This is a genomic window from Allobosea sp. P5_A5, from assembly GCF_056400625.1.
Map to the genome: position 1 here is coordinate 1 of NZ_JBFUKY010000010.1, position 113886 is coordinate 113886.

101 protein-coding genes, 1 tRNA gene, 1 pseudogene and 1 other annotated feature (1 of these 104 only partly in view) are annotated in these 113886 nt (G+C 64.4%); of the genes and pseudogenes, 53 read left to right on the plus strand and 50 right to left on the minus strand.

What is annotated here, in order from left to right; genetic code table 11:
• Positions 1 to 987: 987 nt before the first annotated feature.
• Positions 988 to 1878 (minus strand): LysR family transcriptional regulator, encoded by an 891-nt coding sequence (locus tag AC1DR6_RS18035; protein WP_476830642.1) that lies wholly within the window; start codon positions 1876 to 1878, stop codon positions 988 to 990.
• Positions 1879 to 2065: 187 nt separating this feature from the next.
• Here AC1DR6_RS18035 and AC1DR6_RS18040 point away from each other — a divergent pair, with 187 nt between their 5' ends.
• Genes AC1DR6_RS18040 through AC1DR6_RS18055 form a run of 4 tightly spaced genes read left to right on the plus strand, consistent with a single transcriptional unit; the run spans position 2066 to position 5112 of the window.
• Positions 2066 to 2785, plus strand: a complete 720-nt coding sequence (locus AC1DR6_RS18040; protein ID WP_476830643.1) for an EthD family reductase — start codon at positions 2066 to 2068, stop codon at positions 2783 to 2785.
• Entirely contained in the window at positions 2785 to 3837 is a 1053-nt protein-coding gene (locus tag AC1DR6_RS18045) for an SDR family oxidoreductase (RefSeq protein WP_476830644.1), read from the plus strand. The genes AC1DR6_RS18040 and AC1DR6_RS18045 overlap by 1 nt, the downstream gene beginning before the upstream one ends.
• A 43-nt stretch (positions 3838 to 3880) precedes the next feature.
• Positions 3881 to 4312 carry a cupin domain-containing protein gene (locus tag AC1DR6_RS18050; RefSeq protein ID WP_476830645.1) on the plus strand — a complete coding sequence of 144 codons (432 nt, stop codon included), beginning with the start codon at positions 3881 to 3883 and terminating at the stop codon, positions 4310 to 4312.
• Positions 4309 to 5112, plus strand: a complete 804-nt coding sequence (locus AC1DR6_RS18055) for an SDR family NAD(P)-dependent oxidoreductase (protein WP_476830646.1) — start codon at positions 4309 to 4311, stop codon at positions 5110 to 5112. The genes AC1DR6_RS18050 and AC1DR6_RS18055 overlap by 4 nt, the downstream gene beginning before the upstream one ends.
• Here the strand turns inward: AC1DR6_RS18055 and AC1DR6_RS18060 are convergent.
• Positions 5061 to 5321 carry a hypothetical protein gene (locus tag AC1DR6_RS18060; RefSeq protein ID WP_476830647.1) on the minus strand — a complete coding sequence of 87 codons (261 nt, stop codon included), beginning with the start codon at positions 5319 to 5321 and terminating at the stop codon, positions 5061 to 5063. The genes AC1DR6_RS18055 and AC1DR6_RS18060 overlap by 52 nt on opposite strands.
• Here AC1DR6_RS18060 and AC1DR6_RS18065 point away from each other — a divergent pair.
• Together AC1DR6_RS18065 and AC1DR6_RS18070 are read left to right on the plus strand one after the other, a co-directional pair.
• Positions 5224 to 6165, plus strand: a complete 942-nt coding sequence (locus AC1DR6_RS18065) for a TRAP transporter substrate-binding protein (RefSeq protein ID WP_476830801.1) — start codon at positions 5224 to 5226, stop codon at positions 6163 to 6165. The genes AC1DR6_RS18060 and AC1DR6_RS18065 overlap by 98 nt on opposite strands.
• A 4-nt stretch (positions 6166 to 6169) precedes the next feature.
• The gene (locus AC1DR6_RS18070) at positions 6170 to 8050 is read left to right on the plus strand and encodes a TRAP transporter large permease (RefSeq protein WP_476830648.1); all 1881 of its coding nucleotides are present in this window, start codon (positions 6170 to 6172) and stop codon (positions 8048 to 8050) included.
• A gap of 404 nt (positions 8051 to 8454) precedes the next feature.
• Here AC1DR6_RS18070 and AC1DR6_RS18075 read toward each other — a convergent pair whose 3' ends face one another.
• The 6 genes from AC1DR6_RS18075 to AC1DR6_RS18100 are packed head-to-tail and all read right to left on the minus strand — an operon-like array spanning position 8455 to position 15009.
• The gene (locus tag AC1DR6_RS18075; protein WP_476830649.1) at positions 8455 to 9384 is read right to left on the minus strand and encodes an SMP-30/gluconolactonase/LRE family protein; all 930 of its coding nucleotides are present in this window, start codon (positions 9382 to 9384) and stop codon (positions 8455 to 8457) included.
• A 34-nt stretch (positions 9385 to 9418) separates the two neighbouring features.
• Positions 9419 to 10675 carry an MFS transporter gene (locus tag AC1DR6_RS18080; RefSeq protein ID WP_476830650.1) on the minus strand — a complete coding sequence of 419 codons (1257 nt, stop codon included), beginning with the start codon at positions 10673 to 10675 and terminating at the stop codon, positions 9419 to 9421.
• A 39-nt stretch (positions 10676 to 10714) separates the two neighbouring features.
• The gene (gene ugpE / locus AC1DR6_RS18085) at positions 10715 to 11557 is read right to left on the minus strand and encodes a sn-glycerol-3-phosphate ABC transporter permease UgpE (protein WP_476830651.1); all 843 of its coding nucleotides are present in this window, start codon (positions 11555 to 11557) and stop codon (positions 10715 to 10717) included.
• Between the two features lie 10 nt (positions 11558 to 11567).
• The gene (ugpA, locus tag AC1DR6_RS18090; RefSeq protein WP_476830652.1) at positions 11568 to 12452 is read right to left on the minus strand and encodes a sn-glycerol-3-phosphate ABC transporter permease UgpA; all 885 of its coding nucleotides are present in this window, start codon (positions 12450 to 12452) and stop codon (positions 11568 to 11570) included.
• Between the two features lie 56 nt (positions 12453 to 12508).
• Positions 12509 to 13819, minus strand: a complete 1311-nt coding sequence (ugpB, locus tag AC1DR6_RS18095; RefSeq protein WP_476830653.1) for a sn-glycerol-3-phosphate ABC transporter substrate-binding protein UgpB — start codon at positions 13817 to 13819, stop codon at positions 12509 to 12511.
• Between the two features lie 35 nt (positions 13820 to 13854).
• Positions 13855 to 15009 (minus strand): mandelate racemase/muconate lactonizing enzyme family protein, encoded by a 1155-nt coding sequence (locus tag AC1DR6_RS18100; RefSeq protein WP_476830654.1) that lies wholly within the window; start codon positions 15007 to 15009, stop codon positions 13855 to 13857.
• Positions 15010 to 15113: 104 nt separating this feature from the next.
• On the opposite strand from AC1DR6_RS18100, the gene AC1DR6_RS18105 reads away from it, so the two are divergent.
• Positions 15114 to 16022, plus strand: a complete 909-nt coding sequence (locus AC1DR6_RS18105; RefSeq protein WP_476830655.1) for a LysR family transcriptional regulator — start codon at positions 15114 to 15116, stop codon at positions 16020 to 16022.
• A gap of 14 nt (positions 16023 to 16036) precedes the next feature.
• On the opposite strand, the gene AC1DR6_RS18110 is transcribed toward AC1DR6_RS18105, so the two are convergent.
• Complete coding sequence (locus AC1DR6_RS18110; protein ID WP_476830656.1) at positions 16037 to 16939, minus strand: LysR family transcriptional regulator; 903 nt, start codon at positions 16937 to 16939, stop codon at positions 16037 to 16039.
• A gap of 137 nt (positions 16940 to 17076) precedes the next feature.
• On the opposite strand from AC1DR6_RS18110, the gene AC1DR6_RS18115 reads away from it, so the two are divergent.
• Together AC1DR6_RS18115 and AC1DR6_RS18120 are read left to right on the plus strand one after the other, a co-directional pair.
• Positions 17077 to 18357, plus strand: coding sequence for an MFS transporter (locus tag AC1DR6_RS18115; RefSeq protein WP_476830657.1), 1281 nt, complete (start codon positions 17077 to 17079; stop codon positions 18355 to 18357).
• 31 nt (positions 18358 to 18388) lie between these two features.
• A complete protein-coding gene (locus AC1DR6_RS18120; RefSeq protein ID WP_476830658.1) occupies positions 18389 to 19060 on the plus strand; it encodes an HD domain-containing protein in 672 nt (223 codons plus the stop codon).
• A gap of 358 nt (positions 19061 to 19418) precedes the next feature.
• Here the strand turns inward: AC1DR6_RS18120 and AC1DR6_RS18125 are convergent, their stop codons facing one another.
• The 6 genes from AC1DR6_RS18125 to AC1DR6_RS18150 all read right to left on the minus strand — a co-directional run bounded on the left by AC1DR6_RS18125 (position 19419) and on the right by AC1DR6_RS18150 (position 24397).
• Positions 19419 to 20147 (minus strand): amino acid ABC transporter ATP-binding protein, encoded by a 729-nt coding sequence (locus AC1DR6_RS18125; protein ID WP_476830659.1) that lies wholly within the window; start codon positions 20145 to 20147, stop codon positions 19419 to 19421.
• Positions 20144 to 20800: an amino acid ABC transporter permease gene (locus tag AC1DR6_RS18130; RefSeq protein ID WP_476830660.1), complete on the minus strand. Its 657-nt coding sequence runs from the start codon at positions 20798 to 20800 to the stop codon at positions 20144 to 20146. The genes AC1DR6_RS18125 and AC1DR6_RS18130 overlap by 4 nt, the downstream gene beginning before the upstream one ends.
• Position 20801: 1 nt before the next feature.
• Positions 20802 to 21524, minus strand: a complete 723-nt coding sequence (locus AC1DR6_RS18135; protein ID WP_476830661.1) for an amino acid ABC transporter permease — start codon at positions 21522 to 21524, stop codon at positions 20802 to 20804.
• An 85-nt stretch (positions 21525 to 21609) separates the two neighbouring features.
• On the minus strand, positions 21610 to 22485 hold the full coding sequence (locus tag AC1DR6_RS18140; protein WP_476830662.1) for an amino acid ABC transporter substrate-binding protein: 876 nt from the start codon (positions 22483 to 22485) through the stop codon (positions 21610 to 21612).
• A 21-nt stretch (positions 22486 to 22506) separates the two neighbouring features.
• Positions 22507 to 23712, minus strand: coding sequence for an aminotransferase class V-fold PLP-dependent enzyme (locus AC1DR6_RS18145; protein WP_476830663.1), 1206 nt, complete (start codon positions 23710 to 23712; stop codon positions 22507 to 22509).
• The gene (locus AC1DR6_RS18150) at positions 23696 to 24397 is read right to left on the minus strand and encodes an aspartate/glutamate racemase family protein (protein WP_476830664.1); all 702 of its coding nucleotides are present in this window, start codon (positions 24395 to 24397) and stop codon (positions 23696 to 23698) included. Before AC1DR6_RS18150 ends, AC1DR6_RS18145 begins: the two co-directional genes overlap by 17 nt.
• Before the next feature lie 86 nt (positions 24398 to 24483).
• Between AC1DR6_RS18150 and AC1DR6_RS18155 the strand changes: the two genes are divergently transcribed.
• The gene (locus AC1DR6_RS18155; protein ID WP_476830665.1) at positions 24484 to 25836 is read left to right on the plus strand and encodes an aminotransferase-like domain-containing protein; all 1353 of its coding nucleotides are present in this window, start codon (positions 24484 to 24486) and stop codon (positions 25834 to 25836) included.
• A 187-nt stretch (positions 25837 to 26023) separates the two neighbouring features.
• Here the strand turns inward: AC1DR6_RS18155 and AC1DR6_RS18160 are convergent, their stop codons facing one another.
• The 6 genes from AC1DR6_RS18160 to AC1DR6_RS18185 form a co-directional block, all read right to left on the minus strand.
• Entirely contained in the window at positions 26024 to 27655 is a 1632-nt protein-coding gene (locus AC1DR6_RS18160; protein WP_476830666.1) for a hypothetical protein, read from the minus strand.
• A gap of 38 nt (positions 27656 to 27693) precedes the next feature.
• Positions 27694 to 28554 carry a class I SAM-dependent DNA methyltransferase gene (locus tag AC1DR6_RS18165; protein WP_476830667.1) on the minus strand — a complete coding sequence of 287 codons (861 nt, stop codon included), beginning with the start codon at positions 28552 to 28554 and terminating at the stop codon, positions 27694 to 27696.
• Positions 28541 to 31231, minus strand: a complete 2691-nt coding sequence (locus AC1DR6_RS18170; RefSeq protein WP_476830668.1) for a GGDEF domain-containing protein — start codon at positions 31229 to 31231, stop codon at positions 28541 to 28543. The genes AC1DR6_RS18165 and AC1DR6_RS18170 overlap by 14 nt, the downstream gene beginning before the upstream one ends.
• An 11-nt stretch (positions 31232 to 31242) precedes the next feature.
• A complete protein-coding gene (locus AC1DR6_RS18175; protein WP_476830669.1) occupies positions 31243 to 32157 on the minus strand; it encodes an HAD hydrolase family protein in 915 nt (304 codons plus the stop codon).
• A 10-nt stretch (positions 32158 to 32167) separates the two neighbouring features.
• Entirely contained in the window at positions 32168 to 33208 is a 1041-nt protein-coding gene (locus tag AC1DR6_RS18180) for a DNA adenine methylase (RefSeq protein WP_476830670.1), read from the minus strand.
• 458 nt (positions 33209 to 33666) lie between these two features.
• On the minus strand, positions 33667 to 34296 hold the full coding sequence (locus tag AC1DR6_RS18185; protein ID WP_476830671.1) for a GntR family transcriptional regulator: 630 nt from the start codon (positions 34294 to 34296) through the stop codon (positions 33667 to 33669).
• Positions 34297 to 34468: 172 nt separating this feature from the next.
• On the opposite strand from AC1DR6_RS18185, the gene AC1DR6_RS18190 reads away from it, so the two are divergent.
• Genes AC1DR6_RS18190 through AC1DR6_RS18215 form a run of 6 tightly spaced genes read left to right on the plus strand, consistent with a single transcriptional unit; the run spans position 34469 to position 41073 of the window.
• On the plus strand, positions 34469 to 36022 hold the full coding sequence (locus AC1DR6_RS18190; RefSeq protein ID WP_476830672.1) for an ABC transporter substrate-binding protein: 1554 nt from the start codon (positions 34469 to 34471) through the stop codon (positions 36020 to 36022).
• Positions 36023 to 36036: 14 nt separating this feature from the next.
• Positions 36037 to 37209 carry a mandelate racemase/muconate lactonizing enzyme family protein gene (locus tag AC1DR6_RS18195; protein WP_476830673.1) on the plus strand — a complete coding sequence of 391 codons (1173 nt, stop codon included), beginning with the start codon at positions 36037 to 36039 and terminating at the stop codon, positions 37207 to 37209.
• A gap of 7 nt (positions 37210 to 37216) precedes the next feature.
• Positions 37217 to 38212, plus strand: coding sequence for an ABC transporter ATP-binding protein (locus tag AC1DR6_RS18200; protein WP_476830674.1), 996 nt, complete (start codon positions 37217 to 37219; stop codon positions 38210 to 38212).
• On the plus strand, positions 38209 to 39240 hold the full coding sequence (locus AC1DR6_RS18205) for an ABC transporter ATP-binding protein (RefSeq protein WP_476830675.1): 1032 nt from the start codon (positions 38209 to 38211) through the stop codon (positions 39238 to 39240). Before AC1DR6_RS18200 ends, AC1DR6_RS18205 begins: the two co-directional genes overlap by 4 nt.
• Positions 39241 to 39242: 2 nt before the next feature.
• A complete protein-coding gene (locus AC1DR6_RS18210; RefSeq protein ID WP_476830676.1) occupies positions 39243 to 40193 on the plus strand; it encodes an ABC transporter permease in 951 nt (316 codons plus the stop codon).
• Positions 40194 to 40200: 7 nt separating this feature from the next.
• On the plus strand, positions 40201 to 41073 hold the full coding sequence (locus AC1DR6_RS18215) for an ABC transporter permease (protein WP_476830677.1): 873 nt from the start codon (positions 40201 to 40203) through the stop codon (positions 41071 to 41073).
• Between the two features lie 494 nt (positions 41074 to 41567).
• Here AC1DR6_RS18215 and AC1DR6_RS18220 read toward each other — a convergent pair whose 3' ends face one another.
• Positions 41568 to 42239, minus strand: a complete 672-nt coding sequence (locus AC1DR6_RS18220) for a DUF2161 domain-containing phosphodiesterase (protein ID WP_476830678.1) — start codon at positions 42237 to 42239, stop codon at positions 41568 to 41570.
• 110 nt (positions 42240 to 42349) lie between these two features.
• Positions 42350 to 43402 (minus strand): YihY/virulence factor BrkB family protein, encoded by a 1053-nt coding sequence (locus AC1DR6_RS18225; RefSeq protein ID WP_476830679.1) that lies wholly within the window; start codon positions 43400 to 43402, stop codon positions 42350 to 42352.
• 186 nt (positions 43403 to 43588) lie between these two features.
• Between AC1DR6_RS18225 and ligD the strand changes: the two genes are divergently transcribed.
• Complete coding sequence (gene ligD / locus AC1DR6_RS18230) at positions 43589 to 46213, plus strand: DNA ligase D (protein WP_476830680.1); 2625 nt, start codon at positions 43589 to 43591, stop codon at positions 46211 to 46213.
• Positions 46214 to 46289: 76 nt separating this feature from the next.
• Positions 46290 to 47078: a non-homologous end joining protein Ku gene (gene ku, locus AC1DR6_RS18235; RefSeq protein WP_476830681.1), complete on the plus strand. Its 789-nt coding sequence runs from the start codon at positions 46290 to 46292 to the stop codon at positions 47076 to 47078.
• Here ku (AC1DR6_RS18235) and ku (AC1DR6_RS18240) read toward each other — a convergent pair whose 3' ends face one another.
• Entirely contained in the window at positions 47079 to 47924 is an 846-nt protein-coding gene (gene ku, locus AC1DR6_RS18240) for a non-homologous end joining protein Ku (protein WP_476830682.1), read from the minus strand.
• Positions 47925 to 48335: 411 nt separating this feature from the next.
• On the opposite strand from ku (AC1DR6_RS18240), the gene AC1DR6_RS18245 reads away from it, so the two are divergent.
• From AC1DR6_RS18245 to AC1DR6_RS18275, 7 genes are all read left to right on the plus strand, one after another.
• On the plus strand, positions 48336 to 49160 hold the full coding sequence (locus AC1DR6_RS18245; protein ID WP_476830683.1) for a transporter substrate-binding domain-containing protein: 825 nt from the start codon (positions 48336 to 48338) through the stop codon (positions 49158 to 49160).
• Between the two features lie 100 nt (positions 49161 to 49260).
• Positions 49261 to 49935, plus strand: coding sequence for an amino acid ABC transporter permease (locus AC1DR6_RS18250; protein WP_476830684.1), 675 nt, complete (start codon positions 49261 to 49263; stop codon positions 49933 to 49935).
• Positions 49932 to 50609, plus strand: a complete 678-nt coding sequence (locus tag AC1DR6_RS18255; RefSeq protein WP_476830685.1) for an amino acid ABC transporter permease — start codon at positions 49932 to 49934, stop codon at positions 50607 to 50609. The genes AC1DR6_RS18250 and AC1DR6_RS18255 overlap by 4 nt, the downstream gene beginning before the upstream one ends.
• Positions 50606 to 51352 carry an amino acid ABC transporter ATP-binding protein gene (locus tag AC1DR6_RS18260; RefSeq protein ID WP_476830686.1) on the plus strand — a complete coding sequence of 249 codons (747 nt, stop codon included), beginning with the start codon at positions 50606 to 50608 and terminating at the stop codon, positions 51350 to 51352. The genes AC1DR6_RS18255 and AC1DR6_RS18260 overlap by 4 nt, the downstream gene beginning before the upstream one ends.
• A 13-nt stretch (positions 51353 to 51365) precedes the next feature.
• A complete protein-coding gene (locus tag AC1DR6_RS18265) occupies positions 51366 to 52085 on the plus strand; it encodes a GntR family transcriptional regulator (protein ID WP_476830687.1) in 720 nt (239 codons plus the stop codon).
• Between the two features lie 36 nt (positions 52086 to 52121).
• Entirely contained in the window at positions 52122 to 53318 is a 1197-nt protein-coding gene (gene uxuA, locus AC1DR6_RS18270; RefSeq protein ID WP_476830688.1) for a mannonate dehydratase, read from the plus strand.
• Positions 53315 to 54052, plus strand: coding sequence for an SDR family oxidoreductase (locus tag AC1DR6_RS18275; protein ID WP_476830689.1), 738 nt, complete (start codon positions 53315 to 53317; stop codon positions 54050 to 54052). The genes uxuA and AC1DR6_RS18275 overlap by 4 nt, the downstream gene beginning before the upstream one ends.
• A gap of 46 nt (positions 54053 to 54098) precedes the next feature.
• Here AC1DR6_RS18275 and AC1DR6_RS18280 read toward each other — a convergent pair whose 3' ends face one another.
• On the minus strand, positions 54099 to 54557 hold the full coding sequence (locus AC1DR6_RS18280; RefSeq protein WP_476830690.1) for a MarR family winged helix-turn-helix transcriptional regulator: 459 nt from the start codon (positions 54555 to 54557) through the stop codon (positions 54099 to 54101).
• Between the two features lie 111 nt (positions 54558 to 54668).
• Between AC1DR6_RS18280 and AC1DR6_RS18285 the strand changes: the two genes are divergently transcribed.
• Complete coding sequence (locus AC1DR6_RS18285; protein ID WP_476830691.1) at positions 54669 to 55100, plus strand: organic hydroperoxide resistance protein; 432 nt, start codon at positions 54669 to 54671, stop codon at positions 55098 to 55100.
• Between the two features lie 41 nt (positions 55101 to 55141).
• Here the strand turns inward: AC1DR6_RS18285 and yjfF are convergent, their stop codons facing one another.
• The 4 genes from yjfF to ytfQ all read right to left on the minus strand — a co-directional run bounded on the left by yjfF (position 55142) and on the right by ytfQ (position 59692).
• Complete coding sequence (yjfF, locus tag AC1DR6_RS18290) at positions 55142 to 56146, minus strand: galactofuranose ABC transporter, permease protein YjfF (protein ID WP_476830692.1); 1005 nt, start codon at positions 56144 to 56146, stop codon at positions 55142 to 55144.
• On the minus strand, positions 56143 to 57141 hold the full coding sequence (locus AC1DR6_RS18295; protein ID WP_476830693.1) for an ABC transporter permease: 999 nt from the start codon (positions 57139 to 57141) through the stop codon (positions 56143 to 56145). Before AC1DR6_RS18295 ends, yjfF begins: the two co-directional genes overlap by 4 nt.
• Positions 57138 to 58661: a sugar ABC transporter ATP-binding protein gene (locus AC1DR6_RS18300; protein WP_476830694.1), complete on the minus strand. Its 1524-nt coding sequence runs from the start codon at positions 58659 to 58661 to the stop codon at positions 57138 to 57140. The genes AC1DR6_RS18295 and AC1DR6_RS18300 overlap by 4 nt, the downstream gene beginning before the upstream one ends.
• A 65-nt stretch (positions 58662 to 58726) precedes the next feature.
• On the minus strand, positions 58727 to 59692 hold the full coding sequence (gene ytfQ / locus AC1DR6_RS18305; protein WP_476830695.1) for a galactofuranose ABC transporter, galactofuranose-binding protein YtfQ: 966 nt from the start codon (positions 59690 to 59692) through the stop codon (positions 58727 to 58729).
• Positions 59693 to 59965: 273 nt separating this feature from the next.
• Between ytfQ and AC1DR6_RS18310 the strand changes: the two genes are divergently transcribed.
• Complete coding sequence (locus tag AC1DR6_RS18310; protein ID WP_476830696.1) at positions 59966 to 60799, plus strand: 3-oxoadipate:acetyl-CoA acetyltransferase; 834 nt, start codon at positions 59966 to 59968, stop codon at positions 60797 to 60799.
• Positions 60800 to 60872: 73 nt separating this feature from the next.
• On the opposite strand, the gene AC1DR6_RS18315 is transcribed toward AC1DR6_RS18310, so the two are convergent.
• From AC1DR6_RS18315 to AC1DR6_RS18325, 3 genes and pseudogenes are all read right to left on the minus strand, one after another.
• A complete protein-coding gene (locus AC1DR6_RS18315) occupies positions 60873 to 61514 on the minus strand; it encodes an NrsF family protein (RefSeq protein WP_476830697.1) in 642 nt (213 codons plus the stop codon).
• Between the two features lie 74 nt (positions 61515 to 61588).
• Complete coding sequence (locus AC1DR6_RS18320; RefSeq protein ID WP_476830802.1) at positions 61589 to 62140, minus strand: sigma-70 family RNA polymerase sigma factor; 552 nt, start codon at positions 62138 to 62140, stop codon at positions 61589 to 61591.
• Positions 62070 to 62225, minus strand: a pseudogene (locus AC1DR6_RS18325) (hypothetical protein); the annotation flags it as partial. The gene AC1DR6_RS18320 and the pseudogene AC1DR6_RS18325, both read right to left, overlap by 71 nt.
• Positions 62226 to 62320: 95 nt before the next feature.
• Here AC1DR6_RS18325 and AC1DR6_RS18330 point away from each other — a divergent pair.
• The 4 genes from AC1DR6_RS18330 (at position 62321) to AC1DR6_RS18345 (ending at position 67601) form a co-directional block, all read left to right on the plus strand.
• Complete coding sequence (locus tag AC1DR6_RS18330) at positions 62321 to 63211, plus strand: CE1 family esterase (RefSeq protein WP_476830698.1); 891 nt, start codon at positions 62321 to 62323, stop codon at positions 63209 to 63211.
• Positions 63212 to 63274: 63 nt separating this feature from the next.
• The gene (locus tag AC1DR6_RS18335; protein WP_476830699.1) at positions 63275 to 64939 is read left to right on the plus strand and encodes a thiamine pyrophosphate-binding protein; all 1665 of its coding nucleotides are present in this window, start codon (positions 63275 to 63277) and stop codon (positions 64937 to 64939) included.
• Positions 64939 to 66141 carry an OpgC family protein gene (locus tag AC1DR6_RS18340; protein WP_476830700.1) on the plus strand — a complete coding sequence of 401 codons (1203 nt, stop codon included), beginning with the start codon at positions 64939 to 64941 and terminating at the stop codon, positions 66139 to 66141. Before AC1DR6_RS18335 ends, AC1DR6_RS18340 begins: the two co-directional genes overlap by 1 nt.
• A 59-nt stretch (positions 66142 to 66200) precedes the next feature.
• Positions 66201 to 67601, plus strand: a complete 1401-nt coding sequence (locus tag AC1DR6_RS18345) for a tetratricopeptide repeat protein (protein WP_476830701.1) — start codon at positions 66201 to 66203, stop codon at positions 67599 to 67601.
• Between the two features lie 59 nt (positions 67602 to 67660).
• Here the strand turns inward: AC1DR6_RS18345 and AC1DR6_RS18350 are convergent, their stop codons facing one another.
• Positions 67661 to 68287 carry a hypothetical protein gene (locus AC1DR6_RS18350; protein WP_476830702.1) on the minus strand — a complete coding sequence of 209 codons (627 nt, stop codon included), beginning with the start codon at positions 68285 to 68287 and terminating at the stop codon, positions 67661 to 67663.
• A gap of 566 nt (positions 68288 to 68853) precedes the next feature.
• Here AC1DR6_RS18350 and AC1DR6_RS18355 point away from each other — a divergent pair.
• Positions 68854 to 70407, plus strand: a complete 1554-nt coding sequence (locus tag AC1DR6_RS18355) for an ABC transporter substrate-binding protein (RefSeq protein ID WP_476830703.1) — start codon at positions 68854 to 68856, stop codon at positions 70405 to 70407.
• 57 nt (positions 70408 to 70464) lie between these two features.
• On the opposite strand, the gene AC1DR6_RS18360 is transcribed toward AC1DR6_RS18355, so the two are convergent.
• Positions 70465 to 71379, minus strand: a complete 915-nt coding sequence (locus AC1DR6_RS18360; RefSeq protein WP_476830704.1) for a LysR substrate-binding domain-containing protein — start codon at positions 71377 to 71379, stop codon at positions 70465 to 70467.
• Between the two features lie 91 nt (positions 71380 to 71470).
• Here AC1DR6_RS18360 and AC1DR6_RS18365 point away from each other — a divergent pair, with 91 nt between their 5' ends.
• Genes AC1DR6_RS18365 through AC1DR6_RS18390 form a run of 6 tightly spaced genes read left to right on the plus strand, consistent with a single transcriptional unit; the run spans position 71471 to position 77217 of the window.
• Entirely contained in the window at positions 71471 to 72589 is a 1119-nt protein-coding gene (locus AC1DR6_RS18365; RefSeq protein ID WP_476830705.1) for an NAD(P)/FAD-dependent oxidoreductase, read from the plus strand.
• On the plus strand, positions 72570 to 72887 hold the full coding sequence (locus AC1DR6_RS18370) for a (2Fe-2S)-binding protein (protein ID WP_476830706.1): 318 nt from the start codon (positions 72570 to 72572) through the stop codon (positions 72885 to 72887). The genes AC1DR6_RS18365 and AC1DR6_RS18370 overlap by 20 nt, the downstream gene beginning before the upstream one ends.
• Positions 72880 to 74283 (plus strand): FAD/NAD(P)-dependent oxidoreductase, encoded by a 1404-nt coding sequence (locus tag AC1DR6_RS18375; RefSeq protein WP_476830707.1) that lies wholly within the window; start codon positions 72880 to 72882, stop codon positions 74281 to 74283. Before AC1DR6_RS18370 ends, AC1DR6_RS18375 begins: the two co-directional genes overlap by 8 nt.
• Entirely contained in the window at positions 74280 to 75410 is a 1131-nt protein-coding gene (locus tag AC1DR6_RS18380) for an NAD(P)/FAD-dependent oxidoreductase (RefSeq protein WP_476830708.1), read from the plus strand. Before AC1DR6_RS18375 ends, AC1DR6_RS18380 begins: the two co-directional genes overlap by 4 nt.
• A complete protein-coding gene (locus tag AC1DR6_RS18385) occupies positions 75407 to 76351 on the plus strand; it encodes an ABC transporter permease (protein ID WP_476830709.1) in 945 nt (314 codons plus the stop codon). The genes AC1DR6_RS18380 and AC1DR6_RS18385 overlap by 4 nt, the downstream gene beginning before the upstream one ends.
• Positions 76348 to 77217, plus strand: a complete 870-nt coding sequence (locus AC1DR6_RS18390; protein WP_476830710.1) for an ABC transporter permease — start codon at positions 76348 to 76350, stop codon at positions 77215 to 77217. Before AC1DR6_RS18385 ends, AC1DR6_RS18390 begins: the two co-directional genes overlap by 4 nt.
• Positions 77218 to 77452: 235 nt before the next feature.
• Here the strand turns inward: AC1DR6_RS18390 and AC1DR6_RS18395 are convergent, their stop codons facing one another.
• Positions 77453 to 77860: a DUF2000 family protein gene (locus tag AC1DR6_RS18395; protein ID WP_476830711.1), complete on the minus strand. Its 408-nt coding sequence runs from the start codon at positions 77858 to 77860 to the stop codon at positions 77453 to 77455.
• A gap of 30 nt (positions 77861 to 77890) precedes the next feature.
• Positions 77891 to 78730, minus strand: a complete 840-nt coding sequence (locus AC1DR6_RS18400) for an AraC family ligand binding domain-containing protein (protein WP_476830712.1) — start codon at positions 78728 to 78730, stop codon at positions 77891 to 77893.
• A 350-nt stretch (positions 78731 to 79080) separates the two neighbouring features.
• Positions 79081 to 79136: a sequence feature (sul1 is cis-regulatory element that is thought to sense ions involved in sulfur or methionine metabolism; They are found in Alphaproteobacteria), on the plus strand.
• A gap of 72 nt (positions 79137 to 79208) precedes the next feature.
• Here AC1DR6_RS18400 and AC1DR6_RS18405 point away from each other — a divergent pair.
• Positions 79209 to 80687 carry a SulP family inorganic anion transporter gene (locus tag AC1DR6_RS18405; RefSeq protein ID WP_476830713.1) on the plus strand — a complete coding sequence of 493 codons (1479 nt, stop codon included), beginning with the start codon at positions 79209 to 79211 and terminating at the stop codon, positions 80685 to 80687.
• Positions 80688 to 80936: 249 nt separating this feature from the next.
• Here AC1DR6_RS18405 and AC1DR6_RS18410 read toward each other — a convergent pair whose 3' ends face one another.
• On the minus strand, positions 80937 to 82967 hold the full coding sequence (locus AC1DR6_RS18410) for a hybrid sensor histidine kinase/response regulator (protein ID WP_476830714.1): 2031 nt from the start codon (positions 82965 to 82967) through the stop codon (positions 80937 to 80939).
• A 440-nt stretch (positions 82968 to 83407) separates the two neighbouring features.
• Between AC1DR6_RS18410 and AC1DR6_RS18415 the strand changes: the two genes are divergently transcribed.
• Positions 83408 to 84988 carry an ABC transporter substrate-binding protein gene (locus AC1DR6_RS18415; protein ID WP_476830715.1) on the plus strand — a complete coding sequence of 527 codons (1581 nt, stop codon included), beginning with the start codon at positions 83408 to 83410 and terminating at the stop codon, positions 84986 to 84988.
• A 47-nt stretch (positions 84989 to 85035) separates the two neighbouring features.
• Positions 85036 to 86133: a M81 family metallopeptidase gene (locus tag AC1DR6_RS18420; RefSeq protein ID WP_476830803.1), complete on the plus strand. Its 1098-nt coding sequence runs from the start codon at positions 85036 to 85038 to the stop codon at positions 86131 to 86133.
• Here the strand turns inward: AC1DR6_RS18420 and AC1DR6_RS18425 are convergent.
• A tRNA-Glu gene (locus AC1DR6_RS18425) sits at positions 86093 to 86168 on the minus strand. The two genes, AC1DR6_RS18420 and AC1DR6_RS18425, sit on opposite strands and share 41 nt — an antisense overlap.
• A gap of 579 nt (positions 86169 to 86747) precedes the next feature.
• Here AC1DR6_RS18425 and AC1DR6_RS18430 point away from each other — a divergent pair.
• The 5 genes from AC1DR6_RS18430 (at position 86748) to AC1DR6_RS18450 (ending at position 91705) form a co-directional block, all read left to right on the plus strand.
• Complete coding sequence (locus AC1DR6_RS18430) at positions 86748 to 87455, plus strand: ComF family protein (protein WP_476830804.1); 708 nt, start codon at positions 86748 to 86750, stop codon at positions 87453 to 87455.
• A 47-nt stretch (positions 87456 to 87502) separates the two neighbouring features.
• On the plus strand, positions 87503 to 87760 hold the full coding sequence (gene grxC, locus AC1DR6_RS18435; protein WP_476830805.1) for a glutaredoxin 3: 258 nt from the start codon (positions 87503 to 87505) through the stop codon (positions 87758 to 87760).
• Between the two features lie 91 nt (positions 87761 to 87851).
• Entirely contained in the window at positions 87852 to 88334 is a 483-nt protein-coding gene (locus AC1DR6_RS18440) for a DUF1178 family protein (RefSeq protein ID WP_476830716.1), read from the plus strand.
• Positions 88335 to 88649: 315 nt separating this feature from the next.
• The gene (locus tag AC1DR6_RS18445; RefSeq protein ID WP_476830717.1) at positions 88650 to 89564 is read left to right on the plus strand and encodes a cell wall hydrolase; all 915 of its coding nucleotides are present in this window, start codon (positions 88650 to 88652) and stop codon (positions 89562 to 89564) included.
• A gap of 155 nt (positions 89565 to 89719) precedes the next feature.
• The gene (locus tag AC1DR6_RS18450; RefSeq protein WP_476830718.1) at positions 89720 to 91705 is read left to right on the plus strand and encodes a methylmalonyl-CoA mutase family protein; all 1986 of its coding nucleotides are present in this window, start codon (positions 89720 to 89722) and stop codon (positions 91703 to 91705) included.
• A 215-nt stretch (positions 91706 to 91920) separates the two neighbouring features.
• Here the strand turns inward: AC1DR6_RS18450 and AC1DR6_RS18455 are convergent, their stop codons facing one another.
• On the minus strand, positions 91921 to 92778 hold the full coding sequence (locus tag AC1DR6_RS18455) for an urea carboxylase-associated family protein (protein WP_476830719.1): 858 nt from the start codon (positions 92776 to 92778) through the stop codon (positions 91921 to 91923).
• 45 nt (positions 92779 to 92823) lie between these two features.
• On the minus strand, positions 92824 to 93438 hold the full coding sequence (locus AC1DR6_RS18460) for a J domain-containing protein (protein ID WP_476830720.1): 615 nt from the start codon (positions 93436 to 93438) through the stop codon (positions 92824 to 92826).
• A 98-nt stretch (positions 93439 to 93536) separates the two neighbouring features.
• On the opposite strand from AC1DR6_RS18460, the gene AC1DR6_RS18465 reads away from it, so the two are divergent.
• Positions 93537 to 93809, plus strand: coding sequence for a BolA family protein (locus AC1DR6_RS18465; RefSeq protein WP_476830721.1), 273 nt, complete (start codon positions 93537 to 93539; stop codon positions 93807 to 93809).
• A gap of 6 nt (positions 93810 to 93815) precedes the next feature.
• Here AC1DR6_RS18465 and AC1DR6_RS18470 read toward each other — a convergent pair whose 3' ends face one another.
• The 3 genes from AC1DR6_RS18470 to AC1DR6_RS18480 form a co-directional block, all read right to left on the minus strand.
• Positions 93816 to 95024 carry an MFS transporter gene (locus AC1DR6_RS18470; protein WP_476830722.1) on the minus strand — a complete coding sequence of 403 codons (1209 nt, stop codon included), beginning with the start codon at positions 95022 to 95024 and terminating at the stop codon, positions 93816 to 93818.
• A 91-nt stretch (positions 95025 to 95115) separates the two neighbouring features.
• Positions 95116 to 96285: an acetyl-CoA acetyltransferase gene (locus AC1DR6_RS18475; protein WP_476830723.1), complete on the minus strand. Its 1170-nt coding sequence runs from the start codon at positions 96283 to 96285 to the stop codon at positions 95116 to 95118.
• Positions 96286 to 96397: 112 nt separating this feature from the next.
• The gene (locus tag AC1DR6_RS18480; RefSeq protein ID WP_476830724.1) at positions 96398 to 97312 is read right to left on the minus strand and encodes a DMT family transporter; all 915 of its coding nucleotides are present in this window, start codon (positions 97310 to 97312) and stop codon (positions 96398 to 96400) included.
• Positions 97313 to 97500: 188 nt separating this feature from the next.
• Between AC1DR6_RS18480 and AC1DR6_RS18485 the strand changes: the two genes are divergently transcribed.
• From AC1DR6_RS18485 to AC1DR6_RS18500, 4 genes are all read left to right on the plus strand, one after another.
• Complete coding sequence (locus tag AC1DR6_RS18485) at positions 97501 to 99021, plus strand: D-alanyl-D-alanine carboxypeptidase family protein (protein WP_476830725.1); 1521 nt, start codon at positions 97501 to 97503, stop codon at positions 99019 to 99021.
• 22 nt (positions 99022 to 99043) lie between these two features.
• Positions 99044 to 99940, plus strand: coding sequence for a DMT family transporter (locus AC1DR6_RS18490; protein ID WP_476830726.1), 897 nt, complete (start codon positions 99044 to 99046; stop codon positions 99938 to 99940).
• A 36-nt stretch (positions 99941 to 99976) separates the two neighbouring features.
• A complete protein-coding gene (locus tag AC1DR6_RS18495; protein WP_476830727.1) occupies positions 99977 to 101119 on the plus strand; it encodes a CobW family GTP-binding protein in 1143 nt (380 codons plus the stop codon).
• 253 nt (positions 101120 to 101372) lie between these two features.
• Positions 101373 to 102365 (plus strand): GNAT family N-acetyltransferase, encoded by a 993-nt coding sequence (locus AC1DR6_RS18500; RefSeq protein ID WP_476830728.1) that lies wholly within the window; start codon positions 101373 to 101375, stop codon positions 102363 to 102365.
• Here AC1DR6_RS18500 and AC1DR6_RS18505 read toward each other — a convergent pair.
• The 3 genes from AC1DR6_RS18505 to AC1DR6_RS18515 form a co-directional block, all read right to left on the minus strand.
• Complete coding sequence (locus AC1DR6_RS18505; protein WP_476830806.1) at positions 102334 to 103947, minus strand: AMP-binding protein; 1614 nt, start codon at positions 103945 to 103947, stop codon at positions 102334 to 102336. The genes AC1DR6_RS18500 and AC1DR6_RS18505 overlap by 32 nt on opposite strands.
• Before the next feature lie 92 nt (positions 103948 to 104039).
• On the minus strand, positions 104040 to 105095 hold the full coding sequence (locus AC1DR6_RS18510) for an ABC transporter substrate-binding protein (RefSeq protein ID WP_476830729.1): 1056 nt from the start codon (positions 105093 to 105095) through the stop codon (positions 104040 to 104042).
• 123 nt (positions 105096 to 105218) lie between these two features.
• Positions 105219 to 105677 (minus strand): Lrp/AsnC ligand binding domain-containing protein, encoded by a 459-nt coding sequence (locus AC1DR6_RS18515; protein ID WP_476830807.1) that lies wholly within the window; start codon positions 105675 to 105677, stop codon positions 105219 to 105221.
• A 125-nt stretch (positions 105678 to 105802) separates the two neighbouring features.
• Between AC1DR6_RS18515 and putA the strand changes: the two genes are divergently transcribed.
• Both putA and AC1DR6_RS18525 read left to right on the plus strand, forming a co-directional pair.
• Positions 105803 to 108940 carry a bifunctional proline dehydrogenase/L-glutamate gamma-semialdehyde dehydrogenase PutA gene (gene putA, locus AC1DR6_RS18520; protein WP_476830730.1) on the plus strand — a complete coding sequence of 1046 codons (3138 nt, stop codon included), beginning with the start codon at positions 105803 to 105805 and terminating at the stop codon, positions 108938 to 108940.
• A gap of 2 nt (positions 108941 to 108942) precedes the next feature.
• Positions 108943 to 109323: a VOC family protein gene (locus AC1DR6_RS18525; protein ID WP_476830731.1), complete on the plus strand. Its 381-nt coding sequence runs from the start codon at positions 108943 to 108945 to the stop codon at positions 109321 to 109323.
• 51 nt (positions 109324 to 109374) lie between these two features.
• Here the strand turns inward: AC1DR6_RS18525 and AC1DR6_RS18530 are convergent, their stop codons facing one another.
• The 4 genes from AC1DR6_RS18530 to atpA all read right to left on the minus strand — a co-directional run.
• On the minus strand, positions 109375 to 109788 hold the full coding sequence (locus AC1DR6_RS18530) for a F0F1 ATP synthase subunit epsilon (protein WP_476830732.1): 414 nt from the start codon (positions 109786 to 109788) through the stop codon (positions 109375 to 109377).
• Positions 109789 to 109928: 140 nt separating this feature from the next.
• Positions 109929 to 111416 carry a F0F1 ATP synthase subunit beta gene (gene atpD, locus AC1DR6_RS18535; RefSeq protein ID WP_476830733.1) on the minus strand — a complete coding sequence of 496 codons (1488 nt, stop codon included), beginning with the start codon at positions 111414 to 111416 and terminating at the stop codon, positions 109929 to 109931.
• 76 nt (positions 111417 to 111492) lie between these two features.
• Positions 111493 to 112362 (minus strand): F0F1 ATP synthase subunit gamma, encoded by an 870-nt coding sequence (locus tag AC1DR6_RS18540; RefSeq protein ID WP_476830734.1) that lies wholly within the window; start codon positions 112360 to 112362, stop codon positions 111493 to 111495.
• A 106-nt stretch (positions 112363 to 112468) separates the two neighbouring features.
• On the minus strand, positions 112469 to 113886 hold the 3' portion of the coding sequence (atpA, locus tag AC1DR6_RS18545; RefSeq protein ID WP_476830735.1) for a F0F1 ATP synthase subunit alpha. 112 nt of this gene lie beyond the right edge of the window; the window shows 1418 of its 1530 coding nt (coding positions 113-1530); its start codon lies off the right edge, out of view; the stop codon is at positions 112469 to 112471.

A 113886-nucleotide genomic window follows, 5' to 3' on the forward strand; every position in this document is an offset into this window, starting at 1 on the left:
GATCAGGCAGAGGTCGATTGCTGATCGCGGGACCAGCTGAGGCCACACATTAGGAAGCTGACTTTGGATCTGTTCGGCGAAGCCACAGCTGCCTCGCCGGAAGCGCCGAGACTCGCGGACGCTTTCAGCCTCTCGTCTTACGCCACGAAAAAACCCGCTGGCCGAAGACAGCGGGTAAACACGAAAGTGACCGGCCAGCTCGAGCCGGCGTGATCCTAAAAAATATCTCGCGGCGCATCAGCGCTACCGCGAGGTGGCGATACTCACGATTGTTTTGTTTTCTTTCCGCCTAGCGAAAAAGCGAGGGCCAAGAAAAAAAACTCCGTATGAGAATGGACCCGGTGCAGGGGTGCGGAAGCCCCATCACTTTTGACCGCCCCCCCCTCGATACATCTTGGCTCGGGCGACCCGCAAGATGCCGATAACCTCTGATATCCTCGTGGTTTCGATACAATTGCGACAGGCGACAACGGCGCACTGCTTAGATATCAAAGCGCGATTCCCGCCGATGACTGGATGGCGCCAAACTCCAGGCATAGCTTCGCACAAGGCCGCTGTTTCAGCGACACGGGCTTGCGAGATTCAATTCCGCTACCGCGGCGATCACACTGACCAAGCTCATCCGTGAAAATAACATTTCGCGTTGCAATGCTGCCGTCAACTATTTTCGCTGAGGAACACGGGCTTTCTGCCGAAAAGAAATGAGTCGCTGGAAAGCGAGCATAGCTTCGCACAGGGCCGCTGTTCCAGCGACACGGGCTTGCGAGATTCAAGCCGCCGAGGCGACGATCACACTGACCAAGCTAATCCGTGTTTCCACAATCCACTGTTTGGATCATTGGTCCACTGCCATTTCCGGATTGTATCCCTCGCCCGCCAGTTGCTAACAAGTATTTAGCTTCTGCGACGCGCCAAGTGCGGACGCTACGCCCGTAGCGATTAGCTGACATTCCCATTTCGGCTCAAAGCCAATCCTATCCTCGGTGGCTACCCACGCACGCGCCGTTTCAGAAAATCGAGGAAAATTCGCACCTTGGGTGGAACTAGGGCCCCGGTTCGATAGGCCGCAAAGATCGGCATCGCATCCTCCGGCTCATAGGCTTCCAGTAGGGGACGCAAGCGTCCGGCGCGGATATCATCGGCGACGCGCAGATCAGTAACTCGGCCAATGCCCAGCCCGGAGATCACCGCCTCGTAATTGCCGTGACCGCCATTGACCACGTAGTTGCCTTGGACCTTCAGCTTGAGCGGGCGACCATCGACGACGAAGGTCCACTCGTTGCTCGACAGCCCGAGGCGGCTCATCAGCAAGCAGTTGTGACGCAGAAGATCTTGCGGCGTCTCCGGCGTGCCATGCCGCTCGAGATAGATCGGCGCCGCACAGACGATCTGCCGGCTTGCCGCCACCTTCGTGATGATCGCGGCGGAATCCTTTGGAGCGCCCCAGCGCAGACCGACATCATGGTCCGCCAGGGCAGGATCGACGACATCGTCTGACAGGTCGAGATGGACCTTGATATTGGGGTGAAGCCCAAGGAACTCGGGCAGGATCGGGATCAGCCGATGCAGCCCAATCATGATCGGGCTTGTGATCCGCAAGGTGCCGCGCGGCTCGCCGCCGTACTCACCGACGACAAGCTCGGCTTCGGCGATCTGGGCAAGGATGGTCTGCGCGCGGTGATACAAAGTCTCACCGGCTTCGGTGAGCGAAAGGCGACGAGTCGTCCTGTCCAGAAGCCGGACACCGAGCCTCCTTTCCAAACCGTCGACCCGACGGCAAACCGCCGATCGGGTCACGTTCAGCATTTTTGCTGCGCCTGCGAAGCTGCCGCTATCGATGACATGGACGAAGACCTGGAGCTCGCTGCCGCTATTCATATGGCGCTCATTGTTGCGTTTCACTCAACAGTATGTGTCCACCAACGGTGGTTCCAGGCCAACCCCCTCTGCGCATAGCCTGACCGGACTCGACAAGCCCGCGACTTTTATCAAGACGGCCGTTATCGGAGGGACCAGGGATGACGCAGCACTGCGCGAGACATGTCGCGGACTCCGCGCGCCGCCAATGATCAAGCTTGTGACTTTCCAGAAGCGCGTCGCGCAATTGACGCGGCCGGGCTTCGAGCACCGCTGGGAAACGATCCATGGGCCGATCGCGGCAGCCTTCCCCGGCTTGCGCGGCTACATGCTCGGGTTTTCGCTAGAGGAGGGCGAGCCACCGGCCGATGGCGTCGCGCAGCTCTGGTTTGAGACGCGCGAGGCTTGTCAGGCGTCCTATGCCTCCCAGGTGGGTCGCAATGGCTCGAAGGATGCTTCCGCTTGGCTGGCGCGCCGCGAGCACCTGCTCGCCAGCGAACGCTGGTTGAAGCGTAGCGGCGCTCTGTCGTTGACCCCGTTCAAGCTTTTGCTGTGCCTGAAGCGGCAGGCCGACCAATCCCGAGCAGCCTTCCTCGACAGGCTCGGCAAACTAGCCACGCCCGCCATCTGCTCCGTCACGGGTGCAACCCAGGCGCGGCTGAGCCTGGACGAAGCCGGGCAGCTATTGAATTCCAAAGTTGCGGGCGACCTCACGCTGGTGACAGGCGAAGCGCCCTATGACGCGCTCGTGGAGCTCTGGTTCACTGAACAGGGTGTGGCCAACCGCGGTCGCGAGCGGCTTCGCAATTGGAAAGACCAGGTTTTTAGACCTGACGAAATCGCCCGGTGGGAGGACGCGCTGCTGCGCGAACATGTGGTGGTGATGCCGCCTCCGCCCGCCTTCGGAGTTGAAGAAGGACAGATTTGATGCAGAAGAAGACCGCCCTTGTGATCGGCGCGACCGGCGTTTCCGGGCGCGCGCTGATCGAGCATCTCGACCAGCAGCCGGACTGGGACGTGATCGGCGTCTCGCGCAAGCCGCCCTATTTCCAGTCGAAGGCGCGCTTCGTCCATGCCGACCTGATGGACCCGCAGAGCTGCAGGGACAATCTCGGTGGCCTAAGCGAAGTCACGCATGTCTTCTACTGCGCCTATCTCGACAACCGAGTCATAGCAGAGACACGCGCGCCGAATGCGAAGATGTTCGCCAATGTCCTGCCGGTGATCGAGGCGGCCGCGCCAAACCTGCAGCATGTCTGCCTGCTCCAAGGCACCAAATACTACGGACAGTATCTCGGCCCCTTTAAGACCCCGGCGAAGGAAACCGATCCGCGCATCGACGTTCCGCATTTTTACTATGACCAGCAAGATCTGGCCGAGACCGCCAGCGCCGGCAAGGGCTGGTCCTGGTCGGCGGCGCGGCCGCATGTGATCTGCGGTTTTGCGCTTGGCAATCCGCTCAACATCATCACGACGATTGCGACCTATGCGACGCTGCTGAAGGAGATGGGCCAGCCCTTCACCTTCCCGGGCAAGCCGGGCGCCTTCACCTCCATCTACCAGGCGACCGATGCGGGGCTGTTGGCACGGGCCATGGTCTGGATGTCGACCAATCCAGCATGCGCCGATCAGGCCTTCAACGTCACTAACGGCGACTTCTTCCGCTACCAAAACCTGTGGCCCGTCTTCGCGGGCTTCTTCGGCCTGGAGGCCGGTGGTGTCGAAACCGTCGACATGCCAACCCGCATGGCCGGCGCTGACGCGCTCTGGGACAAGATCGTAGCGCGCGAGGGACTGCAAAAGCATCCGCTGTCGCAGCTCGTGAACTGGAATTTCGCAAACTACGCCTTCTCCAACGATTGGGACGTGATGTCCGATACGACGAAGTGCCGGCGCTTCGGTTTTCTCGAGTTTCTCGACAGCGAGGAGATGTTCCTCGACCTGTTCCGCGACTTGAAGAGCAACAAGATCGTTCCCTGAGCCAGGAGCCAGCGATGACCTGCTTGTCAGCAAGGATGGCGCGATGAGCGATCGGCCGTCCCATCTAGACCCGGAACTTCAAGCCGGGTTCGCGCGCAACGCTTTCAACCCTTGCGTCGGTCAGATCCTGCTCTCGGAAAGCACGCGTGCCCGCGTTTGGTACATGCGGCTGGAGCCGGGCGAGCGCATCGGCTTCCATCGCCATGTGCTCGACTATTTCTGGACCGCACTCAGCGCCGGCCGGGCCATATCGCATGTCGACGGCGGCGCAGCGAAGACATCGTCCTATTTCGCCGGCCAGACTAGCCATATGCGCTTCGGCGCCGGCGAGTTCATGGTCCACGACCTTCACAATGTCGGCGACACCCCGCTCGTCTTCGTTACCGTTGAGCATCTCGAAAGCGCCAACCCGCCTTTGCCATTGCCAGCAGGCGTCACGCCGCGGGGCATCGCGGACGCACAGGATCAGCCATGAACCAGATTTTGCCAGTGGTCGCGCGCGAAGCTTTCGCGCCCGACATCTTCGCCGGCCGGGTCTTCCTGGTGACCGGCGCCGGACGCGGGATTGGCAAGCTCCTGGCTGAGCGGCTGGCCGGGTTGAGAGCCCGCGTCGCCATCTGCGATCTCGTTGAGGAGCGCGCCCTGGAAACGGTCCGCATCATCGAAAGCGCCGAGGGTGAGGCCCTGCCGCTGGTAGCCGACGTCTCGAAAGAGGCAGAGGTCCGGACCGCGGTGGACACCGTCCTGGCCCGTTGGGGCAGGATCGATGTCCTCGTCAACATGGCCGGCAGCTACGGCGCGGCTTACCGCGTCACGCACGAGACGCCTGTCGATGAATGGGACGCGGTCTTCGCCTCGAATGTGCGCGGCAGCTTCCTATGCGCCAAGGCGGTGCTCCCGCACATGATCGAGGCCGGCGGCGGCCGCATCATCAATTTCGCGTCGAATGCCGGTCGGTCGGTCAGTCCCCTGCTGGGCTGCTCCTATACCGCTGCCAAGACCGCCGTAATTGGCATGACCCGCCATCTCTCGCGGGAATATGCCCGACACGGTATTCTCGTGAACACGATCGCGCCCGGGCCGGTCGTCGGCGAGCGCGTCAGCGGTCTGCTTCGCAATGACGACGAGGGGCAGGCGCTTAATGGTCAGATCCCAATCGGGCGCCTGGCCGAGCCGGCTGACATCGTAGACGTCGTCCTGTTCATGAGCTCCGACGCATCCCGCTACATGACGGGCGCGATCCTCGACGTTTCTGGAGGCCTGATCCTCGCCTGAGAACCCGGATAGCCGGTACGACCAACCATAAAAAACAAATTGGAGGGAAACATGAAGCTTACACGCAGATCTTTCGTGGCGTCTGGCACTGCCGCAGCGACTACCTTCGCGATCATTCGCCCGGCACAGGCTGCAACCCTCAAGCTGGCTACGAATATGCCGGCCGGGCATCCGATGATCACCCGGATCGAGGAAGCCGCCAGGAACATAAAGGCCGACACCAACGGCGAGATCGACATCCGCACTTTCCCGAACAGCCAGCTGGGCGGCGATCTCGAGGTGCTGTCCCAGCTGCGGCAGGGAGCGATCCAGTTCTACCCGTTGGCCGGCGCGCAGCTGTCGAACCTCGCCCCCGCCTCCTCGCTCAATGGCGTTGGCTTCGCCTTCAACAGTCTCGACGACGTCTGGAAGGCTATGGACGGCGATGTCGGCGGCCTGGTGCGCCAGGGGCTCGAGAAGACCGGCTTGCACGCCTTCGACAAGATGTTCGATAACGGCTTCCGCCAGATCACCAGCGGAACAAAGCCGATCGAGAAGCCGTCAGACCTCGCCGGCGTCCATATCCGCGTCCCGCCTAGCCCGTTGTCGACATCGCTATTCAAGGCCTTTGGGGCCGCACCGCAATCAATCAGCTTCGGCGAGGTCTATACTGCGCTGCAAACCAAACTGGTGGACGCCCAAGAAAACCCGCTGCCGCTCGTCGACAGCGGCAAATTCTACGAGGTTCAGAAATATGTGAGCCTGACTAATCACATGTGGGACGGGCTCTGGATGCTGGCGAATGGCCCGTTCTGGAATCGCCAGTCGCAGCCGATCAAGGATGTGGTCACCAAGCACTTCACCGCTGCCGCCATCGCGGAGCGCGCCGACCTGATTAAGCTCGACGAAAGCCTCCGCGCGAAGCTCGCCGGCGCCGGGATGCAGATCATCGAGCCCAATCGCCAGGCGTTCCGCGAGGTACTGGCCGCGTCGACCTTCTACAAGGACTGGAAGGAGAAGTTCGGCGCCGAGGCTTGGAGCGCGCTCGAGCGCTACACCGGCAAACTGGGTTGAGACGATGGCTGCGACAGATCTGAAAGGGACAGGCGAAGCCGGTCCCGTTACCGTACACGCCAGCTCCAGCCTGCTCGACAACCTCGAATCGGGCCTCGGCCGGCTTGTCGATATCGTCGCAGCCGCTCTCCTTCTCGTCGATATTGCCTTGCTCGGCTGGGCGGTCACGGCACGCTATCTCCTCAACGTTCCCGTCATCTGGATTGAGGAGGTGGCCATGCTCGTCTTCCTCTGGTTCGGCATGCTCGGCGTCGCTAGTGCGCTCCGGCGTAAGATCCACCTGCGCCTCACCTTCGTGTTGTCAAAGCTCCAGCCCGAGCGACGGGCCGGCGTGGAGCGCATTGCGCATGTTGTGCTCCTGGTCTTCCTCCTCAAGCTCGTCGTCCCGACGATCCAACTCGTCGAGTTGAACCACATTGTCACGACCCCGAACCTCTCGATTCCCGGCTCGATCCCGGTCCTGGCGAGCCTCACCGCCATCATCCTGATGTCTGTGTTTCTGCTGATCCAGATGTGGCGTGCTTCGTCGGCCCGCGTCGTGCTCGCACAGGTCGTGATCGCAGCCGTAATCGCAATCGGACTTGAGCTGACCCCGCCCTTGCTGGCCGATCTCGGCAACCTTAACTTGCTGCTTTTCTTCGGCGTCGGGGTGATGGCCCTGATCATCATCGGCGTGCCGATCGCCTTTGCGTTCGGCGCGGCAACCGTAGGCTATTTTACCCTGACCAGCGATCTACCGCTGACCGTGATCGTCGGCCGCATCAACGAAGGAATGTCGCATTTCATCCTGCTGACGATCCCGCTCTTCATTTTCCTTGGCATCCAGATCCAGTACACCGGCATGGCGCGCGCCATGATCAATTTTGTGGTGGCGCTGATCGGCCCGGCCCGCGGAGGTCTCAGCTACGTCATGCTATGCGCGATGTATCTCGTGTCTGGCATCTCTGGCGCGAAGGCAGCCGACATGGCGGCGATCGGTCCGATTATTGCGCCCGCCATGAAGGATCGCGGCGTCAAGGAGGGCGACATCGCCGCGCTTCTCGCGGTTTCCGCCGCCGCGGCGGAAACCATCCCGCCCAGCCTCGTGCTCATCATCATGGGCTCAGTCACTGGCATATCGATCGCCGCCCTCTTTATCGGCGGCCTCGTCCCCGCCGTGGTCTGCATGTTGACCTTGTCCGTCGCGGTCTGGCTGCGCTCGCGCAATGAGCGCCGCGGCACCGAGAAGCGCGACCTAAAACGGATCGCGAAGACCTTCGTCGTCGCCATCCCGGCGCTGGCCTTGCCCCTGATCATTCGAGCGGCGGTCCTCGAAGGCGTTGCAACTGCCACCGAGGTTGCGGTCATTGGCATCGCCTATTGTGCGATCGTCGGCAGCATCATGATGCGAGGCTTCTCGCTGGTGCGAATGGGCGAAATCCTCGTGGAAACCGTCGCGCTGACCGGCACCATTATGATCATCATCGCCCTCGCTGGGGCGATGTCCTGGGCGCTGACGCAATCCGGCTTCGCCGACACGCTGGTTTCCTTGATGTCAGGCCTGCCCGGCGGCAAATTCACCTTCCTGGCGGTTTCGATCATCGCCTTCATCATCTTCGGCAGCATTCTCGAAGGTATCCCCGCGATTGTCTTGTTCGGGCCACTCCTGGTCCCGGTGGCGCAATCGCTTGGCGTGCATCCGGTCCAGTATGCGATGCTAGTCCTGCTCTCGATGGGGCTGGGACTGTTCTCGCCACCCTTCGGCTACGGCTATTATACTGCCTGCGCGGTTGCCAAAGTATCACCCGATGATGCGATGTGGAACATGGTGCCGTATCTGGCAGCTTTGTTCGCCGCGATTGTGCTCATCGCGGCGTTTCCCTGGTTGAGCATAGGGTTTCTCTGAGCCGTCTCCAACGAGCCGTCGGGCCGCCACTAGGACATGCCTTGTCAGCAGCCTTTCGGCGATGTGCGCCTCATCATCGAGGACAAGGCAGAGCAAGCCAACGTCTGATCTGCAAATAGCTGTCAGTAGGCGCCTTTCCACGACCGGCCTCCTGCGCCGCCTTGGACTGCCGAACGCAAACAGTTGCAGCGTCAGCAGCGCTCCAAACTTAGTGGTACGCCTACGGAGATCATCGCCCCCCTAAAAGCGGACCTTCTGAGCTTCACCATAGGGCCGGAACCGCCCTTCCCGCTCCCGTTCGGAGTGCGCCATGAGCCGACATTCATTGACTGCCTGAAAGCAGACGCTGACTCGTCAGGCATCCCCCCAAGATTTCAGATACTGAGCGCCGAACGTCGACCATCTCAAGCGTGAGAAAACATCGGCTTTCCCGCCATCGGCAGCTTGGCTCGCAGAATGGTCCCTGAAGCAGATTCGGTGATGAAAAGGTCCCGGTTCTCGGCGCCTCCGAAGGCGATGTTGGTGGTGTGCCAGCCCTTGCAGGACTGCACGCGGTAGAGCGGCCGTCCGACCGCGTCGAAAACCCAGATCGCGCCGAGCCCGATATGCCCGACGACGAGACCGCCGTCGGCGGTCAGGGCGATGCCGTCGGGGCCACCTCCGCCCGAAAGCTGAATGAAGATGCCGACCTTCGCCGTCGAGCCGTCGCGCTGGATCGGCAGGCGCCAGATTGCGTTGCCGCGCGTGGCGGCGACGTAGAGCGCGCTTTCGTCGAGGTTCATCACCAGGCCGTTGGGGCTCGGCACATTGTCGACCAGGCAGGTCACCGTGCCGTCCGGCTTGAGGCGGAACACACGGCCCGTCGGATCATGCAGGCCGGTCAGGCCCTGATCAGTGAAATACAAGTCGCCATTGGCCGCGAAGAACAGGTCATTGACCGCTTTGAAGCGCTCCATATTGGCGCGCACGAGATAGGGCTCCACGCGGCCGTTGACCGGGTCGAGTAGCATGATGCCGTGCTTGTAGTCCGCGATGAAGATGCGGCCGTCGCGGTGGATCTTTAGCCCGTTCGGCCAGCCGTCATACTCGCAGACGAGGTGAAACTGCCTATTCTTGTCCAGCTTCAGCACGCGTCCATTGGGAATGTCGACGCACCAGAGATTGCCCTCCTTGTCGAAGGACGGCCCCTCCAGGACCGAGGTCATCGCGCTGCCGGGAGGCTGGCCTTCGGCAAAGCCGCTTGCGATCCTGGAGGGGATGCGAAGCTCGTCGGGAAGCGAGGCGTAGACCTCGGTCTCCAAGAGGGCGGGCGGTGCGAACAGCGAAACGGACATCGTGTTTCCTTTCAAACCTAGCAAGCGGCGAGGCTCAGCGGGCGGAGGGGACGATCGGCGTACGGGTCAATGTGAGCGCGATCGTCGCGCCCGACACCAACAGCAACCCGGCAATCCCGAAGGCCCAGTTGAAGCTGCCCGTTCCGGCGACGACGAAGCCGGTGATGATCGGAGCCAGCACGCCGAAGCTGTTCCCGCCAACGATCACGATGCTCATCGATTTGCCGATATGGGCCGGCTCGGCGAGGAGATCGTTCAGCAGCGCGAAGTTCATCGCCCCGGCCGTCGACAGCCCGGTCAGCGTCACGGTGATCAGCCCCAGGATGATCCAGATGTTGTCGACGAAAGGCGCCAGCAGGATCACCGAGGAGACCAGCAGGGAGCAGACGATCATCGTGCGCCGCCCGCCCTGCTGCAACTGGCCGCCCGACAGCATCCGGTCGCTGACATAGCCGAGCGCGATGCTCAGCAGGACGGCGAAACCATAGGGAACGGCTGTATACAGCCCGGCGCTCATCACCGTGAGCCCCTTGGTCTGCTGGAGATAGCCGGGCAGCCAGGTCAGGAAGAGGTACTGCGTGTAGACGATGCAGCTCTGGGTCAGTGTCACGCCCCATTGCGAGCGGCATCCCAGCAGATCGAGGAACCCGGCAGGCTGCGCGACCGAGGGCGCCTTCAGCCCGCCGTCACGCTCGTCAAGGATGGTGCGGCGCTCATCCTCGCTCAGCCATGTCGCTTTTTCCGGGATGTTGTACCAGATCATCCAGGCGACCAGCCAGACGAAGCCGATCGCGCCGACGATGACAAACGAGCTGCGCCAGCCGAACTGCGTCACCAGCCAGGCGACGAAGATCGCGCCGAAGGCCGGGCCGGCGAAGGCGCCATTGTTGAAGATCGCATTGGTGATGCCGCGCTCGCTTGCCGGGATCCATTGCCGGATCACCCGCGCGCCCGCAGGAAAGGTCGTCGCTTCGCCGGCCCCCATCGCCAGCCGTGTCCCAACGAGCGAGGCATAGCTCCATGACAGGCCGGTCGCGACGGTCGCGAGCGACCAAAGCCCGATGCCGACCGCATTGACGGTCTTGGGTCCGACCTTGTCGACCAGCGCGCCGATCGGCAGCAGGCAGAGCAGATAGGTCCACAGGAAGGCGGAGAACAGAAAGCCCAGATCGACAGGGCTCAGGCCGAATTCCTTGGCGATCGGCTGCGATGCGACCGAAAGCGCGACACGGTCCATGTAGTTGATCACCGCCAGGGTGAACAGGAACACGACAATCCAGGCCCGTTTCATGATGGTTTCCTCTGCCGCAGGCGGCGCCGTTGCGCCTTGTTATTTTTCGGTTTCGAACAGGCCCTTGACGAACTGTTTTTGCATCGCCGCGACCACGATGACCGGCGGCAGCAGCGCCAGGATCACGGTCGCCATCACGAGATGCCATTGCGGCTGGAAATCGGAGGCGCGGGCCATGCGCTGAATGCCCATGATGACGGTGTAGTAGGACACGTCCTTGGTCATCAGCAGCGGCCAGAGATACTGGTTCCAGCCATAGATGAAGGTGATCACGAAGAGCGCCGCGATGTTGGTGCGCGACATCGGGATCAGGATCCACCACAGGAAGCGCCACGGGCCGGCGCCATCGATGCGCGCCGCTTCCGTCAGTTCGTCGGGCACGGTCATGAAGACCTGGCGGAAGAGGAAGGTCGCGGTCGCGCTCGCGATCAGGGGCAGCGAGAGTCCGGTATAGCTGTCGAGCAGACCAAACCCCGCGACGACCTCGTAGGTCGGCAGGATGCGGACCTCGACCGGCAACATCAATGTCGCGAAGATGACCCAGAACGCCAGCGCCCGGAACGGAAATTGGAAATAGGTGATTGCGAAGCCCGACAGGAGCGAGACTGCGATCTTACCGAAGGTGATGGCCAGCGCCACGATGAAGCTGTTCAGCAACATCGGGCCGATCGGTGGCAGTCCGTAGGAACGCATGCCTTCGCCGAGCACTTGGCTGTAGTTCTCGACGAGGTTCGGGCCGGGCCAGAGCGGCAGACCCGTCAGGCTGCGCGACAGGTCATGCGTCGAGGCGACGAAGGCCATATAGACCGGCAGGATCATCAGCACGGAGCCGAAGATCAGCACGGCGTGGCTGCCGATGACACGGAAGCGGGTTGTGCTCATCGTCGCCGGCTCAATAGTGGATGTTCCGCTCGATATAGCGGAACTGGATGATGGTCAGAGTGCCGACCAGGAGCATGAGAATGACCGATTGCGCGGCCGAGCCGCCGAGATCGAGCGCCTCGAAGCCGTCGCGATAGATCTTGAAGATCAGCGTGGTCGTGGCAGTGCCGGGCCCGCCGCCGCTGGTGGCGTGGATCACCGCGAAGGTGTCGCAGAAGGCGTAGACAAGGTTGGTCACGATCAGGAAGAAGGTGGTCGGCATCAGCAACGGCAGCACAATCCTGCGGAAGCGGACGAAGCCGTCGGCACCGTCGAGCGCGGCTGCTTCCAAAAGTGATTTCGGGATCGTCTGCAGCCCGGCCAGGAAGAACAGGAAGTTGTAGCTGAGCTGCTTCCAGGCCGAGGCGATGATGACCAGCGTCAGAGCCTGGCCGGAATTAAGGTAATGGTTCCAGTCGATGCCGATGGCGGCGAGCGCACGCGAAAACAGGCCGATCGTCGGGTTGAACAGGAACCACCAGAGCACGCCCGCAATGGCTGGGGCTACCGCATAGGGCCAGGTCAGCAATGACTTGTAGATGGCCGCGCCCTTAACCACGCCATCGGCCAGCACGGCAAAAAGCAGCGCGAACCCCATTGAGAGCACGGTCGTTGCGGCCGCAAAGAACAGGGTCAGCCCGAAGGCATATCCGTAATCGGGCTCGGCGAAGAGCTTGATGAAGTTGTCGAGCCCGACGAAATCCTCCGACAGCCCGAACGCATCCTGCCGAAACAGCGCGCTGCGCACCGACTGGATCGCCGGCCAGACGAAGAAGACGAACGTGATCGCCAGCTGTGGCGCGAGCAGGATGGCCGGCACCGCTAGGCCCGGAAATGTAACGCGCTTGCCGCGCATGAGCTTTTAAACCTCGGTGAGACGGGCGGCCGCTCAGGCCGCCGCCCAGTCTTCGATCAGGGGTTGGACTTTTGGAACTGACGCAGGAGGTCGTTGCCGCGCGAAACGGCGGTGTCGAGCGCCTGCTGCGGCGTCTTCTTGCCCTGGAGCGCGTTCTCGATTTCTTCCTCGATTACGGCTCGGATCTGCACGAAATTACCGAGGCGCAGACCCTTGGAGTTCTCGGTCGGCGGGTTGAGATTAATCTCCTTCACCGCAACGTCGGTGCCGGGGTTCTTCTCGTAGAAGCCCTGCTTGCGCGAGAGTTCGTAGGCGGCCGTCGTGATCGGCAGATAACCCGTCTCCTGATGCCACCAGGCCTGGATCTCGGGCTTGGAGAGATAGGCGAAGAACTGCGCGACGCCTTTGTAGTCGGCGGGCTTCTGTCCGCGCAGTACCCAGAGGCTGGCGCCGCCGATGATCGAGTTTTGCGGCGCCCCCTTGGCATCGCCGTAATAGGGCAGAAGGGCCATGCCGACCTCGGCCTTCATGTTCGAGACGATGCCGAGCCGCGCCGAGGCCGACGACACCGTCATCGCGCATTCGCCGGAGAAGAATTTCGGCTTGGAGCTGTCACCACGGCCGCCATAGTCGAACACCTTGGTCTTCTGCCAGGCGACCAGATTCTGCAGATGCTTGACCTGCAGCGGGCCGTTCAGCTTCAGCTCCGCGTCGACGCCACCGAGACCGTTCTCCTTCGTCGCGATCGGCTGGTTATGATAGGCCGAGAAATTCTCGAACTGCATGTAGGACGGCCACTCGGTGGTGAAGCCACAGGGCACGCCGGCCGCCTGGAGCTTCTTGGCGAAGCTCTCCATCTCGGCAAAGGTCTTGGGCGGCGTCTGGGGATCGAGCCCGGCCTTCTTGAACAGGTCCTTGTTGTAATACAGGATCGGCGTCGAGGAGTTGAACGGGAAGGACAACATGTTGCCCTTCGTGTCGGAGTAGTAGCCCGAGATCGCCGGCAGATAGGCGCGGGGCTCGAAGGGCACGCCCTGCTCCTTCATCATCTCATAGACCGGATAGATCGCTCCCTTCGCCGACATCATCGTCGCGGTGCCAACCTCGAAGACCTGCACGATATGGGGCGGCTGCTTGGCGCGGAACGCCGCGATCGCGCCGGTCATCACCTCGGGATAGGTGCCCTTGTAGACGGCGACGACCTTGAAATCCTTCTGGGTGGCGTTGAAGTCGTTGGCGAGCTTCTCGACGCGCTGGCCCATTTCGCCGGCCATCGCGTGCCAGAACTGGACCTCGGTCTGGGCCATCGCGGGCGTCATGGCCAGCAATCCGGCAGCCAGCGCGCTGTGCCTCAAGAGGTTCTTCATCTGCGTTCTCCCTGTTTTCGATTATTTTGTTGGTTTTAGGCGGTCCGACGCAGTTCCTGTTTGGCAGTGAGGAACGATGCGAGTTGAGGCTCTTCGATCTCGATACCGAGACCGGGGCCGCTGGGCACAGTGACGAGACCGTCACGATCGAGCGGGCAATCGGCAAAGGCGCTGCGCAGCGGGTTGAACGAAGCGTCGTACTCGAAGAACGGAAAGCGGCTGCCAGGCCGGCTGCGGTGCGGCAGCGTCGCGGCGAAGTGCAGCGAGGCGTTGAAGTTGATCGCCCCGCCCCAGACATGCGGCGCAATCGGCACGTTGAACGCTTCGGCCAGCGTTGCGATGCGCAGGCCTTCCGTCAGCCCGCCGCAAAGCGCCAGGTCAGGCTGCGCGACCGAGAACAGGCCGGCACGGAGAAAATCGCGAAATCCGGGCAGCCCGTAGAGCGACTCGCCTCCCGCCAGAGCCATGCCGGTACCGGCCGCGATGCGCATCCAGCCCGGCATGTCGTCATGCAGAATGGGCTCTTCCAGCCAGATCAGGTCGGACTCCGCGGCACGCCGCGAAAAATCCAGCGCCTGCGCGACGTCGCCGGCCTCGTTGAGATCGACCATCAGCCCAATATCGTCGCCGATCTGGCGGCGGATGTCGGCGACCAGTGCGGCGTCTCGCCCGGCACCGATTCCAGCTCGGATCTTGATGTTCCGAAACCCCTGGATGAGGTAGCCATCGACGCCGTCGCGATAATGGGCGTAGGGGTCAAGGCCGGGTTTCAGGAACGGACCGCTAACATAGCAGGACAGCGTGTCGCGAAGGGCGCCGCCGAGCCTTTCCGACAAGGCGACTTGCTCGGCCCGCGCACTGACATCCCATACGGCCATGTCGAGCGCGCTGATCGCCATATGGGTCAGGCCGCGACGATCGTTGACGATGTAGCGCGCCAGTTTCCGCCAGAGCTTCTGCGGATAACGGACATCCTCGCCCAGCAGCGCCGGGCCGAGCACGGTCTGTATCAGCGCCGCTGCCGGCGCCGCCATGGCCCAGGTCTCGCCCCAGCCGACAGCCCCGCCCTTGGTGGTGACGCGCACGAACAGCGTCTCGCGCTTGTCGAAGAACCGGGCCGCATTGCCGATCGTCTCCGGCAAAGTGCATGCAAGGGTAAAGAGCTCGATGCGATCGACCGCGGTATCCAAGGCGTTTCCCGGAGGTTTTTTAAAATGTTGGCCGGACGCTAGGGTCTTTTGCAATCCAAATCTAATTTGAATATTTGAGCCTTACAGATTTGGAAAGCTGATTTATGCGCTTCACCATCGCCCAGCTCGAAGCATTTTTTTGGACCGCACAGCTCGGTTCTCTGAACAAAGCCGCAGCCCATCTCCATATGGCGCAGCCGACGATCTCGCTGCGCTTGCGCGATCTCGAAAAGGCCCTGGACGTCACGTTGTTCCAGAAGAATGGGCGCAGCCTCGCCTTGACGGCCGAGGGCTTCGCTTTGGTGCCGCGCGCCTCGGCGCTATTGGAGGAGGCGGACCGCATCAGGCTCCAGACCGACCGGGCGGAGGTCAGCGGCGGCGTTCGCGTCGGCTTCGCGGAAGGCTTTGCGATGACCTGCCTGCCAGCGCTGCTCGAGATCGTCCGCCACGACTATCCGCTGCTGAAACCGGATTATGTCGTGTCGATCAGTTACGAACTCGAACGCGAACTCAACGACCGGCATCTTGACCTCGCCGTTCTGGTCAACCCGACCGGTCGCCATGGCATGAGGCTGTTCCCGCTCGGCGTGCAGAACACCGCCTGGGTCGCCTCGAAGAAATGGGGCTTGGGGTCTATCGTCACGCCGACCGATCTGTATCGCCTGCCGATCGTCAGCAATCAGCCACGCTCGGCGATGTTTCGCCAGATCAAGGATTGGTTCGCCACCGCCGGACTTGAACCGACGCGCCTCGACCTCTGCAGCAGCGTCGGAGTCATCGGCCATCTCGTCTCTTCCGGCGCAGCTCTCGGCGTGCTGCCGGCCAAGATGATGGAGGACGAGGCCCGCGCCGGCCGGGTCCAGGTGCTGAAGCCCGTACCTGACCTCAATCACGGCAGGGTCTATGCCAGCTATCCCGATGGCGGCCTGACCGCCCCCGTGAGCGCGATGCTGAAATCGATCCAGAAGGCGCTGGCCTCGATGGACTATCTGTGCATCGACAAGCCTGCCTAAGCCGTCACGGCGGCTTACAGCTCCGAAAAATAGTCCATGTCTTGCATCAGGCCCTCAAGGCTGCGGATGAGCGCGGCGGTCCTGGCTCGGTCGGAATCGGCGCGATCGGCAATATAGACCCGGCTCGGCGGCAGTGGCGGATTCGACTGGAACATTGCGATGGCCTCGCGCGACGGAAAAGCTTCGACCATCCTGCGTGGAAAGGCGCCGATTCCGATCCCCGCCGAAACGAGCTGAAGCGAGGCGTTCAGGCTGGAGCAGATGCACAGCGAGTTCGGCTGACGCTGCGCATCGGCGAACCAGCTCGTGCTGAGGCGGTACATCGGCGTGGGCGCCGGTGTCGTAATGATGGTGTGACGGCCGAGCTCACGGGGACTTTCGCCGTCCTTCACCCCGCAGCCCGCGGTCGCGGCCCAGACATTGGCCTGGACGCCGAGCGAAAACAGCCGGATGTCCCGATGGCCGGCTGGCTCGACCAGCACGGCGATGTCGAGCCGCCCGTCGATGAGGGACTGCTCCAGTCCCGAACTGGTCGCGATAATCCATTCAGGTCGCAGCAGCGGGAACTGCTCGCGCAGCACCGGAATGATCCGTGGCAGGCACGCTACCGCGAACCCCTCGGCGAGGCCAAAACGCAGCGCGCCGCTGACCTCCGCAACCAGCAAGGAAGCCTGGAGCTCGCGGTGAGCAGCGAGGACCAATTGCGTGTGCCTGAGGAAGGTGTGGCCTTCGCGAGTCAGCCGGATCCCGCGCCCCGCCCGTTCCAACACGGGCGCCGTCAGATCGGCATCGAGCTGGCGCAGCCGCAGCGAGAGCGTCGGCTGGGCAATGTTCAGCTTTTCAGCTGCCTTCTGCACGGAGCCGAGCTCCGCCGTCCAATAGAATGCTTCGAGTTGGGCGATGGAAAAGCGACTCATCAGGAAAGCCTATGAGAACCGGCTGATAAATCCAATTGGACCCGTTCTATTGATGAATGTAGCGCTGAATCCTGGCGGGCTTGAAGACCCGCGCTGAGATTGCCGCATCGGTCGGCTATCAATGGGGGAGACATCTCATGACCCATCGCCGCGCCTGGATCGCCTTGCTGATCTTCACGGCCGTGATCATCAATTACATCGACCGCATCGCCCTTTCGGTAGCCTCGAAGCCGATTGCCGCCGAGTTCGGGCTGACGCCGATTCAGATGGGATATCTCTTCTCGGGTTTCCTCTGGACCTATGTGGTCTGCCTGATCCCGCTCGGCCTGCTGGTCGAGCGGGTCGGCGCCAAGCGCATGGTCGGCGGGGGGATCGCGATCTGGTCGGCGGCGACGGCGCTCACCGCGGCAACGACCGGCCTTGTTTCGATCTTCGCGGCCCGCCTCGTCATGGGCGCGAGCGAGGCGACGACCTTTCCGGCTTGCGGACGCGTCATCCGCGACTGGTTCCCCGAGCGCGAGCGCGGCCTAGTCACGACGCTATTCAATGGCGGCTCCTCCGCCGGACCGGCGCTCGGCGCGATCATCGTCGCGGCGCTGGTCAGCAGCTTTGACTGGCGAACAGCGTTCGTCGTCCTCGGCCTAATCGGCTTCGTCTGGCTAGCCTTCTGGCTGAAATGGTACGGCGCGCCCGATCAGGTGTCTTGGCTTCCGGAAGCAGAGCGACGGAAGATCCTCAGCGAACGCGACGGCGAGCGCATGACGTATGCGGCAACAGATCTTGCGCCGTCGTCGCTCGGCTATCTTCTGTGCCAGGGCAGTGTCTGGGGCTTGGTGATTACCCAAGCCTGTCTGGTCTATACGGCCTATCTCTTCCTGACCTGGCTGCCGACCTATCTTCAATCAACCCGCGAACTGTCGACGATGAGTACGGGGTATCTGACGGCAATCCCGTATCTCGTCACGATGGTTCTTGGGCTGATCATCGCCCGGATCAGCGACCGAAGCCTGTCCTCGGAAGCGATCCGCGCTGGCCGTCGCCGTTACTTCATCGCCGCGATGGCTCTTTTGTCGACCACGATCCTGCTCGCCCCCAGCGTCGATGGCCTCATACCGTTGCTCGTCGTCCTGACAATCGTCCTAACCGGCAGCAACACAGGCGCAGGCTTGAACTTTACGCTGGCCAGCGATCTCCTGCGCAATCCGCGCGACGTCTCGCGCGTCATCGCCATCACCGCTTTCGGGGGCAACTCCTTCGGGCTGATCGCGCCGATCATCACGGGATATGTCGTCTCGGGAACCGGCGGCTACACCTGGGCCTTCCGCATCGCGGCGGCGCTGCTGGTCTGCGGGGCGATCGCGACACTAACCCTCGCGCGCAAGCCGATCCAGCCACAATACGCGCCGTCTGTGTCTTAAGGCCGGTCTTATTCTGCAAGCGAGCCAGATCATGATCCAGCACTATTCGCGGCCTCGCCGTCCGGCGACCGACCTGATGCGCCAGCACATCATGGAGGACTTCCCGGAAATCGCGGAAATCCCCGACGAGGCGTTGCGCGCAAAGGTCGTCGAGGCATGGGCCTATGCCCTGTGCTGCTCGGACTTCACCCGCATCAGTGAGATCCCGCCCGATGGCAATCCCGGAACGCCAGTTCTCAGGGAGGGCACGCAGGCCGATCACCTGCGCGGGGTCTTCCGCTATGCCAAGGCGATTGCGACGGAATTCGAGCAGGCTTATCAGCAGACCCGGATCGATTGGAATATCCTGCTCGCCGGTGCCGCCTGTCACGATGTCGGCAAGCCCTATGAGTTTGACCCGAGCAATCGCCAGCGCTGGCAGGCTGCGCCCGCCGACAGTGGGTATCCGACCTTCCGTCATTCGGTGTTCGGCATGCATGTCTGCCTGACTGTGGGACTGCCCGACGAGGTCGCTCATATCGCGGTCGGCCACTCCTTCGAAGGCCAGCATATGGGCGTCAGTGCCGAGTGCACCATCGTGCGCCAGGCCGACCATGGCTGGTGGCACGTCGCCGGGGCTCTCGGTCTCGTGAAGCCAGAGACAATGACGGGCTTGGCGAGCAATTTGACGTCGAGAGCGGTCGGCGACAACGACCGCGTCTGACAAAGTCGTCTCGGGGCGTTTCCTAGGCCAAGCGTGGTTCACCCGCACCTGATACGCCATAGGAAACTGACTACCGCCGACAAGCGAACGTTATCGCTTCGATTGGCCGCGCGCATTCGCACTGAACTTCCGGGATCCAAAGCGTCCTTTGGGCCCTCGCCTATGTGATTGCCGGGCTTCACAGCGAGTGTGATGGCCGCCCGGGGGAGCATCCCGAGCCGGCGCGCTTGTAAAGTAGCTGTACGCGATTTCGAGCGTATCGCCCCTGCCCGGCGCCGGCGGCTGGATACCGACGCCTCAAAGAGATGCAGCTTTCTGTAATATGATCGCGTGCCGTACGTTACGGCGGTAACGACGGCTAATGATGCAATATCTTCGAGAGGAACCGGACTGCGCGCTCGTTTGCTGGTCTCTCGAAAAAGGCCGCAGTTAGTGCCTCCTCGACGATGGCACCCTCGTCCATGAACAGGATCCGGTCGGCCACGCGTCGCGCAAAACCCATCTCGTGGGTGACCACGATCATCGTCATCCCCTCCTTCGCCAATTCGCTCATCACGTCGAGCACCTCGTTGACCATCTCCGGATCCAGAGCGGAGGTCGGCTCGTCGAAAAGCATCGCGATCGGATCAAGGGCCAAGGCGCGAGCGATCGCTACCCGCTGCTGCTGCCCGCCGGACAGGGTGGCGGGGAAGCGGTCGGCGTGGGAGCGCAGGTCCACCCGGTCTAGCAACTTGAGAGCGCGTGCCCTGCTGGCATCCTCGCTGCGCTTCAGCACATGCCGCTGAGCCAGGCAGATATTCTCGACCACATTCATGTGCGGATAAAGTTCGAAGGACTGGAAGACCATGCCGATCCGGGCACGCAATTTTGGCAAAACCGTCGAGGGATCGCCGACCGAAGTATCCTCGACCGTGATTCTGCCTTTCTGAAAAGGCTCAAGGCCATTGATGCACTTGATCAGGGTGCTCTTTCCCGAACCTGACGGACCGCACACGACGACGACTTCGCCCTTTTCGATGCGGGTCGTGCAATCATTCAGCACCTGGGTTGCTCCGTACCATTTGCTGACCTGTTCAAGCTCAATCACGGCGTGATCCTTCGCTGCAGCAGGACAACTGCTTGCGAAGCAGTCCAGCAAATGATGAAAAACACGATGGCAACGAAGACGTACATTTCGGTCAGCCGGTTATCGCGGCCGCCGATCAGGTCCGCCGCGGTGAGGAAATCACGCAGGCCGATGACGTAGACCAGCGACGTGCTCTTGAAGACATTGATCGATTGCATCAGCAACACGGGAAGCATGGCCCGGAAAGCCTGCGGCAGAACGATGAAGCGCATGCACTGAGCCTGGGTGAACCCGCTGGCCAGACCTGCCATGACTTGGCCGCGACGGACTCCCTCGATGCCCGAGCGAATGATTTCGCAAAAATAGGCCCCTTCGAACAAGATGAAGCCGATCACCGCCGAGGAAAAACCCCCGACCGGGTGCCCCACGGCGAGTGGAATCAGGAAATAAAACCAGAAGATCAGCAGGACGAGAGGCAGGGAACGCAGGAGATCGACATAGAATGCGGCGAACCAGCGCAGGGGCAAGACGGCCGATCCTCGCATCAGCGCGAGCAGCACGCCGAGCGCGATGCCACCGACGATGCCGAGCGCAGTCAGAAGCAGGGTGATCTGCATGCCCTCCCAGAGCAACGGCAAGGCTCGCCCGATGACACCGAAATCGAAAGCATTCATGTCAGAGTGTTCCAGCAGCAAGCGTGCCGGGCAGGCGGGACCGCCTCTCGACCATGCGCATCAATCCGCTGATCGAGAAGCTGATTGTCGCATAGATCAGACTTGCAGCCGTAAAGGCTTCAATCGATTGCGATGTATAATCCGCGACCGCGCGCGTTCGCGCCGTGAGCTCGAGAACGCCGATTGTAAGAGCCAGGGACGAGTTTTTGAAAACATTCAGGAACTCGTTGGTTAGTGCGGGAATGGTCAGCCGATACGCAAGCGGCAGCAGGATCAGTCGATAGACCTGCATAGTCGTCAGTCCGGTCGCGAGACCTGCGCTCGCCTGCCCCTTCCCGGCCGTCACGATACCGGAGCGTACCTGCTCGGCGACGCGGCAGGCCGTATAAAGACCCAGGCTGATCACGGCCATGGTGAGCTCGGGATGAGGGAGATCCCGCTTGAGCCAACGGCCGATGTCGCGGGGCAGGACCTCCGGCAAGACAAAATAGAATAGAAATATCTGCACCAGCAGCGGCACGTTTCGAAAGATCTCGACATAAACCGCCCCGACAGTCCGCGCTGCCCGAGAAGGCAAGGTGCGCATCGCCCCGATCACCGAGCCCAGGGCAAGGCCGATGATCCAGGAGGCAATCGAGACGAGGAATGTCCAGCCTAGTCCGGACAGGATCCAGCCCAAATAAGGGTCGGCGAGCAGCACCGACCAGTTCCAATTATAACGCATGCATCAAGTGTCCAGCCACGGCTTCACCAGCAGCAAAGGGGCAAGCGGCAGCATTGCCGCCGGTCAGGATCCCGCCGCGGCGGGATCAGTCTGGATAGTTCTGCATTAACATCAGTAGCTTCAGATCAGCGTCCAGCGGCTGCCCGATCGTGGACATCCATTTGGTATAGATCTTCTCCCACTCGCCGCTTCTGTAGAGATCCGCCAGAACCTTGTTGCCGAGCGAACGAAAGCCGGAATCGTCGCGGCGGATCACGATGGCGTAGGGGTCGAACGAGAGTAACCGGCCTGTCACCGTGTAGAGGCTCGGGTTCTTTGCCTTGGCGATGAGGCCGTACTCCACCACCGCGTCCGTCATATGCGCGTCGGTGCGATCGCTTTCGAGCGCGGCCCAGGCCTGTGGCTGATCCTTGGTCGAGAGCACCTTGATGCCGAGATTGAGTTTCTGGTTTAGCTCGTTCAGCACCTTCTCGTTGGTCGTGCCCTGATTAGCGGACACGACCTTGCCCTTCAGATCCTCGATTTCCTTGATACCGCTGTCCTTTTTCACCAACAGGCGGTTGCCGGTAACGAACATCGTATTGAGAAAATCGACCTGCTTTTGCCGGGAAAACGTGTTTGTCGTGGTAGCGCAGACGAGATCAACGGTACCATTGATCAGAAGGGGGGTCCGTGTCTGGCCGTTCACTGCCTGGTACTTGACCGTCAGGTTGTCCATCTTGAGCTCAGCCTTCACGGCCTCTGCGATCTTGTTGCAGATATCGATCGAATAGCCCTGCGGCTTACCGGCGGCGTCGAAGGAGGCGAAGGGCGGCGAGTCTTCGTTATGGCCGATAATGATCGTGCCGCTGTCTTTGATTTTCTTTAGCGTTCCATACGAATCCTGCGCATCCGCGCCGGTCCCCGCAAGGACCAACGCCAGGCCCAGAAGCGCCCCGCAGGCGCTGATTTTTTTGTTCATTTCACTCCCCATTTCCCATGATCAGATCGTTCGGACCAGCTTGCGGACATGCCCCGCGAGCCGGGCGTAGTCATCAATCTCATTGTAGGCATGGGCCGAAACGCGTAGCCAAATCCCGCTGGGATGAGCATGTAACGGGGCATCGGTCCTGAATTCGCCGAGCAGCCGGCCGCGCAATAGCGTCGCGTAGTCCTTGGTCAGGGGCACGTTCTCTAGCGGCAGCCTGACCATGGCCATCGCGACCTCATGCCGGGCATTGCCATGGGTCGTCCCGAGTTCCGCGGCGAGGAGAGCACCGGCTTCACCCGCGAGGCTGATGTTGCGCCGCCGCAGACCCGCACCGCCTAGCCGCTCATGAAATGTCAAAGCGCTTTCGATCGCCAACTGCGCGGTGGCATCGCGCGTGCCGGTCCAATCGAATTCGAGCAGATAGCCGCCGCCAAAGCCATGGGAGATCGTGGTCGGATGCAGCTCGACCTGCCTATCGCCGCGCGTCCAGAGAAAAGCGCAGCCCTTCGGCGCAGCCAGCCATTTGTGGCAGTTGCCGACGTAGTAATCGGCTCCCAGTGATTGCAGCTCGAGCTCGATCTGGCCGGGACCGTGGGCCCCGTCCACCAGCAAGGGGACGCCAGCCTGGCGGCAGGCAGAAGCGATTTCCGCGACCGGCAGCAGCAGCGCACTGGGGGAGGTGATGTGATCGATGATCGCAATCCGCGTCCTGGGGCCGATACAGGCGGCAAATCGCTTGGCGAATCCGGCGAAGTCATCGTCTGGAAAGTGGAGCGGAGCGATGATGATACGCGCTCCCGCCCGCTCGGCGACATAGCGTGCAGTGTTGGCTACGGCACCGTACGCTTGGCCGTGGAGTAAAATCTCGTCGTCGGCCTTCAGCGAAAGCGAGCGCAGGACTGCGTTGCATCCCGTCGTCGCGTTGTCGACGAAGACAAGGTCACCACCCTCGGCACCGAGAAATGCAGCAAGGGCCTCGGCGCTGGCCCGCAGCGCCTTCGGCAGAATGCTGCGCATGAAAACGCTCGGTTGCGCTTCCATCTGGTCGCGCCATGCCGTCTGCGCGACCAGAACAGCTTTCGGCGTCGCGCCGAACGCACCGTGATTGACGGTGAGGTAATCGTCATCCAGGGCCCACTCGGTTCGAACAGCCTTTCCGAGTGATGGGAACGGGGCGTTGCTCACGGCATGTCCTCTGGCTTCAAGATCGACCTGCAAGCGACTGCTCGACGGCAGCTCGGGCATGCAGCGCCGTTGTGTCGAAGACCGGCAGCTCGGTGTCCGATTGCGACAGCAGAAGATCCAGTTCGGTGCAGCCAAGAATGACTCCGTCCGCGCCACGCATTCGCGCCGCCTCAATCACCTCGCGACAGCGTGCTTTCGAAGCCGGCCGCACGATGCCTTGGCAAAGTTCGTCATAGATGATGCGATGCACCATCATCTCTTCATCGAAGCTGGGCCGCATCAGTTCCAGGCCATGGCGGTCCCGCATCCGATCCCGATAAAACGGCTCCTCCATCGTAAAGCGCGTGGCAAGCAGCAGCGGCCGGGTGCTTTTTGCGGCCTTGATGGCGACGGCAGCGATGTCAGCAATATGGATCACAGGGATGGTGATCGCACCTGTGACCTGATCGGCGAGCTTGTGCATCGTATTGGTGCAGATCAGCAGCATCTCGGCGCCGGCGCGCTCCAGGGCGCGGGCGCCGTCGATCATCGTGTCTGAAAGGCCCTGCCAATCACCCGCCGCCTGACGTTCAGCGATTTCCTGAAATTCGACGGACCAGAGCACGATCCGAGCCGAGTGCAGGCCGCCGAGCCGCGCTCGGACGCCTTCATTGATCAGCTTGTAATACACTGCGGAGCTTTCCCAGCTCATCCCTCCGAGAAGCCCGATCGTCTGCATCGCCCTACCTTTTGCTAGCGAATGATGCGTCTCCATGGATAGCGGCGCAACGGCATTGCATGCCATACAATCAGGAGGAGGCGATCATGTGGATGCCTAAGCTCGCCCCCGGCCGACCGGTTTATCGGGGAATTGCCGAAGCGCTCGCACAGGATATTGCCAATGGGCGGCTCTCGGCGGGCGACAGACTGCCACCCCAGCGGGATCTTGCCCGTGCTCTCGGGCTCAATCTTTCGAGTGTCACCAAGGCTTATCGCCTGGCGTTCGAACTCGGAATCGTCAACGGTGAAACCGGACGTGGCACCTTTGTGCGCGATGGGGAGCCGTCACGCATTCCGTGGCCATCGGGAGAGAGCCGTTCGAGCATCGACTTTGCCTCCAATTTCCCCATGCCAGTCGATCCTTCCGACGAGGTCGTACAGCTCTGCCAGGACATGGCGCGCTACGATGTCGGGCGGCGATTATTTGAATATGCGCCTCGGGGCGCTGTCAGCGATGACATCGCTCCAGCAATGCAATGGTTAGAGGGCCTGGGCGTTCCAGCAAAGCCGGATGGAATCCTGCTCACTTCCGGCGCAATCAACGGGGTTTTCGCCTGCCTGCTGGCACTAGCAAAGGCTGGCGAGACGGTTTTGTGCGAGGAGCTGACGTCTCCGGGACTCGTAAGTTGCGCTCGTATGATGGGGCTCAGGCTCGTTGGCGTTCCGATGGATGGACGTGGAATGAAAATCGATGCCTTCGAGCGGATCGCGGCCGAAACGGGCGCGCGTATCGCCGTGCTCAACCCCACGCTTCACAACCCCACGCTGACCGACCTCTCCCACGATAGACGCGAGAGGTTGGCCGCCTTCGCCTCCCGATCCGGCGTGATGATCGTTGAGGACGAGGTCTATGCACCGCTGCTGCAAACGACCCCGACCCCACTGGTCGCATTAGCTCCGTCGGCGGTTTGCTATGTGTCGAGTTTCTCCAAGGCAGTTTTGCCAGGCCTACGCATCGGCTACATCGCTGCTCCTCCGCAGATTGCAGAACGGCTTCGAAACGCCATTCGCGTGAGCACGTGGATGCCCTCGCCAATGCTTGCGCGCCTTGCATCGCGCTGGATCAAGGATGGCACGGCCTCGCGGCTGATCGAACGTCGACGCATAGCTGGAGGAGAACGGATAAAGCTGGCGCAAAAAATTCTCATCGGGCAGAAATTTGCCGCCCGCCCCGAAGGGCTGCATGTTTGGCTCACATTGCCTGCGCCTTGGCGCGCCGATGAATTCGCCAGCTACGCCCAGGCCAAGAACCTATCTGTCATGCCCGCTCAGGATTTAGCGGCCGGTTCAGCTGTGCCCAGCCAAGCTGTCCGGATCAGCCTCGGGGCGGAGCCTGACCAAAAGCGCCTCGAGCACGGTTTGGTACAACTCACGCGAATTCTGCAAGGGCGTGATTGAGGCGTCCGGATCGCGCCACTAACAGACATCGGCAGAGCGCCGGGAAGCGGACGTTCATGAACCGTGGCTTCTTCGCCCGTCCTCGCGGACTGGGATTGCCCACTGGGCCAACCAGCGGGGCAAAGTACTTCAATCCAAGGTTCGACGTCGGCGTAGCAAACTTCCGCCACGCCGCTTAGCGTCGTTGTTACGGGACTGCGAAAATTACGAACTCTTTCACTCGTCCTCCGCCTGCCTCAGAAAGCGGCCGGCCCTGCGAGTGGTGGCGCAGACGTTCGGAAAAGACATCCACTTTCGAGTATCGAGCCTCCACCATTTCGAGCAGGGCTTCGATCGAAACAAATCCACGCTCGCCATAACTGATCATCAATCTCAACCCGCGGTCTGCGCATCGGCCGATGACGTCCTCGAACTCGCGTCTGGCCACGGAGGGCTGATACTCGAACCGGGAGCTGAACCTATCCGCGCGCGGAGGGTAGCGGCCGACGCCCGATATCAGAGGATAGTCGTTCGCGATCAGCACGTTCAGGACATGATAGTAGCGCGAATACTGCAGCTTCGAATAAGGCGGATCAAGGTAGACGGTTCGTACGCCAAACGCACCTGTGGCCCGATCGAAAGCGTCGAGCGCTTCCCGCCAATCCGTGCTGGTGACCGAGCCTAGTGGCTGCGACAGCGGCTCCCGAGAGGCCAGACGCCGCAGCGCCACCTCGAATTCCCATGCAACGCTGCGAGCCCGGCGCTCGACCACGTTGCGAAATGTGGCTTGCGAGTTCACCTTGCGCGGCTGGGCAAAATGTGGACCGGGATTGCAGGTGCAGGCGGCCAAAACAAGCGCTGCGAGACAGACATCACGAAGCCGGGGATCGTCCTGGGGGAGACTTTCGATCGCGACGCGGATCGCGTCGATCTCGATCGCCTGGCCGATGCCGAAGTAGACGTTCGCGTATCGGGCGGTGACAAGGTCACCTGAAATCGCGCTCCCTGCATGCTGCAGCGGCGGCACGGCGTTGCGGGTGAAGGCCAGATAGCGCTCGAGGCTCTCTTCGGTCAGTTCGCCATGAAGAAATTGCTCCTCCGCCTCGAGCGCGACCCGGTGACGCGCGCGCAACAGTCCCGCATGCGCCGACCAGGGCTCTGCCAAATTGCCGAGCAACCGCGAGGCCGCCGCTTCTCCATCGCCGGCGAAGGCCACAGCCTGCGCCCGGGTCAACAAGGCTGCGTACGGATTCCCGTCGTTGGCCGTCACCGGGTGGCGCCGAGCCAGCAGCCGGGTCACCACGCCCGTACCCGACATGATGTCTAGAACCGGCGAGCCTGGTGGTAGCTTCGCGGTTACGATCGCCGACAATGTTCGGGCCATCCGAAGCTTGTTGCCATAGACGCTCGGCGTTGTGAGACCGTCAAGCGGATCCGGCCGACCGCCGAAGCTAATCTCCTTCCAGAGCCGCGCAGCGGTGTCGGCAAAACCCGCGGCGCGAGGTGTCCAGATCGTAAGCTCGATTTCCGGATCGATCACAATGGGCTCGAGAGGAGCGTGTTCCGCGCCCGAGGCCGCCCATCGGTCGAACAACCCAGCAACAAAGCTCTGCATTAGCCCTGGCCGCGCAAGGCCCAGTCGATGAGTAACAACGAGGTCGTCCGCCACTGCGATCGCTGCGACTTCGCCGTTGCCGACCGCGCCGGCCAACTCCGGCGCCGAGAGCACCTCGTAGGCTGTTGGCGCGAGCCGCGCCACGTTCACGAATAGGTCAGCCGACGGCAGCGCGCGCGTCAGCAACGTTCGGGCCACGCCACCGCGCCGGAGGTCGGGCACCATCGCCTCAAGCCTCGGATCACCGCCCTGCGATTGCCACCTCACGACGATTCGCCTCGTTTGGCAAAAACCAGATGCCTATTTGAGCTGTCGGTTGAGACGTCCAGATGTTCATTCGAGATCAAATCGAGACCCGCCGCGCCCAGGACAGCTGTAATTTGTGTCACTCTGGCCTCGTTCCCCTTGAAAAAATTGGCACTGAACACCCCGCCGGGCTTCAGCTGTCGCGCTATTAGGACAAGATCCTGCTCCAGAACACCGTAGTGCAGAACGAAGCACGAAATTGCCGCGTCGAAACTCGCCGACGGCTCAGCCCTCCACTCGGCGAGGGTCAACACGCGCTGACCGCGGCCGCGCGCGATCGAAAGCATCGCGTCGGAAATGTCCGTTCCGACAAGATCGACGATCCATTCATCGCTCTCGATGCGCTTGCAAGCATCGAGAGCGAACCCGGTCCCGCATCCGAAGTCGAGCACTCTTTGAGTGCGGTTCTTTGGCGACCTGCGCAGCGCCGATCTAAGCAGTATCTCGGCCGCGCTGCGATTGACGTCTCGCCCGGTCAGTTCCTCGTAACGGTCAGCGATCAGATCAAAAAGCAGCGCCGAGACGCCAGGATCGCCCGCCGCTGGAACGAAAAAACGATCTAGAAGTCTAATAATCCTGGCTTTCTCCTGCCTCTCGCCGATCTTCGCCGGCCGCGGCGCATTGGTCGTGAGAACCGAGCCCGGGCGAAGGAGGGCGACGTGGATGGGCGCGCCACCGATCGGGCTTGTCGCGCCGACGCTCGCGACGACATCGTAACCCAGTGCGCGCGCCTGCTTGGTAAAGTCTTGGCGGCGATCGAACAATATGGCCGCGTCGTCGTCGCGCAACATCCGGGCGATCAAGTCAACGGGTTGCATCCTGCACAATCGCTCTGGCTATCTCTCTATCCCCAACGTCAAGGAACATGTGGAAGCTGAGAGCAACATAAGTCAGCTGGCCGCGCTCTAAACGATCGACCTCGCCTACGGCTTGAAGTCGCTCCTGAACGCTCGTGAAAAATTCGTCCGACCACCGGATGGAGCCAATGGCGCTGAACGGAAAGCCGACGAGGACCTCGACGGTTCGCCAAATCCATTGGAAATCCAAGTGCCACTTGCCGTCGCGTTCGCGTGGCAGAATCTGGATCATGCTGAGGCCGAGGGGGCCGTCGAGTTCGTCGCTTGTCGCGACTGGCAGCATGATTCGGCGGGTCGGCCGCCTTTCCCGGATCGCCGCTGCCGCCGACTCTACGCTATGATCACGCACGGTTTGCTCTCGGTTTCCGCACGACACCAACCGCTTCCCGAACAACCCATCCGGCGAGCTGAAATTCCTCTCAATGTAGTCGTCGATCRACGCCTTCTCCCTGAGCCAGTAGTCGGGCACTTCGTCCTGAAACGGCTGCGTCAGCACCAGCTTGAAACAGGGAAATTCGCGAAACGTCCTACGGGTCGTTTCGGTCTGCGGCGCTTCGTTGCTGCCGCGGAGCAGCTGGATCGCCTGCGGGTAGGCGTCGGCAAGCGTGCGGCATCGAAGACCGTCGTTTATTGAAAGCTGGTTCGCGGCGGAGGGCGACGGCACCGCAAGCCTGCGACGCGCCATTTCGCGATCGAGATTGACGGCGGGCGCGCCTCGGGGGTCAGGCAGATCGTTCGATCCTGTGCACGCCACAACGGCGTCAATTAACCGCGAACCCCCGCTCGCTACGAGCTGAAAATGGATACCGCGGCTTCTAAAAGCCCCCAAATGATCCGCGCCGATGCTCAGCCGCCTTTGGAGATCAGGTAGCTTGCCGTTCCAATCATCTCTGCTGAGCTTGAGCATCGCGATCGTCTGGGCTGCCCCATCCTCGTCCCCGACCGCGATGATGTGGCTTATGTTCGGATTGCGCAGACAGGTGCGGACAATCCGGCCGAGGTTGCTCTGCCAAAAGTCAGGGAGGCCACCGCCCTTCACAGGACGGTCGTCAATCTCTTCGACGCCTGCGACGAGGGCGCTGATCGCCTTCGCTTCCTGGATTGCCGTGTCGCCGATTGGCATCAGTAGGCAAGGCGAAAACGCTTCATTTTCAAGCACGTGATCGTCTACGCCGGCGATCAAAACGCGGCGCAGGCCCTCGGATCCCTCGGCATTCGCCGGGAACCACGGCCGACCGATATGAACCGGCTGGAGCCCATTCGCCTCCAATGCGATCGGCCCGAGCCGAAGTGCCGCCTCAGTCGACCCCGAACGACTAATTTCGAAGAAGAGCTCTGACGACGTCGCGCACTTCGCCGGATCGGCTGACGCCACACGAAACGACAGCTCATCGATTGCGCTAAGCGGAGCGCCACGCTGGTACGTCGCGCTCAACAGTGCCCTCGCCACGATCGCGGCCCACACGACCGTGGGCATTGAGGGCGCTTCCGCCTGGGGCCAGCCGTCTTGCCCCGGCGTAGAGGGCCGGCCGAACCCCTCCCACGGTGCGGCTTCCGCGATAACGTCAAGCCGCGAGACAAAATCCTCAATAACATCAACGAGTGACGTCGGCGTAACATCCGGAGCGCTCAGCCGTTCAGTGAGCAGACGCGCGACGGCGCTTGCGAAGATCGTACGGAAGATGCCCGTTCCGTCTCCATCGAGCGCGACCCGACAGGCCAACGCTGACAGCATTATGTCGTCGAGCGAATTAGTCTCCATGGCCGCTTCGACGTCTTCGCCTGCTGCGACCGGCTTGGGCAGCCGGATCCGGTTGCGGCCTTCGTCCTTCGCGCGCCGTTCCGCCAGCCGGGCGTCGTGCAAAATGCGATCGGTAGACTCGAGATTGGCGGGCAAATCGGCGATCGGATAGACAGCGAGACCGATGCTGCATGTATTGGGTCGGTTGATGACCGGCAGAGGATCGGTCTGCATCCTCGTCCGGAATTCCTCAGCCCGAACAAAAAACAATAACGGATCATCGCTGACCAGAAATGCTGAGAATTCCTCGCCGCCAGTCCTGACTACGAGGCCGAGATCGGCGAATGACTCTCGCAGCCGGTCTGCGAATGCACGTATGATAACGTCGCCGGCAGTTTCACCAAAATTGTCGTTTATGGCCTTGAACTTGTCCATGTCGGCGTGGACGACGGCGAGAAAGCCGCCTTGGATCACCATGTCCTGAACGGATTGGAGCACGCCTTCAGGCATGCCGGCATCCTTCAGTCGAGGAAGCAGCGTGCCCTGATCGCGGACTCCCCAGTGTTCCAGCACGAGTTCGCCCAGCTTGCGAACGACTTCGTCGACGGACCCGGCTTCTAACCCGCATGACGACGTTCGCCATTGCTGTAGAAGCAGTTTCGCCGCACCCTTGTTCAGATTCCTGCTATCGAGAAGACAGTCTCCCACTGGCGGGCCGATTGTGTATTTGGCTACAGGGACAGCCGAAAGATCACTTACGGTCGCTTCGACCCCAATGCCCAACGCGAATGCATCCGTCAGCAAAGATCCGAAACACTCTGAAAACGCGAGATCCGATATAGGTCCTCGTTGAAGTCTCTTGCTGAAATTCGTAATATTCTCGATTATTTCCATCATTCTAATGTGTCTTATCCAGCCCGTGCCAAAGCGCCGGCCAACGCCTTTTCGGTCCTTATCACGCGCGTTAGTAAACGCAGAGCCTCAACCACACCAGCGGCGCCGTTTTGGGTGCAAACTAGCGCGGCCGCAGCCTTCACGGCGGGGGGCGCGTTCGCTACGGCGACGCCGACGCCGGCCCCCTCGATCATTTCGAGGTCGTTGAAGTTGTCTCCTACCGCCATGACATCGGTTGTTCCAATACCCAGCAGGGTCGCGAGTTCTTTCATCGCATTCCGCTTGGTCCCAAGGGGGTGACAGATTTCAATATAGGGCCCCCCCGAAGTGGTGACCCTAAGTACGCCGGCGAAGCGAAGCGCGAACTCCGCTAGTAAAGCCTCACCAACCGGTCCATCTGGTTTTTTGATCAGGACAGCTACGATGTCGTCCTCAATTCTCAATAGATCGGGGACTTGACAGATGACAGAGCCGTTGAATTCCGTAGCGGGCTGCTTCGCGCTCTCGGAATAGGTTATCTCTTGCACCAGGCCGAAGGGCGTCGCGGTGCAGGCGTATGCGAGCGGCTCTACGCCGGCCTTCCGACATCCCCTAACGAGATCAGCGAAGAGGGCTCGCTCGATCGTCCGGACCTTGAGAACCAGCGGCTGCTCGCCGAAGGCTACGACCGCGCCGTTGTAGGTGATCATCGGGGGCAGCTTGGCGCCGACCTCCAGCATCTGCCGAACGATAGGCGCTACCCCATGCAGCGTTCGACCGGTCGCGACGGAAAAGTTAACACCGATACCCCTTAGCCGCCGCAACTGTTCGACCACCCGCGAGAAGTTTTGTGCGTCGCTCGTCACCAACGTGCCGTCGACGTCCATAAGGACGAGCTTGATCCGCTCTAACCGCGCGGCCAATTCAGTGTCGGCCCGCAATGTTGTCACAGTCTCTCCCCTAGTTTGGACGGCACCAATATAACCGATGATGGGCCATGGCATCCTTCTGCTCGATCTTGGAACGGTACGATCGAACTTTCAAATCCTCGAAATCGGTCCTTCCCCGGCATTCTAACATTTCGACGATCTCGTCGTGGCGGATCAGACCGTCGGATGCATAATGCACTACGATAAGGCGGGCGCTGGACCGCGAGAGAAGATAATCGAGCGCTGCGGCGGCACGGGCACGGACGCAGAAATCGGAGATCGGATGCCGGCGGTTGGCCGGGACGCCGCTTTTGCCAGTCGGCGCCGCTCCATCCCAAAGCGCGAGACTTTCCGGCAGGTGATAATAGAACGAATAGTCCCGCGTGTTGTACGGCGGATCTAGATAAAGCACATCAACCTCGGTGGCCGCCGTTTCCCAGGCTTGAGCGCGGCGGCAGCTGTTTCGAGCACCGTTGTCCACGACGGGGACGCCCCGCATCTCTAGGGGGCGCAATGACTTGCGCCCCCACTGCTTCAGATGAGCCATGTATGTGCCTGCGGTGTTCGCAACCCGATCCGAGGCGTCGATTAGACAAGCCAGGAGGTAGATTTCCTCGCACTCGTCGATAAGGCCGTCGGCGCTCCACCCTGCGATCTGGCCGCGGATCGTGTCGATTCGCCCCGCGTTCTCGGCCGTGAAAAAACGCCGACCGGCCTTGCCGGCATCGGAGAAGCTTTCCGTAATAAAACCCCTTCGGCCGGTCATCTGATCCAGCTGGCGAAGAATTTGCGTTGCCCCGTCCACAGGGCGATCGGCATTGTCGAGATCAAGTGCTGAAACCAGCTTCGCAAAGGCCGGTGCCCGGTTTAGAGCGATCATTGCGCGCTGGAATATGTAGCTGCCCCACAACAGATCGCCGGTCTCGACCCTCAGACCAAGCGACTTGAAATGGCGCGAGACTGTACAAGTCCCGGCGAAGGGATCGCAGAGAGAGCGCGCACTCGGCGCAAACCTTTCAACGATCGATTGGATCGCGGGAAGCGTTGCCGCCTTGGAGCCAATGTATCGCATCGCAGCAAACCAATATGAGATGCCGCGAGCCCGCGGCGACGACCGTGATCGCCTCAGACCTTTACGGGAATCACCGCTGAGGTTCAAACCTCCACGGGTCCTGCTGGTCCGCCTTCGCTAGGAAATCGGGTTCATAACCATCAGACCGACCGGATAACGCCGGGCCCAGAGACGTGGGCAGCCCCAACGAACTTATAATTGAGCCCTCGCCCGAAGCAGCCGTTCCAGAAGTCCGATTCGGGTCAGAACCGCCGCAGGGCGCTGGAAACCGTCTCACCCGAGAGCGGACGTTCCGAGTGTCGACTAAGGGCCATAAACGCCTATCGCTCGTCCGGACGGGCTGCGCCAGATAGCTGCCGTTCGAGGAAAGGTATTAAGCGGACATAAAAAGGTGTGAGGGCCTCGGATGACACGCGACTGGGCACCCACAAATTCAAACGCCGATCGTCAATGCACCGTCATCTTTCATTCATTCGCATGAGCAGATCGTCGCGAGCGTCGCAGCAATGCCTCATTGCGATCTCGACGGCGTTGGTCGCTTCGCCTGCAGAGATCGCGGCCACGAGCGCCCTATGCTGCTCGATGATGGTCGCCACGCGCGACGGACCGAAGCCGTAGCGACGCCGGATGCTGACCACCAGTTCCCAGCCCTGCTCCATGATATCGGCCGCGACAAGGTTATCGGCCAGCATGGCGATCGCACGATGCAATGCGATGTTGCCCATTACCATGGCCGCAGGGTCTTTGCGCATCGCGGCGGCCTCATAGGCCAAAGCAAGTTCGTTCAGCCGCGCTGCGGCCGTCTCGGTGACGTTCTCGGTCGCCTGTCGGACCAGCAGCAGTTCCAGGGCAGCACGTGTGTCGTGCATATCGCGCACGAATTTCGGCGTAACTTCGCGCAGCACGGCACCCCGGTGCGGGTCGATCACAACGAGACGATCGCCTTCGAGCTGGCGCAACGCCTCGCGCACCGGGATATGGCTGACGCCGTAGCGGGTGCTCAATTCCGCAACGCGCAGCCTGTCGCCGGGAAAGAGCAGGCCGTCGAGAATCTCGCGCTTGATGGCCCGTTCAACGCGGGTAGCCATCGTCTCATGCTGGCTTAGTTCCGCCAATCGCGCCTCCCGCTTGCCGATAACGAGATGCCATAACACAGACTAACACGCTTTCGATATTATATATAATCCTTGCAGTTAGAAATTATATATAATATCGATTGAGTTGGGCGGGCGCAGATCCGTGCAAAATGGGAATGAGGAAATGCCAGTTCTGACACGCCGGCACGCACTTGCCGGCATAGGCGGCGCCGCGATCTGGGGCTTCCCCCGCCTCGGACCAGTTGGTGAGGTCCGCGCTCAAACACCGGCCAACGGGGGCGTGCTGCGCGTCGCCGCGCCTTTCAACCCATCGACCCTCGACCCTATCACGGGCGGGCTCGGCTCCGACCATATGCTACTCTATCCGCTCTTCGACACGCTGGTCGATTTCGAGCCGCAGTCTCTATCGCCGAAGCCAGGCCTGGCGACCTCCTGGGAGTTTCCAGACCCGAAGACGCTGACCTTCACCCTGCGTGAGGGCGTGCGTTTCCACGACGGGGAGCTGATGGATGCGCAGGCGGTCAAGGCCCATATTGACCGTGCCCGCACAGATCCGCGCTCGGCGGTGCGCGGCGAATTGCAGTCGATCGAGGCGGTGGAGGTACTCGCACCGAACAAGGTCGCGCTGAAGCTCAGTCGCCCCGACACGGCGCTGCCGCTGATCATGGCCGATCGCGCCGGCATGATCACATCGCCCAAGGCGGTAGCTGAGCGCGGCCGCCAGTTCGATCGGGAATCGGTCGGCACCGGCCCGTTCAAGCTGGAGCGCTGGAACGACAACGACGTCGTCGTCATGGTCCGGAATCCCGACTACTGGAACAAAGGCCTGCCGCATCTCGATGGGCTGACCTTCCGCATCATCACCGACGTCAATACGGCCCTGCGCTCGGTGATCGCTGGCGAGAACCACTTCGTCTTTCGTCTCAATCCGCAGCAGAAGCTCGTTGCCGACCGTATGACCGGCAAGGTCGTCGTCAGCTCGACACCGACGATTGCGGACTATCACCTGCTCTTCAACTACAAGCGCACGCCTCTAAGCGACGTCAAAGTACGCCAGGCGGTGAACTGGGCACTCGACCGTGAAGGGTTCAACCGCGCTGCCCTGATGGGCCTCGGCGTGCCCGCCCAGACGATGCTGCCGCCAAGCTACTGGGCCCATGATCCGTCCGTCGACGGCTTCTACAAGCATGATCCCGACAAGGCCCGTGCGCTGCTCAAGGAGGCCGGCTTTGCCAATGGCGTCGATCTGCGCTTCTACGGTTATTCCGATCAGGCCTCGCAGCAGCGCCACGAGATCATCATTGAGCAACTCCGTCAGGCCGGCATCCGCTGCACCATGACGGTCGGCTCGAGTGCCGACATGTATCAGCGGTTTACGGTGCAGGGCGAAGGCGACATGCTTCTCGCGCTGTGGTCCGGCCGTCCGGATCCGAGCCAGCCCTTCGCGCTGGTCTACGGCGAGAACGGCTTCAACAATGTCGGCAAGGTGCCGCCGCCGCCTGAGATGGCGCAGGCGCAGATCGACGCGCAATCTGCCGTTGATGCCGAGACGCGCAAGAAGGCTTTCGCCAAGCTGGAACGGGCGTCGCTCGAACACGCGCTGTCGGGCGAACTCGCCTTCGTCCCAGGCATCGAAGCCTATTCGCCGAACGTGGTCGGCTATGTCCCGAACCTGCTCGGCAAGCCGAAGCTCAACGCATTGTCCCTGAAGGCCTGAGACCGAGCATCACGATGAAGATCACCGGCCTGGAAAGTCTGCACGCCGCCGCCGGCTGGCGCACGACGTCCTTCCTGAAGATCATGACCGACGAGGGCCTCATCGGCTGGTCGGAGTATAGCGAGGATGTCGGCACACGGGGCCTCTCTGCAACGATCGCCGCCCTTGGCGAGCGGATCGTGGGCCTCGATCCACGGCGGCCCGAATGGATCATGTCGGTGCTCTATACGCAGACGGTGCCTGCCTGGTCTGGCATCAACCAGCATGCCATGGCCGCGATCTGCAACGCGTTGCTGGATATCGCCGGAAAGGCGCTCGGCGTGCCTGTCCATGCCTTGTTCGGTGGGGCCGTGCGGGACCGACTGCCGGTCTACTGGTCGCACTTTGGCAGCTACCGAGTCCGGTTCGGCGGACAATACGATCTGCCGCCCCTGCGTAATTTCGACGACGTGATGAAGCTTGGCGAGGAGGCGCGGCGGCGCGGCTTCCGCGCGATGAAGACCAACATCATGTTCATAGAGGACGGCAAACTGGCGAATTTTCGGCCCGGCTTCGGCTCTATGCCCGGCTTCCCGGCGCTCAACCCGCAGCCGACGGTCCTCAAGGACCTCGGCCGCCAGATGGAGGCGCTTCGGGCTGGCGCCGGCGAAGACGCCGAGATCATGCTTGACGCCAACTTCCATTTCCGCACCGAGGGCTATCTGCAATTGGTGCGGGCGCTGCAGCCTTTCCACCCGGCCTGGCTGGAGCTCGACATATACGATGCGCAGAGCCTTGCGCTGCTGCGGCGCGAAGCCTCCTTCCCAATCGCCAGCGGCGAATCCCTCTACACCCGTCGCAGCTACCGGCCGTTTCTCGAAGGTTACGCGATGGATGTCGCGATCGTCGACGTGCTTTGGAACGGCTTCCTAGAGGCGGTGAAAATCGCGGCGATGGCCGATGCCTATGAGGTCAACGTCGCACCCCATAATTTCTACGGGCATCTCGCCGATCATATCAGCGCCCATTTCGCGGCTCTCGTGCCCAACCTGCGGATCATGGAGATCGACATCGACGACGTGCCTTGGAAGGGCGAGTTCGTCACGCATCAGCCCGTGATCGAGAACGGCGAAATGCTCGTACCCACGCGCCCCGGCTGGGGCACTGATGTCGACGAGGCCGCCGTGCGCCGCCACCCGCCACGCTGAGACATCGATGGCCGCTGCTGAGCCCCTTCTCGATGTCCGCGACCTCGGCATCGCTTTCCGCACCGGCAGTGGCATGGTGCAGGTCACGCGCGACGTTTCCTTCTCGATCGCAGCCGGCGAGGCCGTCGGACTCGTTGGGGAAAGCGGTTGCGGCAAGACCGTCACGGGGCTTGCTCTGATGGGTCTACTTCCGCACGCCACCAGCTCGGTTTCGGGACAAGTGATGCTGGAGGGCGAAAACCTCGTTGATATGGCGCCGCGCGAGTTTAGGCGCCGCCGCGGCTCGAAGATCAGCATGATCTTCCAGGAGCCGATGAGCGCGCTCGATCCGGTCTTCACCATCGGCGAGCAGATCAGCGAGACGTTGCGCACGCACCATCCGGTCAGCCGAAGAGAGGCCCGCGAACGCGGCATCGAGGCCTTGGCCACGGTCGGGATTCCCGAGCCGGGACTGCGCTACGATTCTTATCCCCATCAACTGTCTGGCGGCATGCGCCAGCGCGCGATGATTGCCATCGCCATCGTCTGCGAACCTCGATTGTTGATCGCCGACGAGCCGACGACCGCGCTTGACGTGACCGTACAGGCGCAGATCGTAGACGTGCTGCGTGACCTTTGCTCGCGGCTGGGCATGGCGATGCTGTTCATCACCCATGATCTCGGCCTCGTCGCCGAGACCTGCTCGCGTCTCGTGACCATGTATGCCGGAGAGGTCATCGAGCAGGGCGAGATCGACGAGGTGCTGCGCCGGCCGCGGCATCCCTATACTTCCGGCTTGCTGCGCTCCCTGCCGGCCTTGGCGGAGCGGAAGTCGCGTCTGCCCGCGATCGCGGGACGTGTGCCCGCACGCGGCGAGATTCCGCCCGGCTGCCGCTTCCGGCCGCGCTGCGGTTTTTCCAAGCCGCCCTGCGAAGCCGAGCAGCCTCTGCAGACCATCCCACCGAGCGGCAAGGTCCGCTGCTGCCGGCATGGCGAGCTTGAGCTCCCGGGAGTCCTTTCATGAAGGGCGCCGAACCGCAGCCGATGATCGCGGCCGAGCAGGTCGGCATCCACTTTCCAGTAGGAGGCGCTCTGACGTTGAAGGCGGTCGATGGCGTCTCACTTGCCGTGATGAAAGGCGAGACCTTCGGCGTGATCGGTGAATCCGGGTCAGGCAAGACGACACTGGGCCGGGCAATCGTGTGTCTGGAGAAGCCGTCGGCTGGGCGCATCCGCCATGCCGGTATCGATCCCTACGCCCTGTCGTCGCGCGATCTTAGACGGCACCGTCGCCAGTATCAGATCATCTTTCAGGATCCCAATGCCGCACTTAACCCGCGCATGTCGATCCTCGATTCCATTCGCGAGCCGATGGACGTCGCCGCCGATCTGCCGCGTGCCCAACGCGAGGAGCGCGCGCGCGCACTGATGGAGCGCGTCGGGCTCAGCCCGGACTTTGCCCGGCGCTATCCGCACGAACTCTCCGGCGGGCAAAAGCAGCGCGTCTGCATCGCGCGCGTGCTGACGCTCCGCCCCTCCGTCATCGTCTGCGACGAGGCAGTTTCGGCGCTCGACGTCTCGATACAGGCCGACATCCTCAACCTGCTCGCCGAGTTGCAGCAGGAATTCGGCCTGACCTATCTGTTCATCACCCACAACCTGGGTGTCGTCGCCCATATCAGCGATCGGGTCGCGGTGATGTATCTCGGCCGCATCGTCGAACTTGGCCGTACCGAGGACGTGATCGAGCGGCCTCTCCATCCCTATACTGAAGCCTTGCTTTCGGCCGAGCCGGTAGCTCTGCCGGCTGACCTGCGACCGAACAATCGCATCGTCCTCGAGGGCGAGTTGCCGAGTCCGGTTTCGCCACCTTCGGGCTGCCGCTTCCGGACCCGCTGCCGCTTCGTCCAACCGCTGTGCGCGCAACAGGAGCCGCCGTGGCGTGAAAGCGGTTCTGGCCATTGGAGCGCGTGCCATTTCGCAGGCGAGCTGCCATTGATGTCGAACGACGAGCTTCATCCACACCACGGCGCCGCGGGCCGGCAGCCATGAGCATGAGGACGGTTCGCCTGGTAGGCTCCCGGCTGCTGCAGGTCGTGCCCGTGCTGGTGCTGGCGACGCTTGCGATCTTCGGACTGCTGCAGCTCGTACCGGGCGACCCGGCGGCGGTCATCGCCGGCGAGACCGCGACGGCGGAACGCATTGCCCAGATCCGGCAAATGCTCGGTCTCGACCTGCCGTTGTGGCAGCAATATCTTCACTGGCTCTCGCAGGCGGTGCGCGGTGACCTTTCCACCTCGCTGATCACCGGGGTGCCGGTACTCGAGGAGGTGCTGAGGCGCCTGCCTAACACGTTGCTGATCGTGTTCATCGCGCTGGCGCTCTCGGTGGCGATCGGCGTGCCGCTCGGTATCCTGGCTGCAACCAATGTCGATGGCCGGATCGACCGGCTGGTCACAAGCACCGCCTCCCTCGGGGTTGCCGTCCCGAATTTCTGGATGGGCATGATCCTCGTCGGGCTGTTCGCACTTGGCCTTGGCTGGTTCCCGACCACCGGCGCGGTGTCTCTGACACAGGATCCGCTTGGAGCGCTTCACCACGCCACGCTTCCGGCCTGCGCCCTGGCGCTGAGCGGCATCGCCGAAATCACGCGACAATTGCGCAGCGCGCTGATTGACGTGCTTTCTTCGCAATATGTCCGCACTTTGCATGCGAAGGGGCTGCCGCAGTCGAAGATACTTTGGCGGCACGGGCTTAAGAATGTCTCGCTGACGCTGCTCACCGTGGTCGGCCTCGTCTTCAACCGTACACTTGGCGCAACCGTGGCAATCGAGGCCGTCTTTGCCATTCCCGGCACCGGCTCGCTCATCGTCGCCTCTGCCACCAACAAGGATTTTCCGGTCGTACAGGGCGTCGTCTTCGTGCTCGTGCTAATTGTGATCGCCTGCAACTTGTTGATCGACATGCTCTATGCAGCGCTCGACCCCCGGATGAGCCGCCGATGAGCCGCCGATGAGCCACGCCATCCAGCCAGCCCCCGCCAGAAAGCGCCGCCCGCGCCTTCGCGCCTGGCTTGTGAGCGACAAGCGCGCCGCGGTCAGTCTCATCTTCTTGCTGCTACTCGGCTCGCTTTCACTTCTAGCCGGCGTGATCGCTCCTTATTCCCCGATCGCGCAGAGTATGGACATCCTGGCTCCGCCAAGCGCCGCGCATTGGCTCGGCACCGACGATCTTGGTCGCGATGTGTTCAGCCGCCTGCTCCATGGCGGACCCATGACGCTCTACGCCAGCTTCCTCGGGGTTTCGATCGGCCTCGCTATCGGGCTGCCGATCGGCGTTCTTGCTGGCTATCTTGGCGGCTGGGTCGACACCGGCATTGGGCGCATCATCGACACGATGCTTTCGTTTCCCAGCATCGTCCTTGCCATTGCGGTCACCGGCGCACTGGGAATCGGCCTTACCAACAGCATGATTGCGGTTGGCATCGTGTTCTCGCCGGGCATCGCGCGGTTGATCAGGGTGCAGACCATGATCGTGAAAGGCGATCTTTTCGTCGATGCAGCCCGCACCTTCGGTTCGAGCACCTGGCGCGTTATCTTCAGGCACATCCTGCCGAACGCGATCCAGCCGGTGATCGTGCAGGTGACGCTGCTGCTCGCCACGGCGCTGCTGGCGGAAGCGAGCCTCAGTTTCCTCGGGCTTGGCGTCCAGCCGCCACAGCCCAGCTGGGGCCAGATGCTGGCTCGAGGCTACACCTACATGGAGATTGCGCCCGAACAGATGTACGCGCCCGGTCTCGCCATCCTGTTAACGGCTCTGGCATTCAACGCGCTCGGAGAATCGCTCAGGGCTTTGCTGGACCCAACGCGCAGCCGTAACGACTGATCGAGATTGGCGATGGTATCCTGTACTGGTTTCAGGGTCCGCCACTTCGCATTTGCATGCGACAGCCAGACTTTCCCGCGGGAATGATGCGCCCTTCGCGTTTCGCCTAATTATTCCGCATACACTGCGGCGAACCGCCCGAAACCAGACTCCAAACGTCCACAAAGGGCCAACTCCAGCCCTGCTTCGAAGCCGACAACTAGAATGCCAATAGGAGGAATGTGCACGTGCCAGCTAAGGGCCTGATCCCGTAGCCTCGGGTCTATGACCATTTTCTCAGCGACCTTACTACCCAGCTACTTTATTGAAGTGTCTTAGGCGATAAAAAAGGTCTGATTGGCCTACTCAATCGGGCAACATTTTGTGCAACACTTCAGCGCACCTGATCTGCACAAACAATTGATTTTGCTTGTTATTTAGCATTTTTTAAATCTCTCCCTGTCCGCCATGTTACCGCACTGTCGATAAGCCAGCGACCTTTGCCGTTGAGCGCCTTAGCGCTCGCTCTGACCCGCCGCCGCGGCGCACCACCCCGCCGCCGCGAGGCGCCCGGTTTCGGTGAGGGCATAGACGCCCCGTTCGGCGCGTTCGAACCAGCCATAGACATTCCGGTGCAGGATTTTCTGCGCGTCAGGCCATTGGGGCTTGAGGTCGCGGGGCCGCTGCGGCGCCGAAATCATCGCGGCCGCACAGGCAAGCGCCTGCTGGCGATAGGCGGTCATGACGGGAGTGCGCGTCGCGCCGCCGACGGACGGATCGCCCCGCCGACGCCTGTGCTCCTCCACCAGCCGCGAGCGCCTTCGCGGGTCCTTGCGTGGGATCGGCGCCGCCGGCGAGACGAGGACATGGACGGCACCCGACAGGTCGACGCCGAGCAGGCCGATGCCGAGGCGCCGGCAGAGGTTGCGGTATCGCGGATCGCTTTCCCGGCCCTTGCCGCGCGCGGAGAGCTTGGCCGCCAGCCAGACCTCGTCGCCGACACTCATCCGGTCCACGCCTTGCAGGATAAGCTCGAGATTGAAGGTCAGCTTCAACTCGCCGATGACGACCACGGTCGGATCATCGTCCTTGAGTCCGACGAGGTCGCAATGCCCGACCTCGCCCTTGACGCGATAGCCCAGGCCTTCGAGGAAATTCTTGACGGGCAGGTAGAGCGACGTTTCCACACGGACCTCCGAATCACCGTCCGTCAAATAGCAGACAGTGGTTTCGCAGAGCGAAATGCGCGCGCCGACATGCAGGGCTGCGAGCGCCCGCTGAACCCGCACTAAACGCTTTAGCCTTTCCGATCCGCAGCATCGGCTCCGCGCATCCCGATCGGCATCGCCGGGCCTTTCGTCGTATCCTGATCCGTCTGTCGCTCGGTTTCGGAATTCAGTTCGGCGCCGATCAGGACGATCGTCGCCGACAGCCACATCCAGGTCAGCAGCCCGATGACGGCGCCGACCGTGCCGTAGGTCTTGTTGTAGTCCTCGAAATTGGCGACGTACCAGGAGAACAGCAGCGACCCCGCAAGCCAGGCAACGGCAGCAAAGACGGCACCGGGGCTGACCCAGGACCATTGCGCCTCGTCGCGGCTCGGACCGTAGCGATAGAGCGCCGACAGTCCGAGCATCAGAACGACGAGCAGCACCGGCCATCTCGCGATCGAGATCAGCCACTCTGCCGAACTGCCAAGATAAAGAAAGTCGAGCATCACCGGAATGACGGCGATGCCGCCGATGGCGGCGAGCACGAAAATCAGGATGCCGCTGGTGAACGCAAGCGAGACCAGGTTGAGCTTGATGAACCCGCGCTTCTCGTCCTCGCCATAAGCTACGTTCAACGCGTCGAAAATCGCCTTGACCCCGGCATTCGCGCTCCAGATCGCCAACCCGATGCTGACGACGAAGGCAAGGCCCAGCTTGGCATCGCCACCGCTGGTGATGCGGGTGATCTGGTCGCGCAGGAAGTCCGAGGTCCCGCCCGGGAGAAAGCCGTCCACCAATGTCATCTGATTGGCGATCGTGGCGGGCTCAGCCACGAGCCCATAGAGCGAGACGAACGCCGTCAGGGCCGGGAAGAGCGCGAGCAGCCCGTAAAACGTCACGCCTGCTGCCACGGCACGAACCCGGTCCCGGTCGACTTCGTGATAGGTCCGCCGGAGGATGTCGAGCCACCCGCGCGTCGGGATCTCGTGCGGCGCGGCGGCGGATGCGCCCTTTTGAGTACGATGCGCCGTCTTGGATTCGTATTCGGCGTCGCGCGCGCTGCGATCCAACGGCAGGAAATGCGACGCCAGCCACGCGGAACCTGCCCCGACGAGCACGGACAGGGCAAGATCGGTCATGAGGCGCCGGCGTAGGAAAGGCATCGCTGTCTCGGGCTCGCTTTTCGGTTGCAAGGCGAACCGCGTCGAGCCGGACAGGTTCCACATGCCCGGTCCCCCCGTCACGACATCGCCGCCACGGCGGGGCCCAACGCTTTGGAACCCGCAAAATTCCGTGACGTTGATGGACAAAGAAGGGGCAGGACCGTGCCGGGCAAACTCGAGAATTATCGTGCCAAGCGCGATTTCGAGAAGACGAAGGAGCCGAGCGACGAGGTCGCGGTCGCATCGTCCGACCGGCTGCGCTTCGTCATTCAAAAGCACGACGCGACGCGGCTGCACTACGACCTCCGGCTGGAACTCGACGGCGTCTTCAAATCCTGGGCCGTCACGAAAGGCCCCTCGCTCGATCCGCAGGACAAGCGTCTTGCGGTCGAGGTGGAAGACCATCCGCTTGCCTATGGGGACTTCGAGGGCACGATTCCCAAGGGCGAATATGGCGGCGGAACGGTTCAGCTCTGGGATCGCGGTTACTGGGAGCCCGAGGGCAAGCTGAGCCCCGAGCGGCAGCTCGAAAAGGGCGATCTCAAGTTCACGTTGCACGGCGAGCGACTTCACGGAAGCTTCGTGCTCGTCCGGATGCGCCGCGACCGCGATGGCGGCAAGCGGACCAATTGGCTGCTGATCAAACATCGCGACGAGCACGCCACGGATGGGCATGGCGAGGCCGTTCTGGAGACGGACACCTCCGTGGCTTCGGGCCGAAAGATGGCGGCCATCGCCGCCGGCAAGGGAAAGTCGCCGAAGCCCTTCCTGTTGGCCAAGAGCGTCCTGGCGCCCGATGCCGAGTGGGACAGCCGCAGCGGATTGGCCGCTCGCCAGCGCGGCGCCAAGGCGAAAACCCGCTCAGTCCGAAGTGCAGCCCCCACGGCAATGCCGCCATTCGTCGAACCGCAATTGTGCCGGAACGTCGAGCGGCCCGCCAACGGCTCGGACTGGGTCCACGAGATCAAGTTCGACGGCTACCGCGTCCAGATGCGGATCGAGGCTGGAAAGGTCACGCTGAAGACCCGCAAAGGCCTGGACTGGACCGCCAAGTTCCGGACGATCGCGAAAGCCGCTGCCGCTCTGCCGGACGCGATCGTCGACGGAGAGATCGTCGCGCTGGACGAACATGGATCGCCCGATTTCGCGGCGCTTCAGGCAGCAATATCCGAGGAGAAAACCGAAAATCTCGTCTTCTTCGCCTTCGACATGATGTTCGAAGCCAATCAGGATTGGCGCGAGCAGCCTCTCCTGGCGCGCAAGGAGCGGCTGAAGACCCTGTTGGAAGGTGACATCGACGGCGATGTGATCCGCTACGTCGAACATTTCGAGACTGGCGGCGATGCAGTGCTCAAATCGGCCTGCAGGCTCTCTCTCGAAGGGATCGTCTCGAAAGCCGTTGACGCGCCCTATGTCTCCGGCCGAAGCGACAGCTGGACGAAGGCGAAATGCCGCGCCGGCCATGAAGTCGTCATCGGCGGCTGGTCGACCACCGAGGGCAAGTTCCGCTCGCTGCTTGTCGGGGTCCATCGCGGGCCGAACTTCGTCTATATCGGCCGGGTCGGAACAGGCTACAGCACGTCCAAGGTTGCCTCCTTGTTGCCGAAACTCCAGGCGGCCTCCGCCGAGACATCACCCTTCACAGGCGTCGGGGCCCCCAAGCGCGCCCCTGGCGTGACCTGGCTGAGGCCGGAACTGGTGGCCGAGATCGAATTCGCCGGGTGGACCGGCGAAGGCATGGTGCGGCAGGGGGCTTTCAAGGGGCTGCGCGAGGACAAGCCGGCAGACGAGGTCGAGACCGAGCTTCCGGCCGACCCGCAGGAGACCCAGACGCCCGAGCCGAAACCAGTTCGCCCGCGTGGCCGGGGCGGCCGCGCCGATGTGATGGGCGTCGGCATCAGCCACCCCGACAAAGCGCTTTGGCCGGATGCCGGGGATGGTCGCCCGGTGACCAAGCAGGAGCTGGCGGAATATTTCGCAGCCATCGGCGAATGGATGCTGCCGCATATCAAGGGGCGGCCATGCTCGCTGGTGCGCGCGCCCGACGGGGTCGGCGGCGAGATGTTCTTTCAGCGCCATGCCGGAATGGGGACATCGAACCTGTTCGAGCTCGTACGCGTCTTCGGCGACAAGAAGGATTATCTCCAGATCGATCGCATCGAAGCCCTGGCGGCTGCGGCCCAGATCGGCGGCATCGAGCTCCATCCCTGGAACTGCGCGCCGGGTGATCCTGAAGTTCCGGGCCGCCTCGTTTTCGACCTCGATCCGGGTCCGGACGTCACCTTCGCAGACGTCATCCAGACCGCCAACGAGATGCGCACGCGCTTGGAAACGCTTGGCCTGACGAGCTTCTGCAAGACCACGGGCGGCAAGGGGCTACATGTGGTCGCGCCGCTCGCTTCGGGAAAAAAGGCGACGGTAGACTGGCCGGCGGCCAAGGAATTCGCCCGTGCCGTCTGCGCCGAACTCGCGGCAGAGCAGCCGGAGCGCTATCTCGTCAACATGGCGAAACGGTTGCGCAACGGCCGGATTTTCCTCGATTATTTGAGGAACGACCGCATGGCCACGGCGGTCGCCCCGCTGTCGCCCCGCGCCCGGCCCGGTGCCCACGCCTCGATGCCGCTGACCTGGGATCAGGTCAAAACCGGGCTGGATCCCGCCCGTTACACGATCCGAACCATACCGGCCCTGCTGAAGAAGACGAAGGCGTGGGAGGGCTACAACGATGCGGCAGGCTCCATCGCTGATGCGATCAAGGCCTTGAAGAAGCGAACCAAAGCGGCCTGACGAGGCGTTGCGCTGCTAAGAGGGGAACGATCGTCCGCGCCGGAACGTTCAACGGCAGATTCGGGAGACAGGTGATATGGCGCCGCGAACGTTCTGGAAGGGCTATCTGAAGCTTTCGCTGGTGACTTGCCCCGTGGCGATGATGCCCGCCCATTCCGACAGCGAGAAGGTTCGCTTCCATACGCTCAATCGCAAGACCGGCCACCGGATCATGAGCCGCTTCGTCGATGCCGTGACGGGCAAGCCCGTCGCCGACGAGGACGAGGTCAAGGGGTATCCGCGGGGCGACGACGACTATGTCATGCTCGAGGATGACGAACTCGATGCCGTCGCGCTCGATAGCACGCGAACCATCGACATCGAGACCTTCGCACCGAGGTCCTCCGTCGGCTGGATCTGGTACGACACGCCGCATTATCTCGTACCGGACGGCAAGGTCGGCGAGGAGGCGTTCGCCGTGATCCGCGAAGCGATGAAACGCACCAAGACGGTCGGCATTTCCCGCGTAGTTCTCTATCGCCGCGAACGCGCGGTGCTGCTGGATGCCCGCGACAACGGCATCGTGCTCTGGACCCTCCGCTACGGCGACGAGGTTCGGCCCGAGAAGGATTATTTCGGCGGTATCAAGAAAGCCGAGCCCGAGGCCGATTTGCGTCCGCTGATGGACAAGCTGATCACCAGCCGCACCAAGGACTGGTCTCCCGACCTTGCCAAGGACCCGGTGCAGGACGAGCTGCTCTCGATCATCAAGGCTAAGCAGAAGGGCCGCAAACCCGCCAAGGCGGCCAAGCCTCAGGCGAGCGAAGGCAATGTCATCAGCATCATGGATGCTCTGAAGAAGAGCCTTGAGCCTCGCAGGAAGTGATCAGCTCGCCTTTTTGCGAGGAGCTGGCGTTTTCGAGGATGCCACTGGCTTGGCGGCCTTCTTCTTGGACGCATTGGATTGCGCGCTCTCGCGCAGCGCATCCAGCAGGCTGACGACCTTGGTGGGTTCCGGCCGCTTCTGCGGCTTGATCTTGCGGCCTTCGATCTTCGCCTGAACCACCTCCGCAAGGGCGTTTTCATAGCGGTCATCGAAGCTTTTGGGGTCGAAAGTCCCGGCTTTGGTCTTGATGATGTGCTCCGCGAGTTCGAGCATCTCGTCCTCGATCTTCATCCGGGGCACATCGCTGAACGCCTGCTCGACTGATCGGACCTCGTAGTCGAAGTTCAGGGTCGTCGCGATCAGGCCCTCGCCATGCGGTCTGATCAGGATCGACCGCATGCGACGGAAGATGACCGTGCGCGCAAGAGCGGCCGAATGCTGGCCCTTCATCCCCTCGCGGATCAGCGCGAAAGCCTCGGCGGCGATGGGGGTGCTCGGCGCGACGTAATAGGGCTTGTCGAAGAAGATATCGTCGATTTCGTCGCAGGGCAGAAAGGTCTCGACCGTCAGCGTCTTGTCGCTTTCGGGGATAGCGGCGGCGATCTCCTCGGGTTCGAGGATCACATAGTCCCCGTCGCCCTTGTCGTATCCCTTGACCTGATCTTCGCTCTCGACGGGCTTGCCGGAGACCTCGTCGACGAACTCGCGGTGAACGCGATTGCCGGTCTTGCGGTTGAGCGTGTGGAACGAAATCCGCTCTGCCGTGGAAGCAGCAGTGTAGAGCGAGACGGGACAGGTCACTTCGGCGATCTTCAGAACGCCCTTCCAGACAGCGCGAGGGGCCATGGCCGTTTTCCCGAACTCATAGTGATGTCGACGCGCGCGAGGAACGAGCGGGCTCGACCCGTTGTTCCGGATGGTCGTTTGGCAGCAGCGAGGATTCAATCAGCGCGCCCGCATGCATGACCGGATGGATCGGCATTTTCCCTTCGCCGAAAGCTGCCTGGTTGCGCTTGCAACCTCCTCCTGCTAGACCTTGTATACAAGAATACAAGAATGATCGCAGGGTAGGAAATCGAGATCGATCAGCAGGGCAGAACCCTGTGCTCGACGATGCAAGGAGCGCCGAGGCCTGGCAGGACATCGCCGCTTCGACCGCGTCCGACCTCCTTTCCGGATCACATTCGAAAAACCGTCGGACTGCCGCAAGGCGCCCGGCGAATAAGCCGATTGCAGCCCTTCAGGGAAGGAAACAAAATGTTGTCCAAGCGCGGAATGATGAAGTCGCTGTGCGGTTTTGCGGCAGTGGGCCTGTTTGGAGCCGCCATGCTCGGCTCGGCCCAGGCGCAGACCGCGCCCGGCATCCTGCAAAGCGTGATCCAGCGCGGCACGATCCGCATCGCGGTGCTCGGCAGCCTGCCGCCCTATAGCCGCGTCCTGCCGAACGGCGAGGCCGAAGGCTACGACATCGACATTGCCAAGCGGCTCGCCGAAGCCCTGAAGGTCAAGCCGGAATTCATCATCTCCGACATCCCGGCCCGCGTCACCGCTTTGCAGACCCGCAAGGCCGACGTCACGATCGCGGACTTCACCCGCAACGTCGAGCGCTCGACCTCGATCGCCTTCACCAACCCCTATCTCGTCACGACGATGCGCCTGCTGCTGCCGACCAGCAGCCCGCACAAGACCATCGCCGAGGCCAACGAGGCCGGCATCCGCGTCGCGATCTCGCGTGGCGGCACCGCCGAGCGGGCCGTGCCGCTGAACATGCCGAAGGCGCAGATCATCCGCTTCAACACCCAGGCCGACGAACTCAACGCCGTGCTGAGCGGCCAGGCCGACGCCATGGCCGAGGATAATTTCTACAACGGTAACGCGATCAAGGAGAACCCCGGCAAGCTGCGCGAGGCCGAGGGCGATCTGGCCCGCGCCGAGATCGCGATCGGCGCGCCGGCCGGCGATGCCGAGTGGCTGCGGGTGCTCAACCTCTTCGTCGACCAGTTCAACGCATCGGGCGACAACAAGAAGCTGTTCCAGAAGTGGTTCGGCTTCGAGCAGCCGCCGATCCAGGCCAAATACTGAGGCCGCAAGGCCGCCGCCCGGCTCTCAGGTCGGGCGGCAGCTCTCTCGTCGCGAAATCGGCGGCGCCGCGCGCGCAACACTCGGACAGGAAGCCTGATCGTTGCCCTATTATTTCTCGTTTCGCAGCATCGAGCCCTATTTCGGGGACCTCGCGGCCGCCGCACAGGCCACGCTTTTGCTGTCCGTGCTGGCGATCGTGATGAGCGTCGCCATCGGCTCCGGCATCGCCCTGATGCGGCGCTCGCATTCGAAGCTGCTGCGCTTCCTCGCCGGCCTTTATGTCGAGGTCATGCGCAACACGCCGCTTCTGGTCATCCTCTACATCGTCTATTTCGCACTGCCGCAGACGGGGCTGCGACTGTCCTCGTTCAACGCCGCCCTGATCGGCCTCACCCTGAACAGCGCCGGCTACATGGCCGAAATCATCCGCGCCGGGCTGGTCGCCGTACCCAATGGCCAGTTCGAGGCCGCGGCCTCGCAAGGCTTCACCCGGATCGCGCTCTATCGCCACATCGTCCTGCCGCAGGTCTTCCGCACGATCTACGCCCCGCTCGGCAACCAGTTCATCGCGGTCATCCTCGCCTCGTCGCTGGCCTCGGCCATTGCGGTGGAGGAGGTCGCGTCCTGGATGCAGACCGTCGGCTCCTCCTCCTTCCGTTTCTTCGAGACCTTCGTGATCGCCGCGATCGTCTATCTCGTCCTCTGCCAGATCGTGAACCTTGGACGCATCGCCATCGGCCGCTGGCTGTTCCGTCAGCCGGAGGCTTTCCGATGAGCGCGCAACTGCTCTCCTACATGCCGCTGCTGCTGAAGGCGGCGTTGGTTACCATCTGGCTGTCCTGGCTCGCGCTTCTGATCGCGGCCGTCGCCGGCACGCTGGTGGCGCTCGCCCGCATCTCGGCCTTCTGGCCGCTGCGGCTGCTGGCCTTGCTGTTCACGGAGTTCTTCCGCTCGATCCCGATCCTGATCGTGCTGTTCTTCGTCTTCTTCGGTATTCCCCTGATCTTCGGGCTCGATTTGTCACCTTTCGCGGCGACGACGATCGCGCTGGCGCTGCACGCGACCTCGACCATGTCGGAGGTCATCCGCGCCGGGCTCGAAAGCGTGGCGAAGGGCCAGTGGGAGGCCGCGCGCGCCGCCGGCATGACCTATTGGCAGATGATGCGCCATGTCATCGTGCCGCAGGCGCTGCGCGTCATCCTGCCGCCCTCGGTCGGCGTCTATATCGCGACACTGAAGGAATCCTCGCTGGCATCGATCATCGGCTATGTCGAGCTGACCAAGACGGGCCTTCTGATCCGCGAGACGATGGGCTCGAGCTTCGTGCCGTTGCTCCTGCTCGCGCTGATGTACTTCCTCATCAACTACTGCATCTCGCTCGGCGGGGCTGCGCTCGAACGGCGCTTCCACGTCAATACCCGCCTGATGACGGCCGGAGCAGGACAATGACCGACACCGTTCTCCACTTCGACAATGTCGTGAAGCGCTTCGGCGACAGGACGATCCTCGACGGCGTCTCGACCGCCATTAAGACCGGCGAAATCGTCTGTTTCATCGGCCCCTCCGGCACCGGCAAATCGACGCTTCTGCGTTGCGTCAACGGGCTGGAGACCATCGAAGGCGGCAATATCCTGTTCGAGGGCAAGGCCGTTCAGGCGAGGCAGCGCAGCATCATCGATGTCCGCCGCCGCATCGGCATGATCTTCCAGCACTTTAACCTCTATCCGCATCTGACGGCCCTGCAGAACGTCATGCTGGCACCGGTCGTCGTCCATGGCGAGAACCGCAAGACGATCGAAGAGCGGGCGCGCGGCCTGTTCGAGAAGGTGCGGCTGTCGCATCGCATCAACGCCTATCCGGCGCAGATGTCGGGCGGCGAGCAGCAGCGCGTTGCGATTGCCCGCGCGCTGGCGACCAATCCCCACATCCTGCTCTTCGACGAGCCGACCTCGGCGCTCGACCCCGAGACGGTCGGCGAGGTGCTGGCGGTCATGCGCGACCTCGCCTTGGAAGGCCGCACCATGCTGGTCGTGACCCACGAGATCCGCTTTGCCGCCGATGTCGGCACCCGCATGATCTTCCTTGATGGCGGCAAGATCGTCGAGGAGGGCAATCCCCGCGAGATGCTGGCCGCCCCTAAAAGTGACCGAGCGAAGCGCTTCCTGAGTTCGATCAGCAGCGCAGCGCATTGACGCAATGGTCGTCGTGCCGAAAACCGCGACCCGCTGGAGCGTCTCGCAGGTTTACGACGACCTGTTCGCGCGTATCCTGATGGGCGAGTTTCGGCCGGGTGAGGCACTGTCCGAGATCAGGATGGCCGCCCATTACGGCCTCAGCCGAACCCCGATCCGGCAGGCCTTCCACCGCCTTTCGGTCGAAGGGCTGCTGTCGATCGTTCCGCAGGTCGGCAGCTTCATCGCGCCGATCCAGCTCTCGGCCGTGCGGGACGCACAGTTCGTGCGCCAGACCCTGGAATGCAACGCGGTTCGCAGCGCTGCGCTCGCCTCGGGAGACGAAAAGCAGCGGGTCCTGACGGATCTGCTGCGCGACCAATCGCGCATCATCGCCCGTCGCGACCATTTCGGCTTCTTCAATTCAGACGAAAACCTGCATCGCACTTTGATGCGGATCGCCGGGCATCCGCATGTCTGGGACGTCATCCTGGCCGGCAAGACCCAGCTCGACCGGCTGCGCTATCTCTCACTCGAAAGCCAGGACTGGCTCGAAATGATCTTCCATCAGCACGAGCAGCTGGTCGAACGCGTGATCGCTGGTGACGCCGATGGCGCCAGCGCCGTCATGAGCACCCATCTGCACAGCGCATCGCTGGCGCTGGAGCGGATCGCGGCGGAGCACGCCGAATTCTTCGAGGACAGGCCCGGCCTGCCTGGCGCCAAGCCGCCGTCCGCCCCGACAGTCACCTGACGATATCCAACGACGCAAGACGAAAGAGCACGACCGATGGAACAGACATGGCGTTGGTGGGGGCCCGATGACATCATCCCGCTCGATCATATCCGGCAGACCGGCGCGACCGGGCTCGTGACCGCGCTGCACGATGTGCCGGCGGGCGAAGTCTGGACGCGCGAGAAGATCGCTGCGCGCATGGACGCCATCGGCGCCGATCCGGCGCTCGGTCTGCGCTGGAGCGTGGTCGAAAGCCTCTGGATCCATGAGCGGATCAAGCTCGCGGAAGGCGATGTCGAGCCGCTCTACGAGAACTTCCGCCAGTCGATGGTGCATCTCGCCGAGGCCGGCGTGCACGTCATCTGCTACAATTTCATGCCGGTGCTGGACTGGGCGCGGACTCAGCTGCGTCACAGGCTTCCGAGCGGCGCGATCGCGCTACGCTTCAACGCGCACGAGTTTGCGGCCTTCGATTGCTTCATGCTGCGCCGGGAGGGGGCGGAGGCCGATGTCTCCGCAGAGGTGCTGGCGCGGGCCAAGGAATGGTACGACGCCTCGTCGCAGGCCGACCGCGACCGCCTGCTATCGACCATCATGGCCGGGCTGCCCGGCGCCTTCGACCGCTACGACATCGAAGGGCTGCGCACCATGCTCGCGCGTTATCGCGGCGTCGGCCGCGAACAGCTGCGCGACAATCTCGTCCGCTTCCTGGAGGCGATCATCCCGACCGCCGAGAAGGTTGGCATCCGCATGGCGATCCACCCCGACGACCCGCCGCGTCCGCTGCTCGGCCTGCCGCGCATCGCCGGCTCGATGGAGGATTTCGAAGCGATCCTGGCCGCCGTCGCCAGCCCGGCCAACGGGCTGACCTTCTGCACCGGCTCGCTCGGGGCGAACCCTGCGAACGATCCGGCCGCCATCGCCGCGCATTTCGCCGACCGCATCCATTTCGCCCATCTGCGCAACGTCGCCAACGATCCCGATGGTTCCTTCATGGAAGCGGACCATCTCGGCGGGGATACAGACATGGTCGCGGTCATTCGCACCCTGATGCAGGAGCAGGCTCGTCGCAAACAGGCCGGCCGGGCGGATTGGCGCATTCCGTTCCGCTCCGACCATGGCCATGAACTGCTTGACGATATCGGCAAGCTGACCTTCCCGGGCTATCCGGCGATCGGCCGGATGCGCGGCCTCGCCGAACTGCGCGGCGTCATCACCGCGCTGGCGCATCAGAACGGCTGGCCGCAATGAACCCGGCGGGACAGCCGCTTGCCGGCAAGATGGCGTGGGTCACCGGCGCCGCCAGCGGCATCGGCGAGGCCACGGCGCTCGCGCTGAGCCGCGCCGGCGCCGTGGTAATGCTGACGGGCCGGCGTCAGGAGCCGCTTGAACAGGTCGCGGCGCGCATTTCAGCGGAGGGTGGCGAGGCCATCGTCGCGCCGGGCGATGTCGCCGAGGTCTCGACGCTCGACCGGGCGCTAGCGCTGCTGGCCGGCCGCCCGCTCGACATCGTCGTCAGCAATGCCGGCACCAATGTTCCCGATCGATCCTGGGCGAAGCTCACCGCAGATTCCGTCGACCTGCTGCTCGATGCCAATCTGCGCGGCGCGCTGCAACTGTCGCGTGCCGTCCTGCCGGTGATGAAGGCGCAAGGCGGCGGCGTGCTGATCCATATCGGGTCGCTGGCGGCGCATGTGCTGAGCGCCGGCCCCGGCCCGGTTTACACGGCGGCTAAAAGCGGCGTCGTCGCGATGAGCCATGCCATCAATATCGAGCACGGCATCGACGGCATCCGCTCCTGCGTCCTGTCGCCGGGCGATACGCTGACGCCTTTGATGGAGAAACGGCCGGTGCGCATGAGCGACGAGGCCCGCGCCCGCATGCTCCGGCCGGAGGACATCGCCGGCCTCGTCCTGCACATCGCGACACTGCCGCCGCATGTCTGCGTCAACGAGATCATCGTCACGCCGACCTCTCTGGCGTGACTGCCCTCGCCTAAGCCGCCGGTAGCGTCTTGCCGGCGTTCCCTCGTTAGGCCACGGCCTCTTCGAGGCGGCCGCGCAAATGCCCGATCTGCCGCATCAACGTGGTGAGATCCGGCTCCGAGAGATCGACGGCCTGCGAGACGCAGCGCATCACCTCCCCGACACGCAGCCGCAATGCACGCCCCTCTTCGGTGAGCGAGACCACGACGCGGCGCTCATCCTGCGCGGAGCGCTGCCGCGACACCACGCCCATGGCCTCCAGCCGCTTGAGCAAAGGCGTCAGCGTGCCACTATCCAGCCGCAAGCGTTCGCCAATCTGTCCGACGGAGAGGCTGTCTTCTCCCCAGAGAACGACCATCGCCAGGTATTGCGGGTAGGTCAGCCCAAGCTGCTCGAGCGGCTTCCGATACACCCGGTTGAAGGCGAACCCGGTCGAATGGATCAGGAAGCACAGCAGATCGTCGAGCTGCGGCGGAGCTGGCGAAACAGGGGGCCCGTTTTTCATGGATCGCAATATGGCAGCACACAATTAAATTGCAAGCAATTGACATTGAGGCGGCCGCACCCTAGATCGTTGACGACCCTATTGCCTCGAACATCACCAATGGAGACAGCCATGTCGGTCGACGCGAAGTACAAGACCACCGCCACAGCCACCGGCGGCGGACGGGACGGCAAGACCAGCCTCAAGGACGGCACGCTGGCGCTGGACCTCGTGGTGCCCAAGGAGCTTGGCGGCCCGGGCGGCGACGGGGCCAATCCCGAGAAGCTCTTTGCACTGGGCTATTCCGCCTGCTTCCTCGGCGCCTTGCGCGTCGGTTCGCAGCAGACCAAGATCAAGGTTCCGGACGGTTCGACCGTGACCGCGACGATCGGCATCGGCCCGCGCTCCGAGGGCGGCTTCGGCATCACGGCCGAGTTGGACGTCTACCTGCCGGGTCTTGCGGAAGACGAGGCAAAGAAGCTCGTCGAAGTCACCCACGGCATCTGCCCGTATTCGAACGCGATCAAGGCCAGCGTCGACGTCAAGACCACGACCCGCGCCTGAGACGATTCTTGCCAAGGGCGGTCATCCGCCCTTGGCCTGCTTTAGAGCTGACTGACGGCACGCCCCTGAGCCTCCGGCTGCGCCAGCGAGCGCCGGGGCCTCCTTGCCAGCCGCACCGTCAGTTGCTGGAAGCCGATGAAGCCGAACAGCAGGATGCCGGTCGCGATCTTGGCCCACCAGCTCGACAGGCTGCCATCGAAGATGATGTAGGTCTGGATCAGGCCTTGGATCATCACGCCCAGGAATGTCCCCACGATAAAGCCGTGCCCGCCCGAGAGTAGCGTGCCGCCGATCACGGCCGCCGCGATGGCGTCAAGCTCGACACCGACCGCCGAAAGCGAATAGCCGCTGGAGGTGTAGAGCGAGAACACGATCCCCGCGAGGCCGGCGAGCAGGCTCGACAGCGCATAGATCGTGACCGTCGTCCGTCCGACCGCGACGCCCATCAGCTCGGCCGAGCGGCGGCTGCCGCCGATCGCGAAGACATCCGCACCGAAGCGGGTGAAATGCAGCAGCAACGCCCCGCAGACGACCACCGCCAGCATGATCATGGCCGGCACGCTCAGGCGCGCGCCGCCAGGCAGGACCAGCGCCAGGTTCGATGCGGCCTCATAGAAGGGCGCCGTGATCGGGATCGACTCCGTCGAGAGCAGGAAGCTCGCCCCTCGCGCCAGGAACATTCCCGCCAGCGTCACGATGAAGGGCGGCAGCTCGAAATACTGGATGACGATCCCCATCAGCGCCCCGAACGCTGCGCAGATGACGAGCACGACGACAAAGGCGACCAGCGGCGGCAGGCCGGCTTGTTCGATGGCGATCGCCAGGAAGACCGTGGTGAAGCCGATGACGGAGCCGACCGAGAGGTCGATCCCGCCGGAAATGATGACGAAGGTCATGCCGACCGCCGTGATGCCCAGGAAGGCATTGTCGGTCAGCAGGTTCATCACGACGCGCGGCGACGCGAAGTTCGGGAACGCCAGCGAGCAGGCCAGAAAACCCAGCAGGAAGACGGCGCCGGTCGCCGCCAGCGGGGCAAGACGGGTCATCGTTTCGTCCTGCGCAGGAAGGAAAAGGCCGCAGCCAAGCGGGGGGACTGTGCAAGCAAGACGGCCAGCACCACCACCGCCTTGACGATGAGATTGGTTTCCGGCCGCCAGCCCGAAAGCAGGATGCCGGTGTTCATCGCCTGGATGATCAGGGCGCCGACCACCGCCAGAATCAGGCTGAAGCGCCCGCCGAGCAGCGACGTGCCCCCGATCACGACAGCAAGGATCGCGTCGAGCTCGAGCCACAGCCCGGCATTGTTGGCATCCGCGCCCCGGATATCGGCCGCGACGATGATGCCGGCCAGCGCGGCGCAAAAGCCGCTCCAGGCATAGGCCGTCATCAGGATCTTGCGGGTGCCGATGCCGGCGAGCTCGCTGGCTTTCGGGTTTCCGCCGGTCGCGCCGATCATCAGACCGAGTGCCGTGCCGCGCACGATCGCCAACGTCAGCAGCAGCATGGCGAGTGTCAGGATGACCGGGACGGGAAGCCCCAGGAACGACCCGCTGCCCAGAGCCGCAAGCCCCGAAGCGTTGAAGGTCACGATGCGGCCCTCTGTGATGAGCTGCGCGATACCCCGCCCCGCGACCATGAGGATCAGCGTCGCCACGATCGGCTGGATGCCGAGAAACGCCACCAGCGCGCCGTTCCACAAGCCGCAGAGCACGCCGACGCCGAGCGCCGCCATCAGCACCACCGGCAGGGAATGGCTGTCGGCGAGGCTCGCCGCGACCGCGCCGGCGATGGCCATGATCGCCCCGACCGAAAGGTCGATGCCGCGCATCGCGATGACGAGCACCATGCCGAGCGACAAAAGCGCGACCGGCGCGCCTCGATTCAGGATGTCGATCAGGCTGCCGTAGAGCCGCCCGTCCTGAACGCGCAGATCGAAGAAATAGGGCGAGAGCAGCCCGTTGATCAGCAGGATCGCGATCAAGGCAACGATTTGCGCCATGCCGGTGCGAGGCAGCCGCGCGGTGAGGAAAGCAGTCGTCATGCTGCGGCGCCTTCCTTTTCGCCGGAGATGGCGGCGAGGATGTCCGAGACCTCAATCTGCTCGCCGGTCAGCCTGGCGATATGTTTGCGGTCCCGCAGCACCACCACCTCGTCGGCATAGCTGACGATCTCGTCGAGTTCCGAGGAGGCGACGAGCAGCGCCATGCCCTCGGCGCAAAGCGAGCGGATTAGGCGAATGATCTCGGCATGGGCGCCGACATCGATGCCACGCGTCGGTTCGTCGAGGATGAGCAGGCGCGGCTCCGTCGCCAACCAGCGCGCCAGCAGCGCCTTCTGCTGGTTGCCGCCCGAAAGCAGCCCGATCGGCCGCTCCGGATCGGGCGGCCGGATATCGAGCAGCTTGATGAAACGTGCCGCGATCTCGTTTTGGGCCGCGCGCGACAGAGGCCGCAGCACGCCACGGCGTGCCTGCAGCGCCAGCACGATATTCTCGCGCACGCTGAGTTCCGCAACGATGCCCTCGGTCTTGCGCTCCTCGGGACAATAGCCGAAGCCGAGCCGAAGCGCGTCATGGGGGGTGGTCAGCCGCTCCTCGCGCCCGGCGACGGTGACCGCGCCGCTATCTGCGCGCTCGGCCCCGAAGACAAGCCTCGCCGTCTCGGTCCGACCCGAGCCGAGCAGACCTGCGAGCCCGACCACGCTGCCCTCGCGCAAAGTCAGGTCGAAGGGCGCGATCGTGCCGGCATGGCCGAAACCGCGAAAGCTCGCCACCGGTACTCCTTCGCCGGACGAGGCGGCAGCCGGCGGCTTGCCGGCGATCTCCCCCAGTTCGCGGCCCAGCATCAGGCGCACCAGATCGGCGCGCGGCAGATCGCCGATCGGCGCCGAACCCGCCAGCTTGCCATTCCGCAGCACGGTGATCCGGTCGCAGATCGCGTAGACCTGGTCGAGGAAATGCGTGACGAAGACGATGCCGATGCCCCGCTGGGCCAGCTTGCGCATCGCGGCAAACAGGATCTCGACCTCGTGGGCGTCGAGGCTCGCGGTCGGCTCGTCGAGAATGAGCACCTGCGCCGAAAGATCGACTGCACGCGCAATGGCGACGATGTGCTGGATCGCGATGGAATAGCTTTCAAGCGGGGCCGCGACATCGATCGCGAGATCGAAGATCGCAAGCATCGCCCGCGCCTGCCGGTGCATCTCGCCGCGTCGCACGAAGCCAAGCCGCGTCGGCTGGCGCCCGAGCAACAGGTTCTCGGCCACCGACAGGTTGGGCGCGAGATTGACCTCCTGATAGACCGTGGCGATGCCCACGGCCGTCGCCTCCCGCGTCGAGCGCGGCGCGATCTCGTTGCCGTCGAGGTGCATCGTGCCGGCATCGCGCGCCACGACGCCGGTCATCGTCTTGATCAGCGTCGATTTGCCGGCGCCGTTCTCGCCCAGCAGAGCGTGGATTTCGCCCGGCCAGAGCGACAGATCGATGCCATCGAGCGCTTTCAGCCCGGCAAAGGACTTGCTGAAGCCGCGTACGGCCAGCAGGGGATGGGTCTTGGTCGCCATGGGGACGCGCCACCTTGCGAAGCGAGCGCCGCTGCCGGCGCCCGTTCCGCTAAGGAGAGCTGGCCTCAGTAACCGAGGTCTTTCTTGCTGTCGTAGATCGCCTGCGGATTGTCGGCGGCAGTGTAGAGCTTCGATTCCGTCTGGATCCACTTCGGCGGGACGGTGCCCTTCGCCTTGAAGGCCGCGACGGCGTCGAAGGCCGGGCCGGCCATGTTCGGGGTCAGTTCGACGGTGGCGTTGGCGTCGCCGGCGGCGATAGCCTTGAAGATGTCCGGCACGGCGTCGATCGACACGGTCAGGATGTCCGAGCCCGGCTTGAGGCCCGCCTCCTTCATCGCCTGGATCGCGCCGACCATCATGTCGTCGTTATGGGCGTAGACGGCGCAGATCGACTTCCCGCCATTCTCGGCGCGGATGAAGCTCTCCATCACTTCCTTGCCCTTTGAGCGGGTGAAGTCGCCGGTCTGGCTGCGGACAAGCTTGATGTTGCTCTTGCCGGCGATGCCCTGCTCGAAGCCCTTCTTCCGGTTGGTCGCGACGCTGGCGCCGACCGTGCCCTGCAGCTCGACGACCGAGCACGGCTTGGAACCGACGGTCTTGGCCAGCCACTCGCCGGCGACCTTGCCCTCATGCACGCTGTCGGAGGTCACCGCGGTGAGATAGAGGTCCTTGCCAGAGGGATCGATGTCGCGGTCGAGCAGCACGACCGGAATCTTGGCGTCCTTGGCTTCCTTCAGGACCTGGTTCCAGCCGGTCGACACCACCGGAGCCAGGAACACCGCATCGACGCCTTGTGCGATGAAGGAGCGGATCGCCTTGATCTGGTTTTCCTGCTTCTGCTGCGCATCGGCGATCTTCAGCGTGACGTTGCGCGTCTGAGCCTCCTTCTTGGAGACCGAGGTTTCGGCGGCGCGCCAGCCCGATTCCGAGCCGATCTGCGAAAAGCCGACCGTCATGTCCTTGGCCATCAGGCCGGAGGCGGCCACCGCCCCACAAAACAGCGCCGCAGCGCCCAAAATCTTCCGAACCATCGACGTCTCCATCCACACAGGTCTTGGGGATCCGGCTCTTGGCGACCGGCTGATGGTGCGAAACATGGCACAAGCTACGAGAGCTGAATAGTCATATTGTTTGACTATTTTGACATCAGCAGGGATGCCGAACAGCCCTTCAGGCGCTGGACATAAAGGTCCCGGCAGCGGTTTTCCTCGGTGTCGCATTCGCAACGGCCGCCGCGCTCAGCTTTCGGTTTCAACCCGGCAAGCGCCCGGCTAGCATTGGAGCTGAACAGCCGGGAGGGCGCCATGACCACGCCATGCATCATCACCGTCGCCATCACCGGCTCTCTGCCGACCAAGAAGGACAATCCCGCCGTCCCGATTTCAATTTCCGAGCAGGTCGAATCGACGCAAGCTGCCTTCGAGGCCGGCGCTACTCTCGTCCACGCCCATGTCCGCAACGAACAGGGCATGCCCACCTCGGAGCCGGAGCGTTTCGGGAGGCTGTTGGAAGGCCTGCGCCGGCACTGCCCCGGCATGATCGTGCAGTTCTCGACCGGCGGACGCTCGGGCGCCGGCCGCGAGCGCGGCGGCATGATCCCGCTGAAGCCTGACATGGCCTCGCTCTCGACCGGTTCCTGCAATTTTCCGACACGAGTCTACGAGAACAGCCCCGAACTGGTCGACTGGCTCGCGGCCGAGATGCTGCGCTATCAGGTCAAGCCCGAGATCGAGGCCTTCGACCTCTCGATGATCTTCAAGGCGGCGGCCATGGCGACATCTGGCGAGATCGCGGGATCCCTGCATGTGCAGTTCGTCATGGGCGTGAAGAACGCGATGCCGGTCGATCGGCAGGCATTCGAGTTCTTCATCGAGACGTTGCGTCGCCTCGCGCCCGACGCCACCTGGACGGGCGCCGGCATCGGTCGCGACCAGATCACCCTGAACCGCTGGTCGCTGGAACTCGGCGGCCACTGCCGCACCGGCCTTGAAGACAATGTCCGGCTCGACCGGGACACGCTCGCTCCGTCGAATGCCGCGCTCGTCAGTCGCATCGTCGAACTCTGCCCGGACTATGGCCGCCATCCGGCATCCGTCACCGAAGCACGCCAGCTTCTGAAGCTGCCCATACCTGCCTGAGCCCCTATCTGCTAAGCCTATGCCCTCCTGAGCCTGCGCCCTCGCCGAGGACGGCATCGAGCCTGCCCGGCGGTCACCAGCGCAGGAAGCGTGGTGCGACGAGCGTCGACAACGCCGTCACGGTCGCGATGCCGATGGGATACCAGGTGGCCAGGAAGGGCGCCGCGTCGTCGGGGCAATGCAGGCTGTAGCCGACGATGGCGAGCCCGGCCGAGGCGATGCCGGCCGCTGCGCCGGTCAAATGTCGGTCGACCGGCGCGCCGCGGCGGGCCACGGCGATCAGGATCAGGAGCGGCACCACCGCATAGAGCGGCACCGCGATCAGGCAGGCTCGCCAGTTGCGCCCGAAGATCAGGCCGCTCCAGCTCTCGGCCGGTGCTTGCGCCAGCGTGACAACAGCAAAGCCGGCGACGAGTAGGATCGGCAGCAGCGCCAGCCAAAGTGTTTTGCCGGGCTTCGCGCCGGGGCGCAGACTCCGCTGGAACACCGAGAGCGCGACCACCGCGAGGCTCGCGCCGAAGGCAGCCTTTGTCAGCACTGGCGTCGTCATCCAGGCGATGGCGAAATCGCGCCGCGAGCCGAGTGTGGCGAGGACGAGCAGCACCGTAAGGAAAAGCGCGCCGAGCCCCGCCAGCCAGGTCGTGCGGCCAAGCCAGGCGCTGTCTACCTGCCGGTGCCCCGCCGCCATCAGCGAGATCAGGTCGTGGGTCTGCATCGGAGGTTTTCGATCCATTTCATGCGGGAATTTCGTCCCGAGCCGGCGAAAGGTTACATCGGCGGATCCGATGCTCATGGCGGCCGCGGCCCGCGGCGTGACAGAAACTTCGCCATGGCCTGGAGGCCGCGATGGATCGCCACCTTGGCCGCCGTCTCCGTCATGCCCGCCGCGCTCGCTGCCTCCGCAACGCTTGAGCCCTGCAGCTTGACCCGATCGATCAAGCCGCGCGTGCGCTCCGGCAGAGCCCCCAGCGCCCGCTCGAGATCCAGCCGCGCTTCGGAGGCGGGGCTCTCGGGCGCGGCGGCGAGTTGATAGGCCTCGTCGTCGAGCGGCAAGGAGCCAGAATGGCGCCCGGAGCGGCGCAGATGATCGACGAGTTTGTAGCGCCCGATCGCATGCGCCCAGGCCGTGACCGGGCTCGACGGATCATAGGTGTGGCGGGAAAGGTGCAGCGCCAGCAGAGTCTCTTGCAGCACATCCTCAGCCTCGGTCGCCTCGGTGCGCCCGGCGCGCACCAGCATGCCGCGCAGATAGGCACGCAGCCGTCCGCTGATCGCTTCCAGGAAGGAGCGATAGGCGGCCGCATCGCCGGCAAGCGCAGCGATAAAGAGCGGGCGGAGCAGCGTTTCGAGTTCGTCGAGCGACAGCGGGAAGGCTTTCGGATTGCGGCGGGCCGGATCCAGTCTGCTCCGTCGCATGGCCTCGCAGCGCTCACAAGCCTGTGAGCGCTGGTGAAGCCGGCGCGGCAACCCGCTACGCTCTCGCCCGTGCGAGGCGGTCTATCCTTGCGGGAGCGTCGAACGATGACAGCCGGTATCCGTCTTCTCCTTCTGCTTCCGATCCTGATCACCTTCAAGGCAGGGCCGGTTCATGCCGGCGCTCCTCCCATCGGCGAGGCCTGCCCGGCCGAAACGGGCTGCGAGGTTGCGAGCGGCCGGTATCGCGTCGTGTTGCCGCCACAGCCGGCACCGGGGCAGCGCTACGGCGCGATCGTCTTCTTTCACGGCTATCAGCAATCGGCGGCGGAAATCGTCTCCGATGCGGAACTTACCGCCGTGGCACGCCGGCTCGGCGTCGCACTGATCGCACCCGACGGCATCGGCATGAGCTGGTCCTTTCCGGGGTCTCCTGCGCATAACCGCGACGAGTTCGTCTTCGTCGGCCAGGTTCTGGACGATGTGACCCATCGGTTCCCGGTCGATCCCGCCCGCATCATGGCGAGCGGCTTTTCGCAGGGCGGCTCGATGGTCTGGTCCCTCGCCTGCCGGATGCCCACCCGTTTCGCGGCCTTCGCTCCCGTGGCGGGCGCATTCTGGGAGCCGCTGCCCGAAAGCTGCGCCGGGCCACGGCCGCCGCTCATCCACGTTCATGGCACCACCGACACCACCGTACCGCTGGCCGGTCGCGCGCTGCGCAACGGCATCAGGCAAGGCGACGTCTTCCGGAGCTTGGCGATCCTGGCGCCAGGCGGTTGCACCGCGTCGTGGGCGCAGGCCGCGCATGGCGAACAGCCCGAAGCGCTGACGTGCCGGATCGCCGAGAACTGCGGCGGACCGGCACGTCTCGAGCTTTGCCTGCACGCGGGCGGACATATGTTCGATCCCGCCTGGGTCGAACGCGCATGGCATCTGGCGATGCCGGCCGATCCCTCCGGTCAGCCTCCGGCAGCCACTCACATCTCCGTGAAGCCGTAACCGAACTCGCTTCGGGAGCGAACTCCCGCGAAACGCCGCTCCTAGGCCCGCCGGACAGACGACATGCTGCAAGACCCGATCCCATCCGCCGGTACTCCGATGACAGGCCGTGCGAGCAAGACCACCGGCGCAGACCTTGTGGCCGAGCGTCTCGCTGCGGCCGGAGCCACGCATGCCTTCGGCATCCCCGGCGGCGAGGTGCTGGCGTTGCTCGATGCACTAGGGCGCGCCGGCATCCGCTTCCAGCTCGCCAAGCACGAGAACGCCGCGGGCTTCATGGCCGAAGGGCTGTGGCACGCCACCGGCGCGCTGCCGGTGCTGGTCGCGACGCTCGGCCCTGGCGTCGCCAATGCGGTCAACGTCGTCGCCAACGCCCAGCAGGATCGTGTTCCGCTGATCTTCATCACCGGCTGTGTCGATGAGGCCGTGGCGGAGAGCTACACCCATCAGGTCTTCGACCATCAGGCCGTGCTGCGACCCCTGGTGAAGGCGAGCTTCCGCGTCGCGCCCGGCACCGAGGCTCTCGTCGTGGAGAAGGCGGTAGCGGTGGCCCTGCAAGGCCGGCCCGGCCCGGTCCATATCGACCTCCCGATCGCCGTCGCCGAGGCGCAGGCCGACCACCGCCCGCTGGCCCCACAGCCCGTCGTGCAACCGGCTATGCCGGCCGATCTCTCGCAGGCGGCCGGGATGATCGCGGCGGCGCGCCGGCCGCTGGTCATCGCAGGCCTCGACCTCGTCAACCAGCATGGCGATGCGGCCCTCGCGCGTTTCCTGGCCCGGACCGGGGCGCCCCTGCTCACCACCTACAAGGCCAAGGGACTGGTACCGGAGAACGACCCTCGCGTGATCGGCGCCATCGGCCTGTCTCCCAAGGCCGACGCGATCGTCCGGTCGCTCATCGACGAGGCCGACCTGATCGTGCTCGCCGGGTACGATCCCATCGAAATGCGCCAGGGCTGGCGCCAACCCTGGCCGGCGGACAAGCCCGTCATCGACATCGTCGCCGACCCCGTCCGGCATGGCATGCACAGCGCGACGCTGCTGCTCGCGGGCGATGTCGGCGCGATCCTGACGCGCCTTTCGGATGCCCCGACGCCGACCCAGACAGGGTCCGGTGAAATCTGGCCCGATGGGCAGACCGCCGCCATCCGTGCCCGCTTCCAGGCGGCCTTTGCGGCGCCGGCCGAATGGGGGCCGCACGCCGTCTTCGCGGTTTTGCGCGAGGCCGCGCCCGCCGGCACGGTCGCGACGGCCGATTCCGGCGCGCATCGCATCCTGCTCAGCCAGATGTGGACCTGCGACGGCCCGCGCGGCCTGCTGCAATCAACGGGGCTGTGCACCATGGGCTGTGCCCTGCCGCTCGCCACCGGCGCGGCACTGGGTTCGGGAAAGCCGACTTTGTGCTTCGTCGGCGATGCCGGGCTTGAGATGGTGCTGGGCGAACTCGCGACGCTGCGCGATCTCGCTTTGCCCGTCGTGATCGTTACCCTCGTCGATGAAAGCCTCGGGCTGATCGCCTTGAAGCAGAAGCAGATGGCGCTGGCACGTGCCGGCGTCGATTTCGGCGCGACCGATTTTACCGCCGTGGCGCAGGCGATGGGCGGCCATGGCGTTGCGATCGAGGACCGCGCCGCATTGCGGCGCGAGGCCGAAGCCGCCTTTCGCAGGCAGGGCTTCAGCCTGCTCGCCTGCCGCATCGACGCGGCAAGCTATGAGGGGGCCTTCTGATGGCGGAGCCTTTCCCAGGCAAACCGGCGAAGCGGGCTCGCGACGAGAGGCTCGATCTCTTTCGCGGCCTGACCATGTTGATCATTTTCATCGCGCACGTGCCGTCCAACAGCTGGAACGCGTGGATTCCAGCGCGCTTCGGCTTTTCGTCCGGGGCGGAACTCTTCGTCTTCTGCTCGGGTGTCGCGAGCGCGCTCGCCTTTGGCTCCGTCTTCGTCCGGCGTGGCTTCCGGCTCGGCACCGCGCGCATCGCCTACCGGATCTGGCAGGTGTACTGGGCGCAGATCGGCCTCGTACTGGCGCTGATCGCGCTCGCGGCCCTGCTGGATCGCACATTCGGCCTTTCGGTCCTGACGGCCCAGTTCCCGGCCTTGCTCGCCGAGCCCGAACGCGCTCTGCTCGGCCTCGCCACCCTGACATGGCAGCCGGACTATCTCGACATCCTGCCGATGTATCTCGTCATCCTGGCGCTGGTGCCCGTCATGATGGCGTTACGGCGGCTCCATCCGGCTCTGCCGTTCCTTCTCGCCGGGCTGCTCTACACACTGGTCTGGAGCGAAGGTCTGAACCTGCCCGGCAATCCATGGAGCGGCGCCGGCTGGTTCCTCAATCCGTTCGCCTGGCAACTGATCTTCTTCACCGGCTTCTTCATCGCGATGAAATGGTTGCCTGTCCCGGCCTTCGGGGACCGACGGCTCATGCTGCTGGCCGGCGGCTTCGTCCTCGTCTCCGTGCCGCTGTCCTTCTGGGGCATCCTGGACCACTGGCCGGCCGCCCAGACGCTTCACGACCTGCTCCTTGCCGAACACGAGAAGAACGATCTGCACATCCTGCGCGTGCTGCACTTCCTGGCGCTCGCTTATCTCGTGCTCGGCCTGATCGAGCCCTGGCGGCAGCGGCTCGACCGCGGCGCCGGGCATTGCCTCATCCTGATCGGCCGCCAATCGCTCGCGACCTTCCTCGCCAGCGTCGTCCTGTCCCGTCTGGCGGGCGTCGTCGCCGAAGCGGCCGGGCATGACACGCGGGTCGTCGCGCTGCTGAACCTCACCGGTTTCGCGCTGATCCTGGCGACCGCGATCATTGTCGGCTGGTTCAAGAGCGCGCCATGGAGCGGCCCGGCGCCGCAGGCCTCGCCCCGGCCGCAGGAGGCGGAAAACGGTATTGCCACTGCCCTTCCCACACGGGTCCGTGAAGCGAGTTGATCGGCGCTTGATCGGCCTGTTTGCGAACTCTCCGATGAGCGCCCGTCACGGACGCCGCAATGGAGCAGCAGCCCATGTATCACGATCTCTCCGGCGACCGGATCAGCGTCGCGAACGACACCGCGAGATTAGCCTGGAACGACACGCTGGAGGCCGTGCTGGCCCATGCAACGACGACGCCGGTGCACCTTGCCCGTACGCTCGAGGCCGATCCCGACTTCGCACTGGCCCACGCGGCACAGGGACTGATGCTGCTCTCGCTGGCCCGCCGCGAACTGGTCGCTTCCGCTCGCGGCTGTCTGGCCAAGGCCCAGATCGCCGGCTTGCTGCGCCCCATCACCCGGCGCGAGCGCATGGTGATGGAAGCGCTGGCGCTCTGGCTCGATGACGCCCCGCGTCAGGCCGCCGAGCGGCTGGAGGCGATCCTGCTGGACCATCCCCTCGATGTCCTGGCCCTGAAACTGTCTCACGGCATTCGCTTCGTGCTGGGCGATCAGGTCCAGATGCTGGCGAGCCTGCGCCTGGCCGCTCCAGCCTTCGGAGAAACCCACCCGCTCGCCGGCTATGTGCAGGGCTGCTACGCTTTCGCGCTCGAGGAGCGTGGCTTCTACGCGGAGGCCGAACGCGCAGGACGCCGCGCGGTGGCGCTCAGCCCACGCGACGCCTGGGGGCGCCACGCGGTCGCCCATGTGCTGGAGATGACCGGCCGGGCGGACGAAGGCGTCGCCTGGCTCGGCGATGGCCGCAGCTTCGCCCATGCCAATAATCTGCGCTTCCACATCGTCTGGCACCTCGCTTTGTTCCGGATGGAGCGCGGCGAGAATGCGGAGGTGCTACGGCTCTATGACGAGGAGATCCGTGCCGAGCCGACCGACGACTATCGCGATATCGCCAACGGCGCGGCGCTGCTGGCGCGGCTCGACTATGCCGGCATCGATGTCGGAAGCCGCTGGGAGGCGCTGGCGGAAAAGGCGGAGGGGCGCGTCCACGATGGGCGCCTCGTCTTCGCCGATCTGCATTATGCGCTGTCTCTGCTCGGAGCCGGCCGTCAGGATGCGGCTGAAACCATCGCCCGCCAACTCGTCGACGACGCGCAATCCCATCGCAGCGGCGAGCGCCGCACCGCCGCGCGCAACGGTTCCTTCGCGGCCTTCGGGCTGATCGCCTTCCACGAGGGCGACTATGCCGAGGCGAGCCGCCTGCTGGGTGCCGCGCGAAACGGACTTGTCGCCATCGGTGGCAGCCATGCCCAGCGCGACCTGTTCGAGCAGGCCTATGTCGAGAGCCTGATCCGCTCCGGCGCGCATGAGCAGGCCGAGCGCATCCTCGCCGAACGCCTCACCTGTCGCGGCGGAACGAACCTCTTCGCCTCGCAGCGGCTGGCTCGCCTGCGTGGCCGCCCGGCCGGGCGGCTCGCGGCGCTGGCCGTCGCATCGACCCCGCTCGCCATCTCTCATTGAGCCAAGGTTAGATTGGAGCCAAGGGTACATTGGAGCCAAAGGTCGATCGACGGCCGCCCTCATCCCTCCATCGAAGAGGTGGCCGGTGCGGTCGCCCAGGCCGGAACGGGAAGGCCAAAACGCCCGGCGATCGCGGCGATCTGCGCCCTCCGCCACCAGATCAGAACGGTGGAGACCATCCAGACCGAGCAGGCTTCTTTGAACAGCACACCGCCATCATGGTAGGGATCGACGCCCAGCGGCGTCACCAGATGGAAAAAGATCGCCCCCGACATCAGCATCAGGGCGCCGATCGCGCCGAGCCCCTGCACGGCTGGCGTCAGGATAAAAAGCGAGGCCGCGATCTCGCAAAGCGCGACGCCGATGCGCATGACGGCCTCGTAGCCGTGGAACCCGAACCAGTCGGTCAGTGTCGTGAACAGGTCGCGGCTGCCCTGGTCGCCCAACAGCTTGTACTGTTCGTACCAGAGGAAGATGAAGGCGACATAGCCCGCGCCGATCCACCTGACGCCGACCTGGAGCGGAAGTGCACGGACACGCGTGAAGACAAGGGCGAGTAGAAGCAGGACAAGAGGCAGGAGGATACCCACCAGCCCCAGTTCTGCGACGGCCGGATTGCCTGTCGCGACGGCGGCGCCGATCATGAAAGCCCCAGGCAAAGCCTGTTCGTGAGAGCGCGTATCCATCGCAAAGATCCTTGCCGAAGCCCGTCGGATTCACAGCCGATGCCCGTGGTCTCGAGACACCAGTCGGAAGAAGCCCGTTTCGCACTAAAGCCTCGCTATCCGCCGCTACTCTCCCTCGATGTTTCCCACCGAAAGAACCGCGACTTCGACTTAAGCGAAAGCGAAGCGTCACCCGATTCCTATTCGCCGGGATGCGAAGAAAAGTTACGCAGGCGGGAAGCGCGTTCGGCCAAAACCTGAGCGGAAGCGCTGAAGACCCGCCGATAGCCGCGTGAGCAACGTCATCGGGCCGCGGGCGGGCGGCGATCTACCGGTAGAAACCCAGTCATCAGTAGCCCGCCGCCTAAATCTTCGCCAGTATTTGGAGAGTTTAAGCCCTTCAAAGACTTAGGTGACGAATGGCGCTCCCTAGGAGTACGCACCCTAATTCCGCTCCGTCCGATGGGGAGTGGTCGGTTGGCGCTGCATTTATAACTAACTGGAATAACCTGCGGTGAATTCTGACTTGGACAACTGACGCTGGCCGCATCCATCGTCCATCCAGCAAGACGATAAGGGAGGCTGCGGTGAAACGTTATGTCCTTGGGCTTCTGGGGGGCGCTATCCTGGCCACCGGCAGCATTTCCGCACCTTTTGCGCAGGAAACGGTACTACGGGTCAGTACGGGCGGCACGAACGTCTCGACGCTGGATGCTCACCGCGCAAGCGCGACCGACGATGTCGCCGTCGTCAGCTGGATCTATAACGCCCTCGTACGCTTCAAGCCGGGCAGCGCCGACCCCAAGGAGATCGAGCCCGATCTCGCGGAGCGCTGGGACGCCTCGCCCGACGGCAAGAGCTGGACGTTTCATCTGCGCAAGGATGTGAAGTTCCAGGGCGACTGGGGCACGCTGAGTGCCGACGACGTCGTTTATTCGCTCCAGCGCGCGGCCGACCCGAAACGCTCCACCTTCTCCTCGGATTTCTCGGCCATCGACAAAATCGAGAAGCTCGACGATCTGACCGTGCGCATCACGCTCAAATATCCGGACGTGAACTTCCTCGGCCGCGTCTCGAACTATCATGGCGGCAACATCGTCAGCCGCAAGGCCGCCGAAGAACTGGGTGATCGCTTTGCCAGTCGTCCGGTCGGGACCGGGCCCTTTGCCTTCGCCGAGCAGGTGACGCAGCAATATGTGAAGCTCACAGCCAACCCGACCTATTTTCGCGGCAAGCCGAAGATCGATACGATCATGGTCCGCGTCATTCCCTCCGACAGCGCACGTGAACTGGCATTCACCTCGGGCGAGCTCGACCTGATGTACGCCAAGCGCGAACAGCGCTGGGTCGATTCCGCGCGGCGCCGTGCCGGCTTCAATATCGACATTTTCAGGCCCGGCGAATACCGCATCCTTCATATCAACCAGAGCATTCCTCCGCTCGACGACATCCGCGTACGTCAGGCGATCGCGGCTGCTATCAATGTCGATGACCTCGTCCGTTACGTCGGCAAAGATGTCGGCCCCAGAGGCTGCTCGGTCGTGCCGCCGGCCTATCTCGGCGAGGATTGCTCGGTCCGCTACAGCTTCGATCTCGTAAAAGCCAAGGCGCTGCTGGCGGAAGCCGGCCACAAGGATGGCATCACCATCAAGGCGATCGTCTCGAACGTCTCGGCCCAGCAGCCGATCATGGAGATCATCCAAGCGCAGCTCGCCAAGGCCGGCATCAAGCTCGACATGCAGGTCGTCGATCATGCGACCTACCAAAGCCAGACGCGCAAGGATCTGAGCGGGCTTGTCTTCTACGGCGCGGCGCGCTTCCCGATCGCCGATACCTATCTTAGCGAGTTCTTCCATTCGCGCTCGATCGTCAATACGCCGACGGCCGCGACAAACTTCTCTCACTGCGCGGTGGCCGACAAGGAAATCGAGCAGGCACGAACCGCGCCCGATGCTGAAGCGCAGAAGGCGCTCTGGAAGGAGGCGCAACGCAAGATCATGGAGGATGTCTGCGCCGTCCCCCTGTTCGAGCTGCGTCAGGTTTGGGCGCATTCCGACCGGCTGAACTACGGCTATGAGCTCACCGGCTCGCTCAATCTGGCTCCGCCGATCACCGAGGCGACCACGTTGAAGGCACGATAGGCACGCCAGAAGACCGTTCCGTCGAAAGCCGGCAGCGTTCGTGCGCTGTCGGCTTTCTCATGGTGACAGGATGGTCCTGGACACCTCAGCCGCCGCCGCCCGCGCACCTTCCAGAAAAGCCTCCACCAGCCGGGCATTGCGGTTGTCGCGGATGTGACAGAGCTGGAAATCGACCTGGACCGCCGGTTCGAACCGCCGGATCACCAGCTTGTCCTGCAGCCCGACGACCGCCGAGGGGTGCACCAGGGAGACCCCGATGCCGGCTGCGACGAACTCGCACAAGGTCGGTGAGATGCTGACGATCATGGCGATGTCCGGCGCTATGCCGTGGGCCTCGAACACTTCACCGATGCGCTTGCTGGTGAAGCTCTCCGGGTCGAACGAGACGAAGGCCTGGCCCTCGAGGTCCTGCGGCGTAACCACGCTCTTGGCAGTTAGCGGGTGGCCGAGCGGCATGATGCAGACCAGCGGGTGGGCCATCAGCGGCTCGGCCACGATATAGGGGTTGTCGATCGGCGTGACGGTGAACCCGACATCGAGCTTGCGCGTCACCAGCCCGTCCGCAATCCATTGAGAGCTGCGCGACTGCAGGGCGCAGAGGACGCCGGGCTGCAGCGACAGGAAGCGCGTGGTCGCCAGCTGAATGAAGGAGCCCGACAGCGCCGGCATGACGCCGATCAGCAGGCGGCTCTGCTCGTCGCGCCTAATGGCCTCGACGGCGTTCTCGACCTGCCTGATGCCAACGAAGATCCGGTCGATCTCCTCGTAGAGGCGCATGCCGCGCCGGGTCAAGACGAGCCGGCCCTTGACCCGGTCGAACAACCTTAAGCCGGTATCCTCTTCGAGATGCGCAATCAGCTTGCTCATGGCCGGCTGCGAGATGTTCACCATCTCGGCGGCGCGACTGACCGTTCCGTACTCGATGACGGCCTTGAAAGCCTCGATCTGACGCAGGTTCAGCCTTCGCAACATCCATAACCCCGGCGAATAATATCGAGAGAAAAACGACTTTGACGAAATACAGCATCGCTCCCTAACGTCGAAGCCGGCAAGGGAATTTTGCATGCGACCGGACATTGTCGTCATCGGGGGAGGAACGGTTGGCGCAGCCGTCGCTTATGGCTTGGCCAGGCGGCATCAGCGGGTCCTGCTGCTCGACGGCGACGATGGCGATTTCCGTGCGGCGCGCGCCAATTTCGGCCTCGTCTGGCTGCAGGGCAAGGGCCTCGGTATGCCGGCCTATCAAGCCCTGACACGTGACAGCATCGGCCGATGGCGCGGCTTTCGCGATGCGCTGGAAGCCGACACGGCGATCACGCTCGGCTACCGTCACGATGGCGGGCTGGCCTTCTGCTTCGGCGAAGACGGGTTCGAGAAGCGTCGCCTCGACCTGATGCGACTGCATAATCAGACCGCCAGCGACGATCCTGACGCCGAGATGCTGGACCGGGGCTCGCTCGAGCGACTGATGCCGAAGGTCGCGTTCGGCCCGACCATCTCGGGCGCGAGCTATGGCCGGCACGATGGGCACTGCAATCCGCTGAAGCTGCTCGCGGCGTTGCATGGCGGAGTTCTGCGCCATGGCGGGGCCATCCGCCACGGCGCAAAGGTCGATCGGATTGAGCCGGTCGGAGGCGATTTTCGCCTTTTGATTGGGGACGAGACGCTGACCGCGCCTCGGATCGTCATCGCCGCGGGGCTGGGCTCACCGGCGCTGGCTCGCGATGTCGGGCTCGAGGTTCCGGTTGTCCCGGAGCGTGGGCAAGTGCTGGTAACCGAGCGCTTCGCGCCCTTCCTGCCACTGCCGGCGAGCGGCCTGCGGCAGACGGAGGAGGGCACTGTGATGATCGGGGCGACGAAGGATCATAGCGGCTACGACGCCTCGACCACGACCGAAGCCGCCGCAGGCCTGAGCCGCAAGACCGTCGACATCGTCCCGGCGCTGGCGGGTGCCCGCTTGGTGCGGCAATGGGCGGGCCTGAGGATCATGACGCCAGACGGTTATCCAATCTACGCGCAGTCGCAGAGCCATCCCGGCGCCTTTGTCGCGCTTTGCCATTCTGGCGTGACGCTGGCCGCCTTCCATGCCGAGGCCTTGGCAGAGGCCGTTGCGGCGGGCGGCCTGCCCGACAGCTTTTCGCCCTTTCACCAGAGACGCTTCGATGTTCCGCAAGCTGCATGACCCCGGCCCGGCTGGGCTCACCATCACGATCGACGGCAAGGCCGTGACCGCCGAGGCCGGCGAGAGTGTCGCCGCCGTGCTGCTGCGCCAACCGAAGTGTTGGAGCCGGACGACGCCGGTCTCGCAAAGCCCGCGCGCGCCCTATTGCATGATGGGCGTCTGCTTCGAATGCCTGATCGAAATCGAGGGGCTGGGTTCCGTCCAGGGCTGCCTGACCCCGGTCGAAGCCGGGATGGTGGTGATGCGCCAGCAAGGGCGTCGCAGCCTTCTCGTCGAGATGGGAGCGGCCGATGAGTGAGGCTCGCACCGATCTGCTGATCGTCGGCGCTGGGCCCGCAGGCATGGCCGCCGCCATCGAGGCGCGAAACCACGGATTGTCGGTGCGTGTCGTCGACGACCAGGCGGCTCCCGGCGGACAGATCTGGCGCGGCATCGAGACCGTCGCCGCCTCGCCGCGCCTCTCTCGGCTCGGCGGAGCCTACAGCGCAGGGGTGGACCGAGCCGCCGCCTTCCGCGCCTGCGGTGCGATCTATGAGCCGCAGGCGCAGCTCTGGCAGATCGAGCCCGGCTTCAAGGCTTTTCTGACTCAGGGCGGCAAGGCGCGCAGCGTGCTCGCCGACGCCGTCATCCTCGCAACCGGTGCGCAGGAGCGGCCGGTGCCGTTCCCCGGCTGGACCCTGCCCGGCGTGCTGACCGTCGGCGCGGCGCAGATCCTGCTCAAGACAGCCGACTCTATTCCGCAAAAGCCGGTCTGGATCGCCGGCTGCGGGCCGCTGCCGCTGCTTTACATGACGCAATTATTGGCGGCGGGCGGGCAGATCGCCGGCGTCCTCGACACGACGCCCAAAGGCCGCGCCATCAAGGCGCTCCGCCATCTGCCGGCCGGATGGAGCCGGTTCGACGATCTGCTGAAAGGGCTCTCCTGGTCGTTCGCCCTCAAACGGGCCAGAGTGCCGATCATCCGCCATGTCGTCGATCTTCGCGCCGACGGGGACAGCACACTCCAGCGGCTGCATTACCGCACGGCCGATGGCGGCAAGGGTGAGGTCGCAGCCGAGGTGCTGCTGGTGCATGAGGGCGTGATCCCCGGCATCCATGCGCCGCTGGCCCTCGGCTGTGCCGTGCGGTGGGACGAGGCACAGCAATGCCAGGTTCCGGTGCTCGACGGCTGGGGCGAGACCTCGCGGCCGGGCGTCTTCGTGGCCGGCGACGGGGCCGGCATCGGAGGCGCCGAGGCGGCCGAGCCGCGCGGGCGCCTCGCGGCCCTGCGCATCGCGTCAATGCTCGGCAAACTGCCCGCAGAGCAGGCGGAGGCCGCAGCTTTGCGCGAGAGGCGCAGCCTCGCCCACGCACTCGCCCTGCGTCCTTTCCTCGATGCCTTGTACGCCCCGCGCCCTCAGCTCTTCGCACCATCAGACGAAACGCTCGTCTGTCGTTGCGAGGAGGTCACGGCCGGCGAATTGCGGGCCCGCGCCGTGCAGGGAAAGCCGGGGCCGAACCAGATCAAGGCTTTCACGCGCGTTGGCATGGGCCCCTGCCAGGGCCGCCAATGCGGCGCCACCATCGCCCATATCCTGGCGACGGCACAAAACCGCCCGGTCGAGGAGGTCGGCTTCTTCCGCATCCGCCCGCCGCTGAAGCCGGTGACGCTGGGCGAACTCGCCAGCCTCGAGGAAGGGAAGCCTGCGGCATGAGGGTCGAAGGCTTCGACGTCGCAATTGTCGGCGGCGGCCTGCACGGCCTGTCGGCGGCCCTGCATCTGGCGCGCCGCGCCCGGCGGGTCGTGGTGATCGAGCGGCGCTGGACAGGCCGGCACGCGTCGGGGGCGACGGCGGCCGGCGTCCGCACGCTTGGCCGCGATGAGGCCGAGATCCCGATTTCGCTCGAGGCAATGGAGATGTGGCACCACATCGACTCCATCGTCGGCGACGGCTGCGGCTTTCATGCCCATGGCCAGATGCGCATCGCCGAACGGGCCGAGCACATGCCCGACCTGTTGCAGCGCGAGGCGCGCATGCGGGCGCTGGGTTATGGGCATGAGGAGATCATCGGCGCCAACGAGCTGCGGCGCCTCGTGCCGGCGCTGAGCCCGCATTGCGTCGGCGCCCTCATCGCCCGCACCGACGGCGCCGCCGACCCGCATCGCACCCTTCTCGCTTTCCGCCGCGCCTGCGAGGCTGCCGGCGTCGTGATCGTGGAAGGATGCGGCGTCGCGGCTGTCGAGCGCAAAGGTGCCGACTGGCTTTTGTCCTGCGGCGAGCGCGCGTTCCTTGCACCCGTGGTCGTGAATGCGGCCGGAGCCTGGGCCGCGAAGCTCGCCGCGCAGTTCGGAGACGAGATCGCGCTCGGCGTGCGCGCCTCGATGATGATCGTGACCGAGCGGCTCGCGCCCCTGCTGGCGCCGGTCGTTAGCGTCGTCGGGCGGGCGCTGTCCTTCAAGCAGTCGGATCAGGGCACGCTCGTGATCGGCGGCGGCCTTCAGGGCGCGGCTGATCTCGAAAGCGAGAGCAGCACGGTGAACTACACCGAACTCGCCAAGGGCGCGCGGGCCGCCAGCGACCTGTTTCCTGCCGTCCAAAGCGCCCGCATCGCCCGCTGCTGGACCGGCATCGAGGCGCAGACGCGCGACCATATCCCGGTGATCGGCGCCTCTCCGAACGCGTCGGGCCTGTTCCACGCCTTCGGCTTTTCCGGCCATGGCTTCCAGCTCGTGCCCGTTGTGGGGGCGATCCTGGCCGATCTGGTAGTCGACGGCACAACCACGCGCGAGATCGCGGCCTTCGCGCCGCAGCGCCTGATGCGAGAGAGGGCAGCGGCATGACGAGCTATGTGCTCAGGCGCATCCTGCTGGCGATCCCGACGCTGCTGGTCATGCTGACGGCGATCTTCGTGCTGGTCCGCCTGGTGCCCGGTGACCCAGCCTCGGTCATCCTTGGCGATCAGGCCAGCGCCGAGGCGCTTGCGGCGCTGCGAACGAAGCTCGGGCTCGACCAGCCGGTCTATGTCCAATACCTCGCCTTCATCGGCAAGGTGCTGACCGGCGATCTCGGCCAATCTCTGAGCACCGGCCACAGCGTCGTGCAGGAGGTCCTGCTCGTCCTGCCCTCGACGATCGAACTCACCGTCGCCGCCGTCGCGATCGGCCTCGTCTTTGGGTTGCCGTTGGGCGTGGCGGCGGCGCTGTCGCGCAATGGCTGGCTCGACTACGTCTCGCGCGTCGTCTCGCTGATCGGCCTGTCGTTTCCGGCTTTCGTGTCAGGCATCCTGATGCTGATCGTCTTCGCGATCCAGCTCGGCTGGTTCCCGGTGCTCGGCGGGGTGAGCGGCTCCGGCGGCGTCATCGGTCGGCTTCACGCGCTGGCGCTGCCGGCTTTGAACCTCGGCATCATCATGACCGCCTATGTGATGCGCGTCACCCGCGCGGCGATGCTCGGGGTGCTGACGGAGGATTACATCCGCACGGCCCGCGCCAAGGGCGTCGGTTCCGCGCAGCTCGTCTCCACGCATGCCCTGCGCAACAGCCTGATCCCGATCATCACAGTGGTCGGACTCTATTTCGGCACGCTGATCGGCAACTCCGTCCTGACCGAGATCATCTTCAACCGGCCGGGCCTGGGCAAGCTCATCATCGGCGCGCTGAATGCCCGTGACTACACCCTGCTGCAGGGGCTGATGATCATCTTCGCCATCTGCGTCATCGTGGTGAACACGCTGACCGACCTGGCCTACGGCATCGTCGATCCGAGGGTGAAATACTCATGAGCGACGCGGCCACGACCACCCTCGAAATCCGCCCCGGCGGCCTTTGGCTCGCCTTCACGCAGAACAGGCTCGCCTGGCTCGGCCTCGTCCTGCTCGTCACCATCATCCTCGTCGCGATCCTTGCGCCCTGGCTCGCTCCCTACGATCCGCTGGAGCAGAACATCGTGGCACGGCTCGAACCGCCTTCGGCCGAGTTTTGGCTCGGCACGGATTCCTTCGGGCGCGACGTGCTTTCGCGGCTGATCTACGGTGCGCGGATCTCGCTCTTCGTCGGCTTCGTCGCCATCCTGATCGCGATGCTGATCGGCACCACGATCGGCGTGATCTCCGGTTATGTCGGCGGGCTGTTCGACCAGTTCGTCATGGGCGTGCTCGACGTGCTGCTCGCCTTCCCGACGCTGCTGCTCGGCCTGATGATTGCGGCGATGCTGGGCGCCAGCCTCGAAAACCTGATCATCGCGATCGCGGTGACCGAGATCGCGCCCTTCGCCCGTGTCGCCCGCGCGCCGACGATCACGCTGCGCCAGCGCGATTTCGTCGAGGCGGGGCGCTCCTATGGCTGCGGACCCTTCCGGATCATGACGCGGCATATCCTGCCCAACATGCTCTCGGACGTCGTGGTGATGAGCTCGCTCTGGCTGGCTTCCGCAATCCGGACTGAGGCCTCGCTCAGCTTCATCGGTCTCGGCGTGCCGCCCCCGGCAGCGACCTGGGGCAGCATGATCCGCGAGGGCTTCGAGAACATCCTCGACGCCTGGTGGCTCGCGGTCTTCCCGAGTCTGGCGATCCTCGTGACGGTACTGGCGCTCAACCTGCTAGGCGATGCGTTGCGCGACGCGTCGGATCCGAAATCGCGCCCGCGATAGGTCGCGCCGACATTCAGCACCGCAGTCGGCAGGATCGGTCGAACTGACGCCAATACATATTGGCCCATTGTCGCGGACACGGGTGCTCAATGCACAGGTCGCAACAGCCCCGCGCTTAGCGCCGATACGGGACATCGAACCTCCGCCTGAAAGCAGACGCTCAGGAGTGCGAGCAGCGGCGGTCGAATTCACTCTCCGCCAAAGAGCCCGAGCGAGATGACCAGACAAACCACGCTTACGGATGCAATCGGGCGCCCTTGATTGCCTTGTCGACATCTTTCTTCGGGCCAAACAGGGCCAAGCCGACCAGATCCGGCGCATCGGCCGGTTCGAGCTTGAAGACAGCCCGATTGGCCGCGTCATGGCCGGTCTCGAACATCGGCCGGACATAGGCGCTGCGGATCAGGCTTCGCTCGATGGCCTGCTTCCAGGCGCGCTGAAGAAGCTCGGTCGTCGCGGCGAAAACCAGCATCGGCTGGCCGAGCAATCGGGCGTGCTGCCGTCCAGCCGCGTCCTCATACGGAGACCCCATCGCGTCCGGCACGGAGCCTGCGATGCCGGTTGCCAGAAAGGCCGCGACGTTCAGCTTCTGCCAGACCGCGAGATCTTCCTGAACGAGAATGGCTACCTTGGTGTCGAACATCGTGTTGCTCCCGCATCAAACACGGAAGTGCTAGCGAGCGGAGCGGCCGATGTCTGGAACGTTCGTGCGGCCGCCGCGATAGACGCCGGGCGTCAGCCCATAGGCCCGGCGAAACCAGCGCCCGAAATGGCTCTGATCAGCAAATCCGGCGGCTAAGGCACTTTCGGCTGGCGTGACCTGCTCGCGCAGCATCGCCCGGCCTTGGGCAAGGCGGATTTGAACCAACGCAGAATGAGGAGAAAGCCCATACCGCCGACGGAAGACGCGGGCGAGCTGAAAGCGATCGCTTGCACCGGCAACCCGAGCCAGCATCTCCAGGCCGAACGGCTCCGAATAATAAGTCCGGAGATAGTCCATGGCCCGCTCCGCGACGGCATCGCTCCTGTCATCGGGCGCCGTCGGCGGCCGGCAACCGAGATGGCTGCGCAGTCGTGTCGCCAAGGCGTCGAGCGATTGATCCAGAGCCAGCTGCTTTCCGCCAGACAGCATCTGGTTGCAGACGGTCAGGATCAGCTGCCCGAGATGCGGGTCGTCGGTCAGCGTATCGCGGAATCCGGGGCAAGCGGCGTCATGCATCTGGTTACCGAGCCATGCTTGGGGGAGATAGAGCATGCTGTAGCGAAAACCTTCGGGCTCCAGGGCACGCCCGTCATGCCGTTCTCCCGGCTCCATCAGGATGACCCACCCGGCCGTGCTCTGGCGTCGCTGGCCTCGGCAGAAGAAGTCCTGGACACCGGCATGAGTCACACCGACGAGCCATTCGTCATGGTGATGCATGTCGTAGGCATGGCCATGGAAGCAGGCTTCCACGGCATCGATCCCCGACAGGGCATCGCGTCTGAGCTTCAACACATCGCGTGCGTCGACCATCGGGCTCTTTTTGCGTTCTTCACTCGGCTTGAGACCAGAAACCATGCGGGAACCATCCTTAGAGCTGGTCCCGCCCGAGCGATTCTGGTTCGCGAAACGCTGTCTGAGCCACCATCCCGGCGTCCATAGATACACCCCTCGCCGAGACGGCGGCCCGAAACAAGAGCGGGAGAGTGCCACTCGCTGGCGTTCGAGATATGCCAAAGCGGACATTGCGAGGGAAGCTCCGCAAAGGGCACGTTCGGCTCCAGAGTAGCCGCATCGCAGCTCTGATATGAGGCAGTCCAGTCATTCGTGGCGAATTGGCCGTTGTGCGGCGCAACCAGCTGGCTATAACCGTCATCATAAACCTTGGACCCGGTGAAATCCCGGGTGGCTCTTCCGGCCGCCGATCCGCCGGACAACGCAACAGGCCTTCATCGTCAATTGTCAGGTCGCACCGCGCGGTGGACTGATGGCGATGCCTTGCGAGATCACCATGCTCATCACCAACCTTCGGCGCGAATGGCTGACCAATCCGCCGCGCGAACTTCTCGCCGGCGCCGTCGCCACCTTCGCCCTTATTCCCGAGGTCATCGCCTTTTCCTTCGCCGCGGGCGTCGACCCGCAGGTCGGGCTCTACGGCTCCTTCGTTATCGGCATCGTCATCGCCTTCGCTGGCGGGCGCCCGGCCATGGTCTCGGCAGCTGCCGGATCGGTCGCGCTGGTGGCGGCGCCGCTCGTCGCATCGCACGGCCTGCCCTATCTTTTCGCCGCAGGCCTCCTTGCCGGCGCGCTCCAGATCGCCTTCGGGCTTCTACGGCTCGGCGTGCTGATGCGCTTCGTCTCGCAATCGGTCCGCACCGGCTTCGTCAACGCGCTGGCGATCCTGATCTTTGCTGCACAGACGCCGCATCTCCTCGGCGAAGGCTGGCACACCTACGCTCTCTTCGCGGTCGCGCTGGCGCTGATCTACGGCGTGCCGCGGCTGACCACAGCCATCCCATCGCCGCTGATCGCCATCGTCCTACTCACGGTCGCCGCGAGCCTGCTCCAGCTGCCAGTGAAAACGGTGGCCGATCTCGGCCGCTTGCCCGAGGCACTACCAGTCTTCGCTTGGCCGACCGTGCCGTTCACCTGGGAAACGCTGCGGATCATCGTCGGCCCGGCCGTCGCCATCGCCATGGTCGGCCTGCTCGAATCGCTGATGACCGCTACGGTGGTCGACGACCTGACAAACACGCCGAGTTCCAGGGACCGCGAATGCACGGGCCTGGGTCTCGCCAACATGGCGTCGAGCCTGTTCGGCGGCATCGCCGGCTGCGGGATGATCGGTCAGACCGTCAGCAATGTGAAATATGGCGGGCGCGGGCGGCTCTCGACGCTGTTCTCCTGTGCCTTCCTGCTGGTACTGATGGTTGCACTGAAGCCGTGGGTCTCGCAGGTGCCGGTCGTCGTGCTGGTTGCGATCATGGTGATGGTCTCGATCGACACCTTCAATTGGTCCTCGCTCAGGGCCGTCCTCGCGCATCCGCGCCTGTCGAGCACGGTGATGCTGGCGACGGTTGCGGTCACGGTGGCAAGCCAAAATCTCGCGCTCGGCGTTCTCGTCGGCGTGCTGCTCAGCGGCGTCTTCTTCACCGTAAAGGTCGCACGGCTGATGCATGTCGCCGCTGAGGGCGATGACACGACCGGCCCGCTGACCTACCGCGTCACCGGCCAAGTCTTCTTCGCCTCGGCCGATGCCTTTAGCGAGGCTTTCGAGCTCGATGCAGCGGGCGAGGCCGGCGTGCGCATCGACGTCACACAGGCGCATTTCTGGGACGTCACAGCAGTCGCCGCGCTCGACAAGATCGTCGGCCGCTACCGGGCGAACGGTATTCCTGTCGAGGTCGTGGGCATGACCCAGGCCACCGCGACGATCGTCGAGCGCCTCGCCGTTTACGACAAGGAACGACCAGAGCCCTCAAAACTCTGATACCGCGAGATCAGAACAGTCACTCGCGGTCGTTTTACATCGGTCGCGGCGCACGCTCTCGGGACAATACCTTGAGTCGGCTCACGCCAACGAAATGATGACGCGGCAGCACGCAACGCGCCGACTGCAGACATCGGCAGCCTTCCGACAAGCGGGCGCTTCGACGTGATCGTCTTCGTCGCCGGATTTCATCGGGGGCGACATGCCCACCTTCTGTGAGTTCGAACTCAGGCCCCAAAAATCCGCTTATCAGAGATAGGTTGGGTCTCGTTTGCCCCGATTGAGCACGCGCCCGATCAGCCGGGACAAATCGTCGACCGCATAGGGCTTCTGAAGCAGTTCGAAGCCGTGCCGGCCCTCTTCGGCCAGAACGTTGCTGTAGCCGGATGTGAGGATGACCGGCAGGTCCGGATAAAGTCGCCGGACATGGTGTCCGAGCTCGATGCCGCTCATTCCCGGCATCACCACGTCCGAGAACACCGCATCGAAGTTCGGCGACATGGCGAGTTGCTGCAGCGCTTCATCTCCGTTGACGGCCCAGATCGTCTCGTAACCGAGATCCACGAGGATTTGCGTCGAAAACCGTCCGACTTCGAGATTGTCCTCGACAACGAGAATGCGCTTCCCATGTCCCTGCTCAATCGGGTTGATGTTATGGGTTCCGGCGGCGGCTACGGCCGAAGGCTTTGCCTCGCTCGCGGGCAGGAACAGGGTGAAGGTCGTGCCGCGCGCCTCTTCACTGTCGACGGCGATATCGCCGCCTGACTGCTTCGCGAAGCCGAAAACCTGTGACAGTCCAAGGCCGGTTCCCTTGCCCACAGGCTTCGTCGTGAAGAAGGGTTCGAAAATGGATGGCATCTGGTCGGCCGAGATGCCGACGCCGGTATCCGTTAGCGAGACGGCGACGAACCGCCCTGCGGATGGAAATTGCCCGCGTATCACCGGCATCGTCGATGCAGTCTCGACGCGGATGATGAGCTGGCCTTCGCCGTCCATGGCGTCGCGCGCATTGACGGCCATATTGACGACGGCGGTCTCGAATTGCGCCACATCAGCCTTGACGAGGCATGCCTCGTTCGGCAGCTCCGTGATCACCCGGACGCGCCCGCCAACGACGGTCTGGAGCATGTCGTCGATCGCCCGCAACCGCTCCGCGACATCGAAGACCTCCGGCTTGAGCGATTGGCGCCGGGCGAAGGCCAGAAGCTGGCTGGTCAGTTTAGCGGCGCGGTCGACAGTTTCCGCGATGGCGCCGATATAGCGCTGTCGTCTCTCTTCGGTGATACCCGGCCGCTTCAACAAATCGGTCGACGATTTGATGATGGTCAGCAGGTTGTTGAAGTCATGCGCGACGCCGCCCGTCAGCTGGCCGACCGCCTCCATTTTCTGGGCATGGCGGAGTGCCTCCTGGGCACGCTCCAGCTCGGCATCGCGCGCCTTGTTCAGGCTGAGATCACGTCCGACCGCGACGAACTGATTGCCGCCCGGCTCAGGCGTCACCGTCCATTCGATCGGCCTCCATCCGCCGTCTCGCGTGGCGATACGGTTTTCGAACCGCGTTGGTCGGCCGAACTCGCCCATCCGCTGGATCGCCGCGATCGTCGGCGGCATGTCGTCGGGATGCATGAAGCTGGCATAAGGACGGGTGAGCAACTCCTCCTCGCTCCAGCCCAGCACACTCGTCCATGCCGGGCTAACCGCGCTCATCATGCCGCTGTAGTCGGCGCGGGCGAGCATGTCCTGCGAGAGATTCCACAGCCGGTCGCGTTCGGCGTTGAGCCGCCTCTCCTTGATCACGCGGTCGGTGGTTTCCCCCAGGATACAGATGACCCCGCCGGGGCGGCCGCTCTCGTCGAGCACAGGCGAATAGTCCAGATTCATCCAGACCTGTTCGGGCACGCCGTTCCGGTAGAGCGTCAGTTCCTGGTCCTGATAGGACAAGGTTCTGCCTGCAAGCCCGACCCGCATGACGTTGTCATTGAAATCGGCGACCTCGGGCCAGCCCTCCCTGACCTTGCTGCCCAAGAGCTGCGGATGGCGCCCGCCGGCGAATTCGGAATAAGCGTCGTTGTAGAGCATGATCCCGTCATGACCCCACAGCATCACGATAGGAACCGGCGAGCGCAGCAGCAGTGTCGTCGCCGTCCGCAAGCTCTGCGGCCATTGTTCGATGGGCCCGAGCGGCAACACGCTCCAGTCGCGGGCGGCGATCAGCCTGCCGGTTTCGCTGTCCGTCGGCAGGAAACCGAACGCCGTCGCGGGTATGGCTGGATACGGCAACGGAATCTCTCGAGCCCGACATCGCTAGAGGAATGGTGATGACCAGTCGTGCCTTGCGCTGCCGCGGATGGCAAGCCGCCGACCCTCGTACCACATCGTCACAAGGTCGAGTTTAGGGACGGGTTAGCGCCGATTGTGCTGAAAAAGTCGGGGCGGTCGGGAAGAGCTTCCGCTGGTCTACGTCGCACGTATGGCAGATCGGGCAGCACCGCTCGCATATTCGGCTCTGTCGCGGAACATCGCCGCGCGAACAGCGAGATGGTGAAGAAACATGCCGGGTCTCGCGTAGGCGGCTTCGCGTCAGTGCAGGTGCGCTCCTGCGCCTGAAGCGGGACCGGACCGCTTGCATCGGCCGTTTGCGCCGTCCTAAGATCGCGGCATTAAAATTGCTGTGACGCTGCCTGTACAGCTTTTCCAGCGCCTGGAACGAGGATCGCGGCATGGAGCGTCGGACGTTTCTGGGGGTTGCGGCCGGCGCCGCGGTCTCCGCGATGGCCAGGCCGGCACTCGCGCAGCGCGCCAGGGTGCTGAAATTCATCCCGGAATCTGATGTCGCCATCGTCGACCCGGTCTGGACGACGGCGACGGTCACGCGCAATCACGGCTACCTCGTTTTCGATACGCTCTACGGCCAGAACGCCAATTACGATTTCGAGCCCCAGATGGTCGCCGGTCATACCATCGAGGACGACGGCAAGACCTGGCGATTGACGCTGCGGGAAGGTCTGCGCTTCCATGACGGCGAACCGGTCCGGGCGCAGGATGTCGTGCCGAGCATCCGTCGCTTTTCCGCCCGCGATGCTTTTGGCCGCGCCCTGATGGACGCGACGGACGAGCTCTCGGTCGAATCCGACCGCGTCGTGAAGTTCCGGCTGAAGCGCCCCTTCCCGCTGCTGCCGGCCGCGCTCGGCAAGACCGGCACCTCGATGCCCTGCATCATGCCCGAGCGCTTCGCAGTCACCGACCCCAACAAGCAAGTCACCGAGATGATCGGCAGCGGGCCGTTTCGCTTCAAGGCCAACGAGCGCGTGCCGGGCGCGCTGACCGTCTATGAACGCTTCACCGGCTATGTTCCGCGCGCGAACGGCTCGGCGACCTTCACCGCTGGTCCGAAGCAGGTCCATTTCGACCGCATCGAATGGCACATTATTCCCGATCCGCAGACGGCTGCCAATGCGCTTGCCAATGGCGAGGTCGACTGGTGGCAGAATCCGACGCCCGACCTGCAAGGCACGCTTAAAGGCAACCCGAGCCTCAAACTGGAGGGGCTGGACCCGGCCGGTGGCATCGGCTGTCTGCGCTTCAACGCGCTGCATCCACCCTTCGACAATCCCGCGATCCGGCAGGCACTGCTTGGCGCCATCGACCAGAGCGAGTGCATGACGGCAGTCGCCGGCGACGAGCGCTCGCTCTGGAAGGATCATGTTGGCGTGTTCAGTCCGGACACGCCGATGGCCACGACCGCCGGGACCGAAGTGCTGGTCGGCAAGCGCGATTTCGCCGCCGTCAAACGCGCCTTGGAAGCGGCGGGTTACAAGGGCGAGCGCGTCGTGCTGCTCGACCCGACCGATTATCCCTCGACCCACGCACTCGCGGCGGTGGCGGCCGATGCCCTGCAAAAATCCGGCGTGAATGTCGATCTGGTCTCGACCGACTGGGGCACGGTCGTCCAGCGCCGCGCTAGCCGCCAGCCGGTCGACAAGGGCGGCTGGAGCATCTTCTTCACCTATCTGAACGGCACCAACAATTTCGATCCGGCGAGCCAGCTCGGCATCCGCGGCAATGGCGACCAGGCCTGGTTCGGCTGGCCGAAATCCCCGCGCCTCGAGGAACTCAGGCTCGACTGGTTCGCCGCCGGGGATCTCGCGACCCAGAAGGCCATCTGCGCCGAGATCCAGAAGCAGTTCTTCATCGACGTGCCCTATATCCCGCTCGGCGCCTACTATGAAAAGACAGCCTATCGCGGGATCAGCGGCATGCGGATCGGCTTCGCCCAATTCTACGACGTCAGGCCGCTGTGACACAGTCCAAGCTTCGGATCGCCGTTCTCCAGTTCGCGCATGAGACGGTGACGTTTCTCCCAAACGACACGACGCGGGAGGATTTCATCTATCCGGGCTCCCCGGCTTCCGGCGAAGACCTGCTTGCCACCGACCCGAAGGGCTATATGGGCGGTTTCGTGCAGGTTGCCCGCGAATTCGCGGATGTCGAGCTCGTCGGCATCACCTCCCCGCTCTGGCCACGCACCGGAACAGGCTCGGGCTGGATCACCGAGGATGCCTATCAGCATTTCATGGGCATCATGATCGCGGAGTTGAAGGCGCAGCCGCAATTCGACGGCGTCTATCTCGCGCTTCACGGTGCGCTCGCCGTGCGAGGCGTGCCACGGCCGGAGGCCGATATCGCCAGGCGCGTCCGCGAGGTCGTCGGCGACAAGGCCTTCATCACCGCAACCTTCGATCCGCATGGCAACGAGGACGAAGCCTTCCTCGCGCAGGCCGACATGGCCTTCTGCGTGAAGTATTTCCCGCATTACGACATGCATCTGCAGGGCGAGCGCGCGGCGCGCATGCTGGTCCGTGCGATCCGCGGCAGCTTCAAGCCGGTGCATCGCACCCTGCGCATCCCGATCATCGCGCCGACCGTGGTGATGTGGACCGGCGCCTCGCCCTGGTCCGATCTCATCCAGCGCGCACTGATCTGGGAGGCGCGCGAGCCCGACGTCTTCGTCAACGTCTTCTTCGGCTTCCCCTGGTCGGACGTGCCCGATGCCGGCATGTCGCTGCAGGTGCTGACCAATGACGACCCGGACCTCGCCGAGCGCGTCATCCGCGATATGGCGGACTGGATCTGGCGGCGGCGTCAGGCGCTGCTGGACACCGTCAGGATCTACAAGGCGAAGGAGGCGGTGGCGCTGGCCCACGAGGCTGTCGCAGAAGGCAAGGGTCCCGTCCTGCTTGCCGATTACAGCGACCGCTCGGGCTACGCCACCTGGTTGCTCCAAGAGATCGTCGCGCAGAAACTCGAACGCACGCTGATCGCGACGGTCGCCTCTCCTGAGACGGTGCGATCCGTGATCAAGTCCGGCGCGAAGCCGGGCGATGCGTTCGATGCAGAGCCGGAAATGGCGCTCCCTAGGGGAATCGAACCCCTGTTTTCGCCGTGAGAGGGCGACGTCCTAGACCGCTAGACGAAGGGAGCAGCGCCGGTCGAGGGCGCCTGTGTAGTCGTAGCCTCGGCGTGCCGCAACTGCTTTTTATGCCTTGGCGGAAGAATATCGGGCTATGGCACGGCTTGTGGAAGCTCGGTCCTCCGCCAGCACGGAGATCGGCATGAGCCCCCAAAAGGATGACGAAAGCTCTTGCCTGGGTTTCTGCGACCGCGGCAGGCGCGGGTGTGCGCTATAGAGCTTGTAGCCACGTTGCGCAGCTTGGGGTCGCGTTATCCGGTTTGGATAGATGGCTCGGCCCGTCAGGCGTTGCCCGCTCCGCTTGCCTGCATGCGGAAGAGCGCGGAAGATGGCTGCCTTGGAAGGATCGATCCAGACCGAGGGGAGGTCTGATCATATGGCGTGGGTCCAAGGGAGCGTTTTTGGTGTCCGCTGATCGGCCCGAGGAGCATGTCTGGGCGATGCGTCTGCCCGAGGGCACCGGGCATCGCGCATCGGCGGCACCGTGTGAGGAAGCCATCACGCCCCGCGCTTCCGTCTCTCGTCGGTTCGCGGTCTCGCTGCCGCACCTGGCGCATTATCCGGGCCGCATCGCGATCGGTGCCTTTCGCATGGCCATCGGCATCCTGTATCCGCCGGTCTGCGTCGCCTGCCGCGCCGCGACCGGAAATGCGCAGGCCCTGTGCGCGTCATGCTGGAGCGGCATCGGCTTTATCGAGCGCCCCTATTGCGAAAGGCTCGGCACGCCTTTCGAGGTCGATCTCGGGCCCGGGATGCTCTCCCCTGCCGCGATCGCCGATCCTCCCGTCTTCACGCGGGCTCGCGCCGTCTGCCGCTTCGACGGAGCCGCGCGCGAATTGGTGCACCGACTGAAATACGGCGATCGGTCCGAGCTCGCCTTGACGCTCGGCCGGATGATGCGTCAGTCCGGCCACGAACTGCTCGCCGACGCCGACCTGATCGTTCCCGTGCCGCTGCATCGCACCAGGCTGTGGAGCCGCCGCTTCAATCAGGCTGCTCTGCTCGCCCGCGTCGTAGGCGGTCTTGCAGGTTTGCCGCACGCGGCAACTGCCCTTGCACGCGTCAAGCGCACGCGCCAGCAGGTCGGGCTGACGAGGGCCCAGCGTGCCGACAACCTGCAAGGCGCCTTCCGCGTCCTGCCTCAGGCCCGCGCACAGGTGGAAGGCCGCCGCATTCTCCTCGTCGACGACGTCCTCACCACCGGATCGACGGTGAACGCCGCCTCGCGCGCATTGCTGCGGGCGGGCGCGACAGCCGTCGACGTGCTCACTTTCGCGCGGGTCGTGACGGATCGATGAGGAGGCACTACATGAGCAAGAGCCACACTGCGAGCCAAGGCCCCGCCATGCCCCCGGTCACGATCTACACCACCTCCTGGTGCCCCTATTGCCGCTCCGCCAAAACGCTGCTGAGCAAGAAGGGCGTGGCCTTCACGGAGATCGACGTGGAGGGCGGCCAGGCGCTGCGACAGGAGATGACGACGCGTGCGGGCGGGCGCACCTCGGTGCCGCAGATCTTCATCGGCGAGCGCCATGTCGGCGGCTCGGACGACCTCCACGCTCTGGAGTCCCGCGGCGAGCTCGACAAGCTGCTGGCCGCCTGACCTCCCGCGCAACCTCCCGCGCACTGCGGGCCTCCCGGAGCGGCTCCGGCCCGTCCGCGAGCCGTGGTTCCCGTTGTTCGATCGAAACGGCATGATCCGCTACAACCTCGTCTGCGACCACGCCCACGAATTCGAAAGCTGGTTTGCCACCTCCTCGAGCTTCGAGGAGCAGGCGCAGCGCGGCTTCGTCACTTGCCCGGTCTGCAGCAGCGCCAAGGTCGCGCGCGCCATCATGGCGCCGAACGTCGCCCGCACGGATCTGGGCGAGAAGCCATCGGCAGCTTCTGCATCGCAAGAACAGGCGCCTGCTGCCGGAGCCGCGCCTGGCCCCGCTCTGCTCATCGGCGAACAGGAAGCGGCCTTGCGCTCGATGGTGCGGGAGCTGCATCGGCAGGTGCGCGAAAAAGCCGAACATGTCGGAGAGCGCTTCGCCGAGGAGGCCCTGAAGATCCACCATGGCGAAACCGACCAGCGGCCAATCTATGGAAGCGCCTCCCTGGAGGACGCGCGAATGCTGCATGATGAGGGCGTCGAATTCATGCCCCTGCCGCGCCTGCCCGACTCAGGGCACTGAGCGGGCAGACGCCGTCTGACCCTGAGCCGCCTGCTATCGAGCTATCCGGCGCTCTCCCGAGATGACGGGCAAGAAATGTTTTCGCGCTCCGCAAAAAGAAAATTGGGCTCGGAACAATCCAGCCATTATCTCGTTCGATCAGAATGTTAGCCGAAGCTGGGATGCGCTGCGGACGTCGCGCGCGCCATGTTCGTGCTCATGCCCCCTTTCTCCCCCGATTAACTTTCTGTTAAGGAATTCGCGGTTCCTTGCCGGAGATCGCTTGCGTTGCCTCTTTGGGCCGCCTGCAGATCCCTACAACTTGGAGGTTGCCGCATGAAGCGGACCGCGATCGCTGCTCCCCGTCTCCGCTTCGTTGGAGGTGTCCGCAAGGGCAGTCGTTCGATCCCGCTTCTGATGGTGCTGCTGGCGCCGGCTCTGGGCGCGTGCAGCATGGCGACCGTCGAGACGGCCTCCACGGCCGTGCCCCCCGGGGTCAAGGAGCCGGGTGCTGCCCGCAAGCGCGCCGTCGCGCTCGCCAAGGCTGATCCGCGCGAAAAAGAGTGCCTCGTCCGCGCGATGTATTTCGAGGCCAACCGTTCAAGCGATGCCGGTCTTCTCGGCGTCGGCACCGTGGTGATGAACCGGGTCGAATCGCAGCGCTATCCGGAGACCATCTGCGGTGTCGTCGGCGCCCCGCGCCAGTTCGCCTCAGGCGTCATGACGCGCCCGATGACGGAAAGAGGGCTGACCAGGATCGAGGCCCTCGCCGACGATATCCTCAACGGCAAGCGCAATGCGCAGGTCGGAGAGGCCAAGCATTTCCACACCGCCGGGCTGCGCTTCGGCTACGCCAACATGCATTATGTCACGGTGGCGGGAGGCAACGCCTTCTACATCAAGGGCGAGCGTTCCGAGCGCCGCCGCTACGAGATGCCGAACTACCAGGTCGCGTCGCTGTCCACCTCGGAGCCGGTCGCCACGACCGCGTCTCTCGGCACGACCTCCTTCGCTTCCGCCCCGCTTGCCTTTGCGCCGACGCCGGTCGCCTATGAGACCGCCTCGCCCGTGCTTGACGCGCCGGCGATCAAGCTCGTCAGGAGCGCTCCGCTTCCGCCCGACAGGCCGCTCGATCTCGACCTGCCGAAGAAGACCGCCCGCGCCTTCCTCGCCCCGCCGAAGACGGATCTGCGTATCGCGGCGCTGCTGCCGCCGCCGCGCGATCTGCGTGGCACCATCCCGCTGGATTGAGCGGCTAAGGCGCGGAGAACACCGCCCGCGCCTGCGTTCCCCTACTCGCAGAAACCTGAGACCTCCGCCTAACGTCGAGGGCGACAGCTACGTCGCGCTTCCCTTATCCTTGCCGCAGTGCAACATTTCGATGGCACTGCGGACGGGGAAACGTGATGAGCGCGACGGAGCGGAGCGGCGAGCCGGCGACGGAGCGCGAACGGCCCTGGATCTTCCGCACCTATGCGGGCCATTCCGACGCGACCGAATCCAACAAGCTCTATCGCGGTAACCTTGCCAAGGGGCAGACAGGGTTGTCCGTCGCCTTCGATCTGCCGACGCAGACCGGCTACGACCCTGATCATGTTCTGGCGCGCGGCGAGGTCGGCAAGGTCGGGGTGCCGATCAGCCATCTCGGCGATATGCGAGCGCTGTTCGACCAGATTCCGCTGGCGCAGATGAACACGTCGATGACGATCAACGCGACGGCGGCCTGGCTGCTCGCGCTCTACATCGCCGTCGCCGACGAGCAGGGCGCCGACCGCAAGCTGCTGCAAGGCACGACGCAGAACGATCTCGTCAAGGAATATCTCTCGCGCGGCACCTATGTCTTCCCGCCGCGACCGTCGATGCAGCTCACCACCGACATCGTCGTCTTCACGGCTTCGGAATTACCGAAGTGGAACCCGACCAATGTCTGCTCCTACCATCTGCAGGAGGCCGGAGCCTCGCCGGTGCAGGAGCTCTCCTTCGCGCTGGCGACTGCGATCGCGCTGCTGGACTCGATCCGCGCCCGGCCGGAGGTCAGCGCCGCCGACTTCCCGGGGATCGTCGGGCGCATCTCCTTTTTCGTGAATGCCGGGATGCGCTTCGTCACCGAACTCAGCAAGATGCGCGCCTTCGTCGATCTCTGGGACGAGATCACGCGCGACCGCTACGGCGTGAGCGAGGAGCAGCACCGCCGCTTCCGCTATGGCGTCCAGGTGAACTCGCTGGGGCTGACCGAGCAGCAAGCCGAGAACAACGTCTACCGCATCCTGATCGAAATGCTGGCTGTTACGCTCTCCAAAAAAGCGCGCGCCCGTGCCGTGCAGCTTCCGGCCTGGAATGAGGCGCTGGGCCTGCCCCGGCCGTTCGACCAGCAATGGTCGCTGAGAATGCAGCAGGTGCTCGCCTATGAGACCGACCTGCTCGAATATGCTGATATCTTCGACGGCTCGACCGTGATCGACGCCAAGGTCGCGGAACTGACGGCAGCCGCGCTGGCGGAACTGGCGAGGATCGACGCGATGGGCGGGGCGCTTGCCGCCGTCGAGAGCGGCTACATGAAGCAGGCCCTGGTCGAGAACGGCGCCCGGCGAATCGAGGCGATCGAGCGCGGCGAGCAGATCGTCGTCGGCGTCAATAAATTCACCACCAGCGAGCCCTCGCCGCTTTCGGCCGGCGACAGCGCCGTCGTGACCGTGCCGGATTCGGTCGAGATCGAGGCGATCGCGCGGCTCAAGGCCTGGCGGGCCCAACGCGATGCCGTCGCAGTGGAGACGGCACTCGGGGAGCTTGAAACCAGCGCCCGCGAGGGCCGCAACATCATGCCGGCCTCGATCGCCTGCGCGAAGGCCGGTGTCACAACCGGGGAATGGGCGCAGGTGCTGCGCGAGATTTTCGGCGAATACCGCGCCCCGACCGGGGTCGACACGACGAAGCTGGGAGACGCGACCGGGCTCGCCACAGCGAAGGCCGCCGTCGAGATGGCGACGCAGCGGCTCGGCCGCCCGCCCCGCTTCCTCGTCGGCAAACCCGGCCTCGACGGCCACTCGAACGGCGCCGAACAGATCGCGGTGCGCGCCCGCGATGCGGGGATGAGCGTGAGCTATGGCGGCATCCGCCAGACGCCCGACGAAATCGTCAGTCAGGCCAGGGAAACGCAAGCCGACATCATCGGCCTGTCGATCCTGTCGGGCTCGCATCTGCCGCTGGTGCGGGACGTGACGGCGAGGCTGCGCGTCGCCGGCATGAATGTGCCCGTGGTCGTCGGCGGCATCATCCCGCCCGACGACGAGAACGCGCTGCGCAACATGGGTGTGGCGCGGGTCTATACGCCCAAGGACTTCGCGCTGGACGGCATCATCGCCGATGTCGCGGGGCTGGCGGGGAAGAAATAGGAATTACAGCTAACTGGGTTCGACAACCGCAACAGAACCCCTCTCCTGTAAGGAGAGGGGCAGGGGTGAGGTGTCGGCCAATGGACCAGCTTCCTACGCCATTCCCGCAGCAGCGGCAGGGTTCAACCAAAACGTCCAACGGGGCCTAACCCTGCCCTCTCCCTCCGGGAGAGGGTTCCAGCACTGTCCAAGCCCTATCGAACTGCGGGCGAACCCTATTCGCCATGCCCTCGCCCGTACCCGTTCCGCGCCGGCGGCTCCCATCTCGCCAGCAGGTCCGGCCGCGTCGCGAATATCTCGACCTTGAGAGGATGGCACATCGCCGCATCGCTCGAATGCGTCGCGCCGCAATCGCCGCCGGGGCAAGCCGAGAGCGCGCCGAGAAGGTCGATCTCGGCGAACAGCTCGAGATAATCGCCGGGCCGCACCGGGCTCGCCTTCATGAAGTACTGGTGCGTGTCGCGGGTGAAACCTGTGCACATGAAGACGTTCAGCACGTCGTGAACATGGTGCTCGACCTCGCGTGCCGGCTGGCCGGTCGCAGTGCCCAAGGCGCGCGACAGGTTCGAATGGCAGCAATGATGGTAGTCGCCGCCATTGAGCAGCCGATGCGTATACGGGTCGCAGCGCGTGCCGATGACGTCATGAACGCCGCCGCCATCGGCATCCCAACCATACCAGCCGAGCGTGTCGTGAGTGATGGTCGCCATCGGCCTGAGCGCCGGCAGGCTGCTCCAGAGCCGGTCGCCGGCCGTCAGATGCGTCGCGTGCAGCGCCCGCGTCTTGCCGCTGAAGAAGCGCTCGGAGAGGTCGGCGGCGTTCCAGAGATTGAGGTCGCCGACCTGCGGCCCCTCGATGCTGACCACGCGGAAGAAATGCCCTTTAGGCACCCGAAAGCTGCCGCCCTCGCGTGGCGGCACGATGATCTCGTCGATCTTGCTCAGCCCCTCGCGGGCTCGCGCCAGCATCGCCATGTCGGCGCCGGGCAGGCTGCCGTTGGGATAGACGATGACCGCAGGCTTGGCACGACGTTGATCGGCATCCGGCGGTGCCTGAATCGTCTCGGTTCCCATCTCGCCTCCAGCTGCTGTGCCGGACGAGAGATTGAGTCCGGACGATCAGACCATACCGACGCTCTTGAGCTGCTGATAGGCCTTCAGGATCTCCTGAAGCGTGCCTTCGCGCGAGCGGTCGCCGCCATTGGCGTCCGGGTGGAACCGCTTCACCAGCTCCTTGTAGCGGGCCTTGATCGCGGGAGAATCGGCGGTGTCGTCGAGCCCCAGCGTGGTCAGCGCCTTCATGGCGACGACGCCGACCCGCGGCTCCGGCTTCGCAGCCTGCTGCGCCCGTTGCGCGCCGAACAGGTTGAAGGCGTCGTGCATGTCGGCGGCAGCCTCGCCGCTCTTCCCGCGTCCGCGCTTCGAGGTGCGCCCGGCCTGAGAATTGACCCCGAGCTTCCAGGTCGGCCGATGGCCGATCTCCTCCTGCTTCTGGTAGGCGGCGAGCGCGTCGTCATCCATGCCGTTGAAGTAGTTGTAGGTCGCGTTGTAGGCCTTCACGTGCTCCATGCAGAAGCGGAAGAACTGGCCCTCGCGGCCCCGCCCCTTGGGCGCGCGGAATTCTCCGGCGCGGCGGCAGCCGGGATGGTCGCAGTGCACATCGTTTTCGATGACGGCTTCCGGCTCGGAAGCGCCGATCCTGATGCGATCGAAGAAGCGCGAGTTGATGTTCATCGTTGATTGGTTATGAGACTCGGACGGCGGGCCGGCAAGTGCGTCACGAAGCGCGCCTGTCGGACCTGAGGAAAGATCATCGCAACGGTGGCGCGATCATGACCACGATGGCAGAACGGATGACCCGCAAGCTCGAAGCGGCTTTCACGCCACAGCGGCTGACGGTGATCGACGAATCACACCAGCATCACGGCCATGGTGGCTGGCGCGAGGGCGGGGAGACTCACTTCCGCGTCGATATCGTCTCTCAAGCCTTCGCTGGCAAGAGCCGTCTGGAACGCCACCGTCTCGTCAACGCCACCTTGGCCGCCGAGCTGGCCGAGCGTGTCCACGCTTTGGCCATCGCGGCAAAGGCGCCAGGCGAGGCCTGACGACGGTCAGACCGAGGCCGGTAAGGCATCTCGCGGTTCCGCCGAAGAGGCCAGATAGACGGCAAGCGTCGCAGCGAGCGCCAGGCCCAGGAACACGAACAGCCAGCCGAAGCTCGTCGGCGGATCGTAACCTTGCGTTCCGAGCGCATGGACCAGCCGCCCCGATGTCCACTGCATCACGCCGGCCCCGCCCATGAAGACGAAGTTCATGAAGGTGACGCCTCGCCCGATCTCGAGGGGCGACATGAAAGCGCGCGCATGCGCCATCACGACGGCATAGGTGACACCGAACAGGCCGATGACGAGAAACAGTGCGACCGCGAGCGCTGCCGAACCTCGCCCCCACCCCGCCAGCGCGAAAAAGGCACAGACCACGGCAAGCGCGCACCCGCCGACCGTGGCCTTGGCGCCGATCCGCCGATAGAGCGGCAGCATCAGCAGGGCTCCCACGCCGATGATGCCGCCCATCGCCATCGCGGCATAGCTCGTCGCGGCGAGATCGAAGCCATGGACCTTTTGCAGATAGGGAGCGATCCACAGGCCGCGCATCGAGATCGTCACGCCATAGCTGACGAAGGTGATCGGAAAGATCGTCCAGAGCGCCCGCTTGGTGGCGATCTGGCGGATCCCGCCCCAGAGCGACGTATGGGCTTGCGCCGGCCCAGGCAGCGGCGGCGGGTCCTTCAGGAGCAGGACGACCAGCAGCGCCGTCAGTGCCACGATCGCGGCAAGGCCGAAGACGGTGGGGCGCCAGCCATAGGCGGCGAGGAAATAAGCCAGAGGCGCCCCGCTCAGCGGATCTCCGATCGAGCCGAACCCGATCAGCAGCGATGACATCGTCGCGAAATGATGCGCCGAATAGAGCCGCGCGGCGAGATAGAAGCCCGCCATCAGAATGGGGGCGCAACCGACGCCGATCAGCGCCAGCGCCGTCAGGGCGGTGATATAGCCCTGCGACAGCCCGAAGAGGACCGTGCCCGCGATCGCGAACAGCAGGAAGCCCGCCAAAGTCCGTCGCGGTCCGATCCGGTCGAGCGCGTAGCCAACCGGGAATTGCGACAGCGCGAAGGCGATCAGCCAAGCGGCCTGCAGGCTGCCGAGCTGTCCCTGATCAAGGCCGAGGTCACGCGTCAGGTCGGCGGAGATGACCGCGAGGAAGGCCCGGAAGAACTGGCTCAGCATATAGGCCAGCAGCAGGACGAGGAAGCTTGTCACGTCCGGCCGTGGACCCCAGCGGAGCCAAGCCGCCCTGCGCTAGGCACCCGCACGCCCCTTTCATGCGCTCCGCCTGACCGCGAGCAGCGGCTCACTTGATCCGCTCGAGCACGGAAACGTAGTTCGCCACCGCCGCTCCGCCCATGTTGAAGATGCCGCCGAGCTTCGGCCCGGCAAGCTGCATCCCCTCGGGAGCCTCGCCGACGAGCTGCATCGCCGAGAGCGCGTGCATCGAAACGCCTGTCGCGCCGATCGGATGGCCCTTGGCCTTCAGGCCCCCGGAGACGTTGACCGGCAGCTTGCCGTCCTTGAGCGTCCAGCCTTCCTTGATGGCGCGGGCGCCCTCGCCTTCCTTGGTTAGGCCCATCGCCTCGTATTCGATCAGCTCGGCGATGGTGAAGCAGTCATGCGTCTCGACGAAGGACAAATCGTCCAGCGTCACGCCGGCTCGTGCCAGCGCCTGTTGCCAGGCAACGGCCGCGCCCTCGAACTTCAGGATGTCGCGCTTCGACATCGGCAGGAAATCCTGCACATGGGCCATGCCGCGGAAGCCGACGGCGCGGCGCATCTGCAGCGCGGTCTCCTCGTCGGCGAGCACGAGCGCGGCAGCACCGTCCGAGACCAGCGAGCAGTCGGTTCGCTTCAGAGGCCCGGCGACATAAGGGTTCTTCTCGCTTTCCTCGCGGCAGAAGGCGAAGCCGAGATCCTTGCGCATCTGCGCGTAGGGATTGTCGACGCCGTTCTTGTGGTTCTTTGCCGCGATCATCGCCAGCGCGTCGGATTGGTCGCCATGGCGCTGGAAGTAGGCGCCCGCGATCTGGCCGAACACACCGGCGAACCCGCCCTGCGTGTCACCGTCCTCCGGCAGATAGGAGGCCTTGAGCAACGCCTTGCCGATCTCGGCCGACGGCGTCTTCGTCATCTGCTCGACGCCGACGACGAGCACGATCTTGGCGTCGCCCGCCTTGATCGCCTTGACGCCCTGATGCACGGCAGCCGAGCCGGTGGCGCAGGCRTTCTCGACCCGCGTCGTCGGCTTGAAGCGCAGCGCCGGGTCGGCCTGCAGCACGAGCGAGGCGGTGAAGTCTTGCGGCGAGAAGCCGGCATTGTAGTGGCCGAGCACGATCTCATCGACGTCGCCCGCCGTGATGCCGGCATCGACCAGCGCGTCGGTGGCGACGCGCACGATAAGGCTCTCGATGGTCTCGGCGTCCTGCTTGCCGAACGGCGTATGGGCCCAGCCGACGATCGCAGCGCTCATGACGAATTCTCCCTAGATGTGCAGCTACACGTTATCTTGGTCGCACGCCTTCGTGCCGCAACAGGTTTCCGCGCATGGTGGCCGTGCGCGGATCGGCTGGCCACGAGGTGCTTCATCCCAGTGCGGAAAGCCACATCAGGAGCCCGACGCCGGCGACGATCATCGCCATGCCGAGAAGCTCGCGCCGGCTCGTTCCTTCCGAGAAGAGCTTTCGCGACAGAATCTGCGCCAGCGGCACCTCGATCAGCGCCAGCGTGCGGACATTGGCAGCGCTGGTCAGCGAAAACCCGATGAACCAGAACTGCGACGCCGCGGCGCCCAGAAAGCCGGCGGACAGCGAGCGGCGCCAGTTGCGTAGGCTAAGTACCAGCGCCTGCCGGTTGGCGACCAGCATGTAGAGCGTCAGCACCGCCGTCTGGAGCGCCAGGCCCAGCACGAGGATCGTCGAGGAGCGGATCAAAAACCCACCCTCCGGCAAGGCCTGGATCGCGCCGCGATAACCGATCGCGGACATCGCGAAGAATGTGCCGGATATGATCCCGAGCACGGCGGGCCGCAGTCCCGCGCGGCTCAGCGTATCGCCCCGCCGCCAGGACACGATGATGACGCCCAGCGTCGCGACAGCGATCGCGAGGAATTTTAGCGGCGTCAGCTGATCGCCCAGCAGCAGCGCCCCGAACAGCGCCACCTGCACCGGCTCGGTCTTGGTATAGGCCGTAACCACGGCAAAGGAGCGCTCGCGCATCGTCGCCAGCATCAGGGCGGTCGCTGCGATCTGCGTCAGTGCGCCCCAGGCAGCATAGCCCAGGCTCGGCCATCCGATCGGCGGCGGCGAGGTCTGGAGCGCGAGGCAGGCCAGCGACAGGAAGACGATCGCGAAGGGCAGGCCGAACAGGAAGCGCACCTGCGTCGCGCCGATCACGCCGATGACCTCGGTCAGCGAGCGCTGGGCAAGGTTTCGCGCCGTCTGCAGCAGCGAGGCCGCGATCGTCGCCGGTATCCAGAGCAGGCCGAAAACCACGGGCATCTCGCTGAAAAGAAGTCCATCCGCTTTTGGACTGTCCCCTTCGGCTAGGCAAATCGCTGCGCTGGGAGTAGGTATGCGTTCACGGACCAACGAGCACTTCGTCTCGAAAATGCCGCATGCGTCGCGTTGAACCCTGCGCGGTCGCTATCGCCCGATGCCGCTGCCAAAGACAGGTTCGAAACTCGCTGATGATCGCATTCCGCTTCGCCGCCATCTTCGCCCTCGGCCTCGCTGCGACCGGCCCCGCTCTGGCAGGGGCGAGCCTCGTGGTCGACGCCTCTTCCGGCGATGTGCTGTCGAGTGAAAACGCGACGCAGGCCTGGCGCCCGGCCTCCACCGCCAAGATGATGACGATCTATCTGGCTCTGAAAGCCGTCCGCGACGGGCGCATCGGGCTGGAGACCGCCATTCCCGCTTCGAAGCGCGCCGCAAGCCAGCCCCGCGTCAAGGTCTATATCAAGCCGGGCCAGGAGATCACGCTCGATAACGCCTTGCGCATCATGATGGTGAAGTCGGCCAACGACATCGCCTATGTCGTCGCCGAAGGCGTCGGCGGGGATGTCGAGAGCTTCGTCGGCATGATGAATGCGCAGGCGCAGCAGCTGGGCATGCGCGACACGCGCTTCATGAACCCCAATGGCTGGGACAACCCGGACCAGCAGGTCAGCGCGCATGATCTCGCCGTGCTCGCCATGGCGCTGATGCGCGATTTCTCGGATTATTCCGAATACTGGAGCACCTCGGCCGTCCAGCTCGGCAAGCAAATCATTCACAACACCAACGGCCTCGTCGGGCGCTATCCCGGCATCGGCGGCATGAAGACCGGCTTCACCTGCGCATCGGGCTTCAACGTCGTCGCGACCGCCACGCGTGGCGGCCGCACGCTGATCGCCGTCGTGCTCGGCTCGACTTCGGCGACGGAGCGCACCATCAAGGCGGCGCAACTGCTCGACGAGGGTTTCGCCAAATGGGGCGGCACCGGCATGAATGTCGCGTCGATGCAGCCCAGCGGCACGCGCGCGCCCAATGTCTGCGACGATGTCCGTAGCCGCGGCGGCGGCACGCTGGCCGACGATGCCGATGTGGCGGGCCCAGTCGGTGGCACCGATGCCAACGGCAACGGCAACGATGTCGGCCGCTTCCTGACCTTCGGCGCACAATCGACCTCGACCTCGATCGTGACCCGCTCCCCGCGTGGGCGCCTCGTGCTCGGGCCGCGCGCCGAGCCAGCCCCTATCCAGGTTTCGTTCGGCCGCACGGCCGGCTCCGCCAATGCGCCGCTCGCCGCCAACGCGGGCTCGACGCCGGCCTCCCGCGTCGCACGCGGCGCCCCGGTCATCGTTCCCGGCGCTCCGGTCACAGCCGGCCTCACGGGCGGGCCCACGCCGCGCACAGCCTCCGGCAATGGCGCGATCCCGCGCGGCAGCAACGCTTTCGCGCCGGCGAGCGCACCGCTCCAGCCTCCGAGCGACGCCTTCGAATCCGGCCCGATGCGCCTTCAGGGCTCTGTCCAGCCAGGCCAGGCGACGGCCGCAAGCCTGCGCCCCGCTGCGGCAGCCGGCATCAAGGCCGCAGCGCCAAAAGCCGTCGGCAAGACGCAGGCCGTGAAGGCGAAGCCTGTCGGCCGTCCGAAGGCATCGACCACAGCCGCCCAAAAGCCTGCGAAACCTGGCGCGAAGATCAAGCCGCCCAGCGACGACGACGCCTGAGGCTCCGTTGCGAGAGGCCGCCTTGCCGGGCATCCGCGCCAGCGAACGTCGGGGGCTTGCGTTCGCCTTCGCCTCGGCAGCGGCCTTCGGCACCAACATCGTCAGCGCGCAGATCGCCGGCCATGTCGGTCTGAGCGGCCCGCTCCTCGTCTTCTACCGTGTCCTGATCATGCTTGCGCTGGTCGCGTTGGCGGCGCTTGTCATGCGGGCCCCGCTCAAGCTTTCACGCGGCGAGCGCGGCCCGTTGCTGCTCTTCGGCATCACCACGGCGCTTGTCGGCACGAGCTACCTCTCCTCGGTTTCCTTCGTGCCGGTCTCGGTCGCGGCTGTGATCTTCTATACTTTTCCGGTCATCATCGTGCTTGCCGAGCCTTTTCTGACGCCGACCCGTTTCCGCGCCGACCGCCTCGCCGTCGCGCTGCTGGCCTTCGTCGGCATCGCCCTCGTCGTCGGTCCCGATCTTCATGGACTCGACCCGCGCGGTCTGGCGCTGGCGCTCCTCGCGAGCCTGAGCGCGGCCGTGCAGTTCTTCGCCGCCGCCCGTTGCGCCCGGATCGCGACCGTGCCGAAGCTGTTCTGGTCGCATGTCGTGATCCTGCCGGTGACGCTGCTGATACTGGCGCTGGTCGGCGGCTTCCTCCCGCCATCGGCCTTCGCGTTGGCGCCGGTTGCGCTTGCGATCACCTTCGGCGGTTATTTCATCGGCTTCCTGCTGCAGATCCTTGCGCTCGCTCGCATCGCGCCGGGTCCCGCCGGCCTCGCCTTCTGCGCCGAACCGGTCTTCGCCGTGCTGATCGCCGCGCTGTTTCTCGGCGAGCGGCTCGGGGCGCTGCAATATGCCGGCTGCGGCCTTGTCATGGCCGCATTGGCCACTAATGTAATATTAGAACAATATCGGCAGCACCGTCTGCCGGCCTGAGCCGTCGCGACGATCCCAACCTCTGCAAGTGCAGCCATGCAAAAGACGACAGCGCCGCCCGCCCGGCCGATCCCGATCCCCCTCACCTTGCTGACCGGCTTCCTCGGAGCCGGCAAGACGACGCTGCTCAACCGCCTGTTGAAGGACCCGGCGCTGACCCGGACCGTCGTGCTGGTCAACGAATTCGGCGAGATCGGCCTCGATCACCTTCTGGTCGAGAGCATCGCCGACAACATGATCCTGATGGACTCCGGCTGCCTGTGCTGCACGATCCGCGATGATCTCATCGTCACGCTGGAAGATCTGCTGCGGCGGCTGGACAATGGCCGGATCAAGCCGTTTTCCCGGCTCGTCATCGAGACGACGGGCCTCGCCGACCCGGCGCCGATCCTCAACGTGCTGATCAACCATCCCTATCTCGTGATGCGCTTCAGGCTCGACGGCGTGGTCACGCTGGTCGACGCCGTCAACGGCATGGCGACATTGGACATGCATGAGGAGGCGCACCGCCAGGTCGTCGCGGCCGACCGGCTGGTGCTGACCAAGGCTGATATCGCCGACGCGGACACCGTCGCGACCTTGCGGGCGAGGCTCTCGGCGCTGAACCCCGGTGCGCCGCTCCTGTCTCCTGACACCCCTGTTGCGACGCTGATGGACGCGGGTCTCTACGATCTCGCCCGAAGGCCGGAGGCGCTTTCGCGTTGGCTGACGGCGGATGTGCTGCCGGAGCCCGACCAGGCCCATGGGCATGACCACGCGCACGATCACGACCACGGCCATGATCATGACCACGGCCACGCGCATAACGGCCAAGGCCACCGTCACCACGACGTCAACCGGCACGACGCCGCGATCCGCGCCTTCACGCTCACCGCCGAGACACCCGTCGCCCGCCAGACCTTCGAATTGTTCTGGACCATGCTGCGCTCGATCCACGGCCCGCGCCTCCTGCGGCTGAAAGGGCTTGTCGACATCGCAGGACAGCCGCAACACCCGCTGCTCGTCCACGCGGTCCAGCAGGTGTTGCACCCACCGCTGGAACTCGAGCGCTGGCCCGATGAGGACAGACGCTCCCGCCTCGTGCTGATTGTCAGGGATGTCGAGGAAGAGACCGTTCAGGGGCTGTGGAAGGCCTTTCTCGGCCAGCACGCTCCGGTCATCGAAGCACAGCCGGCCTAGGCACGCTCGCAGCCCCCTTTTGGCCTCGATCTTGAAACGTTCCCCCGTAGAGGACGGGTAGCGCGAGGCGCCTTGCCGTTCCAGCACGGTTTCGTCCCGGAACGGACGAGCGGGGGTTGAAGCGATGGATCGGCAGCTGGTTTCGCGTGTCGCTACAGACGGCGCCCTTTCCCTGCGGCCTTTTCAAGGATCGCCGAAGACCGCGAAAAGCTTACGCGTCGAGACCAGACCGCTCGCGGCATGCGCTGATATCGTGGAAGCCTGGACGGCGCTCGGCAAGCGGGCGCTGACGCCCAACCCGTTCTTCGATCCCGGCTTTCTGCTGCCCGCCGCCCAGCATCTCGTCGCCTTCCGCGAGATCCAGGCCTATCTCGTCTGGCAGGACGGCTCCAGCGAGCGTGACCGGCGTCTGGTCGGCTTCCTGCCCTATCGGCGCAAGGCCCGCATGCTGCGTGAGGACACCGTCAGCGACTGCGCCGATGCGCGCCTGCTCTGCGACTGGCCGCTGCTCGACCGCGACGAGGTCGCAGCGACGTTGTCCGCCTTGCTGCGGGCCTTCAGCGCCGTGAGAACGACCGACGCGGCCCTGTGCCTGCACGCACTGGCGATGGACAATCCCTTGATCGATCCCTTGATCGCGGCAGCACGGCCGGACCGGCTCGCCGTCGATCGGCGCACGGCGCGCTCAGCCGGCGACCGACGCCTCCCGATGGAGCCGAACGCACATCTGACGTTATGCGAGGCTGCGAACCTCAGGGAATTGCGCGACGGCGTCGAAATCCTGATCGCGCTCGAAGCCTCCGGCCCTCTCGGCCGGGCTGGCCGCGCGACGGTGCAGAACACCCGCGAGGCCGCTTTCCTGCGTGCGATGACCCGCAATCTTGCGCGCGGCAAACTCTGTCGGATCGCCCTGCTGATGGATGGCTCACTGCCCTTGGCCGCCGCGTTGACCCTCGGAAAGGGCCAACGCCGCTGGCTCTACGGGGCGGCCGCGGATGCGACGCAAGGCGACGCCGGCGCGTCGGCTCTGCTGGAGACGCTGCTGGCACGGATGAAGCGGGCGACGCCTGGTCTCCTCTTGCTGGCCCAGGGCGACCGCGCCGTCGGTGCCGGTGCTGAAGCCGTGCTCAATGACCTGACAGTGAGAGCCGCGTCTCCGCGCAAACCCGTCGACCTCGCCCGCACCCTGCGCGCGCGGCTCGATCGCGGGCTCTTCAAGCCTCGGACCTTAGTAGCCGGCGAATGATCTTGCCGGTTGTGGTCATCGGCAATTCCTCGCGAAAAACGATCTCGCGCGGATATTCATGCGCGGAGAGCCGCGACTTGACGAAAGCCTGAAGCTCGGCCGCAAAATCCGGCGATCCCTCGCGGCCCACTTTCGGCACCACGAACGCCTTGACGATCTCGGTCCGCAACGCATCGGGCTTGCCGACGACAGCCGCCAGCGCCACGTCCGGATGCTTCAGCAGGCAGTCCTCGATCTCGCCCGGACCGATGCGGTATCCCGACGAGGTGATGACGTCGTCGTCGCGGCCGATGAAGCGGACATAGCCATCGGCGTCCTGTACGCCTTCGTCGCCGGTGATCATCCAGTCCCCGACGAACTTCGCCGCCGTCGCGGCGGGGTTGTTCCAATATCCCAGGAACATCACCGGATCGGGCCGCCGCACCGCGATCCGACCGTCTTCGCCGGCTGCGCAGACCGAACCGTCCGGCCGGATGATCGCGACCTCGTGCCCCGGCACAGCCTTTCCGATGAAGCCCGGCCGGCTGACGCCGATCCCGGCGCAAGAGGCCAGCACGAGATTGCACTCGGTCTGCCCGTAGGCTTCGTTGATGGTGAGGCCCAGCGCCTCGCGCCCCCAGGCCAGCGTCTCGGCGCCCAGCGCCTCTCCGGCGGCAGCGACGGTGCGCAGGGAGAGATCGTAGCGGCTATGCGGGTTGCCGGCCCCGCGCATCATCCGCAGCGCCGTCGGTGGCACGAAGGCGTTGCGAATCGCGAGATCCTGCATCAGCCGGTAGGCCTCGTCCGGCTCGAACCGCGTTACCGGCCGGGCCACCACCGGCACGCCGAAATGCAGCGCCGGCAGCAGCATATTGAGCAATCCGCCGGCCCAGGCCCAATCGGCCGGAGTCCAGGCGATGTCACCGGGGCGCGGCAGGAGTTCATGCGGCATCTGCACCCCCGGCAAATGCCCCGGCAGCACCCGGTGCCCATGCAGGGCGCCCTTGGGATGGCCGGTCGTGCCAGAGGTGTAGATCATCAGGGCCGGGTCGTCCGGTCCGGTGGCGACGGGAGCAAAATCTGAAGACCCGCTTGCGACCAGCCCATCCCATCCTTCGGCATCCCGATCGGGCCCATCGATGGAGATGCGCAGGCTCAAGGCCGGCGGCGGATTGTCGATCTGGCGCAGCTTCGCCAGGCCGGCGCCATCCGTGACGATCGCCTTTGCGCCGGAATCGCCAAGTCGATAAGCCAGCGCGTCGACGCCGAACAACGCCGCCAGCGGCACCGCGATGGCGCCCAGCTTGTACGCCGCCAGATGCGCGGTCAGCACGTGCCGCCCCTGCGGCAGAAGGATCGCGACGCGGTCGCCACGCTCGATCCCGCGCGCCCGCAACGCGTGCGCCAGCCTGTTGGACTGCTCGCGCAGCCAGCCGAAACTGACGGGGCGGACCTGCCAGTCCCGCGAGACCTCGATGATCGCGGTCCGCGCGGGGTCCACTGCCGCCCAGCGGTCGCAGATGTCGACGGCGATGTTGTAACGCTCGGGAATATCCCAGTGGAAAGCAGCGCGCAGGGAGGCGTAACAGGGCAGATCGGGCAAATGCAAAGCTGAAAAGGTCCTTGGGCAGGCTCCAGACGATAGAAAGCGCGCGCCGCCCTGTCATGGTCCTGCCGGGAAGAGCCGCCCTGCGCTCAGAACAGGCGCTCGTCCTTCGCGGGCAGGTAAGCATCGGTGAAGGCTTCACCGGCTTTTGCCTTGTCTCGCAGGGGCTGCACCATACCGATCTGGTCGATCGCCTGCTCCCACCGTGCCTGATCGACGCCGCCGAGCCCATGCACGCGCACGAAAGGCGTCAGCACGTTCTGCTGGAGCGTGGCGGCCAACCGCTCGCGTTCCAGCTCCGGTTGCGCGGTCTCGGCCCGCCGCCCGAGCAGTTGCACCGCGAAATCGGGGTTGGAGGAGACTTCGCGGAGACCTCGGATCAGCGCCCGAACCAGTCCGCGCACAGCGCCGGGCTGCTCGGCGGCGAGCTTTTGCGACACCATCACCGCGTTGCCATAAAGAGCGACGCCATGCTCGGCCATCGTCAGGACGACGATGTCGGCAGCGGGGACGCCGCGCGCCGTGAGGCTTGCCAAAGCCGACGGACCATACCCGAAGATGCCGTCGACCTCGCCTGCCGCCAACATCGGCTCGCGTACGGCAGAACCGATAGGCTCCAGGCGGATGCGGCTGTCGTCGATCGGGTTCAGAGCCTTGAACAGCGGCCACTGCGCGAAAGCCGCGTCGGTTGCCGGCGCCCCGAGTTTGCGGCCTTCGAGGCTGGCAGGATTTTCGGTGATGCCACGGCTGCGTCGCCCGATGATCGCGAAGGGCGGCCTGTCCTGGATCATCATGACCGCCTTGACGTCGAGCCCGGGCCTGCCGTCCCGCAGCCGGATCAAGGCATTGACGTCGCCGAAGCCCGCATCGAATTCACCGGCCGCGATCCGACCCGGCACGAGACGCGCCCCCATCCCCGGCTCGATCACGACATCGAGCCCTTCCGCACCGAAATAACCTTTGTCCTGGGCGGACAGAAACAGCGATGCGAGACCTTCGAAACGCCAGTCCAGCAAGAGCTTGATCGGCACGGATTGCGCGAGAGCCGGCCTGCCGGCGGCCAGGAGGCTCGCTCCCGCAGCGGCAGAACGGCCGAAGCCGCGCCGTGTCATGCCTGTCCCGGCGCATTGCGCAGCCGCAACCATGGCCCGTCCCTCCGCATTAGAGCCGCGGCGATGCGGCCTCTTCAACCCTTGCTTGCCATACTCAGATCACAACACGTTGAAATCGCGTCAACATGTGCGCTTTTTTCGGGATGCAACCGCACGCTAGAGCGGCAGCGCGCCATCGGTCTTGACCTCTTCCATCACCGCGTAGGTCCGGGTCTCGCGTACAGCCGGCAGCGCCAGCAGGACCTCGCCCAGAAAGTGACGGTAGGCGTTCATATCGGCGACGCGGGTCTTGACGAGATAGTCGAACCCGCCGGCGACCATGTGGCACTCCAGCACCTCCGGCGCCCGCTTCACCGCCGCCGCGAAGCGCTCGAACGCATCCGGCGTCGTCTTGTCCAGATAGACCTCGACGAACACCAGCAGGTTGAGGCCAAGCTTCGCCGGATCGAGCGTGGCGCGATAGCCGGTAATGTACCCGTCGCGGGTCAGCCGCTTCAGGCGCTCGCCGGTGGCGGTGCCCGAAAGCCCGACCTTGTCGGCCAGTTCGACGCCTGAAATCCGGCCGTCGGCCTGCAGCAGCGAGAGCAAACGGCGATCGACACGGTCCAGCATGATATTTCTCTAGTAGAAGCACCATTGATAGCGAGTTCTAACGGCCTTGACTCCATAAGGCCAGTTGAACTCAGTCGCTTTGCGCTTCACACTTCAGATCGTCCGCCTGTGATCTGTCCGGAGCCCCCATGGCCGCGCTTCCCCCCTCCGCCCTGCCTGCCTTCCGGGCGATCTATGCCGAGGATGATGGTGCGATCGCCGCTCGCCTGCTGGCGGGGACCCGGCGGGACCCGGCGGCGAAAGCCCGCATCGATGCCCGTGCGACCGGATTGGTCGCGGCCATCCGCAGCCGCAAGGTCGGCTTGGGCGGCATCGAGGAATTGCTGCGCGAATATTCCCTTTCCACCAAGGAGGGCCTCGCCCTGATGGTGCTGGCCGAGGCGCTCCTGCGCGTGCCGGACGCCGCGACCGCAGACCGGTTGATCGAGGACAAGCTCGGCCAGGGCGATTTCGCCAATCACGAATCGAAGTCGGATGCGTTTCTCGTCTCCGCCTCGGCCTGGGCGCTCGGCATCACCGCCCGCGTCATTCAGCCGGGCGAGACGCCGGCCGGTATCATCGGCAGCCTCGCCAAGCGTCTCGGCGTCCCGACCGTGCGCAGCGCGACGCGCCAGGCCATGCGCGTGATGGGGAGCCATTTCGTGCTGGGCCAGACGATCGAGGAGGCGCTGAAGCGGGCCCGCTCCGGCAGCGGCAAGCTCTTTCGCTATTCCTTCGACATGCTGGGCGAAGGCGCGCGCACGCAAGGCGACGCGGACCGCTATTTTGCCTCCTACACCGCGGCAATCGATGCCATCGGCCGTTCCGCCGGCAATGACAGCCTGCCAAACCGCCCCGGCATCTCCGTCAAGCTTTCGGCCCTGCATCCACGCTACGACGCGACCAACCGGGAGCGCGTCCTGTCCGAGCTGGTGCCGAAGGTGATCGACCTCGCGCGGCAGGCCAAGGGCTATGACCTGAACTTCACCATCGACGCCGAGGAAGCCGATCGGCTCGAACTCTCGCTCGATGTCATCGATGCCGTCTTTGCCGATCCCTCGCTCGACGGCTGGGATGGCTTCGGGCTGGCGATCCAGGCCTACCAGAAACGTGCCTCGGCCGTGATCGACCATATCGGCCGCCTCGCCGAGACACATGGCCGGCGCATGATGGTGCGGCTCGTCAAGGGCGCCTATTGGGACACCGAGCTGAAGCGCGCGCAGGAGCGCGGCCTGGCCGATTATCCGGTCTTCACCCGCAAGGCGATGACCGACCTGAACTACGAGGCCTGCGCGGCTCAGCTTCTCGCGCTCAGGCCCCGCATCATCCCGCAATTCGCGACCCATAACGCACTGACCGTCGCCACCGTCGCGGAGATGGCGGGACCGGGAAACGCTGCGCAGTCGGACGGGCGTCTTGCCGAGCAGGATCTGGGCTTCGAGTTCCAGCGCCTGCACGGCATGGGCGACGCGCTCTACGAGCGGCTTCTGCGCGAGAACAACGGCTATGCCTGCCGGACCTATGCGCCGGTCGGCGGCCATCAGGACCTGCTCGCCTATCTCGTGCGGCGCCTCCTCGAGAACGGCGCCAACTCCTCATTCGTCAGCGCCTCCGGAGATCCGGACGTGCCGGTGGCGCAGCTTTTGTTGTCACCGGCCGACATCATCGCCGCGCCAAGCGCCGCGCGCAATCGCCGCATTCCGCTCCCAGCCGATCTCTTCGGTCCCTCGCGCAAGAATTCGGCCGGTGTCGAACTCGGCCATCAGGAAAGCCTCGATGCCTTGCTGAAAGAGATCGCGTCGGCCGGGGCCTTCCCGGACGCAGCCCCGATCATCGACGGAAAGCCGCAGTCGGGCACGAACCGCGAGGTCCGCTCGCCAATCGACGGCAAGCCGATCGGCAAGGTCACGGAGGCCGACGCCGCCACCGCCGGGCTCGCCTTGGCGGCCGCCGCGAAGGGCTTCCGGGCCTGGAATGAAACGCCCACCCGCATCCGCGCCGCCGCGCTGCGCAAGGCCGCCGATTTGATGGAGGCGCGGCGCGGACTGCTGATCGCCCTGTTGCAGGCTGAGGCCGGCAAGACCATCGACGACGCCCTCTCGGAGGTGCGCGAGGCCGTCGACTTTTGCCGCTATTACGCGGCGCAGGCCGAAGAGCACTTCGCGACGCCGCTCGCCCTCCCCGGCCCGACTGGCGAAGAAAACCGGCTGGTGCTGCGCGGGCGTGGCGCCTTCGTCTGCATCGCGCCGTGGAATTTCCCGCTTGCGATCTTCGCCGGCCAGATCGTCGCGGCGCTCGTCGCCGGCAACAGCGTCGTCGCCAAGCCCGCGCCACAGACCCCGTTGATCGCAGCCGTCACGGTCAAGCTGCTTCACGAGGCCGGAATCGCGGTAACCGCGCTGCATCTGGTGCCCGGCGGCACCGAGGCCGGCGCCGCGCTCGTCGCGCATGAGCAAGTTGCCGGCGTTGCCTTCACCGGCTCCACCGCGACCGCGCGCGGCATCAATCGCGCGCTTGCGGCGAAGGACGGCCCGATCGTGCCGCTGATTGCCGAGACCGGCGGCCTCAATGCGATGATCGTCGACGCCACGGCCCTGCCCGAGCAGGTCAGCGACGATGTGGTGATGTCGGCCTTCCGCTCCGCCGGTCAGCGTTGCTCGGCGCTGCGCCTTCTGATCGTGCAGGACGATGTCGCCGACAAGATGCTGGAGATGATCGAGGGCGCCACCCAGGCGCTTGCGCTCGGTGACCCGCGCCGGCTCGACATCCATATCGGCCCGGTCATCGACGCCGCCGCCAAGCAGCGGCTCGAGGCCCATACCGCCGCGATGCGGCAGCAGGGCCGGGTCGCCTGGAGCGGCCTGGCGCCCGATCTCGGCGGCACCTATGTCGCGCCGCAGATCGTCAGGCTCGATCGCGTCTCCGACCTGACAGCCGAACATTTCGGCCCGGTCCTGCATGTCGTGCGCTGGAAGTCGGGCGAGCTGGATAAGGTCATCGCTGAGATCGAGGCGACCGGATACGGCCTGACGCTCGGCGTGCACTCCCGCATCGAGACGACTGTCGCGCGTGTGGTGAAGCAGCTTTCCGCCGGCAATATCTACGTCAACCGCAACATCATCGGCGCGGTCGTCGGCGTACAGCCCTTCGGCGGCCACGGCCTCTCCGGCACTGGCCCCAAGGCTGGCGGCCCGCATTACCTGATGCGCTTCGCCACCGAGCAGACGGTCACGGTCAACACCGCCGCAGCGGGCGGCAACGCCAGCCTGATTGCGATGGGTGAATAGGGATGAGCCCCGTCGAACTCGACCATTGCGTCATCCACGTCTCGGATTGGGAGCGCTCCAACGCGTTCTATCGAGACGTGCTCGGCGCGGAGATCGTCGCGAACGGCAACGGCTTTGCCTATCGTATCGGCCACACGCAGCTCAATTGCCATGGGCCGGGTGTCGACCCGGCGCCGGTCGCACGCCTGCCGGTGCCGCCGGGCGGCAGCGATCTCTGCTTCGTCTGGCCGGGGACGAGCGCGGAAGCCCTCGCCCATCTCGAGCGGCAGGCCGTGGCCGTCGAACTGGGACCGGTTCAGCGCTTCGGCCGAGGCGGGGCCGGAACGAGCCTCTACTTCCGTGATCCCGATGGCTCGCTGCTGGAATTCATCAGCTACGCATGAAAAAGGCCGCTCACGCGGCCTTTTGTCGATCCAGCGCTGATTTCCGGCGGCTCAGGCCGCCTTGCGCTGCTCGAAAACGTGCTTGAACTCACGCAGCTGCACCAGTGTCTCATGCAGGCGGCTCTTGTCCTCTTCGGTGTGAGCACCGGCGATGCGGGTCTCGACCGTCAGGATCTCGGCGTCGAGCACAGCGGTGTCGACATCCTCTAGGAAGCGAGCCTGCTCGCCCAGCACCGTGGTCGAGGCCTGGTTGATCTCGACCAGGCCGCCATTGACGAAGAATTCCTTGCCGTTGCTCTCCGTCGTCTGAACGAACAGGATGCCGGCCTTGAGCGTCGCGACCAGCGGCGCATGGCCGGCCAGCACCGTCATCTCGCCCTCGGTCGAGGGGATGATGACGCTGACGACATCGCCCGAGAACAAGATGCGTTCCGGCGAGACGAGTTCGAACTTGAAGGTGGCCATCGCCCTTACTTTCCTCCGACGTCATTCCGGCCGCAGCGAAGCGGAGAGCCGGGATCCATGCCAGAACCTCTAACGCCCATGCTCAGGCATGGATCCCGGCCGACCAATGGCCGCCCGGAAAACCCCGCCGACGTCGCGCGTTACGCCGCTTCGGCGGCCAGGCGCTGCGCCTTCTCGACGGCTTCCTCGATGGAACCGACCATATAGAACGCAGCTTCCGGCAGGTGGTCGTATTTGCCTTCCACTAGGCCCTTGAAGCCCTTGATCGTGTCTTCGAGCGCGACCAGCTTGCCCGGCGAGCCGGTGAACACTTCCGCGACGAAGAAGGGCTGCGACATGAAGCGCTCGATCTTGCGGGCGCGCGCCACCGACAGCTTGTCGTCTTCGGAAAGCTCGTCCATGCCCAGGATCGCGATGATGTCCTGCAGCGACTTGTAGCGCTGGAGCGTCTGCTGGACAGCCATGGCAACGCTGTAATGCTCCTCACCGACGATGTCGGCAGAGAGCATCCGCGAGGTCGAGTCGAGCGGATCGACCGCCGGATAGATGCCCTTTTCGGCGATCGAACGCGACAGAACCGTACGGGCGTCCAGATGGGCGAACGAGGTCGCGGGCGCCGGGTCGGTCAAGTCGTCGGCGGGAACGTAGATCGCCTGCACCGAGGTGATCGAGCCCTTGTTGGTGGTGGTGATGCGCTCCTGCAGGTTGCCCATGTCCGTGGCGAGCGTCGGCTGGTAGCCCACCGCCGAGGGAATGCGGCCGAGCAGCGCGGACACTTCCGAACCCGCCTGCGTGAAGCGGAAGATGTTGTCGACGAAGAACAGCACGTCCTGGCCCTTGTCGCGGAAATCTTCCGCGATGGTCAGGCCGGCGAGCGCGACGCGCATGCGGGCACCCGGGGGCTCGTTCATCTGGCCATAGACCAGCGCGCATTTGGAGCCGGCGGTCGAGCCGCCGTTTTCCTTCGGGTCCTTGTTGACGTTCGACTCGATCATCTCGTGATAGAGGTCGTTGCCCTCGCGGGTGCGCTCGCCGACACCGGCGAACACCGAATAACCGCCATGGGCCTTCGCGACGTTGTTGATCAGTTCCATGATCAGCACGGTCTTGCCGACGCCGGCGCCGCCGAACAGGCCGACCTTGCCGCCCTTGGCGTAGGGCGCCAGCAGATCGACGACCTTGATGCCGGTGACCAGGATCTGCGCGTCCGTGGCCTGCTCCGAATAGGTCGGGGCCGGCTGGTGGATGCCACGAGTGTGCGTGGTCAGGATCGGGCCGGCTTCGTCGACCGGCTCGCCGATGACGTTCATGATGCGGCCGAGGCACTCCTCGCCGACCGGAACCGCGATCGGCGCGCCGGTGTCGGTGACGGACTGGCCGCGGACCAGACCCTCGGTCGAGTCCATCGCGATGGTCCGGACGGTGTTCTCGCCGAGATGCTGGGCGACCTCGAGGACGAGGCGATTGCCCAGGTTCTGGGTCTCGAGCGCGTTCAGGATCTCCGGCAGGGCGCCGTCGAACTGGACGTCGACGACAGCGCCGATGACCTGCGCGACCCGGCCGGTGCCGGTGTTGGCGGGCTTCTCGTCGGACAGGATGTTGGTCGTCTGGGTATCGGCGTTGGCCATGGCGGAACCTCGGGACTAGCGCATTCGGATGTGACGGTGCCGGCGAGATCGCCGGCGGAAGTCTTTGTTCAGGCGGTCAGAGCGCTTCCGCGCCGGAGATGATCTCGATCAGTTCTTTCGTGATCATCGCCTGGCGAGAGCGGTTATAGAGCGTCGTCTGCTTCTTGATCATGTCGCCGGCGTTGCGCGTGGCGGAATCCATCGCCGACATGCGCGCGCCCTGTTCGGATGCTGCGTTCTCGAGCAGACCGCGTAGGATCTGGACGGTCAGGTTGCGCGGCAGCAGCGCCTCAAGGATCTCATCCTCTTCCGGCTCATAATCATAAACCGTGTCGGCCTGCTTCGTTCCCGCCGGAATCTCGGCCGGAATAATGCGCCGCGCGGTCGGGATCTGAGCGATCACCGAGCGGAAGCGCGAGAAAAACAGCGTCGCGACGTCGAACTCGCCAGCGTTGAAGCGAACGAGCACATTCTGCGCGATCGCCTCGGCATTGGCGAAGCTGATCTGCTTGAACTCGCGCAGGTCGATGAAGTCGATGATCTCGGCGGCGAACTGGCGACGCAGGATATCGTGGCCCTTCTTGCCGACGCAGATGATCTTGACCGTCTTGCCCTCGGCCTTCAGCGCGTTGGCCCGGTCGCGCGCAAGACGCGAGATCGAGGAGTTGAAGGCGCCGCACAGGCCGCGCTCGGCGGTCAGCACCAGCAGCAGATGCACCTTGTCGGCACCCGTGCCTGCGATCAAGCGCGGCGCGGTCGAGCCGGTGATGCCGCCGGCGAGATTGGCCAGAACCGTCTCCATACGCTCGGCATAGGGGCGCGCGGCCTCGGCCGCCATCTGCGCCCGGCGCAGCTTCGCAGCCGCGACCATCTGCATGGCCTTGGTGATTTTCTGCGTCGCCTTGACCGAGGCGATGCGGTTCCTGAGGTCCTTAAGGGACGGCATCCGGTTTCTATCCCCTACCCGTCATTGCGAAGAGCGCAGCGACGAAGCAATCCAGAGCAGGTACGCAGCGAGGCTGGATTGCTTCGCTGCGCTTGGCTCATGACGATCAGCTGAACGACTTCGCGTAGGCGACGACGATGTCCTTCAGTTTCGCGGCATTCGCGTCCGAAAGATCCTTCGACGAGCCGATCTCGCTCAGCATGTCGGCATGCTTCGTGCGCACCAGCGACAGAAGCCCGTCCTCGAAGGAGCGCACCTTGTTGACCGGCAGCGTGTCGAGATAGCCGTTCACGCCGGCATAGATCACCACGACCTGCTCTTCCATCTTCAGCGGCGAGAACTGCGGCTGCTTCAGGAGCTCGGTCAGGCGGGCGCCACGGTTGAGCAGGCGCTGGGTGACGGCATCGAGGTCGGAGCCGAACTGCGCGAAAGCAGCCATCTCGCGATACTGCGCGAGCTCGCCCTTGATCTTGCCCGCAACCTTCTTGGTCGCCTTGGTCTGCGCGGCGGAACCGACGCGGCTGACCGAGAGGCCGACGTTCACCGCCGGGCGGATGCCCTGGTAGAACAGGTCGGTCTCGAGGAAGATCTGGCCGTCGGTGATCGAGATCACGTTGGTCGGGATATAGGCCGATACGTCGTTGGCCTGGGTCTCGATGACCGGCAGCGCCGTCAGCGAGCCGTTGCCGGCGGCCTCGCCCATCTTCGCCGCGCGCTCGAGCAGGCGGGAGTGGAGATAGAACACGTCGCCGGGATAAGCTTCGCGGCCCGGCGGGCGGCGCAACAGCAGCGACATCTGGCGATAGGCGACGGCCTGCTTGGACAGATCGTCATAGATGATGACGGCGTGCATGCCGTTGTCGCGGAAATACTCGCCCATGGCGCAACCGGCGAAGGGCGCCAGGAACTGCATCGGAGCCGGATCGGAGGCGGTCGCGGCGACGATGATCGAATATTCCAGCGCGCCGCGCTCTTCCAGCACCTTCACGAACTGCGCGACGGTCGAACGCTTCTGGCCGATCGCGACATAGACGCAATACAGCTTCTGCTTCTCGTCCGTGCCCTCGTTCGAGGCCTTCTGGTTCAGGATCGTGTCGAGCGCCACGGCGGTCTTGCCGGTCTGGCGGTCGCCGATGATCAGCTCGCGCTGGCCGCGGCCGATCGGGATCAGGGCGTCGATGGCCTTCAGGCCGGTCGCCATCGGCTCATGCACCGACTTGCGCGGGATGATGCCCGGTGCCTTGACGTCGACGCGCGAGCGCTGGGTCGCCTTGATCGGGCCCTTGCCGTCGATCGGGTTGCCCAGCGCGTCGACGACGCGGCCGAGCAGTTCCTTGCCGACCGGCACGTCGACGATGGCGCCGGTGCGCTTGACGGTCTGGCCTTCCTTGATCTCGCGGTCGGAACCGAAGATCACGACGCCGACATTGTCGCGCTCGAGATTGAGCGCCATGCCGCGGACGCCGGTCTCGAACTCGACCATCTCGCCGGCCTGGACCTTGTCGAGGCCATAGACGCGGGCGA

Bases quoted from the DNA above. Each gene is read 5' to 3' on its own strand.
- AC1DR6_RS18225 (WP_476830679.1), bottom strand. From the start codon at position 43,402: ATGACCGATCTTGCCCTGTCCGTGCTCGTCGGGGCAGGTTCCGCGTGG.
- AC1DR6_RS18260 (WP_476830686.1), top strand. From the start codon at position 50,606: ATGACCGACACCGTTCTCCACTTCGACAATGTCGTGAAGCGCTTCGGC.
- atpD (WP_476830733.1), bottom strand. From the start codon at position 111,416: ATGGCCAACGCCGATACCCAGACGACCAACATCCTGTCCGACGAGAAG.
- AC1DR6_RS18445 (WP_476830717.1), top strand. From the start codon at position 88,650: ATGAAGCGGACCGCGATCGCTGCTCCCCGTCTCCGCTTCGTTGGAGGT.
- yjfF (WP_476830692.1), bottom strand. From the start codon at position 56,146: ATGACCCGTCTTGCCCCGCTGGCGGCGACCGGCGCCGTCTTCCTGCTG.
- AC1DR6_RS18050 (WP_476830645.1), top strand. From the start codon at position 3,881: ATGAGCGATCGGCCGTCCCATCTAGACCCGGAACTTCAAGCCGGGTTC.
- AC1DR6_RS18215 (WP_476830677.1), top strand. From the start codon at position 40,201: ATGAGCCACGCCATCCAGCCAGCCCCCGCCAGAAAGCGCCGCCCGCGC.
- AC1DR6_RS18395 (WP_476830711.1), bottom strand. From the start codon at position 77,860: ATGTTCGACACCAAGGTAGCCATTCTCGTTCAGGAAGATCTCGCGGTC.
- AC1DR6_RS18280 (WP_476830690.1), bottom strand. From the start codon at position 54,557: ATGAAAAACGGGCCCCCTGTTTCGCCAGCTCCGCCGCAGCTCGACGAT.
- AC1DR6_RS18150 (WP_476830664.1), bottom strand. From the start codon at position 24,397: ATGCAGACGATCGGGCTTCTCGGAGGGATGAGCTGGGAAAGCTCCGCA.
- AC1DR6_RS18035 (WP_476830642.1), bottom strand. From the start codon at position 1,878: ATGAATAGCGGCAGCGAGCTCCAGGTCTTCGTCCATGTCATCGATAGC.
- AC1DR6_RS18115 (WP_476830657.1), top strand. From the start codon at position 17,077: ATGACCCATCGCCGCGCCTGGATCGCCTTGCTGATCTTCACGGCCGTG.
- AC1DR6_RS18310 (WP_476830696.1), top strand. From the start codon at position 59,966: ATGACCACGCCATGCATCATCACCGTCGCCATCACCGGCTCTCTGCCG.
- AC1DR6_RS18040 (WP_476830643.1), top strand. From the start codon at position 2,066: ATGATCAAGCTTGTGACTTTCCAGAAGCGCGTCGCGCAATTGACGCGG.
- AC1DR6_RS18315 (WP_476830697.1), bottom strand. From the start codon at position 61,514: ATGCAGACCCACGACCTGATCTCGCTGATGGCGGCGGGGCACCGGCAG.
- AC1DR6_RS18055 (WP_476830646.1), top strand. From the start codon at position 4,309: ATGAACCAGATTTTGCCAGTGGTCGCGCGCGAAGCTTTCGCGCCCGAC.
- AC1DR6_RS18155 (WP_476830665.1), top strand. From the start codon at position 24,484: ATGTGGATGCCTAAGCTCGCCCCCGGCCGACCGGTTTATCGGGGAATT.
- AC1DR6_RS18185 (WP_476830671.1), bottom strand. From the start codon at position 34,296: ATGGCTACCCGCGTTGAACGGGCCATCAAGCGCGAGATTCTCGACGGC.
- AC1DR6_RS18245 (WP_476830683.1), top strand. From the start codon at position 48,336: ATGTTGTCCAAGCGCGGAATGATGAAGTCGCTGTGCGGTTTTGCGGCA.
- AC1DR6_RS18415 (WP_476830715.1), top strand. From the start codon at position 83,408: ATGGAGCGTCGGACGTTTCTGGGGGTTGCGGCCGGCGCCGCGGTCTCC.
- AC1DR6_RS18455 (WP_476830719.1), bottom strand. From the start codon at position 92,778: ATGGGAACCGAGACGATTCAGGCACCGCCGGATGCCGATCAACGTCGT.
- AC1DR6_RS18380 (WP_476830708.1), top strand. From the start codon at position 74,280: ATGAGGGTCGAAGGCTTCGACGTCGCAATTGTCGGCGGCGGCCTGCAC.
- AC1DR6_RS18485 (WP_476830725.1), top strand. From the start codon at position 97,501: ATGATCGCATTCCGCTTCGCCGCCATCTTCGCCCTCGGCCTCGCTGCG.
- ugpE (WP_476830651.1), bottom strand. From the start codon at position 11,557: ATGAGCACAACCCGCTTCCGTGTCATCGGCAGCCACGCCGTGCTGATC.
- ku (WP_476830681.1), top strand. From the start codon at position 46,290: ATGGCGCCGCGAACGTTCTGGAAGGGCTATCTGAAGCTTTCGCTGGTG.
- AC1DR6_RS18385 (WP_476830709.1), top strand. From the start codon at position 75,407: ATGACGAGCTATGTGCTCAGGCGCATCCTGCTGGCGATCCCGACGCTG.
- AC1DR6_RS18430 (WP_476830804.1), top strand. From the start codon at position 86,748: ATGGCCATCGGCATCCTGTATCCGCCGGTCTGCGTCGCCTGCCGCGCC.
- AC1DR6_RS18275 (WP_476830689.1), top strand. From the start codon at position 53,315: ATGAACCCGGCGGGACAGCCGCTTGCCGGCAAGATGGCGTGGGTCACC.
- AC1DR6_RS18525 (WP_476830731.1), top strand. From the start codon at position 108,943: ATGAGCCCCGTCGAACTCGACCATTGCGTCATCCACGTCTCGGATTGG.
- AC1DR6_RS18330 (WP_476830698.1), top strand. From the start codon at position 62,321: ATGACAGCCGGTATCCGTCTTCTCCTTCTGCTTCCGATCCTGATCACC.
- AC1DR6_RS18375 (WP_476830707.1), top strand. From the start codon at position 72,880: ATGAGTGAGGCTCGCACCGATCTGCTGATCGTCGGCGCTGGGCCCGCA.
- AC1DR6_RS18210 (WP_476830676.1), top strand. From the start codon at position 39,243: ATGAGGACGGTTCGCCTGGTAGGCTCCCGGCTGCTGCAGGTCGTGCCC.
- AC1DR6_RS18200 (WP_476830674.1), top strand. From the start codon at position 37,217: ATGGCCGCTGCTGAGCCCCTTCTCGATGTCCGCGACCTCGGCATCGCT.
- AC1DR6_RS18160 (WP_476830666.1), bottom strand. From the start codon at position 27,655: ATGGTGCCCGACCTCCGGCGCGGTGGCGTGGCCCGAACGTTGCTGACG.
- AC1DR6_RS18405 (WP_476830713.1), top strand. From the start codon at position 79,209: ATGCTCATCACCAACCTTCGGCGCGAATGGCTGACCAATCCGCCGCGC.
- AC1DR6_RS18450 (WP_476830718.1), top strand. From the start codon at position 89,720: ATGAGCGCGACGGAGCGGAGCGGCGAGCCGGCGACGGAGCGCGAACGG.
- ugpB (WP_476830653.1), bottom strand. From the start codon at position 13,819: ATGAAGAACCTCTTGAGGCACAGCGCGCTGGCTGCCGGATTGCTGGCC.
- AC1DR6_RS18285 (WP_476830691.1), top strand. From the start codon at position 54,669: ATGTCGGTCGACGCGAAGTACAAGACCACCGCCACAGCCACCGGCGGC.
- AC1DR6_RS18440 (WP_476830716.1), top strand. From the start codon at position 87,852: ATGATCCGCTACAACCTCGTCTGCGACCACGCCCACGAATTCGAAAGC.
- grxC (WP_476830805.1), top strand. From the start codon at position 87,503: ATGCCCCCGGTCACGATCTACACCACCTCCTGGTGCCCCTATTGCCGC.
- AC1DR6_RS18370 (WP_476830706.1), top strand. From the start codon at position 72,570: ATGTTCCGCAAGCTGCATGACCCCGGCCCGGCTGGGCTCACCATCACG.
- AC1DR6_RS18195 (WP_476830673.1), top strand. From the start codon at position 36,037: ATGAAGATCACCGGCCTGGAAAGTCTGCACGCCGCCGCCGGCTGGCGC.
- AC1DR6_RS18300 (WP_476830694.1), bottom strand. From the start codon at position 58,661: ATGGCGACCAAGACCCATCCCCTGCTGGCCGTACGCGGCTTCAGCAAG.
- AC1DR6_RS18105 (WP_476830655.1), top strand. From the start codon at position 15,114: ATGCGCTTCACCATCGCCCAGCTCGAAGCATTTTTTTGGACCGCACAG.
- AC1DR6_RS18190 (WP_476830672.1), top strand. From the start codon at position 34,469: ATGCCAGTTCTGACACGCCGGCACGCACTTGCCGGCATAGGCGGCGCC.
- AC1DR6_RS18540 (WP_476830734.1), bottom strand. From the start codon at position 112,362: ATGCCGTCCCTTAAGGACCTCAGGAACCGCATCGCCTCGGTCAAGGCG.
- AC1DR6_RS18205 (WP_476830675.1), top strand. From the start codon at position 38,209: ATGAAGGGCGCCGAACCGCAGCCGATGATCGCGGCCGAGCAGGTCGGC.
- ugpA (WP_476830652.1), bottom strand. From the start codon at position 12,452: ATGCGCGGCAAGCGCGTTACATTTCCGGGCCTAGCGGTGCCGGCCATC.
- AC1DR6_RS18075 (WP_476830649.1), bottom strand. From the start codon at position 9,384: ATGTCCGTTTCGCTGTTCGCACCGCCCGCCCTCTTGGAGACCGAGGTC.
- AC1DR6_RS18335 (WP_476830699.1), top strand. From the start codon at position 63,275: ATGCTGCAAGACCCGATCCCATCCGCCGGTACTCCGATGACAGGCCGT.
- ytfQ (WP_476830695.1), bottom strand. From the start codon at position 59,692: ATGGTTCGGAAGATTTTGGGCGCTGCGGCGCTGTTTTGTGGGGCGGTG.
- AC1DR6_RS18495 (WP_476830727.1), top strand. From the start codon at position 99,977: ATGCAAAAGACGACAGCGCCGCCCGCCCGGCCGATCCCGATCCCCCTC.
- AC1DR6_RS18460 (WP_476830720.1), bottom strand. From the start codon at position 93,438: ATGAACATCAACTCGCGCTTCTTCGATCGCATCAGGATCGGCGCTTCC.
- AC1DR6_RS18110 (WP_476830656.1), bottom strand. From the start codon at position 16,939: ATGAGTCGCTTTTCCATCGCCCAACTCGAAGCATTCTATTGGACGGCG.
- AC1DR6_RS18295 (WP_476830693.1), bottom strand. From the start codon at position 57,141: ATGACGACTGCTTTCCTCACCGCGCGGCTGCCTCGCACCGGCATGGCG.
- AC1DR6_RS18045 (WP_476830644.1), top strand. From the start codon at position 2,785: ATGCAGAAGAAGACCGCCCTTGTGATCGGCGCGACCGGCGTTTCCGGG.
- AC1DR6_RS18060 (WP_476830647.1), bottom strand. From the start codon at position 5,321: ATGTTCCTGGCGGCTTCCTCGATCCGGGTGATCATCGGATGCCCGGCC.
- AC1DR6_RS18510 (WP_476830729.1), bottom strand. From the start codon at position 105,095: ATGGTTGCGGCTGCGCAATGCGCCGGGACAGGCATGACACGGCGCGGC.
- AC1DR6_RS18140 (WP_476830662.1), bottom strand. From the start codon at position 22,485: ATGAACAAAAAAATCAGCGCCTGCGGGGCGCTTCTGGGCCTGGCGTTG.
- AC1DR6_RS18130 (WP_476830660.1), bottom strand. From the start codon at position 20,800: ATGAATGCTTTCGATTTCGGTGTCATCGGGCGAGCCTTGCCGTTGCTC.
- AC1DR6_RS18070 (WP_476830648.1), top strand. From the start codon at position 6,170: ATGGCTGCGACAGATCTGAAAGGGACAGGCGAAGCCGGTCCCGTTACC.
- AC1DR6_RS18350 (WP_476830702.1), bottom strand. From the start codon at position 68,287: ATGGATACGCGCTCTCACGAACAGGCTTTGCCTGGGGCTTTCATGATC.
- AC1DR6_RS18400 (WP_476830712.1), bottom strand. From the start codon at position 78,730: ATGGTCGACGCACGCGATGTGTTGAAGCTCAGACGCGATGCCCTGTCG.
- AC1DR6_RS18390 (WP_476830710.1), top strand. From the start codon at position 76,348: ATGAGCGACGCGGCCACGACCACCCTCGAAATCCGCCCCGGCGGCCTT.
- AC1DR6_RS18345 (WP_476830701.1), top strand. From the start codon at position 66,201: ATGGAGCAGCAGCCCATGTATCACGATCTCTCCGGCGACCGGATCAGC.
- AC1DR6_RS18480 (WP_476830724.1), bottom strand. From the start codon at position 97,312: ATGCCCGTGGTTTTCGGCCTGCTCTGGATACCGGCGACGATCGCGGCC.
- AC1DR6_RS18465 (WP_476830721.1), top strand. From the start codon at position 93,537: ATGACCACGATGGCAGAACGGATGACCCGCAAGCTCGAAGCGGCTTTC.
- putA (WP_476830730.1), top strand. From the start codon at position 105,803: ATGGCCGCGCTTCCCCCCTCCGCCCTGCCTGCCTTCCGGGCGATCTAT.
- AC1DR6_RS18135 (WP_476830661.1), bottom strand. From the start codon at position 21,524: ATGCGTTATAATTGGAACTGGTCGGTGCTGCTCGCCGACCCTTATTTG.
- AC1DR6_RS18340 (WP_476830700.1), top strand. From the start codon at position 64,939: ATGGCGGAGCCTTTCCCAGGCAAACCGGCGAAGCGGGCTCGCGACGAG.
- AC1DR6_RS18120 (WP_476830658.1), top strand. From the start codon at position 18,389: ATGATCCAGCACTATTCGCGGCCTCGCCGTCCGGCGACCGACCTGATG.
- ku (WP_476830682.1), bottom strand. From the start codon at position 47,924: ATGGCCCCTCGCGCTGTCTGGAAGGGCGTTCTGAAGATCGCCGAAGTG.
- AC1DR6_RS18255 (WP_476830685.1), top strand. From the start codon at position 49,932: ATGAGCGCGCAACTGCTCTCCTACATGCCGCTGCTGCTGAAGGCGGCG.
- AC1DR6_RS18530 (WP_476830732.1), bottom strand. From the start codon at position 109,788: ATGGCCACCTTCAAGTTCGAACTCGTCTCGCCGGAACGCATCTTGTTC.
- AC1DR6_RS18080 (WP_476830650.1), bottom strand. From the start codon at position 10,675: ATGAAACGGGCCTGGATTGTCGTGTTCCTGTTCACCCTGGCGGTGATC.
- AC1DR6_RS18165 (WP_476830667.1), bottom strand. From the start codon at position 28,554: ATGCAACCCGTTGACTTGATCGCCCGGATGTTGCGCGACGACGACGCG.
- uxuA (WP_476830688.1), top strand. From the start codon at position 52,122: ATGGAACAGACATGGCGTTGGTGGGGGCCCGATGACATCATCCCGCTC.
- AC1DR6_RS18360 (WP_476830704.1), bottom strand. From the start codon at position 71,379: ATGTTGCGAAGGCTGAACCTGCGTCAGATCGAGGCTTTCAAGGCCGTC.
- AC1DR6_RS18180 (WP_476830670.1), bottom strand. From the start codon at position 33,208: ATGCGATACATTGGCTCCAAGGCGGCAACGCTTCCCGCGATCCAATCG.
- AC1DR6_RS18365 (WP_476830705.1), top strand. From the start codon at position 71,471: ATGCGACCGGACATTGTCGTCATCGGGGGAGGAACGGTTGGCGCAGCC.